Origin of the sequence: Sabulicella glaciei, assembly GCF_026183895.1 — a bacterium.
GTDB classification, from domain to species: Bacteria; Pseudomonadota; Alphaproteobacteria; order Acetobacterales; family Acetobacteraceae; genus Roseococcus; species Roseococcus glaciei.
Genome location: NZ_JAPFQI010000017.1, coordinates 1 through 98,292 on the forward strand (window position 1 = coordinate 1; position 98,292 = coordinate 98,292).

The window sequence follows — 98,292 nt, forward strand, 5'->3', positions numbered from 1 at the left end:
GTGTCGATGGACGTCGAGCTGATCGCGCCCATCGCCATGGACGAGGGGCTGCGCTTCGCCATCCGCGAGGGCGGCCGCACCGTCGGCGCCGGCGTCGTCGCCTCCATCGCGAACTGACTATCCTGCGGCGCTTCCCGCCAGGGAGGCGCCGCAGAACAGGGGCGTAGCTCAATTGGCTAGAGCGCCGGTCTCCAAAACCGGAGGTTGGGGGTTCGAGACCCTCCGCCCCTGCCAGATGTGAGGAACGGTGGCGGCCCGTTGCACAACGGCCGCCACCGTGCTTTTTCAGGTTTCGCGCGCCGTCGCGCGCATTCAGGAAGCAGGAACTTGCCCAAGCTAGAGCCCGTCCAGTTCGCCCGGGAGGTGCGCCAGGAAGTCGCGAGGGTCACCTGGCCGTCGCGCAAGGAGACTCTGGTGACCACCGGGCTCGTCTTGGCCCTGTCCTCGCTCGCGGCAGTTTTCTTCCTGGTGGTGGACCAGATCATCCAGTTCGTGATGCGCCTGGTGTTCGGGTTCTGAGGAGCGAGGTTCGGGCCATGGCGGCGAAGCGTTGGTATGTTGTCCATGTCTATTCGGGCTTCGAGAAGAAGATCGCCGAGCAGATTCGCCATCAGGCGGAGAAGATCGGCCTCGCCGACCGGATCGAGGACATCCTCGTCCCGACCGAGCAGGTGACCGAGGTCCGCCGCGGCCAGAAGCGCGAGGCGGAGCGCAAATTCTTCCCCGGCTACGTGCTGGTTAAGATGGAGATGGATGACGAGACCTGGCACTTGGTGCGCGACACGCCCAAGGTCACCGGCTTCCTTGGCGCCCGCAACAAGCCCCAGCCCATCCCCGAATCCGAGGCGATGCGGATGGTGCAGCAGCTCACCGAATCGGCCGAGAAGCCGAAGCGCCCCGCCATCACCTTCGAGGTGGGCGAGCAGGTGCGCGTCTCCGACGGCCCCTTCACCTCCTTCAACGGGACGGTCGAGGAGGTGGACGAGGAAAAGGGCCGCGTGAAGGTCAGCGTCTCCATTTTCGGCCGCTCCACCCCGGTGGAGCTGGAATACGGGCAGGTCGAGAAGCTCTGACCTCCGGGCGCGACAGCCGCGCCATCCGGGTCTAGTCTCGGCGCTTCCGTTTCCGCCGAGGACTGGCCCATGAGCGACCTCCCGAGCCGGGTCGAGATCACCGAGGAAGGTCCGCGCGAGGCCTTCCAGATCGAGCCCGGCCCCATCCCCACCGAAGACAAGATTGCACTGATCGACGCCCTCTCGGGCACCGGGCTGCGCCGGATTCAGGTGGCGAGTTTCGTTTCCCCCAAGATCGTGCCCGGCTGGGCCGATGCCGAGGCGGTGGTGGGCGGCTTCGCCCCGCGCCCCGGTGTCGAGTACACGGCGCTGTGGTTCAACGCCTCGGGCCTGCGACGCGCCATGGGCTTCCGCGATCGCCTGTCCATCTTCGGCTCCGTCACCGTCACGGCCTCCGAGGCCTTCACCAAGCGCAACCTCAACCGCACCCAGGCCGAGCAGCTCGTCGCGCAGCGCGCCAACATCGCGGCGCATCGCGAGGCGGGGGTGGTGATGGAGCGCGTCTCCGTCCAGGCCGCCTTCGGCTGCAACTGGGGCGGCGAGGTGACGGCGGAGGCCGCGCTTGATGTGCTCTCGGACGCCATGGCGCTTGCGAAGGAGGAGGGCTGCGACATCCGCCGCATCACCCTGGCCGACAGCATGGGCTGGGCCACGCCGCTGCGCATTGAGCGGCTGGTCGGCGCCGTCCGCTCCCGCTTCCCGGAGCAGGAGATCGTCCTGCACCTGCACGACACGCGCGGCCTCGGCATCGCCTGCGCGGCGGCTGGACTGCGGCTTGGCGTCGCGCGCTTCGACGCGGCGGTGGCGGGGCTGGGCGGCTGCCCCTTTGCCGGCCAGCCCGGTGCGCCGGGCAACATCGCGACCGAGGAACTGGTCTTCCTGTGCGAGGAGATGGGGGTGGAGACCGGGGTGGACCTGCCCGCCCTGCTGGAGACCGCCCACCTCGCCGAGCGCATCGTCGGCCATCCCTGCCCCTCCAACCTGCTGCGCTCGGGCATCAGGAGGGCCGCCTAATGCTGCCGCTGGAGGGCGTGCGGGTCGTCGAGTTCTCGCACATGGTCATGGGGCCGACCTGCGGCCTGATCCTGGCCGATCTCGGCGCCGAGGTGATCAAGGTGGAACCGCCGGGCGGCGACCGCACGCGCCAGCTTCGTGCCAGCGGCACCGGCTTCTTTCCGGCCCTGTCGCGCAACAAGAAGAGCGTGACCGTGGCGATGGACGACACAGCCGAGCATGAGCGCCTGCTGCGCCTCGTCGACACCGCCGACGTCGTCATCGAGAATTTCCGCCCCGGCGCGCTGGAGGCGAAGGGGCTGGGCTGGGACGCGCTCTCCGCCCGCAACCCGCGCCTGATCTACCTGTCCCTCAAGGGCTTCCTGTCCGGCCCCTATGAGCACCGCACCGCGCTGGACGAGGTGGTGCAGATGATGGCTGGTCTCGCCTACATGACGGGGCCGCCGGGGCGCCCGCTGCGTGCCGGCGCGCCGGTGAACGACATGATGGGCGGCATGTTCGGCGCCATCGCCGTCCTCGCCGCGCTGCGGCGGCGCGAGTCGACCGGGGTGGGCGAACGGCTGCAATCCGGCCTGTTCGAGAACGCGGCCTTCCTGGTCTCCACCGCCATGCTGCAGGGCGCGGTGACCGGGACCGCGCCGCCCCCAATGCCGGGCGGGCGCCGCGCCTGGGGCGTGTACGACGTATTCACCGCTGCCGACGGGGTGCAGATCTTCGTCGGCGTGGTGACGGAGCGGCAATGGGAGATCTTCACCGCGGCCCTGGCGGCGCCGGCCCTCGCCGATCCGCGTTTCGCGACCAACAACGACCGCTCCGCCCATCGCGAGGTGCTGATCCCCCTGGTGCAGGAAATCCTCGGCACGCGGCCCGTCGCGGAGATCGAGGCGATGTGCGAGACGGCCGGGCTGCCCTATGCCCGCATCAACACGCCCGGCGACCTCTACGACGACCCGCATCTGCGCGCGGGAGGCGGCCTCCTGCCCATCACCCTGCCGGACGGGCGGGCGACCAAAGTGCCGGCCCTGCCGATCGAGATGGACGGGCAGCGCCTGGGGGTGCGGCTGGACCTGCCGCGCCCGGGTCAGCACAATCAGGAGGTATTCGGGGAGGAAGCGGATGCCGATCTACGCGCTGGATGAGCATGAGCCCGTGATCGAGGGCGAGGTCTGGGTCGCCCCTGACGCGCACGTCATCGGCCGCGCGGTGCTGGGCGATGGCGTCGGCGTCTGGTTCGGCGCCGTGATTCGCGCCGACAACGAGGAGATGCGGATCGGCGCCCGCACCAATATCCAGGAAGGCGCGATGCTGCATTCCGACCGCGGAAGCCCCCTGACGGTCGGCAGCGACGTGACGGTGGGCCACCACGCGATCCTGCATGGCTGCACGGTCGGCGACGAATCCCTGATCGGCATGGGGGCCACGGTGCTGAACAACGCGCGCATCGGCCGCAACTGCATCGTCGGCGCCAATGCGCTGGTGACGGAGGGGAAGGAATTCCCTGACAACTCGCTGATCGTCGGCAGCCCTGCGCGGGCGGTGCGGACCCTGGACGAGGCCTCGGCGCAGCGCCTCCGCGATTCGGCGCTGGGCTACGTCAACAACGCCCGCCGCTTCGCCCGCGGCCTGCGCCGCGTGGATCAGGCATAGGCGGGGACGGGCAGGGCGCGGAACTCGGGCCGCGCGAACAGGTATCCCTGGAACAGCGAGACGCCGCAGCCGCGCAGCGCCTCGTATTCCGCGCGCGTTTCCACCCCCTCGGCGACGAGGCGGATGCCGAGCTGGGCGCAGATCCCGGCCATGCCCTGGACGATGGCTCGCCGGGGGATGCTGGCTTCGAGGCCGCGGATCAGGCCCATGTCCAGCTTGATGATGTCGGGCTGGAAATCGGCCAGTAGCGACAGGCCGGAATGGCCGGCGCCGAAATCGTCGATCGCGACGGTGAAGCCCATCTCCTGATAGGCCTCCACGACGTGGCGCAGATGGGCCGGGTCGTCGAGCTTTTCGCCCTCCGTCACCTCGAACATCAGGGCGGAAAGCGGGAAGCGCACGCGCTCCGCCGCGCGCAGCGTGGCGCGCAGGCAGTTGCGCGGCTCGTACACCGCGTTGGGCAGGAAGTTGATGGACAGCAGCGCCCCCGTCTCCGGCAGCCCCAGCCGCGCCGCTTCGGCGATGGCGGTCGTGCGGCAGGCCTGGTCGAAGCTGTAGCGCGACTCGGAGGTGACGGCGGCCAGCACCGTGCCCGCGCCCTCGCCCCCGGCGCCGCGCACCAGCGCCTCGAAGGCGAAGATGCGCTGCGCCTCCACGTCTAGGATCGGCTGGAAGGCGAAGGCGATGGCGGGCAGGAAGGCGTCGCGCGCCTCGCAGCCGGGGCAGACCAGGTTCATCGCGGACAAGCTAGCAGGGATTGTCTTCCCGACAACTGGTTCAATTCGGGGTTGAGGCCAGCAGGATGCGGCGCAGCGCCTCCTCCTTGCCCAAGGCCGCGAGGGTGATGTCGATCGGCGGCGACATGGTGCTGCCCGTCAGCGCGACGCGCAGGGGCTGGGCCACGTCCTTCAGCTTCAGCCCCTTCACCTCGCCGTAGTCGCGCAGCCAGTGCTCCAGGTCGGCGCGCTCCCACGGCGCGGCGGACAGGAACTCCGCGAGGTCGGCGAGGCGCGCCTTCGCCTCGGGGGTCAGCAGGGCGGCGGCCTTGCTGTCCGGCTCCGGCGCCTCGTCCGCCACGGCGAAGGCCGCCGAGGCGGCGACCTCGTTCAGGCTGCGCGCCCGTTCCTGCAGGGCGGGGAGGAGGAGGCGCAGCCGCGCGATCTTGTCCGTGCCGAAGCCGTGGCCCATGGCCGTCAGCCGCGACAGCACCTCGGGCAGCAGCGCGTCCGGGTCGGCCTGGCGCAGGTAGACGCCGTTCAGGTGCGACAGCTTCGCGTAATCCATGCGCGAGGCGGCGCGGCCCACATCCTTGAGGTCGAAGATCTTCTCGGCACGCTCGCGCGGGATGATCTCCTCGTCGCCATGGCCCCAGCCGAGGCGCAGCAGGTAGTTGCACACCGCCTCGGGCAGCATCCCCTGCTCGCGGAACTCCAGCACGCTCACCGCGCCGTGGCGCTTGGACAGCTTGGCACCATCTGCGCCGTGGATCAGTGGGATGTGGGCGAAGCGCGGCCGCGTCCAGCCCATCGCGTCATAGACCATGCACTGGCGGAAGGTGTTGGTCAGGTGGTCGTCGCCACGGATGACGTGGGTGATCGCCATGTCGTGGTCGTCCACCACCACCGCATGCAGGTAGGTGGGCGTCCCGTCCGAGCGGAGGATGATCATGTCGTCCAGCTCGGTGTTCGCCACGCGCACCGTGCCCTGGACGAGATCCTCCACCACCGTGTCGCCAGCCCCGTCCCCTGGGCGCGGCGCCTTCAGGCGGATGGCGAAGGGCTTGCCCTCCTGCTCCGCACCCGGCTCGCGGTCGCGCCAGTGCCCGTCATAGCGGGGCGGGCGCTTCTCCGCGACGGCCTTCTCGCGCATCGCCACAAGCTCCTCCGGCGTCTCGTAGGCGCGGTAGGCCTTGCCGGCGGCGAGCAGCTCGTGCGCCACCTCGGCGTGCCGCGCCTCGCGCCGCGACTGGAAGACCGGCTCCTCGTCCGGGGACAGGCCGAGCCAGGCGAGGCTGTCCAGGATCTGCTGCACGGCTTCCTGGGTGGAGCGCGCCTTGTCCGTGTCCTCGATCCGCAGCAGGTACTGCCCGCCGTGCCGCCGTGCGAAGAGTTTGTTGAACAGCGCGGTGCGGGCGCCGCCAATATGCAGGAAGCCGGTGGGCGAGGGGGCGAAGCGGGTGCGGACGGTCATGCCGCCCCCGATAGCGCAAAGCCCCGCGAGGCGGAACTTGCCCGTGGCCCCGGCTTGCGCCACTCAGGGCAGGCATGCCGCCGGCGCCGCTTTCCTTCCTCCAGCGCGCCCTCGCGGCGGAGACGGGGCGGCTTGCCCTGTGGCTGCCGGTGGCGATGGGGGCAGGGGTGCTGGCCTTCCTGCTGCCGCGCGCCGACCCGCCCAGCTGGCTGCCCTGGATGGCGCCACTGCCGACCCTCGTGGCTCTTGCGCTTGCCCAGCGCTTTCAGCTTTCGGCTTGGCTTGCCGGTCTGCTGGGCGCAGCCGGGCTGGGCTTCGCCGTTGCCGCCTGGCACGTCGCTGCCGCTCCACCCTTGCCCGAGCTGCCGCGCACCGCCCTTGTGCTGACCGGCACGGTGGCGGAGCTGGACCCGCTGCCCGGCGGGGCGCGCATCATCCTGCGCGGGGCGCGATGGGCCGAGGAGATGGCGCCGCTGCGCCGCGACCTGCGCATCCGGCTGCAAGGGCGGGACGGGGCGCGGCCCCGCCCTGGCGACACGGTGCGGGTGCGGGCGCTGGTGCGGCCGCCCTCGGCCCCCGCCTTTCCCGGAGCCTGGGATTTCCAGCGCGCCGCCTTCTTCGCTGGCCAGGGCGGTGCCGGCTTCGCGCTGGGGCCGGTGGAGATCCTGGCCGAAGGTGGAGAGGCCCCCGCGCTGTCCGGCCTGCGCGCCTCGATGGAACGCCGGGTCCTCCAGGTCTTGCCCGGCGACGTGGGCGCCGTCACGGCGGCGCTGCTCACCGGCGGGCAAAGCGGCATCTCCGCCGAGGCGATGGGCTGGATGCGCGACTCCGGACTCGCGCATCTGCTGTCCGTGTCGGGCCTGCACATCGGCATCGTGATGGGCATAGCCTTCTTCCTCCTCCGCGCGGGGCTGGCGCTCTGGCCGCGCTTCGCGCTGCGCTTCGGCACCAAGCCGGCGGCGGCGGTGGGCGCGCTGGCGGCGGGCGGGTTCTACATGCTGCTGACCGGGGCGGAGGTGCCGATGCTGCGCTCCTTCGCCATGGCTGTGGTCGTCACCCTCGCCATCCTCGCGGGGCGACGGGCCCTGACCCAGCGCGCGCTGGCACTGGCGGCGGCGGCCGTGCTGCTGCTGTACCCGGCGGCCATCCTCGGCCCTTCCTTCCAGATGAGCTTCGCGGCGGTCATGGCGCTGATCGCGGCGGCGGAGACGGCACGGTCCCGGCGCACGCCCGGTCCGCGCCCGTGGTGGCACCGCGCGCTGCTGGTGCTGGGCGGGAGCCTCGTTGCCTCGCTTGTCGCGTGGGCGGCGACGACGCCCTTCGGGCTGCACCATTTCGGGCGACTGCAGCTCTATGGCGTCGCGGCCAATGCGGTGGCGGTGCCGCTCACCACCTTCCTGGTGATGCCGGCGGGGCTGGCCTCGGCGCTGCTCATGTCCCTGGGTCTCGACGATGTGCCGCTGCGGGTCATGGGATGGGGCAGGCGGTGGGCTTCGCCACGCTGCTCGCCGCATCCGCCACGGCAGCGCTGACCCTGCCGCGCCAGGTCGCGCAGTTCCAGGCCGCCCTGCGCGGCACGCTGGGCCGGGCGCACGAGTGGGAAAGCATGGCGGCGGCGCGGGAATGGCTGCACCTGTTCCTGGGGGTGCTGTGGCCTGTGGCCGGGGCGGCGATCCTGGCTGCGGTCGCGGCGACGCTGGCGCAGACGCGTGGCGTGGTCACGCTGCGCGCTTTCTCCTTCGATCTGGGCAAGCTTTCGCCGCTGGCCGGCTTCAAGCGGCTCTTCGGCGGCGAGGCGTGGTTGGAGTTCGGCCGGACGCTGCTCAAGCTGGGCGGGGTGGGGGCGGCGCTCTGGCTCGCGGCGCTGGGGCTGGCCGAGCCGGACGGGTTGCTGGAGGTTCCGGCCGCTGCGTTGTTCGACGCAGCCGGGTCGGGCGTGCTGCGGCTTCTCGCCGTCGCGCTGGGCGTGTTCTTCCTGCTGGCGCTGGGCGACGTCCTGATCACGAACTACCGCTTCCTCCAGCGCCTGCGCATGACCCGCAAGGAAGTGCGCGACGAGATGAAGGACAGCGAAGGAAGCCCCGAGGTGAAGGGGCGTCAGCGCCAGATGCGGCAGGTGCTGGGGCGCCGCATGCTGGCCGAGGCGCCCAAGGCCGCCGTGGTCATCACCAATCCCACGCACTACGCGGTGGCCCTGGCCTATAAGCCGGGCCAGGCCGCGGCGCCGCGCGTCGTCGCCAAGGGGGTGGACGCCATGGCCGGCCGCATCCGCGAGGCGGCGCGCGAGGCAGGGGTGCCGGTCATGCCCGACCCGCCCCTTGCCCGCGCCCTCTACCGGCTGGAACTCGATGCCGAGATCCCGGCCGAACATTGGGATGCGGTGGCGCGGCTGATCGCCTATGTGATGAAGCTGCGCGGGCGCACCTGATTGGTGCGAATCGCCCGGCGTCGTCAATGGAAGCTGGCGTCTCGCGAGGCCCATGATGCGCTGTCGATGGCGAGGCAGAAATTGCCTCGGCAGCATTCGCTCAAGGCATTGAATCGACAGGATTTTGCGCCTTGAGATTCCTGCGCCACGCAGGACGAATCTGCTTGCGAAACGGGGCGTGAAAGAACATATAAGGAACGCAACGGCGACGCCCGTGGCCCGCTTACGCGGCCCGGCACCCGTGTTATCTGCGAGCGGTCCGGGGCGGCTTCATCCCTGGGTTGCAGCCTTCCGAGAGGTTCCAGGATGGAAAAGAACAAGGCGCTCGATGCGGCGCTCTCCCAGATCGAGCGGGCCTTTGGCAAGGGCTCGATCATGCGCATGGGCGCGAAGCATCCGATGGAGGATGTGGAGGTCGTCTCGACCGGCTCGCTCGGCCTTGACCTCGCGCTTGGCATCGGGGGCTTGCCCAAGGGGCGCATCGTCGAGATCTACGGCCCCGAATCCTCGGGCAAGACGACGCTCGCCCTGCACGCCATCGCCGAGGCGCAGAAGAAGGGCGGCACCTGCGCCTTCATCGACGCCGAGCACGCGCTGGACCCCGGCTATGCCCGCAAGCTGGGCGTGGACGTGGACAACCTGCTGATCTCCCAGCCCGACGCGGGCGAGCAGGCGCTCGAGATCGCCGACACGCTGGTGCGCTCCGGCGCCGTGGACGTGCTGGTGGTCGACAGCGTGGCCGCGCTGGTGCCGAAGGCGGAGCTGGAGGGCGAGATGGGCGACAGCCATGTCGGCCTGCACGCCCGCCTCATGTCCCAGGCGCTGCGCAAGCTGACCGGCACGGTGTCGCGCTCCAACTGCATGCTGATCTTCCTGAACCAGATCCGGCTCAAGATCGGCGTGATGTTCGGCAACCCGGAGACGACGACGGGCGGCAACGCGCTGAAGTTCTACGCCTCCATCCGCATGGACATCCGCCGCATCGGCGCGATCAAGGAGCGGGACGAGGCGGTGGGCAACCAGACCCGCGTGAAGGTGGTGAAGAACAAGATGGCCCCGCCGTTCCGGCAGGTCGAGTTCGACATCATGTATGGCGAGGGCATCTCCAAGGTCGGCGAGCTGATCGACCTAGGCGTGAAGGCCGGCATCGTCGAGAAGTCGGGCGCCTGGTTCTCCTGCGACGGGCAGCGCATCGGCCAGGGGCGCGAGAACGCGAAGCAGTTCCTGCGTGACAACAAGGAAATGGCGGCCAGCATCGAGGCGCGCATTCGCGGCCAGGGCGCCGTGGTCGCGGAAGCCATGGCCACGACGCCCGAAGCTGACGACGAATGAGGGAAGGTTATTCTGCCGGCTAGGGTCGAATGACTGTCCTGCAGGGGCGATGCCAGCGTGGCATCGCCCTTTTTATTCGTGAAGCCTCCCGCCTGCGGCCCAGATTGTCCTCGCGCTTCTTGCCCGTGCCATCGCCGAAGCCTCACGCGATGCGGAGGAGAGGCAGGACATGGCCAACCAGCAACAGGCTTGATCGCCGCCATCAGGACGACGGCCAGGGTCAGGTGAAGGACCCGGCGCATGACGGGCGGCTGAAGCAGAACCGCTGACGCGAAAGGGCACGGGGCCGTCCCGGCCGCGCGCCACGACCCTGCCTATTGAGGGGGGACGCGGCGCGCGGTAATGCCCGCTTCATGAGCAGCAGCAACGACATCCGCGCCACCTTCCTGGGGTATTTCGCCCGGAACGGCCACACCGTGGTCGAGAGCAGCCCCCTCGTGCCGCGGAACGACCCGACGCTGATGTTCGCGAATTCGGGCATGGTGCAGTTCAAGAACGTCTTCACCGGGCAGGAGCGGCGCCCGTATTCCCGTGCCACCACGGCGCAGAAATGCGTCCGCGCCGGCGGCAAGCACAACGACCTGGACAATGTCGGCTACACCGCCCGCCACCACACCTTCTTCGAGATGCTGGGGAACTTCTCCTTCGGCGACTACTTCAAGGAGCAGGCGATCAGCCATGCCTGGGAGCTGATCACCAAGGACTTCGCCCTGCCGAAGGACCGGCTGCTCGTCACCGTTTTCTCCGAGGACGATGATGCCGCCGCGCTGTGGCGCAAGATCGCCGGACTGCCGGACGAGAAGATCATCCGCATCGCCACCAGCGACAATTTCTGGCGCATGGGCGACACCGGCCCTTGCGGCCCGTGCTCCGAGATCTTCTTCGACCACGGCCCCTCCATCCCGGGCGGCCCACCCGGCTCCCCGGACGAGGATGGCGACCGATTCATCGAGATCTGGAACCTCGTCTTCATGCAGTACCTGGAGGAGCCGGCCGGGGTGCGGAACCCGCTGCCACGCCCTTCCATCGACACCGGCATGGGGCTGGAGCGCTTCGCCGCCATCCTGCAGGGCAAGCACGACAACTACGACACGGACACGTTCCGCGCCATCATCACCGAAAGCGCCAACCTGACCGGCCAGGACCCGGACGGGCCGTTCCGAGCCTCGCACCGCGTGGTGGCCGACCACCTGCGCGCCGGCTCCTTCCTGGTGGCGGACGGGGTGATGCCCTCCAACGAGGGGCGCGGCTACGTGCTGCGCCGGATCCTGCGCCGCGCCATGCGCCACGCCCACATGATGGGCGCGCAGGAGCCGCTGCTGTACCGCCTCTTCCCGGCGCTGGAGCGGCAGATGGCCGCTGCCTATCCGGAGCTGTCCCGCGCCGCCGCGCTGATCACCGAGACGCTGCAGCTGGAGGAGACGCGCTTCCGCACCCTGCTGGACCGCGGCCTGGGCCTGCTGGAGGCGGAGAAGGCGAAGCTGGGCGAGGGGGAGGCCCTGCCCGGCGACGTGGCGTTCCGCCTGTATGACACCTACGGCTTCCCGCTCGACCTGACGCAGGACGCGCTGCGCGCCGAGGGCCGCGCCGTGGACGTGGCCGGCTTCGAGGCCGCGATGACGGAGCAGAAGAAGCGCGCCCGTGCCGCATGGGCCGGCTCCGGCGAGGCCGCGACCGAGACGCTCTGGTTCGACCTGAAGGAGAAGGTGGGCGCCACCGAGTTCCTCGGCTACTCGACCGAGAGCGCCGAGGGCACGATCACCGCACTGGTGGCCGACGGCGCCAGCATCAACAGCGCCGCCGAACGCCGCGAGGTGGCGGTGGTGCTGAACCAGACTCCCTTCTACGGCGAGAGCGGCGGCCAGCAGGGCGATGCGGGCGTGATCCGCGCCGGCGACGCTGTGATCCGCGTGCGCGACACCCAGAAGAAGCTGGGCGATCTCTTCGTCCACGTGGGCGTGGTGGAGAAGGGCGACGTGGAAGTGGGCACCGCCGTGGTGGCCGAGGTGGACCACACCCGCCGCTCCGCCATCCGCGCCCATCACAGCGCGACTCACCTGCTGCACGAGGCGCTGCGCCGCCGCCTGGGCACGCATGTCGCGCAGAAGGGTTCGCTGGTCGCGCCGGAGCGGCTGCGCTTCGACGTGTCGCAGCCCACCCCCATCGCCCAGTCCGACCTCGATGCGGTGGAGGCGGAAGTGAATGCCCGCATCCGCGAGAATGCCGAGGTGACGACCCGCCTGATGACGCCGGAGGCCGCGGTGGCCGAGGGCGCCATGGCGCTGTTCGGCGAGAAATACGGTGAGGAGGTGCGCGTCGTCGCCATGGGCCGCGACGAGGACGCAACCGACCGCCAGGGCCACTATTCCATCGAGCTGTGCGGCGGCACCCATGTGCGCCGCACCGGCGATATCGGCCTGTTCCGCCTGGTGGGCGAAGGCGCGGTGAGCGCCGGCGTGCGCCGCATCGAGGCCGTGACCGGCGAGGCGGCGCTCGCCGTCGCCGCCGAGGAGGCGCGCCTGCTGCGCGAGGCTGCCGCCGCGCTGAAGGCCAACCCGGCCGAGATCCCGGCGCGCGTCGCCGCGCTCCTCGAGGAGCGCCGCAAGCTAGAGCGCGAACTGGCCGAGACGCGCAAGAAGCTGGCCACCGGCGGCGCCGCGGCGGAGGTCGAGACGCTGGCTGGGCTGCGCGTGGCGCTGCGCGACGTGGGCGAGGTGCCGGCGCGCGACCTCAAGGGCCTGGCCGAGGCGATCCTGAAGTCCGGCACCGCGGATGTCGCCGCGCTGGTTTCGGGCGAGGGGGGCAAGGCCTCCATCGTCGTCGGCGTGGGCGAGGCGGCGAAAGGCAAGGCCGATGCCGTGGCGCTGGTGCGCGCGGGCGCGGCGGCGGTGGGCGGCAAGGGCGGCGGCGGACGTCCCGACATGGCCCAGGCTGGCGGTCCCGAGGCGGCGAAGGCGGCAGAGGCCCTGGCGGCGATCCGCGAGGCCCTTTCAGCCTGACACTTCGCCGCGCTCGATGGTGAAGCTCCGGTCCACCAGGGGCCGGAGCAGTTCCGGGTTGCTTTCGCTGATCAGGATGGCGACGTCCGGCAGGGCGTCGCGCAGCCGCTTCAACGCCTCGGCGTAGCGCTGCGCGAGCGCCGGGGCGAGGCCCTGGAAGGGCTCGTCCAGCAGCACGGCGCGGGTGCCGACCATGAGCGCGCGGCCCAGCGCCACCATCTTGCCCTGGCCCCCTGAAAGCCCAGCTGCCTTGCGACCTGCCAGGTCGGCCAGCTCGGGCAGCAGGGCGTAGACCTGCTCCAGCCGCCGCCGTGTCTCGGCGGCGGGAAGGCGAAGCACCTCGGCGGGCAGGCGGATATTCTCCTCCACGGAAAAGCCGCCGAACAGGCGCCGCTCCTCCGGCGCGTAGCCGATGCCGTGGCGGGCGCGCTCATGCGCCGCGATCGCGGACGCATCCTGGCCGCCCAGGACGATGCGCCCGGCCTCGATGGGCAGGAGGCCCATGATGGCGCGGAAGGTCGTGGTCTTGCCCGCGCCGTTGCGGCCGATCAGCGCGACGCGCCCGCCCGGCGGCACGTGCATCCGCACCCCGCGCAGCACCGGCGCGCCAGCGATGGAGACCTGCACATCCTCAAGGCGCAGCATGGGCGTCCTCGATGCCGATCACCTCGCGCCGCACCTCCGGGTCGGCCAGCACGGCCTCGGGCGGTCCGTTGGCGACGATGCGCCCCTGCGACCAGACGGCGACGCGGTCGGCGAAGCGGGACACCACCTCCATGTCGTGCTCCACGAAGACGGCGGAGACACCCGTCTCGCGCAGCACCCGCGCCAGCGTCTCGACGATGCCCAGCTTCTCGGAGGCGGCGACGCCGCTCGTCGGCTCGTCCATCAGCAGGAGGCGCGGCTTGAGCGCCACCGCCATGGCGATGTCGGCCAGCTTGCGCGACCCCTCGTTCAGCGCGTCGGCGCGCGTGTCGGCCAGGGATTCCAGCCCGAAGCCGCGCAGGATTTCCATCGCCTCCTTCGTCCAGCCGGGACGGAGCAGGGGGCGCAGCAGGGAGAAGGCCCCCTCGCGCGCCGCGATGGCGAGGGCGAGGTTCCGCAGCACCGTGTGCTCGGTGAAAAGCTGGGGCAGCTGAAAGGAACGGGCGATGCCGCGCTGGGTGATGCGGCGCGGCGGCAGCCCGGCAATGTCCTCGCCGCGCCACAGGATGCGTCCCGACTGTGGCTTCAGCCAGCCGGTGCACATGTTGATGAAGGTGGTCTTGCCCGCGCCATTCGGCCCGATGATGGCCAGGAATTCGCCTTCGCCCACGTCGAGGTCGATGCCGTCCGCCGCCTTCACGCCGCCAAAGGCGAGGCGCAGCCCCTGGGCCTGGAGGATGGGCTTCACGCGCGCCTCCCGCGCAGCAGGCTGAACAATCCGCCCCGCGCGAACAGGATCACCGCCAGCAGCACCGCGCCAAGGATGAGTTGCCACGCATCGGCGACGGAGGCGGCCGCATAGACCCGCACCAGCTCATAGGCGATGGCGCCGAGGAAGGGACCGAGCACGCCGCCCGCGCCGCCGAGGATGACGATGAACACAAGCTCGCCGCTCGCGGTCCAGTAGCCCATCAGCGGGGTGACGTGGCGCGTGGTCAGCGCGATCAGCGCGCCTGCCGTGCCCGCCATGGCGGCGGACAGCACATAGGCGACCAGGAGGACGCGGCGCGGCGGCAGCCCCATGAACTCCAGCCGCGCCTCGCGCGTCTTGATGCCCTGCAGTGCCTCGCCGAGCGGACTGGCGAGGTAGAGGCGCGCCAGCAGCGCGAAGCCGATGGCCAGCACGAGCGCGGCGACCAGCACGGCCCATTCGCCGCCCACGCGCTCCGTCGCCATGCCGGCCCAGGTGACGGCTGGGACGCGCATGCCGTCCGTGCCGTGGGTGATGCTGTAGAACTTCTCCAGCAGAGAATAGAAGACCATGGACAGGGCCAGGTTCAGCATGCCGAAGAAGATCTCGCGGTAGCGCGCGACAAAGAGGCCGATCACGAGGCCGAGCAGCGCCGCCAGCAGGATCGCCAGCGGCAGCAGCAGCAACGCCTCGCCCACCTGCCCGGCCAGGAAGGCCACGGCATAGGCGGCGAAGGCCACGAACATGGCATGGCCGAAGGAAACCTGCCCGGCGCGCAGCAGCAGCATGACGCCCAGCGCCGCGATGCCCTTGGCCAGCGCCAGCGTCAGCACGAAGCGCAGCCAGGGCACGGCGAAGGCGGCCGCCAGCACGGCGAGGGCGAAGAGCAGGGCCAGCAGGGCCTCGCGCCGGTGCGTCATATGCGCCGCGTCTCCAGCGTGCCGAACAACCCCTGGGGTTTCACCAGCAGCACCGCCACCATGATGAGGTAGGGGATCAGCACCTCCGCCTCCGGAAAGAAATACACCGCGACGGAGCGGCCGAGCCCGATCATCAGCGCGGTCAGCGCCGCGCCCTCGATGCGGCCCAGCCCCGCCGTCGCCACCACGGCGAAGGACAGCACGATGGTGGATGCGCCCACCCCCGGCACGATGGCGGCGGTGGGGGAGGAAAGCGCCCCGCCCAGCGCGGCCAGCACCGCCCCGGCGGTGAAGGTCAGCAGGTAGACGCGGTCGGCGTTGATGCCGATGGCGGTCGCCGCCTCGCGATCCGTCGTCACCGCCACGATCATCCGGCCGGACAGGGTGGCGCGCAGGAACCAGACGAGGCCCACCAGAACCAGGACCGCGATGCCAGGCAGCACGAAGAGCTGGTAGGCGGTGAAGGGAATGAAGTCGCTGCCGAAGGGCACGTCGACCGTGCCGAACAGGCGCATCGCCGCGTCGTGATGCACGGGCTGCACGCCCCAGATCAGTTTCTGAACGTCCTCCAGCATCATGAAGAGCGCGAAGGTGACGAGGAGCTGCAGCACGTTCTCCTCGGCATAGATGCGCCGCAGCAGCATCCGCTCGATCAGTGGGCCGAGCACGGCGCCGACCAGGGCGGCCGCCAGAACCAGCACGCCCAAGGCCGCCCAGGCGGGAAGCGACCCGGACCCGAGCGCCGCACCCAGCCCTGCCGCGGTATAGGCCCCGATGGCGTAGAGGCTTCCATGGGCGATGTTCAGCACCCGCAGCACCCCGAAGACGAGGTTCAGCCCCACCGCCACCAGGAAGATCAGCGCCGCCGAGGCCAGCCCGTCCAGCAAGGCCAGCCCCAGCAGCAGACCGTTATCGGCGAACCACGCCCCCATCAGCCGGCGGGGGCCGGCACACGGTCCAGGATGTCGCGCGACAGGCCGCGCAGCCACTCCACGCTGTTCCGCCCGACCGGGGCCGTCACCAGGTCCGCCGGGAAGACGATCATGTCGGACAGGGTGGCGAAGGGCAGGGCGTCGGTGTGGCGCGAGGTGCCGATCAGCTGCGGCTCCAGCCCCTGGCCGTCCTCGCGGATCGTCATGCGCGCCGTCGGGCTGTCGAACTCCAGCCCGGGGAAGGCGGCGGCCAACTGCTGCTCATTCGGCCAGTTGCCGCCATTCGCCGCCATCGCCTTGGCATAGGCGGCCTGGAGCGCGGAGAGCGCCTGGTACATGTGATAGGTCGGGTAGATCGGGTAGCTGTTGAAGCGCTGGCGGTAGTTGTTCACGAAGCGGTCGAGCCGCGCCTTGTCCGCCGGCGCCGGGTGCTGGAACCAATGGTCGCCGCGCGAGCCGACGATGTGCCCAGCCGGCAGCGAGCGCCCGACGCGCTCCAGCGAGGATTCGGCCAGCGGCAGCACGAAGGTCGAGCGCTCGAACAGGCGCCGCTCCGCCGCCTGCCGGATGAAGGTGTCCAGCTCCCCGCCCCAGGAGGTGGACAGGATCACGTCCGGCCGCAGCGCCAGCAGGCGCGTGACCTCGGTGGAGAAGTCGGTGGCGCCGAAGCGCGGGAAGAGCTCCGCCACCACGCGCGCATCCGGCTTCAGCGCCTGCATCCCGGCGCGCCACAGCTCCCACGAATCGCGGCCCCAGGCATAATCCTGGTTCAGCACCGCGACGGTGCGGAAATCGGGCTTGCGCTTCAGCAGGTAGAGCAGCGGCGCTAGCACCTCGGGCGTCGCATTGGCTTGGGTGCGGAAGGCGTACTGGTAGCGCCGCTCCTCGAAGATGCGCTGCGTGCCGCAATCCCACAGCAGGGTGACGCGGCGAAGCTCCTCCGCCAGCGGCGTGCAGGCGAGGCAGGAGCCGGAGGAGATGGAGGCCAGCATGACCTCCACCCGCTCGTTCAGCACGAGCCGCCGGAACTCGCCCAGCAGGTGCTCCACGCCGGGGCCTTCATCCACGAAGAAGGGACGGATGGGGACGCCGCCGATGCCGCCGCCGCGGTTGATCTCGTCGATCAGCATTTCCGCCGCCTGGCGACCGGGCACGCCGAAGACGCTGGCCGGGCCGGACAGGAAGGTGGTGATGCCGATGCGCAGTTCCTGCGGCCGCTGCGCGGGCTGCGCCCGCAGCGTGGATGGAAGGAGAAGCCCGCCGAAAGCCGTGCCGAGCACGGCGTCGCGCCGCGTGATGCCCATGTCCCGATTCCTCCATCGCGCGGCTTGGCGCCGCATTGCCTCCGAAGCTTGGCAAAGCGGGACGGGGTTTGCAAACCGGACGCGCGGCAACCCGGCCCCGTGGGTCGCGTTGCCCGCCGGAATCCTCCCGCACCGGAGCCTCCGCCCATGTCCGCCAGCCGCGCCGCCCTGTCCCCGCTCCGCTACGATCCCGCCGTGGAGGAGATCGAGGCCGGGGAGCGGGAAACCGAGGCCAGCCTGATCGAGACGATGCGCGGCATCCAGGAGACGACCTTCCGGGATTACGGCCACGCGCTGCGTTCCGTCCACGCCAAGAGCCATGCCCTGCTGGAAGGCGAGCTTCGCGTGCTGGGCAACCTGCCACCCTCCCTCGCGCAGGGGCTTTTCGGCCGGCGTGCGACCTATCCCGTCATCCTGCGGATCTCCACCAATCCGGGCGACATCCTGGACGACGACGTGTCCTCGCCGCGCGGCCTCGCCGTGAAGGTGATCGGCGTCGAGGGCGAGCGGCTGGACGGCTCCGAGGGCGGGGCGACGCAGGATTTCGTCATGGCGAACGCGCCGGCCTTCGCAGCGCCGGGCCCCAGGGCCTTCGCGGGCAACCTGTCCCTGCTGGCGGCCAGCACCGACACGGGCCAGGCCTGGAAGAAGGCCTTCTCCGCCGTGGCGCGTGCCGCCGAGGGCGCGGTTGAGGCGGTGGGCGGCAAGAGCGTGATGCTGTCCATGATGGGTGGCCACCCGCTGACCCATCCGCTCGGCGAGACCTTCTACACCCAGGTGCCGTTCCGCTATGGCGACTACGTGGCGAAGTTCTCGGTCGTCCCGGTGTCGAGCGAGCTGGTCGCGCTGAAGAACAAGAAGGTGGATCTGAGCGGCCGCCCGAATGGGCTGCGCGAGGAGGCGATCGAGTTCTTCCGCCGCCAGGGCGGCGAGTGGGAGTTGCGGGTCCAGCTCCGCACCAATGCCGAGACCATGCCGGTGGAGGATGCCTCCGTCACCTGGCCGGAAAGCGAGAGCCCCTATCTGCCGGTCGCGCGCATCACCGTGCCGCCGCAGCCCGCCTGGAGCGAGGCGCGGGCGCGCATCGTGGATGACGGGCTGTCCTTCAGCCCGTGGAACGGCATCGCCGCGCACCGGCCGCTCGGCGCGATGAACCGCGCCCGTCGCAATGCGTATCGCGAGGCCGCGCAGTTCCGCTCCGCGCGCAATGGCTGCCCGCTCCATGCGCCGCAGACCCGCCTCGTCCTGCCCGACACGGAGGCTCAGACCTATGGCACCGCGCCGGGCCGGGAGGGTCGGCGCCCGAACACGCCGGATGCGCGCCCCGGCGCCTGGACGCAGCCGATGAGTCCCACTTTCCGCCACGCCCTGGCCGGGGCGGCGGGTGGCTTGGCGGCGGGCGCGCTGGTTTCCGCGCTGTTTCTCGGCACCGAGGCGGCGAGTGGCGAGCCCTCGGACCTCGTCAAGCTGCAGCGCAAGGCGGCCGACCGCGCCGGCCTCGACCATCGCGGCAAGGAGGAGGCGCCGAGCGTGCTGGAGGAACTCTCCGGGCATGGCGGCCACCTCGTCCTGTCGGCCGTGGCGGGCGCTGCCTATGGCGCGACGGTGAAGGACGAGCATTCGCCTCTCATGGCCGGGCTGGCCTTCGGCCTCGGCTTCCACGCCCTGGCCTTTGGCGTGGTGGGGCCGGCGCTGGGGCTGGTCCCGCCGCCCTGGCGCGACAGCGCCGGCTCGCAGGCGAAGCATGCGGGGCTGCACGCGCTGTTCGGCGTTCTGACCGGCGTGGTGGCGCAGCGCGTCGCCCGGCGCATGTAGCGCCGGGCCGGGGTTTGCGTCCCCCGCGCGGGCGAGGCTAGGCTTCCTTCCAACGACGGAATATTCGGAGGAAGCCCCTATGCGCCTTTCCCGCCGCGCCCTGCTGGGCAGCGCGATCGCAGCACCGACCCTGGCCCGCGCGCAGGGCGGCGACCCCTATGTCCTCGGGACGCTGTTCCCGCTCTCCGGCCCCAACGCGGAATACGGCAAGGTCTTCACGGAGGGCGTGCAGCTGGCCATGCAGCACGCGGAGGCGGAAAGGATGCTGCGCCGCCCGCTCCGCCTCCAGGCGGAGGACACCCAGGCCCTGCCGCAGCAGGCCGTGGTGGGCATGACCAAGTTGGTGAACGTGGACCGCGCGAACTACGTGATGGTCGGCTTCACCGCCGTCTCCAAGGCCGTGGCGCCGATCGGCGATCGCAGCAAGACCGTCATGGTGAATGGCGGCGCGGTGGGGCCGGACCTCGCTGGGCTGTCGCCCTATTTCTGGAACACCATCCCGCTGGCGCATCTCGAGACGCGGGAGATGCTGCCCTTCATGATGCGGCGGAACCTGAAGCGCGTCGCGCTGGTCTACGTGGACGACCCGCTGGGCGACGCCATCCTCGGCATCTTCCGCAACGACCTGCCGCGCGCGGGTGGGGAACTGGTCGGCTCCTTCTCCATTCCGCGCACGGCGCAGCAATTCGGCCCCGTCGCCGCCCGCATCCGGCAGACGCGTCCGGACACGGTCTACATCGCCAGCTTCGGCGCGCAGCAGGGCCAGATCATCAAGGGGCTGCGCGACAACGGCGTTTCCGTTCCGCTCACCTCCTATTCGGCGATGAACCTGGAAAGCATCCGCAACCTCGCCGAGGCGGAGGGGCTGCTCTTCACCTCGCAGCAGACCGACTTCGCCTCGGGCGACGAGCTGACGCGCCGCTACGCCACCGACTTCAAGGCGCGCTTCGGCAGCGACCCGGGCACCTACAACACCAACTACTACAACGCGACACGGCTCTTCTGCCTCCTCGCCGGGAAGCTGGAGCGGGAGAACAAGGAAGTGAACGGCGACACGCTGCGCGCCGCGCTGCTGGAGCAGAAGGAGTTCGACCTGGTGGGCGGCCGCGCCACCTTCGACGAGCAGGGCAGCATGACCGCCGCCATCCAGATCAACGAGGTGCGCGGCGGCCGCGTGAACGTCGTCACCGGCTGATGCTCTTCCTCCAGCTGCTGCTGGGCGGCCTGCAGACCGGGGCGCTCTACGCGCTCACGGCCTGCGGCTTCGCCCTGATCTTCGGTGCCACCAAGGTGTTCCACTTCGCCCATGGCGCCTCCTTCACCCTGGCCGGCTACCTGTTCCTCCTCCTGTGGAACAACGGCCACCCGGCCTGGCTGGGCGTGCTGGCGGCCATCGCGGTCGCCACCGGCTTCGGCGTGGCGATGGAGCGCTTCGTCTACCGCCCGATCCAGCGGCACGAGGGCGGGTTCTTTACCGTCTTCGTCGCGGCCTTCGGCGTGTCGCTCGTGGTGCAGAACCTCGTGGGCATGTGGGCGGGGCGCGGCTTCGTCGTGGCCGACAGCTCCCTGTCCCGCGCGACGGAGGTGCTGCCGGAGGTCTTCCTGGCCCCGGTCTTCTGGGTCTCGCTCGCTGTCGCGGCGGTGCTGTTCCTGGCGCTCGGCATCTTCCTGACGCGGCATCCGGCGGGGGTGGCGCTGCGGGCGCTGTCGCAGAACAGCGACCTGATTCGCGCCTACGGCCTGTCCTCGCACCGCCTCTCGTTGCTTGCCTTCGCGCTCGGCTCGGCGCTGGCGGCGCCGGCGGCGGTGCTGACCGCCATCACCACCGGCATGAACGAGGCGGTGGGCCACCACGTCATGCTGATCTCCATGGCCGCGACCATCGTGGGCGGCGTCGGCTCGCTGAAGGGCGCGGCGCTGGCGGGTCTCTCGCTCGGCGTTGCGGAAAGCGTGGTGCTGAACTTCGCCGACCCGCAATGGGCCGAGGCGGCGAGCTTCGTCGTGCTGTTCGGCTTCATCCTTTTCCGGCCCTCGGGCCTGTTCGGCCACGCGGTGGCGCGATGACCGCCTATCTCGCCAACCTCGCCACGCTGGCCGCGATCTTCGGCATCCTGGCGGCGACGCTGAACGTCGCCGTGGGCTATGCCGGCATCTTCTCCGTCGCCCATGCCGTGTTCTTCGGCCTGGGCGCCTATGCCGGGGCGCAGCTGGCCCTGCTCGTCGTGCCGGATGCGCTGCTGGCCATGGTGGTCGCGGCGCTGGTGGCGGGCGGGCTGTCGCTTTGCCTCGCCCTGCCGGCGCTGCGCGTGCGCGGCGAGTACTTCGTTGCCGCCAGCCTGGGCCTTCAGATGATGGCGACCACCCTGTTCACCGAAGCCAAGGGATTGACCGGCGGCATGGGTGGCCTCGTGGGCATCCCGCGCCCGATGATCCTGGGCGTCGAGGTCCCGACGCTGGCCCTGGCGCTGACGGCGCTGGTGCTGATCCTGCTGGCCACCTGGCTGATGGCGCGCGGTTCCTTCGGCCGTACGCTGCGCGCCATCCGCGACGCGGAAAGCGCGGCGGAGGCGCTGGGCAAGAACATCAACGCCGCCAAGGCGCTGGCTGTCGCGTTTGCCTGCGCCGGGGCCGGCGTGGCTGGCGCGCTCTTCGCCCTGCACATGAGCTTCGTGAACGTGGAAAGCTTCACCCTGGACCAGTCCGTGCTGATCATGGCCATGGTGATCGTGGGCGGGACCGGGACGCTCTGGGGCCCGCTGCTGGGGGCGGTGCTGCTGCTTTCCCTGCCGGCCGGCCTGTCCTTCCTGCCGTTCATCCCGCCGACGGAGATCGGCGCGGTGCAGCAGATCCTCTACGGCGCCGCCATGACGCTGCTGATGATCTTCCGCCCCGCCGGGCTGCTGGGCGACATGCGGACGGGGAGGAAGGCATGAGCGGCGCTGCGCATCCCCTGGTCTGCCGGGACCTGTCCATCTCCTTCGGGGGCGTGAAGGCGGTGCAGGGCGTGTCCCTGGCGCTGCCGGCCGGCAAGGTGCTGGCGCTGGTGGGTCCGAACGGCGCGGGCAAAACCACGCTGTTCAACCTCGTCACCGGCAATCTTCGCGCCGATGCGGGCGAGGCCACGCTGGATGGCGAAAGCCTCCTCGGGCTGAAGCCCTGGCAGGTGGCGCGGCGCGGCGTCGCGCGCTCCTTCCAGGACCTGCGCCTCTTCACCCACATGACGGTGCGCGAGAACGCCATGTCGGCGACGGAGCGCGGCTCCTGGTTCTGGCAGGCGGGGGATGCCAAGGCCCGCGCGGCGCGGGTAGAGGAGGCGCTGGCGGCGACGGGGCTTTCGGACCTCGCGGAAAGCCGCGCCGTGGACCTCGCCTATGCGGAGCGGAAGTTCCTTTCCATGGCGCGCATCCTGGCCGCCGAGGCGCGGATCTGGCTGCTCGACGAGCCAGCCTCCGGCCTCGACCTGTCCTCCCGCCAGCGCTTCGCGGGATTGCTGCGCGCGGCGAACGCGCGGGGCATCACCATCTGCCTGATCGAGCACAATCTCGACGTGGTGGCGGAGCTGGCGGACGAGATCGCCTTCCTGGACCGCGGCGTGGTGCTCGCGGTCGGCGAGCCGCAGGCCATCCTGCGCGACAAGGCGCTGGCCGCCATCTATTTCGGGGAGCGCGCGGCGTGAACGCCATCGAGGCGACGGGGCTCACCGCCGGCTATGGCGGCAATGCGGTGGTCGAGAATGTGTCCCTCACCCTGGCAGAGGGGGAGGCGCTGACCCTGATCGGGCACAACGGCGCCGGCAAGTCCACCTTGCTGCGCGTGCTGTTCGGGCTGCACCGTCCCGACGCCGGGCGCATCCGCGTCTTCGGGCGGGAGCTTCCCTCCCACATCCCGGCGGCGCTGAACGCGGCCGGGGTGGCGCTGGTGCCCGAGGGGCGCGGCGTCTTTCCCGACCTGACCGTGACGGAGATCTTCGGCCTGGCCCTCTGGGCCGGTGGCGTCCCGAAGCCCGAGCAGCCCCGCCGGGTGGAGGAAGTGCTGGACGTGCTGCCGCGCATCCGCGAGTTCCTTTCGCGGCGGGCGGGAACCTTGTCGGGCGGCCAGCAGCAGATGGTCTCCATCGCCCGCGCCTTGCTGCTGAAGCCCCGCGCGCTGCTGCTGGACGAGCCTTCCATCGGCCTCGCCCCCAAGCTGTTCCAGGATTTGCTGGAACCCATCGCCCGGCTGCGGCGGGAGCACGGGGTGGCGCTGCTGCTGGTGGAGCAGCAGATCCGCGAGGCGCTGGCGATCAGCGATCGCGTGATCGTGATGAAGTCGGGCCGGGTGATCCAGGAAGGGACACCGGACCGCTTCCGCGACCATTCCGCGCTGATGGAGCTGTTCTGACGGGAAAAGCTGGTGCCGACGGGGAGAATCGAACTCCCGACCTACCGATTACGAATCGGTTGCACTACCGCTGTGCTACGTCGGCCCGGCTCTGGCGAGGCTCCTACTCCAAGGCCGGGCAGCTGGCAACCGCCCCGGCTGCCTGATAGACCCCACGGATGCCTCCTGACACCGACCTCCTGCTCGAACGCCGCCGGCTGAAGCGCCGCCTGGGCTGGTGGCGCGGTGCCGCCGTGCTGCTGCTCGTCCTCGGCGCCTTCCTCGCCTTCGCGCCGCGCCTGTCCCTGCCGGGGGGCGCCCATGTCGCCCGCCTGCCAGTGCGCGGCTTCATCGGCGATGATTCGCGGCTGATCCGCACCCTGGACGAGGCCGTCCGCAACCCGTCCATGCGCGCCGTCGTGGTGACGATCGACAGCCCCGGCGGCAGCGTCTCGGGCGGCGAGGCGCTGCACGGCGCGCTGGCCCGGATGCGTGCCGCCGGCAAGCCGGTGGTCGCCGCCATGGGCGGCACCGCGACCTCGGCCGGCTACATGGTCGCCCTGCCGGCCGAACGCGTCTTCGCGCGCGAGGCGACGCTGACGGGCTCCATCGGCGTGATCCTGCACAGCTTCGAGGCAACGGAGCTGATGGCGACGCTGGGCGTGCGGGCCAACACCATCGCCTCCGGCCCGCTCAAGGACCAACCCAGCCCCTTCCGCCCATTGACCGAGGAGGGGAGGGCTGCGCTCGCCGCCGTGGTCGGCGACATGCACGAGCAGTTCGTCGCCATGGTCGCCACCGGGCGCCGGATGGAGCCGGCGCGGGTGCGCGAGCTGGCCGATGGCCGCGTCATGACCGGGCGGCAGGCGCTGGGCGTCGGCCTCGTGGACGCGATCGGCGGCGAGGCGGAGGCGCGGCGCTGGCTGGCGCAGCAGCATAACGTTTCCGAATCCCTGCCAATCCGGGATATTGATCCGCGCAACCCGGCGGAGCGCATCTTCAGCCGCGGCGCCGCCCTGGTCTGGGGCGCCGCCATCGAGTCGCTGGCCACGCTGCTGACGCCGCGCTGAGCCGTGGAACCGGGATGCTGGACAGGGGCGCGGGCTTCGCCTGCAATGATGCCGCGCGTGCCGAGGGGGTGAGGGTGACGAGAAGCGAGCTGATCGCGAGGCTGGCGGAGGAATATCCGCACCTGCGCGCGCGCGACGTGGAGGTCGTGGTCGCCACGATCTTCGACCGCATCTCCGCCACGCTGGCCGAGGGCGGGCGGGTGGAACTGCGCGGATTTGGCGCCTTCACCACGCGCCGCCGCGCCGCCCGGACCGGGCGAAACCCCCGCACCGGGGAGGCCGTTGCCGTGTCGGGCAAGGGGATGCCGCATTTCCGGCCGGGCAAGGAGTTGCGCGTGCGGGTGAATGGCGGCAAGGACCCCGGCGAGGGACGCTGAATGGGCATTGTCGTCACACTGATCCTGGCGGTGCTGGTCGCCGTCTTCGCGCTGGGCAACCCCCAGGCCGTGGACGTGAATCTCTGGCCGCGCGGCTGGGTGGCCGAGATGCCGCTCTGGCAGGCGATCCTGGTCCCGGCTGCGCTGGCCTTCCTGGCCGGGGCGCTGGTGGCCTCGGGCGCCGGGCTGCGGAAGCGCCGCCGCCTCGCCGAGCTGGAGCAGGCCTCGCGCCTCATGGAGGCGGAGCTGGCTTCGCGCGACAAGCCCCGCCGCGCATGATCTCCCGCCCGTCCGGCCCCGCCGGCCGGCTGATCGTGGCGCTCGACGTGCCGGAAGCGGCGCGGGCCGAGTCGCTGGCCCACAAGGTCGCGCCCCATGCGGGGCTGGTGAAGCTGGGCCTTGAGCTTTTCTGCGCCGAGGGGCCGGGGGTGCTGGGCCGCCTGGCCAGGGCCGCGCCGGTCTTCCTGGACCTGAAGCTGCACGACATCCCCAACACCGTCGCCGGAGCGGTGCGCTCCCTCGCGCCGCTGGGCGCGTCCATGCTCACCCTCCATGCCGGGGGTGGCCCCGCCATGATCGCCGCCGCGCGCGAGGCGGCGGAAAAAGCGGGCAGGGAACGGCCGCTCCTCCTCGCCGTGACGGTGCTGACCTCCATGGACGAGGCGGCGCTGGAGGCGACGGGGGTCAGCGGCGGTGCGGCGGCGCAGGTGGTGCGCCTGGCCCGCATGGCCGTTTCGGCTGGGGCGGACGGGCTGGTCTGCTCCCCGCGCGAGATCCGGGCTATCCGCGACTCCCTCGGCGAGGCACCGGCGCTGGTCGTTCCCGGCATCCGCCCCGCCGGCGCCGCCGCAGGCGACCAGTCCCGCGTGGCGACGCCGGAGGAGGCGGTGCGCGACGGCGCGGACTGGATCGTGGTCGGGCGCCCGGTGAGCGGCGCCGGAAACCCTGGGGAGGCGGCGCGCGCCATCACCGCTGGCCTGCCGCGGTGACCCGCCCACTGGTCAAGATTTGCGGGCTGCGCGACGCCGAGGCGCTGGACGCGGCGCGCGAGGCGGATTTCGTCGGCTTCGTCTTCTATCCGGCCTCGCCCCGCGCCCTTTCGCCGGAGCAGGCCATCGCCCTGGCCGCGGTGGCACCCGCCGGGCCGAAGCGCGTGGGCCTATTCGTGGATGCGCCCGACGCGCTGATCGCCGCCGCCCTGCCGGCCCTGGACGTGCTCCAGCTCCATGGGGAGGAGAGCCCCTCCCGCGTGGCCGAGATCCGCTCCCTCTTCGGCAAGCCGGTGATGAAGGCGATCGGCATCGGCAGCGAGGCGGACCTCTGCTCCATCGCCGATTACGCCCTCGTTTCGGACTGCCTGCTGCTGGACGCGAAGCCGGCGGCACTGCCCGGCGGCAACGGCACGCGCTTCGACTGGTCCCTGCCGCGCCGCGTCGCCATCCCGCGCCCCTGGCTGCTGGCCGGCGGGCTGGACCCCGCCAATGTCGCCGCCGCCCTGGCGGAAAGCGGGGCGCCGGGGGTGGACGTTTCTTCCGGCGTTGAGGCGTCCAGGGGGGTGAAGGACCCGGCGCTGGTCTCGGCCTTCGTGAAGGCGGCGCGGGGCGGCTGACTCGGGCGGCCGGCCGGGCTATCACCCCCGGCTGACGCCGCGACACGGATACCCCTGCTGTGACCCTTCCGAACACCTTGAAGAACGGCCCCGACGCCTCGGGCAAGTTCGGCGGCTTCGGCGGCCGCTACGTCGCCGAGACGCTGATGCCCCTGATCCTGGAGGTGGAGGCCGCCTACGCCGCCGCGAAGGCCGACCCCGCTTTCGACGCGGAATGGCGCCGCCTGCTGACGCATTACGTGGGCCGCCCGAGCCCGCTCTGGTTCGCGGAGCGCGTCACTCGGCATTGCGCCCAGGCCGCAGGCCGGCCGGACAAGGGCGCCAAGGTCTATTTCAAGCGCGACGAGCTGAACCACACCGGCGCGCACAAGATCAACGCCGTGCTGGGCCAGATCCTGCTGGCCAAGCGCATGGGCAAGAAGCGCATCATCGCCGAGACGGGGGCGGGGCAGCACGGCGTCGCCACCGCCACGGCCTGCGCCCTGTTCAACCTGCCCTGCACCGTCTTCATGGGCGCGACCGACGTGGCGCGGCAGCAGCCCAACGTGTTCCGCATGAAGCTGCTGGGCGCGGAGGTGGTCGCGGTGGAAAGCGGCGCCGCCACGCTGAAGGACGCGATGAACGAGGCGCTGCGCCACTGGGTCGCTCATGTCGAGGACACATATTACTGCATCGGCACCGTGGCCGGGCCTCACCCCTATCCCGTCATGGTGCGCGACTTCCAGAGCATCATCGGCGAGGAGCTGCGCGGCCAGATGATGCAGGCCGAGGGGCGCCTTCCCGACGCGCTGGTGGCGGCGATCGGCGGCGGCTCCAACGCCATGGGGCTGTTCTACCCCTTCCTGGATGACGGGCAGGTCGAGATGTACGGCGTCGAGGCTGGTGGCCACGGCGTCCATACGGAGACCGGCCACGCCGCCTCGCTGACCGGCGGGCGTCCGGGCGTGCTGCACGGCAACCGCACCTACCTGCTGCAGGACGCGCACGGGCAGATCCTGGAAGGCCACTCGATCAGCGCCGGGCTCGACTACCCGGGCGTGGGGCCGGAGCATTCCTGGCTGCACGAGATCGGCCGCGTGCAATACGTGAACGCGACGGATGACGAGGCGCTGGCGGCCTTCCAACTCTGCTCGCGCCTGGAGGGGATCATCCCGGCGCTGGAGCCCTCGCACGCCCTTGCCTACGTGCTGAAGCTGGCGCCGACCCTGCCGGCGGATAAGATCATCGTGATGAATCTCTGCGGGCGCGGCGACAAGGACATCTTCGCCGTCGCCTCCCATCTGGGGGTGAAGCTGTGAGCGAGGTCATGACCCGGTCGCGCATCAAGGCGCGCTTCGCGGCGCTGAAGGCGGAAGGGCGCGGCGCGCTGATCCCCTTCTTGGAAGCCTATGACCCCGACCCCGCCACCTCCATGGCGATCCTGCGCGGCCTGCCGGGGGCAGGGGCCGACCTGATCGAGATCGGCGTGCCCTTCACCGACCCCGCGGCGGATGGGCCGAGCGTCCAGCTCGCCGGGCAGCGCGGGCTGAAGGCCGGCGCGACGCTGGCCGGCACCCTCGCCATGGTGCGGGACTTCCGGCGCGAGGACGACGCGACGCCCATCATCCTCATGGGCTACCTGAATCCCATCCTGTCCTATGGCCCCGAGCGCTTCTGCACCGACGCGGCGGCGAGCGGCGTGGACGGGCTGATCGTGGTGGACATGCCGCCGGAGGAAGCCCAGGAGCTCGCGCCCTTCTGCGAGAGGGAAGGGCTGGACATCATCCGCCTGGTCGCGCCGACCTCGGATGCGAAGCGGCTGGAGGTGGTTCTGAACGCCTCCTCCGGCTTCGTCTACTACGTGGCCATCACCGGCATCACCGGCACGCGCTCCGCCGACCCGGCGGCGCTGGAGGCGGCGATCCCGCCCATCCGCGCCGCGACCGACCTGCCGGTCGCGATCGGCTTCGGCATCCGCACGCCGGAGCAAGCGGCCCATGCCTCGCGCGTCGCGGATGGCGCGGTGGTGGGCTCGGCGCTTTGCGACACGCTGGCCTCCACGCTGGACGAGCAGGGGCGGGCGCGGCCGGACACGGTGCGCAAGGTGCTCGACCAGGTGCGCGGCCTGTCCGACGCCGTGCGCGCGGCGCGGCGCTGATGCTGACCGACGCCCAGCGCGCCGAGATCGCGGAATCCCGCGCCGGCGCCAACCCGACGCTGCGCCCCGTCGCTCCGGGCGCCGAGGCGGCGCTGTATGAGGCGCGTCCCGTGCTGGAAACCGGATTCGTGCGCCTCGTGGACTACATGGGCGATGACGGCTCCGTGGTGCAGGGCGCGCGCGTTTCCTACGGCAAGGGGACGAAGTCCGTTTCGGACGACCGCAACCTCGTCCGCTACCTGATGCGCCACAAGCACACGACGCCCTTCGAGCTGTGCGTGGCGAAGTTCCACATCCGCGCGCCGATCTTCGTGACGCGGCAATGGTTCCGCCACCGCACGGCGAGCATCAACGAGTACTCGGCCCGCTATTCCGTGCTAGAGCGCGAGTTCTACTTCCCCCGCCCGGAGGACATGGCGGCGCAGAGCGCCACCAACCGCCAGGGCCGCGCCGAATCCCTGCCGCCCGACCAGGCCGAGGTCGCGCTGGCGCTGCTGCGCGACGACGCCACGCGCTGCTACGACCACTACCTGCACCTGCTGAACGAGGACGAGGAGGGGCGGGTGATCGATGAATCCCGCACCGGCCTCGCGCGCGAGCTGGCGCGGATGAACCTGCCCATCAACGTGATGACGCAGTTCTACTGGCAGGCGAATCTCTGGAACCTGCTGCATTTCCTGAAGCTGCGCGCCGACCCACACGCGCAGATGGAGATCCGCGCCTATGCCGACGCGATGCTTTCCGTCGTCGAGACCTGGGTCCCGCTGGTCCACGAGGCCTTCGCCGACTACATGCGCGACGCCGTTGCCTTCAGCGGCCCGGCGATGAAGGTGCTGCGCGCCATGCTGGACGGCGAGGCGCCGTCCCAGGCGGAGAGCGGCTTGTCGAAGCGGGAATGGCGTGAGTTGATGGAGGTGCTGGGACGCACCGCCTGAGGGCCACGCCATGCACTACCTCTTCCGCCTCCTGCCGCCGCGCGACACCTTCCCCTCCGACATGACGCCGACCGAGGCTGAGGCGATGCAGGCGCACATGGCCTACTGGACGCGGCTGATGGGCGAGGGGCGGGTTTCCGGCTTCGGGCCGGTCGCGGGCGACGAGGGTGTCTACGGCCTCGCGGTGTTCGAGGCGCCGGACGACACGGCCGCCGAGGCGGTGATCGCCGCCGATCCGGTCTTGGCGAAATCCCTGGGCTTCGGTTCGGTGCTGCACCGCTTCATCGGCTGGAACCAGCCCGCACGCGCCTGATGGACGCTGCCCGGCGCGACGCCCTCCTGGGCTTCCTCGCCCTTTCCGACCGGCTGAAGCATGTGGAGCGCGCGGCCATGACTGGCGCGCGCCGCGAGAATAGCGGCGAGCATGCGTGGCAGGTCGCCCTCATCGCCGTGCTGCTGCACGGCGAGGCGCCGGACCCGAAGCCGGATCTTGCGCGCGTGCTGTCCATGATCGCCGTGCATGACCTCGTCGAGATCGAGGCCGGCGACACCTTCGCCTTCGACGACAAGGGCCTCGCCACCCAGGCGGCGCGAGAGGCGGAGGCGGCAGGCCGCATCTTCCGGCTCCTCCCGCCCGACCTCGCCGCCGAGGTGGCCGCGCTCTGGGTGGAGTTCGAGGCAGGCGCGACGCCCGAGGCGGGCTTCGCCATGGGCTGCGACCGGCTGCAGGGCTTCGCGCAGCAGGTGGAATGCGGCGCGCCGGCCTGGAAGGCGGTGGGGCTCACCAAGGCACGCAGCCTGGTCCGCATGGCGCCGGCCATCGCGCTGGGCGCGCCCTTCGCCCCGATGATCGAGGCGCTCTACGACCGCGCCCTGGCAAAGGGACTGCTGCTGCCATGAGCTTGCTGGTCTTCGGTTCTGCCGTCGCGGACCTCCTGTTCCGCATGGACCGCCTGCCGCGCGAGGGCGAGACGCTGCTGGGCGAGGCAGGGGCGCCGCTGCCGGGTGGCAAGGGGCTGAACCAGGCCATCGCGGCGGCGCGGGACGGCGCCGCGGTGCGCTTCGCCGGCTGCGTCGGCACCGATGCGAACGGGTCCATGCTGCACGGCGCGCTGGACGCTGCCGGTGTGGACACGACCCTGCTGGCCGCGACGGGCGCGGGGCCGAGCGGGCTGGCCTGCGTCATGGTGGATGCGGAGGGCCGCAACCAGATCGCCGTCTCGCCCGGCGCCAACCTCCAGGCCGGTGCCGTTTCCTGCCTCCCCGGCGAGACGGTGCTGATGCAGATGGAAGTGCGGGTGGAGGAAAACCTCCGCCAACTGCGCCTGGCGCGCGACGCGGGCGCGCACGCCATCCTGAACCTCGCCCCGGCACTTGCCTTTCCGCGTGACGCGCTGGCCGCGCTGCGCCTGCTCGTGCTGAACGAGACCGAGGCCGCTTGGCTGGCCGCGCATCTGGGCTGCGGAACGGGGGCGATCGCGCTGCGCGCCGCGACCAGCACGGATGTGGCGGTCACCCTTGCCGAGCGCGGCGCCGAGGCGGCGACCACCGAAGGACTGATCCAGGCCGGGCCCTTCGCAGTGCGCGTGGCGGACACGGTGGGGGCTGGGGACGCATGGTGCGGCGTACTGGCCGCCTCGCTCGGCCGCGGCCTCCCCCTGCAGGCGGCGATGCGCCGCGCCAACGCCGCCGCCGCCCTGGCCTGCACCCGCCCCGGCGCTGCCATCGCCATGCCCGATGCGGCGCAAACCGACGCGCTGCTCGGGTGAGCGACCCGCTGATCCTGACGGCGTTGCTGGAGCCATCGGCGCAATCCAAGCTTCAGTCGCTGCGCGACGCGCATTTCCCGCCGGAGCGCAACATCGTCCCGGCCCATGTCACGCTGTTCCATGCGCTGCCCGGCGCGGAACTCGCCTCGGTCGAGGCAGCGCTGGACGCCGTGACCTCCGGCGCCAACTCGCCCGAAGCGATGCTTGGCCCGCCGCGCTTCCTGGGACGCGGCGTGGCGCTGGAACTGCGCTCGGAGGCGCTGGCCGCGCTGCGCGCCCGCCTCGCGCGGGAATGGGCGCCTTGGCTTTCGCCGCAGGACCGGCAGGGCTGGCGGCCCCACGCGACGATCCAGAACAAGGCGGCGCCGGAAGTGGCGCGGGCGCTGCATGCGCGGCTGCTCGCGGAATGGACGCCGCGCCCGGCGCGGGTCGCGGCGCTGCGCCTGTGGTGGTATCGCGGCAGGCCGTGGGAGCTTCGTCGCGAATTCCCCTTTCTCACTCCATGACGATGCGTGGGCCGGAGACGGCGGCCGGCGCTTCCAGCTTCTCCCAGAGCCGCGCGGCGATGGACTGGTAAGCCTGCGCCTCGTGGCTGTCGGGCGCGGCCAGCACCACGGGGGTTCCGGCATCGGCCATCTGCCGGATCGCCAGCTTGAGCGGCAGCTCGCCCAGGAATTCGGTGCCGAGGCGCGTCGCTTCCTCCCGCGCGCCGCCATGGCCGAAGATCTCGGTCCGCTCGCCGCATTTCGGGCAGCAGAAGAAGGACATGTTCTCGATGAGGCCGAGGACGGGGACGTTCACCTTCTCGAACATCCGCACCCCGCGCCGCGCGTCGATCAGCGCCACGTCCTGCGGGGTGGAGACGATGACTGCGCCCGCCAGCGGCACGCGCTGGGACATGGTCAGCTGCGCGTCGCCCGTGCCGGGCGGCATGTCCACCAGCATGGCGTCCAGCTCGCCCCACTCCACCTGGCCCATCATCTGTTCCAGCGCGCCCATCACCATGGGGCCGCGCCAGACCATCGGCGTCTCCTGCTCCACCAGGAAGCCGATGCTCATCGCCTTCAGCCCCCAGCGCGAAATGGGGATGATGCGCTGCCCGACGGCCCGCGGCCGCTCATTGGTGCCCAGCATCTGCGGCAGGGAGGGGCCGTAGATGTCGGCGTCCAGCAGCCCGACCCGCAGCCCTTGCGAGGCCAGCGCCACGGCGAGGTTCACCGCCGTCGTGCTCTTGCCCACGCCCCCCTTGCCCGAGGCGACGGCGACGATGCGCTTCACCCCCGGCAGCAGCATGGCGCCCTGGCCGGGCGGGGACTTGGCGGCAGTACGCTGCGCCGGAGCCTCGGCGCGGTGCGCCGTCAGCACCACCGTCGCGGACAGCACGCCGGGCACGGCGGCGGCGGCGCGCTCGGCGGCGAGGCGCAGGGGTTCCATCTCGCGCGCCCTTTCGCGCGGCACGGCGAGGGCGAACTGGACCATCCCGTCGCGCTCGTTGATCGCCTCGACCATGCCGGAGGACACGACGTCACGCCCGGTGGCGGGGTCCACCACGGCGCGGAGCGCGGCGCGGACAGCCTCGGGGAGGGGACTCGGCATGGAATTATGACCTTTCCTTCACGCGTTGGGCACCACATATGCATCCTTGCGCGGTGCGGCACACCCCTCGCCCGGGGCGGTGCCGCACCCTATGCTCAAGCCCATACGCAGGGGAGTAGGCGACTCAGATGGCGTGGAACAACGGCGGACCGAGCCCCTGGGGCAATCCGCGGCCCGGTGGCGGCGGACCCTGGGGCAACCCGCCCCCCGGCGGAAACCGCCCGCCGCCCGGTGGCGGCCCGGACGTGGACGAGATCATCCGTCAGGCACAGCAGACCGTGCGCCGCTGGCTGCCCCGCGGCGGCATGGGCGGCGGGCGTGGCTTGGCGCTGGCGGCCGTCGTGCTGCTCGGGCTCTGGGGCCTGTCCGGCGTGTATCGTGTCCAGCCCGACGAGCTGGGTGTGGTCATGCGCTTCGGCGCCTTCAACCGCACCGCCCCGCCGGGCCTGAACTACCGCATCCCCTGGCCGGTCGAGGCGGTGACGACGCCGCGCGTCACGCGCATCAACCGCGTGGACGTGGGCTTCCGCTCCAACGTGGACGGCCCGGCGCAGGGCGGGCGCATCACCCCCGCGCGCGACGTGCTGGCGGAATCGCTGATGCTGACGGGCGACGAGAACATCGTGGACATCGACTTCGCGGTGTTCTGGCGCATCCGCGATGCTGGCGACTTCCTGTTCAACACCCGCAATCCGGAGGACACGGTGAAGTCCGCCGCCGAATCCGTGATGCGCGAGATCATCGGCCGCACGCCCATCCAGGCGGCGCTGACCGAGGCGCGCGCCCAGATCGAGCAGGATGTGCGCCGCGGCACCCAGGGGATCATGGACCAGTACGGCGCGGGGGTGGAGATCACCCAGGTGCAGATGCAGAAGGTGGACCCGCCGGCCGCGGTGATCGACGCCTTCCGCGACGTGCAGCGCGCGAATGCGGACCGTGAGCGCCTCCGCAACGAGGCGGAAAGCTACCGCAACGACATCATCCCCCGCGCCCGAGGCGAGGCGGAGCGAATGGTGCAGGAGGCCACCGGCTTCCGCGACAGCCAGATCGCCCGCGCCCGAGGCGAGGCGGGCCGCTTCAACGCCGTGCTCGCGGCCTATTCGCAGGCGCAGGACGTGACCGTGCGGCGCCTTTATCTGGAGACCATGGAAGACATCCTCCGTCGCAACAACATGATCCTCGTGGATGACCGGCTGCAGGGTCTCGTGCCCTTCCTGCCGCTCGGCGAGGGGCAGAACCGCATCGGCGTGCAGGGGCAAGGGCAGGGCCAAGGCCAGCGCGTGCCGGTGCCCTCGCCCGCCGCCGCGCCCATCATGAACCAGGCCCGCCCGGGGGTGCAGCAGCGATGAACCGCATGACCTTGGTGCTGGGCGGCCTCGCGCTCGTCCTCTTCGTCGCGGCCTCCGCCTTCTTCACCGTTCACCAGACGCAGCAGGTGCTGATCACCCAGTTCGGCGAGCCGATCCGGGTGGTGCGGACGCCGGGGCTGAACGTGAAGGTGCCGCTGGTGCAGACCGTGATCCCCTTCGACCGGCGCCTGCTGGACTACGACGCGCCGGGCGAGGAGGTGATCCTGGGCGACCAGCGCCGCCTCATCGTGGACAGCTTCACCCGCTACCGCATCACCGACCCGCTGCTGTTCTACCAAACGGTCGGCGCGGCCGAGCAGGGCATCCGCGCGCGGCTTTCCTCCATCGTCTCGTCCTCGCTGCGCCGCGTGCTGGGCAGCGAGGGCCTCGTCAACGTGCTGTCCGCCGAGCGCGGGCGCGTGATGGGCGAGATCCGCCGCCAGGTGGACGAGGAGGCGCGGCGCTTCGGCATCGAGGTGGTGGATGTCCGCATCCGCCGCGCCGACCTGCCGGACGAGAACACCCAGGCCATCCTCAACCGGATGCAGTCCGAGCGTGAGCGCGTCGCCCGCGAGGCCCGCGCCGAGGGTGCAGAGGTCGCGGCTCGCGTCCGTGCCCAGGCGGACCGTGACCGCACGGTGCTGCTCGCGGAGGCGGAGGCCAATGCCGCCATCCTGCGCGGCTCGGGCGAGCAGGAAGCGATCGGGGTCTTCGCGGAGGCGTTCCGCCGTGACCCGGAGTTCTTCCAGTTCTGGCGCACCATGCAGGCCTACCGCGAGGTCTTCGCCAATGGCGAGAGCCGGATGGTGCTGACCCCGGAAAGCGATTTCTTCCGCTTCTTCCGGGAAATCCCGACGATCGCCTCGCCTGCCGCCGCGGCGACGCTTCCGCCGGGCGGGGCCGCGCCGAATGGCGCCGCGCCGCAGCCGGCGGCGCCCCCCGCGGCTCCGGCCGCCCAGCCGGAGCCGGCCACGCCTGCCCCGGCCGGGACTCCTGCCGAGGGGCGTTGACCCCTCGCCGGGCCAACCCCAACTCAGGGGTCGGCCCGCTGGCGCCTGCTGCGGTGCGGGTCTAGCTTTTCCCTCCTCGGGCGGACCCACGCCCGACCCCCCATTCGAGGTCACGCGATGCGACGTGTCGTTCCCGCCTTCATCCTGGCCTTTGCGGCCTTGCCGGCCCTGGCGCAGCCCCGGCCCGAGCCGCCGGCCACCGCCGCGGCGCAGCCGCCGACGCCCGATGTGGTGGTGACGCCACGTGGCGCCCCCGAAAGCTTCGCTCCCCTCGTCCGCTCGCTTCTGCCAGCGGTGGTGAACATCTCCACCACCCAGAATCCGCAGGGCCGCTCCACCACGCGCCCAGATGCGCCGGAGCCGCCGCAGGCGCCCCCCGGCTCCCCGTTCGAGGAATTCTTCCGCGACTTCTTCAACCGGAACCGCCCGCCCGGCCAGGGCGGCGACGCCCAGCCGCAGCGCCCGCAGCAGCCGCAACGCCGCGCCCAGTCGCTCGGCTCCGGCTTCATCGTGGATGCGTCGGGCATCGTGATCACCAACAACCACGTGATCGACGGCGCCGACGAGATCAACGTGATCCTGCAGGACAACACCAGCCTGCGCGCCGAGCTGGTGGGCACCGACCCGCGCACCGACATCGCGGTGCTGCGCGTCCGCCCGCCCCAGCCGCTCCCTTCCGTTTCCTGGGGCAACAGCGACACGGCCGAGGTCGGCGACTGGGTGCTGGCCATCGGCAACCCCTTCGGCCTGGGTGGCACGGTGACGGCGGGCATCGTCTCGGCGCGCGGCCGCGACATCCGGCAGGGGCCCTTCGACGACTTCATCCAGACCGATGCCGCCATCAACCGCGGCAATTCCGGCGGGCCTCTCTTCAACCTGCGGGGCGAGGTGGTGGGCATCAACACCGCCATCTATTCGCCGACCGGCGGCTCCATCGGCATCGGCTTCTCCATCCCCTCCAACCTTGCCCAGGGCATCGCCCGGCAGCTGGCCGCGGATGGCCGCGTTCGCCGTGGCTGGCTGGGGGTGAACATCCAGCAGGTGACGGACGAGATCGCGGAGTCCTTGGGGCTGCGGAACGGCACGCGCGGTGCGCTGATCGCCCGCGCGCAGGAGGGGGCGCCCGCCGCCGCGGCCGGCATCCGCAGCGGCGACGTGATCCTGCGCTTCAACAACCAGGAAGTGCGCGAGATGCGGAACCTGCCGCGCATCGTGGCCGACACCAACGTGGGTGCGCAGGTGCCCGTGGTGGTTTGGCGCGACGGCAAGGAGGAGACGGTCACCGTGACCCTCGGCGAGCTTCCGGCCGAGCAGCAGCAGGCCGCCGCCACGCCGCAGCAGCAGACACCGCGCGGCGACCGGACGGTGGAGCTTTCCGGCCTCGGCATGCGCGTGGCCGGCGTCACGCCGGAGCTGCGCGAGCGTTTCCGCCTTCGCCCCGAGCAGCGCGGCGTCGTGGTGGTCGAGGTTTCGCCGAACTCCGCCGGCGCCGAGCGGGAGATCCGCGCCGGCGACGTGATCGTCGAGGTGCAGCAGGAGCGCGTGACGACGCCGCAGGAGATCCAGGAACGGGTCGAGCGCCTGCGCCGCCAGAACCGTGCCACCGCGCTGTTCCTGGTGGAAAGCCAGCAGGGCCAGCGCTTCGTCCCGCTGCGCCTCGCTGCCCCGCGCCAGGGCAACCCGGGCTGATCAGCCCTTACTGAACTCTTCGCGCCGGTAACCCTGCGCGAAGAGCAGCGCCGAAAGGTCGCCATGCGTCACGATGTGGCGCGCGGCGGCCTGGACGGCGGGCTTGGCCCGGAAGGCCACGCCAAGCCCGGCCGCTTGGATCATCGGCAGGTCATTGGCCCCGTCCCCCACGGCGCAGCTTTCCGCGAGGCTCAGCCCGCGCGCCGCCGCCAGGCGCTTCAGCGCCGCCAGCTTCGCATCCTTGTCCAGGATCGGCTCTGCCACGCGGCCGGTGAGTTGGCCGCCTTCCAGCAGCAGCGTATTGGAATGGTGCTCATGGAAGCCCATCCGCTCCGCCACGCGCCCGGTGAAGAAGGTGAAGCCACCGGACACCAGCGCCGTGTGCGCGCCATGCGCCCGCATGGTGGCGACCAGCGTGGCGGCGCCAGGCATCGCCTCCGTCGCCTGCCAGGTTTCCTCCAGCGCGGATTGGGGCAGGCCTTCCAGCATCGCCACGCGTTCGCGCAGCGCCGCCTTGAAATCCAGCTCGCCATTCATGGCGCGCGCGGTGATGGCGGAGACGCGCTCCTTCAGCCCGGCGGCGGCGGCCAGTTCGTCCAGGGTCTCACTCGTGACGACCGTGCTGTCCATGTCGGCGAGGAGCAGCTTCTTGCGCCGCCCCTCGGCGGGCTGCGCGAGGAGGTCCACGAGCGCACCGTTCAGCGCGACGCGGGCGGCGGCCACCGCTTGGTCAGGCGACAGGTCTTCGAAAGGCAGGTCGGCCGCCTCGCCTTCTGCCAGCCACTCGGGCGTCTCCAGCACGGCGCCGAGCGCGGACAAGGCGCCCCGCGCGGCGGCGAGATGAGCGGGAACAAGGGCGCCCGCGGGCGCGATCAGGGTCAGGACATGCGGCATGGCGGCCGGACCATGGCGGCGCCCCTGGCATGAGGCAACCCCGCGCGATCATCGTCGCCGGTCCCACCGCTTCCGGGAAGTCCGCCCTGGCTCTGGGGCTCGCGGAAGCGCTGGGCGGAACGGTGATCAACGCCGACGCCATGCAGTGCTACCAGGAGCTTCGCGTGCTGACTGCGCGCCCGACGCCGGAGGATGAGGCGCGCGTGCCGCACGCGCTCTATGGCGTCCTGCCCGCCGCGACGCCGGGAAGCGTGGCGTGGTGGCGCGAGGCGGCGCTGGCTTCCATGGCATCGACACGGCTGCCCATCCTTTGCGGCGGCACGGGGATGTATCTGCGCGCCCTGACCCAGGGCATCGCCGCCCTGCCCGAGGTGGCGCCCGAAGCGCGGGAGGAGGCGCGCTCCCTCCTCGCCGCGCTCGGTGCGCCTGGGCTGCACGCTCGGCTCCATCCGGAGGATGCGGCGATGCTGCGCCCCTCCGACAGCCAGCGCATCGCCCGCGCCTTCGAGGTGTGGCGGAGTTCCGGCAAGCCGCTCGCTGCCTGGCAGCGCGAGGCGCCGGCGCTGCCCGCCGCCCCCTACGATTTCCGCGTCCTCCTGCTCGATCCCCCGCGGCCTTTGCTGCGCGAGGCCATCGTGGCGCGCTGGGCGGCGATGCTGGACGGCGGCGCCGTGGAGGAGGTGAGGGGACTGCTGGCCCAGGGCCTGGACCCCGTCCTGCCGGCGATGCGCGCCCATGGCGTGCCGGAACTCGCCGCGATGCTGCGAAACGAGGCCACGCTGGAGGATGCATCCCGCCGGGCCATCGCCAATACCGGCGCCTATACGCGGCGCCAGGCGACGTGGTTTCGGCATCAGGCGCTGGCACCTTCCGAGGCGGTGCATAGCATCAATGCGCGTATCGCGGGTCTGTCGCAATTTTCGCAAAGCCAACGCGATCAAATCTTCGCTTTTGTTGACGGGACCGGTTGACGCGCTGCAGCACGGGGCCTAGTTGGCGGTCATTGGAGCCGTGAAAGGAATCGGAGCCGCCATGTCTGCCACCCAAGCCCACGCCCCCGCCGCCACGGAGCATCGCTCGGGCGCGGAGGTCGTCCTTCGCGCGCTGAAGGACCAGGGCGTGGACGTCATCTTCGGCTATCCGGGCGGCGCAGTCCTGCCGATCTACGACGCGCTGTTCCAGCAGAACGCCATCCGCCACATCCTGGTGCGGCACGAGCAGGCGGCGGTGCACGCGGCCGAGGGCTATGCCCGCTCGACCGGCAAGGTCGGCGTGGTGCTCGTCACCTCCGGTCCTGGCGCGACCAATGCCGTCACCGGCCTCGTGGACGCGCTGATGGACAGCATCCCGGTGGTCTGCCTGACGGGGCAGGTGCCGACGCACCTAATCGGCAACGACGCCTTCCAGGAGGCGGACACGACCGGCATCACCCGCCCGGCCACCAAGCACAATTACCTCGTGAAGCGCTCCGAGGACCTGGCCAGCACCATCCATGACGCCTTCTACGTGGCGAAGTCGGGCCGCCCGGGCCCGGTGGTGGTGGACCTGCCCAAGGATATCCTGATCAAGGCTGCCCCCTACACGGAGGCGCCGAGCCAGGAGGAGCCGCATCGCTCCTACCGCCCCCGGACCGAACCAGACCGCAACACGGTGCTGGAGGCGGTGCGGATGCTCAAGCGCGCCGAGCGCCCCGTGGTCTACACCGGCGGCGGCGTGATCAATTCCGGCCCGGAGGCGTCGCGCCTGCTGGGCGAGTTCGTGCGCCTGACCGGCATGCCCTGCACTTCGACGCTGATGGGCCTCGGCGCCTTTCCGTCCAGCGACCCGCTCTTTCTCGGGATGCTGGGGATGCACGGCACGGTCGAGGCCAACCTCGCCATGCATGGCTGCGACGTCATGCTGAACCTGGGCGCACGCTTCGACGACCGCGTGACCGGGCGGCTCGACGCCTTCTCGCCCGGCTCCAAGAAGATCCACGCCGACATCGACCCGTCCTCGATCAACAAGAACGTGAAGGTGGACGTCGCCATCGTGGGCGATGCCGGCCGCATCATCGCTGCGCTGATCGAGGCCTGGAAGGCCGACGAGACGCCGGTGGCGAAGGAAGCCCAGTCCGGCTGGTGGAAGAACATCCATGAGTGGCGCGGGCGCGACTGCCTGCGCTACGTCCAGTCCGGCTCCATCATCAAGCCGCAGCACGCCGTCCACCGCCTCTTCGAGCTGACCAAGGAGGACGGGCGCGACACCTTCATCTCGACCGAGGTGGGGCAGCACCAGATGTGGGCCGCCCAGTATTTCGGTTTCGAGAAGCCCAATCGCTGGATGACCTCGGGCGGGCTGGGAACGATGGGTTACGGGCTGCCCGCCGCCATGGGCGTGCAGATTGCCCATCCGGACGCGTTGTGCATCGACATCGCGGGCGAGGCCTCCATCCTGATGAACATCCAGGAGATGGGCACGCTGGCGCAGTACCGCCTGCCGGTGAAGGTGTTCATCCTCAACAACGAGTACATGGGCATGGTGCGCCAGTGGCAGGAATTGCTGCATGGCGGCCGCTACAGCGAATCCTACAGCGATGCCCTGCCGGATTTCGTGAAGCTGGCCGAGGCCTTCCATGCCAAGGGCCTGCGCGCCGAGACGGCGGACCAGCTGGACGGCGTGATCCGCGAGATGCTGGCCCATCCGGGGCCCGTCATTGCCGATATCTGCGTCGCCAAGGACGAGAACTGCTTCCCGATGATCCCGAGCGGGGCGGCCCACAACGAGATGATCCTGGGGCCGGACAGCGACGGCAATGCCCGGGCCGTCACCGACGAAGGCAAGGTGCTGGTCTGATGCAGCGCAGTGCCACCATCGCCGTCCTCGTGGAGAACGAGGCCGGGGTCCTCGCCCGCGTCATCGGCCTGTTCTCCGGCCGCGGCTACAACATCGACAGCCTGACCGTCGCCCCGGTGGACGAGGCGGGCAAGCTGTCGCGCATCACCGTCGTCACCTCGGGCACGGAGATGGTGATCGAGCAGATCAAGGCGCAGCTCGATCGGCTGGTGCCCGTGCACCGCGTCAGCGACCTGACGCTGGAAGGCCCGCACCTGACGCGGGAGCTGGCGCTGATCAAGGTCACGGGCCGGGGCGAGCACCGGGTGGAGGCGCTGCGCCTCGCCGACGCCTTCCGCGCCCGGGTGGTCGACGCGACCACGGAAAGCTTCGTCTTCGAGATGACGGGCAATGCCGAGAAGATCGAGGCATTCCTGGCGCTGATGCGGCCCCTGGGCCTGGCCGAGGTGTCGCGCACCGGGGCGGTGGCGATCGCGCGGGGCAGTTCCGCGCTCGCGGCCTGAAACCTTGGGCGGCATGGCGTACTTCGCGGCTTGCACCCCATCGGAACCATCCGCCATGCGCCTCTTCGCCTGCCAGGAGTGCCGCAACCTCCTGCACTTCGAGAACGTCGTCTGCGCATCCTGCTCCTCCGCCCTCGGCTACCTGCCGGGGCCGGGCGTGCTTTCCGCCTTCCGCGACGGCAAGGCGCGGGCGGACGAGAAGCCCTGGAAGAACTGCGCCAATTCCGTCCACGGCGTTTGCAACTGGATGCTGCCCGTGGAGGACGAGAACGAGTTCTGCACGGCCTGCCGCCACAACCGCGTCGTTCCGGACCTGTCGGTGGAGGGCAACCTGCCGCTCTGGCAGAAGCTGGAGATCGCCAAGCGCCGCCTGATCTACACGCTGGACCGGCTGCGCCTGCCCCACGACCCGGAGGAGCTGCGCTTCGAGTTCCTGGCCGACACGCCCGAGCACCGGGTGATGACCGGCCATGCCGACGGCCTCGTCACCATTGCCCTGGCGGAGGCGGATGACGCGGAGCGGGAGAAGCGCCGCAACGAGCTGCACGAGCCCTACCGCACCCTGCTGGGCCACATGCGGCACGAGGTCGGCCACTACTACCACACCGTTCTGGTGGAGCGGGAAGGGCGGACCGAGGAGTTCCGCGACCTGTTCGGCGACGAGACGCAGGACTACGCCGCCGCGCTGAAGGCACATTACGACAAGCCGCCCTCGGACGACTGGCGCGGCGAGTTCATCAGCCACTACGCCGCCGCCCACCCGCACGAGGACTGGGCCGAGAGCTTCGCCCACTACCTCCATATGGTGGACAGCCTGGAGATGGCCGCGAGCTTTGGCATGAGCGTCCGTCCGCGCCTGGACAAGGAGGGCGTGATGGAGGCCGAGGTGGACTTCAACCCCTACAAGGCGAGCATGGAGGACATCCTCCTGGCCTGGACGCCACTCACCGTCGCGATGAACGCGATGAATCGCTGCATGGGCACGCCGGACCTCTACCCCTTCGTGCTGAGCGACAAGGTTGCCGAGAAGCTCGGATTCATCCATCGGATCATTCAGGAGCGACCGCCCCTTCAATAGGTGAAGAAAGGCGGCGCCGGACCACCGGAGAGAGAGAACGACGATGCGTGTGTATTATGACCGCGACGCGGATGTGAACCTGATCAAGGCGAAGAAGGTCGCGGTCATCGGCTTCGGCAGCCAGGGCCACGCCCACGCCATGAACATGCGCGACAGCGGCGTGAAGGATGTCGTGATCGGCGTGCGCCCCGGCGGGTCCTGGCGCAAGGCCGAGGCGGCCGGCTTCAAGGTGATGTCCCCGGCCGATGCGGCGAAGTGGGCCGACATCGTCATGATCCTCACCCCCGACGAGCTGCAGGGCGACCTGTACCGCGACCAGCTGCACGACAACCTGAAGGAAGGCGCGGCCATCGCCTTCGCGCATGGGCTGAACGTCCACTTCAACCTGATCGAGCCGCGCCCCGACATCGACGTGTTCATGATCGCGCCGAAGGGCCCCGGCCACACGGTCCGCGGCGAGTACCAGAAGGGCGGCGGCGTGCCCTGCCTCGTCGCCGTGCACCAGAACCCTTCGGGCAATGCGCTGGAGATCGCGCTCTCCTACGCCTCCGCGGTCGGCGGCGGCCGCTCGGGCATCATCGAGACCACCTTCAAGGAAGAGTGCGAGACCGACCTGTTCGGCGAGCAGGTGGTGCTGTGCGGCGGCCTGGTGGAGTTGATCAAGGCCGGGTTCGAGACGCTGGTCGAGGCGGGCTACGCCCCCGAGATGGCGTATTTCGAGTGCCTGCACGAGGTGAAGCTGATCGTCGACCTCATCTACGAGGGCGGCATCGCCAACATGAACTACTCCATCTCCAACACGGCCGAGTTCGGCGAGTACGTCACCGGCCCGCGCATCATCACCGACGAGACCAAGGCGGAGATGAAGCGCGTCCTCCACGACATCCAGAGCGGCAAGTTCACCCGCGACTGGATGCTGGAGAACAAGGTGAACCAGGCCAGCTTCAAGGCGACCCGCCGCCGCCTGGCCGAGCACCCGATCGAGGAGGTGGGCGAGAAGCTCCGCGCCATGATGCCCTGGATCACCAAGGGCGCGCTGGTGGACAAGAGCCGGAACTGATCCGGCGTGAGGAGGCCCGGCGGGACCACCCGCCGGGCCTTTTTCGTTTCAGCGGACCGCGACCTGGACCATGTCCGGTTCCGCCCCGCGCGCCATGCCCGCATTGACGACGCGGATTCGGTTTGCCGGAATTCCGCGCTCGATCATCGCCTGGCGGATCGCCTGGGCGCGCGAGCGGGCCACCTGCGTGCCCTGTCGGTTCGCATAGGTCGTGATCGTCATGCGGGTGCGGGGGTTGTCGTTCAGCCGGTCCACCGCCGGGCCCAGATTGGCCATCGCTTCGTCGGGCAGGGTGCTCGAGGTCGGATCGAAGCGCACATGCGTCACGCGGCCATCGCCGGTGGGCGCGGCGGGGGGCGGGGGCGCGGCGGCAACCGGCGCGGATTGCGGCGCCACCGGACGGGCCGGGGGCGCCGGGTTGGCGCAGGCGGCGAGAAGCGCCGTGACGGCGAGGGCGGCGAAAAGCGGCTTCTGGATCATTGGCGGCCTCCGGTTGGGGCAGGGTTGCCCTATTCCCAACACGGAGGCCAGGGGGAGGGTTGTGCCCGCCCTCAGTTCCTCGCGCCGTCGAGGCGCACTTCGACCCGGCGGCTTTCCAGATCCTCCATGCCCGGCGTCGGCCCGCGGCTCGCTCGGCGAAGGCGGCTGGCCGGCAGGCCCTGTTCCACCAAGTAGTCATAGACCACGCGGGCGCGGAGGCGGGACAGCAACACATTCGCCTCGCCCGTGCCGCGCGGCGAGGCATAGCCAACGATGAGCAGCCGGCCCGAGGGATGCGCCTTCGCCCGCGCCGCCAATTCCCGAAGCGCCTCCTCGGCCTGGTCGTCCATGTCAGCGGACCAGGGCTGGAAGAAGACAGGCAGAGCCGAGGGGCGCGCGGGCGCGGGGGTGGCTGAGGAGGGTGCCGGTGCGGCCGGCGCGGCCGCGACCGGGGCGGCGGCTGGCGAAGCGGCGACCGGCGCCTCGCCCCGTGGGGCGCAGGCAGCGAGGCCGGTCACGGCAAGCAGGGCAAGGGCGAGGCGCATGGTGGATTCTTTCCCGATATGGGACAGATTTTGCGTCGCTCCCGACCCTTTGTCACCCTTGACCCCGGGACCCCCGGCCGGAACTCTCCCGCCATGACCCGCATCGGCGACGACAGCAGCTTCTTCCCCCGCGATTTCGCGGGCTACGGCCCGCATCCGCCCGATCCGCACTGGCCGAATGGCGCGCGGGTCGCCCTGTCCTTTGTCCTCAACTACGAGGAAGGGGGCGAGAACACTGTCCTGAACGGGGATGCGGGCAGCGAGATCTACCTGCACGAGGTCCCGGGCGGCCAGCCGCTCCTTGGCGCGCGGAACCGGACGGTGGAAAGCCAGTTCGACTACGGCGCCCGCGCCGGGGTGTGGCGCGTGCTGCGCCTCTTCGCGCAGCGGGATCTGCGCTTCACCGTCTACGGCGTGGGCCGCGCCCTGGAACTCAACCCCGCCGCCGCCCGCGCCTTCGTCGATGCGGGGCACGAGGTGGCGAGCCATGGCTGGCGCTGGATCGACTACCACGGCATGCCCGAGGCGAAGGAGCGCGAGGAGATCGCCCGCTGCGTCGAGGTGATCGAGCGGCTGTGCGGCAAGTCGCCGGTGGGATGGTACACGGGGCGGATCAGCCCCAACACGCGTCGCCTCGTCGCCGCGCATGGCGGCTTCCTCTACCAGTCCGACGCCTATGACGACGACCTGCCGCATTACGTGGATGTCGCGGGCAAGCCCGAACTCATCATCCCCTACACGCTCGACAACAACGACATGAAGTTCGCCGTGCCGCCCGGCTTCGGCGACCCGGACGGGTTCGAGCGCCACCTGCGCGACGCGCTGGAACAGCTGCGCGAGGAGGGCGGGCGCATGATGAGCGTCGGGCTGCATTGCCGCATCGTCGGCCGTCCCGGTCGCGCCCGTGCCCTTTCGCGCTTCCTGGACCATGTCCGGTCCTGCCCGGACGTGTGGGTCGCGACGCGCGAGGAAATCGCCCGCCACTGGTGGGCAACGCATCCCCCGCGCTGAGGCCTTCCCTTTCGTTGGGAAGCCGTCCCATCATTGCCTCCTTGGACGGAGAAAGAATCCAATGGGGAAGTGGGGAATCGGCCTCGTGATGCTGGGCCTGGCCGCAGGCGCGGCGCTGGCCCAGACACCGGCGCAGATCGTGCAGGAACGGCGCGAGGGTCTTCGGCGCGTGGGCGCGACGATGGAAGCGGTGCAGCAGAGCGTGCAGGGACGCGGCGACCCGACCGCCCTCGCGCCACGCATCGCCGAGGCGCATGACTTCTTCGCGCAGGGTTTCCCCGCGCGTTTCCCGACCGGCACCCAGCAGGGCACACCAGGGCTGGAAACGCGCGCCCTGCCGGGGATCTGGGTCGATTCGGACGGCTTCCATCGGGCCGGGCAGGGGGTGGTCACTGCCCTGGCCAATCTGCGCGACGCCGCCGCCTCCGGCGACCGGGCCGCGACGGCCACGGCCTTCCAGGCAGCAGGCGCGGCCTGCGGCAATTGCCACCGGCCGTTCCGCGCCCCGGCGCGCTAGCCCAGGTAGGAAGCCCCCGCCACCAGCGCCGCGCTGAGAGCAAGCAGCGCGGCGCCGAGGGCGGGGTGCGCGATGCGCGGGCCCCGCACCTCCGGCGGCAGGGTCTTGGTGCCGGTGATCATGGCGCGGACGAGATTCTGGCCCTTCAGCACGCGATAGGCCAGCACCGCGAGGACGTGCAGCACGACAAGCCCGACGATCCACCAATAGATCGCGTAGTGCCAGGAGGTGAGCCAGTCGCTCGTTTCCTTGGTCACCAGGAAGCGCAGCGGCCCGGCCTGGAAGCTGTCGTCGTTGCTGAACAGGCCGAGGGACGCCTGGGCCCCTAGCAGCAGCAGGAATGCCACGACGATCCAGCCCCCGGCGGCGTTGTGCGTCACCTCCCGGTCTGCCTCCCGCCGGTGCAGGTGCGACAGGTGGCGCAGCCCCTGCAGCGGCGGCTTGAGAAAGGAGCGGAACTGCGCGCTCTCGCTGCCGAAGAGGCCCCAGAGCAGGCGGAACACCACGAGGGTCAGCACCGAGTAGCCGATCAGCGTGTGTAGGCGGAACCAGTGCTGGGTGATCGTCACCCAGGCCAGCGGCACCAGCAGCGCCAGCCCCCAGTGGACCAGCCGGATCCAGGGATCCCAGACCCGCACGCGCCGCCCTGCTTCCATGCCCGCACCCCCGATGATGTGACGATGCTAGCGCGCCAGTTCGGGGTTCACCATCATCGCCGGGTCGGGGCGCCCATCCAGCACGTCCAGGATGTTCTGCGCCGCGATCCGCGCCATGCGCGCCAAGCCTTCCTCCGTCGAGGCGGCGAGGTGCGGGGACAGGATCACCTCCGGCCGCTTGAGAAGGGGGTTGTCCGGCAGGCAAGGCTCCACCTCCAGCACGTCGGAGCCGAAGCCGTGCAGCCGCCCGGCCCCCAGCGACGCCAGCAGCGCTGCCTCGTCCACCACAGGGCCGCGCGCCGTGTTCACGACGATCGCGCCGGGCTTCAGCGCGGCGAAGGCCTCCGCATCCATCAGGTGGCGCGTCGCTTGGGACAGGGGGCAGTGCAGCGTCACCACGTCCGCTTCCGCGAGGGCGGAATGAAGGTCGCGCGCCGGGACCACTCCATCCGCCGCCAGCCGCGCCGGGGTGTAGCCGGGGTCCAGCACCAGGACGCGCATCCCGAAGGCCTGGCAGTAACGCGCGACCCGCGTGCCGATGCGCCCGTACCCCACCACCAGCACGGTGCGCCCATGCAGGTCGGCCATCGCAAGCGGCCCGCCCTTGCCGAGCGATTCCGGCCACCACCCGCCCGCCTTCACGCGGGCGTCGAACTGAACCGCTCGCCTCGCCAGGGCGAGCATGAGCATCATGGCGTGCTCGGCCACCGACAGGTCGTTGGAGCCGTTGGCGACCATCACCGCCACTCCCCGCGCGGTGCAGGCGGGGATGTCCACCGTGTCGAAGCCGACGCCGTAGCGTGAGACGCAGCGCAGGCCCGGCGCGGCCTCCAGCGTCGCGGGATCCACGCGTTCCAGCCAGCACAGCACCGCTTCCGCCGCGCGCAGCGCCGCGTGGAACTGCGGCACGGGCGGGTCGTGCAGCGTGGTCAAGGCGATGTCGGGCCGTGCCTCCAAAAGGGCGCGGCCGGCGGGGTGAAGATCGCGGCAGAGCAGAACCTGGCGCATGGTCACTCGGTGATCCGCTCGATGTTGTTGCGCTCCACCACCTCGCGCCAGCGCGCGACCTCGCTGCGGACATGGGCAGCGAAGCGCTCGGGCGGGCCGCCTTCCGGCCGGGTGCCGAGAGTGCGCAGCCGCTCCTGCACCGTCGGGTCGCTGTTGGCCTCATTGAACAGGGCGTTGAGCCGCGCCACGATCTCCGGCGGCGTGCCGCGCGGCGCCATGTAGCCGAACCATGGCTCGATCACCGCATCGGTCATCCCGGATTCCTCCAGCGTCGGCACGTCGGGCAGGGCCGGGTCGCGGGTGCGGCCGCTGACGGCCAGCGCGCGCAGCTGCCCGCCGCGGATCGCGCCGATCAGGGTCGGGGTGTTCTCGAAGAAGAAATGCGTGTTGCCGGCGATCACCGCCTGCATCCCCGGCGCGCCGCCGCGGAACGGCACGTGCGTCATGCGCAGGCCGAGCCGCCCGTTCAGGAACTCGCCGAGCAGGTGGTTGGAGGCGCCGAAGCCCGAGGAGGAGAAGTTGACGCGTGTGTTCTCGCGCCGCGCCCATTCCGCGAACTGTTGAAAGTTCTGCGCCGGGTGGTCGGGCCGCACAGCCAGCGCGTTCATGACCGAGCCGGACCAGAAGACCGGCACGAGGTCGCGCTCGATGTCGTAGGGCATGCGCGCATAGATGGCGGCGTTGATCGCGCAGTTACCGATGGTGCAGGCGCCGAGCGTGTAGCCGTCGGGCGTGGATTTCGCCACGACATCCATGCCGATATTGCCGTTGGCGCCGGAGCGGTTCTCCACCACCCAGCGATTCGGCAGGTCGCGGGAGGCGCGCTCGGCGAAGATGCGGGCGATCAGGTCGGTGGCGCCGCCGGGCGGGAAGGGGACGATGATCCGCACCGGACGGTCCGGCTGCCAGTTCTGTGCGGCGGCTGGCAAGGCCAGCATCAATGCGCAGAGCGCAAGCGCGAAGCGGTGCATGGATTCCTCCTCCGTTGTCGTTGGGGGAAGCTTGCCGGGGGATCGCCGCCCCTGTCCATCGCCGCGGCTCCCGGCATGAATGGCAAAGGCGGCTTGATCGGCGCGCCCTGGCCCGTTAGGCTCCCGGAATGGCGATGCGGACCGCACATTCCGTGCTTCCCGCCGGGGTTCCTGCCCGGTCGCTCGCGCTCGCCCTCCTTCCGCTTCGACTTCTCCGCCCCCGGGCGTGACGCGAAGCCGCGCGCTGCGGCCCGCTCCACCCGGGGGATACGAAAGCGGAAACCCCAACGAGAGCTGAGCCCATGCCCATTTCCCATCCTTCCTTCGGCGCCGTTGCCGACGACCGCATCATCATCTTCGATACCACGCTGCGCGACGGCGAGCAGTCGCCCGGCTTCTCCATGAACCTGGAGGAGAAGATCCGCATGGCCGAGGCCCTGGCGGATCTGGGCGTAGATGTGATGGAGGCGGGCTTCCCCATCGCCTCGGTCGGCGACTTCGAGAGCGTCGAGGCCATCGCGAAGCGCTTCGCGAAGGACGGCCCGGTGGTCTGCGGCCTGGCCCGCACCGCCCCCGCCGACATCCAGCGCGCCGCCGAGGCGATCAAGCCCGCCGCCCGCAAGCGCATCCACACCTTCGTTTCCACCAGCCCGCTGCACATGCGGGTGAAGCTGCGCATGGAGCCAGAGGAGGTGCTGGCCCTGGTCACCGCCTCCGTCACCATGGCGCGCAACGCCACGGATGACGTGGAGTGGTCGGCCGAGGACGGCACCCGCACCGAGCACGAGTTCCTGTGCCGCTGCGTCGAGGCCGCGATCAAGGCCGGCGCCACCACCATCAACATCCCCGACACGGTGGGCTATGCCGTGCCGGAGGACATGGCGCACATCTTCCGCATGCTGCGCGAGCGCGTGCCGGGTGCGGACGGGGTGATCTTCTCCACCCACAACCACAACGACCTGGGCCTGGCCGTCGCCAACACCCTGGCCGCGATCCGTGCCGGGGCGCGGCAGGTGGAGTGCACCATCAACGGCATCGGCGAGCGCGCGGGCAACGCGTCGCTGGAGGAGGCGGTGATGGCGCTGCGCACGCGCCACGACGCCGTGCCAGTGCAGAACAACATCGTCACCACCAAGCTGCTGAAGGTGTCGAAGCTGCTGGCCGCCACTACGGGCTTCGACGTGCAGCCCAACAAGGCGATCGTCGGCCGCAACGCCTTCGCGCACGAATCGGGCATCCACCAGGATGGCGTGCTGAAGGACGCCTCCACCTACGAGATCATGACGCCCGAGAGCGTGGGCTGGACCACCAACTCGCTGATCCTGGGCAAGCATTCCGGCCGCGCCGCCTTCCGCGATCGGCTGAAGTCGCTGGGCTACGAGGTGGGCGACAACCAGCTGAACGATGCCTTCAAGCGCTTCAAGGACCTCGCGGACCGCAAGAAGGTCGTCTACGACGAGGACATTGCGGCCCTGGTGGACGAGGAGGTCCATCGCGGCTCCGAGCGCATCGTGCTGACGGGGCTGAACGTCTCCACCGGCATGGGCACCAAGCCGATGGCGACCATCACCCTGGAGGTGGATGGCGAGCGGCGCGACGGCATGGCGATCGGCGACGGAGCTGTGGACGCCACCTTCAACGCGCTGCGCCAGGCCTGGCCGCATGAGATCGACCTGAAGCTCTATGCGGTGCAGAGCATCACCGGCGGCACCGACGCCCAGGCGCGCGTCACCGTGCGCTTCGAGGAGAAGGGCAAGCTGGTGGACGGGCAGGGCTCCGACACCTGCACCATCGTCGCCTCGGCCAGGGCCTATGTGCACGCACTGAACAAGCTGCTGGTGAAGCGCGAGCGGACGGAGCCGCCCTCGGTGCTGCCGCAGAAGGCCAGCGCCTAGCGCAGTCCGCAGCCGGCCGCACCAGGCGATCTGCGAGCCTGATTCACCGCCTCGGCGGTCTCACCGGTGGATCAGGCTCGGCGCGCTTGATGCGGCGGCATCGGAGAGCCTAGCCTTCCCTCTCGGACGCGGCGCCAAGCCGCGCCAGGGAGGAAAAGACGCCATGGTGCCCACGCGCCGCCGCACCCTGCTTGCCGCCGCCATCACCGGTGGAGGGCTTGCAACGCCCGCCCTCGCGCAGGGCCGCTACCCGTCCCGACCGGTCCAGCTGATCGTGCCCTGGGGCGCGGGGGGCGGCACCGACGCCACCGCGCGCATCGTCGGCTCGCTGCTGGAGCGCGACCTGGGGCAGCCGGTGAACGTGGTGAACCGCACCGGCGGCTCCGGCGTCGTCGGCCATTCCGCCATCGCCACCGCCCCGCCCGATGGCCACACCATCGGCATGATCACCGTCGAGATCGCGATGATGCACTGGCAGGGGCTGACGGAACTCAAGCCCACCAGCTACACGCCCATCGGCCTGGTGAACCAGGACCCGCCGGGGGTGCAGGTGGCGCAGAACGCGCCCTATGCCGACATCCGCGCCCTGGCCGAGGCCATCAAGTCGCGCCCCGCCGGGACGTTCCGCGCCAGCGGCACAGGGCAGGGCGGGATCTGGCACCTCGCCCTGGTGGGGTGGCTGCAGGCCATGGGGCTGCGCGGCGACCACGTGCGCTGGGTCCCCTCGAATGGCGCGGCGCCTGCCATGCAGGAACTGGCGGCGGGCGGCGTGGACATCGTGTCCTGCTCCGTCCCCGAGGCGCGTGCGATGCTGGATGCGGGACGCGCCCGGTCGCTGGCCATCATGGCGCCCGAGCGCAACCCGCAATTCGCCCAGGTGCCGACGCTGAACGAGACGCTGGGCATCAACTACTCCACCGGCGCATGGCGCGGCATCGCGGGGCCGCGCAACCTGCCCGCCCCGGTGGTCGCACGCCTCGGCGAGGCACTGAAGCGCGCCTATGACAGCAACGAGTACAAGGAGTTCATGGCGAGCCGCGGCTTCGGCACGGTCTGGCGCGATGCGGAGGGCTTCGCGAGCTTCATGGCCGAATCCGACCGCGGCATGGGCGAGGCGATGCGCGCCGCCGGGCTGGCGCGCGGCTGAGGGCGCGGCCTTGCGCCTGCACGACGCAGCGCTGGGGGGACTGCTCCTCGGCCTCGCGGCCTGGATCTGGTGGCTGACCGGGTTCTTTCCGGCCTTCCCCGGCCAGGATTACGGGCCGAGCCTGTTCCCGCGCGTCCTCGGGTCCGGCATCGCGCTGTGCGGCGCCTTGCTGCTCCTGCGCGGTTTGCGCGAAGGCGGGCCTGTCCTCCAGGTGGAGGAGTGGGCGCGCGACCCGGTGCGCCTCCTTTCGTTTCTCGCCGTGCCGGGGGCAGTGCTGCTCTATATCCTCCTGTCGGACTGGGTGGGGTTCATCCCGCTCGCCTTCGTCCTGCTGCTGGGGTTGACGCTGTGGTTCCGGGCGCGGCCTGTCGTGGCGCTGCCGGTGGCGGCCGGCGTGACCCTGGCCGTCCACTGGTTCTTCGCAGGGATGATGCGTGTTCCCTTGCCGCGCGGCTGGCTGGACGCGGTGCTGTAGCGTGGAAGCGATCCTCCAGGCCTTCGCGCTGGTTTTCGACCCCGCCGTGCTGGGGGTGATCCTGATCTCGGCCGTGTTCGGGCTGTTCGTGGGCGCCATGCCCGGCCTGACCGCGACCATGGCGACCGCGCTCCTGGTGCCCGTCACCTTCTTCATGGACCCTGTGCCCGCGCTGGGCGCCATCGTGACTGCCACCGCCATGGCGATCTTCGCAGGCGACATCCCGGGCGCAATGCTGCGCATGCCGGGCACTCCGGCCTCCGCCGCCTATGCCGACGAATCCTACGCCATGACGCGGCGCGGCCTGCTGAACCTCAACATGGGGGTGAACCTCGTCTTCTCGGTCGCGGGCGGGCTGATCGGCATCGCCGTGCTGGTGCTTTGCGCGCCCCTGCTGGCCGAGGTCGCGATCAACTTCTCCTCCTTCGAGTATTTCTGGCTCGCCTGTCTCGGCCTCACCTGCGCGGTGTTCCTGTCCAACGCTGACCCGGTGAAGGGCGTGCTGTCGCTGCTGATCGGCCTGCTCCTCGCCACGGTCGGCATCGATCCTTCGGCGGGGGTGCCGCGCTTCACCTTTGGCGAGGTGGAGCTGATGCAGGGGGTGAATTTCGTCGCCACGATGATCGGCATGTTCGCCGTGTCGGAATTGCTGCGCGGCGCGGTGACGGTGCGCGGCAGCGGCGGCGCGGTGGTGGAGCAGGTGGGCGACGTGTTCCGCGGCCTGGGCGCGGTGTGGCGGCGTTACTGGTTCAACTTCCTGCGCGGCAGCGGCATCGGCACGTTGATCGGCGCGCTGCCCGGCGCGGGAGCGGATATCGCGGCCTGGATTTCCTACGCCGTGTCCAAGCGCTTCTCCCGCGAGAAGGAAAAGTTCGGCACCGGCCATGTCGAAGGCGTGGTGGACGCGACGGCGGCGAACAACTCCGCCCTGGCCAGCGCGTGGATCCCGGCGCTGGTCTTCGGCATTCCCGGAGACTCGATCACCGCCATCGTCATCGGCGTGCTCTACATGAAGGGGATGAACCCGGGGCCGACAGTGTTCCTGGAGAACCCGCAGCTCATCTATGCGGTGTTCCTGATCTTCATCCTCGCCAATCTGCTGCTGCTGCCGCTGGGCTGGGCGGCGATCAAGGGCGCGCGGCAGGTGCTGCGGACGCCGCGCAACCTCCTGCTTCCGGTCATCCTGCTGTTCTGCGTCGTCGGCTCCTTCGCCATGACCAACAGCCTGTATGGCGTGTCGCTCATGCTGGCGATGGGGCTGTTCGGCTGGTTCCTGGAGCAGCACGGAATCCCGGTCGCGCCGCTCATCCTCGGCCTCGTGCTCGGCGAAATGCTGGAGCAGACCTTCGTGCAGAACATGATCAAGGCCGATGGCGACTGGCTGGAATTCTTCAGCCGACCCATCGCTGGGGCGCTAGGCGTGGCAACACTGGCGATCTGGGTCCTGATGGTGGGCAGGGCGGTGGCCGGGGGGCGGGCACCCAAGGCACAGGTGGCCTGAGCGCATCAAGCGGCGCCGGCCCGTCGCGGTCGGGGCGCCGTTGCGGCAAGCTGGGGCCGATGCTTCCGGATTCTCTTGCCTTCTGGCAGGGGCCGCTGCTGCCCCTCCTCGTGTCGCTTGCCTGGGCCGCGCTGCTGCGCGGACGGCCCCTAGGGGCGCTGGCGCTCGGCCTTGGTGCCCTGGCGGGGTTCGCGCTGATCCTGGGGATCAGCCTCGCCTCGCCCCGGCAAAGCTTCGAGCGCCTGCCAGCGCTGATGGCGGGCGCGGTCCTCCTGTCCCTGCCGCTCTGCTTCTTGCGGGGACGATGGGCGGCGGGGGCGCTGGCGGCCGCTTCCGTCCTGCTGGGCGGCTGGTGGCTGGGCGGCGCGCCGCTTTGGGGACCCGATGCGGCGCGCGCCTTGCCGGTGATGCTGGCCGCCGCGCTGGCCGCCGCCCTTGCGACCGCAGAGGCGAGCGATGCGCGCCGCGCGGCTGCGGTGGCGGCGTTGGCGGCGGCCCTGCTCGTCCTGGCCGCGCCGCCAGGGCCATGGCTGATGCTGGGCCTGGCTTGGGCTGCAGCCACAGGCGGGGCGCTGGCGTCGGGGACGGCGATGCCGTTCGCGGCGCGCGTGCCCTTCGCGCTCGGCCTGGCCGGGGTGACGCTCGGCCCCGCCCTGGCGCGCGGCGCGCCGGGAGACTGGCTCCTGGCGCTGGCACCGATCGGGACGATGCTGCTGGCGCCACGCCTGGCCATGCGGGGCGGCGGATGGCTAGCCTTCGCGGCGCTGGCCGCGCTGGCCCTGCTCGCGGCATGGGGGATATCCCTTGGTTGACCCATGAAGGGATTAGGGTATTGCCGGGCATCCTTTCGCGGAGGCCTCGTGACCCTTCTTCTCACCGGCGGCTGCGGCTTCATCGGCTCGGCCGTGGTTCGCCACATCCTCGGCACCACCGATGAGGCCGTGGTCAACATCGACAAGCTGACCTACGCCGCCAGCCCCGAGGCGCTGGAAGCCTGGCGCGCGCATCCGCGCCACGTGCTGATCCAGGCCGATATCTGCGACGCCGAGGCGATGCGCTCGGCCTTCCGCACGCACCGGCCCCGCGCCGTCATGCACCTGGCGGCCGAAAGCCACGTGGACCGCTCCATCGACGGGCCGGCGGAGTTCATCCGCACCAATGTCGTCGGCACCCAGGTGATGCTGGAGGCGGCGCGCGAATACTGGTCCGGCCTGGAGGGCGAGGCGAAGGCGGCGTTCCGCTTCCACCACGTCTCGACCGACGAGGTGTTCGGCTCGCTTTATCCCGGCGATCCGCCCTTCACCCCCGAGACGCCCTACGACCCGCGCTCGCCCTATTCGGCCAGCAAGGCGGCGAGCGATCATCTCGTGCGCGCCTGGAACCACACCTACGGCTTCCCGTCCTTCGTTTCCAACACGACGAACAACTACGGGCCGTGGCAGTTCCCGGAAAAGCTGATCCCGCTCGTCACGCTCAATGCGCTGGAGGGCAAGCAACTCCCCGTCTATGGCAAGGGCGACAACGTGCGCGACTGGCTGCACGTGGAGGACCATGCCGAGGCGCTGGCGCTGGCGCTGTTCCGCGGCCAGCCCGGCGCGACCTACTGCATCGGCCCGCGCCAGGAGCGCACCAACCTGGACGTGGTGAAGGCGATCTGCGCCACGCTCGACCGGCTGCGTCCGGATCCCGCCGGCCCGCGCGAGCGGCTGATCACCTTCGTCAAGGACCGGCCGGGCCATGACTTCCGCTACGCCATGGACCCTTCGGGCGCCGAGGCGGCGCTCGGGTGGAAGGCGCGCTTCGATTTCGAGAGTGGTCTGGAACACACGATCCGCTGGTACCTGGATCACGAGGCCTGGTGGCGGCCGATCCGGGAAAAGGCCTATGCGGGCCAGCGTTTGGGAGGCGTGAAGTCGTGAAGGGGATCATCCTGGCCGGGGGCAGCGGCACGCGGCTGCACCCGATGACGCTGGCCGCGTCCAAGCAGCTCCTGCCCGTCTACGACAAGCCGATGGTGTACTATCCGCTCGGCACGCTGATGCTGGCGGGGATCCAGGACATCCTGCTGATCTCCACTCCCACCGACCTGCCATCCTTCCAGCGCCTGCTGGGCGACGGCTCGCAATTCGGCATCCGCCTGTCTTATGCGGAGCAGCCTTCGCCGGACGGGCTGGCCCAGGCCTTCCACATCGGCGCCGAGTTCCTGCAGGGCGGCCCGGCGGCGCTCGCGCTCGGCGACAACATCATCTACGGCGAAGGCCTGTCGGAACGGCTGATGTCGGCGCGCGAGCATGCGTTGCGCGGCAAGGCGACCGTGTTCGGCTATCGCGTGGCGGACCCGGAGCGCTACGGCGTCGCCGAGTTCAACGACGAGGGCGAGGTGATCTCGCTGGAGGAGAAGCCGAAGCAGCCCAAATCCGACTGGGCGGTGATCGGGCTTTATTTCTACGACAGCCGCGTCACGGATCTGTCGCGCCAGATCGAGCCCTCGGCGCGGGGCGAGCTGGAGATCACCGACCTCAACGCGCTCTACATGCAGGACGGCACGCTGCGGGCCGAGCAGCTGGGGCGCGGCTGCGCCTGGCTCGACGCTGGCACACCCGCCTCGCTTCTCCAGGCGGCGACCTTTGTGCAGACGGTGCAGGAGCGCCAGGGCCTGCAGGTGAGCTGCCCGGAGGAAATCGCCTTCCGCCGCGGCTTCCTTTCCGCCGACGTGCTGCGGGAGCGCGGCGCGGCGCTCGGAAAGACGGCCTATGGCCGTTACCTGATCGAGGTCGCGGAAGGGCTGCACGGATGAAGGTCACGCCACAACCCATTCCCGAGGTGCTGCTGATCGAGCCGCGGAAGTTCGGCGACGCGCGCGGCTTCTTTTCCGAGGTCTGGAAGCGTTCCGCCCTGCGCGAGGCCGGGCTGGACGCGGAGTTCGTCCAGGACAACCATTCCTTCTCGGCGGAGCGGGGCGTGCTGCGCGGGCTGCATTTCCAGCGCCCGCCCACGCCGCAGGGCAAGCTGGTGCGCGTGGTGCGGGGCGCCATCCTCGACGTGGCGGTGGATGTCCGCGAGGGGAGCCCGAGCTACGGAAACCACGTGGCGGTGGAGCTTTCGGCGGAGAACTGGCGCCAGCTCTGGGTGCCGCGCGGCTTCGCGCACGGTTTCGTGACGCTGACCGCGGATTGCGAGGTGCTCTACAAGGTGGACGCCGAATACGACCCCGCGACGGATGCCGGCATCGCCTGGGACGATCCCGATCTGGGCATCCAATGGCCGCTGCCGCCCGGCGGGCCAGTGCTGTCGGACAAGGACCGCAAGGCGCCGCGCCTGCGTGACATCGCGCCGCCCTTCCCGAAGGGGTTCCGGTCGTGAAGCGCGTCCTCGTCACCGGCAAGGGCGGGCAGCTGGCCACCGGCCTCGCGGAAAGCCTTCCCGCACTGGGCTTCGAGGCGCTGCTGGTGGGCCAGCCGGAGTTCGAGTTCGACCAGCCCGCAACGGTGGAGGCCGCCTTTCGCGATGCCGCGCCGGATGCGGTGATCAACGCCGCCGCCTGGACGGCCGTGGACGCGGCGGAGGATGACGAGACGGGTGCCTTCCGCGCCAATGCCATCGGCCCCGAGCTGGTCGCGCGGCTTTGCGCAGCGCGCGGCCTGCCGCTGCTGCAGGTCAGCACGGACTACGTCTATGACGGGCGCAAGGGCACGCCGTACTCCGAGGATGACGCGCCCAATCCGCTCGGCGCCTATGGGCGCACCAAGCTGGCGGGGGAATGGGCGGCGCTGGCGGTGAACCCGAAGACGGCGGTGTTCCGCACCGCCTGGGTGTTCAGCGCGGTCGGCCGCAACTTCGTGAAGACCATGCTGGCCGTCGGCGCGCAGCGCCCCGAGCTACGCGTGGTGGCGGACCAGCACGGCAATCCCACCGCAGCGCCCGACCTCGCCGACGCGCTGGCCGGCGTGCTGGCCCGCATCCGCGACGAGGGGTGGCGGGACGCGCATCGCGGCGTGTTCCACATGGCCGGCGGCGGGTACGCCAGCTGGCACGAATTCGCCGAGGCGATCTTTGCCGCCGCGGCGCCATTCGGCGAGCCGCGGCCGGTCGTTCATCCCATCGCCACGCACGAATATCCGATGAAGGCCACGCGCCCCGCCGATGGGCGGCTGGACCAGCGGAAGCTGCATGCCGTGTTCGGCGTCGCCCTGCCGCCCTGGCAGCAGGGGCTCGAACGGGTGATCCGGGCGCTGCACCCCTGAGCCTACCGCGCATCCTCGTCCTGCTTTCCACCTTCGACGGGGAAGCGCATCTCGGCGCGCAGCTCGACAGCCTCGCGCGGCAGGAGGGGGTGGATTGGCGCCTCCTCGTCCGCGACGACGGCTCCTCCGACGGGACGCCGGCGCTGCTCGACGGTTTCGCGGCGGCGCATCCGGGGCGGGTGCGGCGCTTGCCGGGCGGGGAAAGGCTGGGGGCGCTCCCCTCCTTCACCGCGCTGCTGCGCGCGGCGGAAGGGGGCGACGCCTATGCCTTCATGGACCAAGACGATGTGTGGCTGCCGGGCAAGCTCGCCCGCGCCGCGCGCCTCCTAAGCGAGGGCCGGGAAGCGGTCTGCGGGCGGCTGCGCCTCGTTGATTCGGGGCTAAACCCCTTGGGATTTTCAGCCGTTCCGAGTGTTCCGCCGCGCTTCGCCTCGCTGCTCGCACACAATGTTGCAGCTGGCTGCACCATGGCGATGTCGCCGCGCGGCCGCGATATGGCCCTGGCCGCGCCGCCGCCACCTGGCACGATGCACGACTGGTGGTGCGCGCTGTTGGTGACGGGACAGGGCGGGCGTCTCCTCTTCGACGAGGAGCCGTGCATGCTCTACCGGCTGCATGGCGCGAACCAAGTGGGCGGCGCAGCCAGCCTGCCATCCCGCGCGCTGCGCGCGTTGCGGGGCGGAAGGCCGGACGGGCTGCGCCTCCTGCGATCGCATCTGCGTGGGTTGGAGGGCGTCGTCCTGTCGCCGGAGGCAGGAGAAGCGGCCGCGAAGCTGCGCCGCATGGCGGAAGTCGGCCCGGCGGAACGGCTGCGTCTCAGGCGGGAGGCAGGGTTCCGCCACCATGCGGCGCTGGGGGATGCGCTGCTGACTCTCTGGCTGCTCGTCGCGCCACCGTGAAGGCATCCTCCAGCGCCGCGCGCACCGCTGCGGGGGAAAGCCGCTCGCGCACGTAGCTGTGTTGCGCGATCGAGGTCGTCCGCCAGGTGTCTTCGTCGTTGAGCAGGCGCAGCGCTGCATCAGCCAGGGCTTGCGCGTCGTCCGCCACGGCGCAGGGCGCGTCGCGCAGCCCCTGCACGCCTACCGGCGTCGTCACCAGCGGCAGGCCCTCCTGCATGGCCTCCACCACTTTCAACTTCACTCCGGCGCCGAAGCGCAGCGGGCAGATGGCGACGCGCGCCTTGGCATAGCGGCGGCGCAGCTCGGCATCGGAAACGCGGCCCGTCACCTCCACCCTCGGCCCCGCCAAGGCCGCGACGGCCGGGGTCGGGTTTGATCCGACTAGGGCGAGGCGCGTGCCGGGCCGGACGGCCTCGATGCGCGGCAGGATCTCGCCGACTAGCCAGGTGGCGGCGTCCACGTTCGGCGGATGCGCAAAGCCCGCGACGAAGAGCAACCCTTCGCGGCCTTCGGGCCCGGGCGCTTCCGCCGTCGCCTCGGGCAGGGTGAAGGAGAGCAGCGTCCTCGTCGCCGTGCCGGGGACGAGGCGACGCACCGCCTCCGTTTCCTCGTCGGACAGGTAGATCACTAGGTCGGACTCGGCCCAGACGGTACGCTCCTGCTCCAGCAGGCGCGCCGCTTCCTCGCGCAGCGTGGCGGCGCGCTCGGGCGATTCCGCGTCCAGTAGCGCGGCCTCGCGCTCCATGCGCTCGTGGTGCAGGTCATGGCCGTAGTACAGAATGGGCGCGTGCGGGGCGTGGCGCTTCAGTGCTGGCAGCAGCGCCTCCGCCACGTGCGGGCGGGACAGGATGACCTCATCCAGTTCCGCGCCATGGGTGCGGGCCCAATCCTCGAAACTGGGGCGGCGCGGGCCGATGGGGCATTCGACGCCGAGCGCCTCCAGCGCCTGCCGGTAGCCCGGCATGTCGAGTCCGTTCAGCGCCCAGAACTTCACCACGTGGCCCTGGGTCAGCAGTGCTTCCACCAGCGAGAGCGTGGCGCGCGAGCCGGCATCCTGGTCGGGGGTGAGGAGGTTGTTGTCGGCCAGCAGCACCACGCGCCGCGCGCCGCCCTTCGGCGCCCGGTCGCGCGCGCGGATAAGGTTGGTCGCGGGTTCCTCGCGAAGATCCATGGCCGCGCGGTGGCGCGCGTGCAGCTTGCGGAGATTGGTGACCTGGTGCGCCTTGATCCCCTTGGTCACGTCGGTTCCATGCGACGCGCCTTCGTGATGGATCACCGTGGCACTCGGGACGTAGAGGGTGCGCCATCCCGCTGCGCGCAGGCGGAAGGCGAGGTCCGTGTCCTCGCAATAGGCGGGCAGGAACTCCTCGTCGAAGCCGCCCATCGCTTCCCATGCGGCGCGGGGCAGCATGATGGCGGCGCCGGAGCAGTAATCCACCTCGCGCAGATAGGTGTATTCCGACCGGCGCGGGTCCTGCCAGTTGCCCCAGTTCCAGGCCGAGCCGTCGCGCCAGAGCAGCCCGCCCGCCTCCTGCAACCAGCCCTTTGGGTAAAGCAGCCGCGCCCCGGCCAGCCCGACCGGACCGGGAAAGCCCATATGCGGCACGGTGATCGCGGCGTGCAGCGCGTCCAGCGCGCCGGGCATCACCTCGGTGTCGTTGTTCAACAGGAACAGGAACTCGCCCCGTGCCTCCGCCATGGCCGCGTTGGCGGAGCGCAGGAAGCCGAGATTCTCCGGCCACTCGAAGAAGCGCAGCCCCTGCACGTCGCGCAGCCGCACCATCTCGGGATCGCCCGAGGCATCCTCGGCCAGGATCACCTCGAAGGGCAGGGCAGGGGGATAGGCGGCGAGGGTGGCGAGGCAGCGCAGGCAATGGGTCAGCTGGCCATAGGCCGGGATCACCACCGAGATGACCGGCTGCTCCGAGGTCGGAAGGCGCAGCTCCTTTGGGTCGGGCAGGCGGAAAGGCGCGGGAAGCCCCAGCTTGCCGCGCATGTCGAGGCGCCATCCCAAAGCCACCAGCGTCCGCTCCGCGACAAAGGACAGCCGCGCCTTCACGTAGCCGCGGCGCTCCCACAGCTCGTGCCGCAGCCGGCCCTCGCGCGTCCATTCGACGATGCGCCGGCTGCGGCGGAGCTGGCGGCGGAGGAAGGTCTCGGTGGGCATCTTGGAGGGGTGATAGCAGGGGGGCGGCGGTGCGCAACCGGCTTCCCCCGCGTGGAGAGGACGGCTAGAGCATCAGCCATGATCCCACGCGCGCCGACCGGCTCCCTCCCTTCCCGAGACGCCGGCTGACATGGGCGCCGTGCTCGTCACCGGCGCGGCCGGCTTCATCGGCGCGCATCTCTGCCGGGCGCTTCTCGCGCGCGGCGAGGAGGTAGTGGGGCTCGACAACCTCAACCCCTATTACGACCCGGCGCTGAAGCGTCGACGCCTTGCTGCGCTGACCGAGGGGGCACGGCCAGGGCAGTTCCGCTTCCACCAGCTTGACCTCGCGGATCATGAGGCGGTGCTGGCGCTGATGGCGGCGGAAGCGGGGCTGGACCGGGTCGCGCATCTTGGCGCGCAGGCGGGGGTGCGCTGGTCGCTGGAGCAGCCCTTCGCCTACACGGCGAGCAACGTCACCGGCCAGCTTTCGGTGCTGGAAGGGGTGCGCCGGGCGGAAGGACGCATCCGTCACACCGTCTATGCCTCCACCTCCTCCGTCTACGGGGCTCGCACGGACGGCGCCTTCCGCGAGGGGGACCGGACCGACCATCCCGCCTCGCTCTACGCCGCCACCAAGAAGGCGGGCGAGGTCATGGCCGACAGCTACGTGTGCCTCTACGGGCTGCGGCTGACGGGGCTTCGCTTCTTCACCGTCTATGGTCCCTGGGGCCGGCCGGACATGGCGGTCTGGCTCTTCACCGACGCGATGACCCAAGGCCGGCCGATCCGCCTGTTCAACGAGGGACGGATGCGTCGCGACTTCACCTTCGTGGAGGACATCGTGGCCGGGGTGCTGGCGGCGCTGGACCATCCGCCGGAGGCGCCGGCGCATCGTCTCTATAATATAGGCAACAGCCAGCCCGAGGAGCTGACCGAGCTGGTCGCGGCCCTGGAGGAGGAACTCGGCGTGAAGGCGCAGCTGGAACTCCTGCCCATGCAGCCCGGCGACGTGCCTACCACCTTCGCCGACACCTCCGCCATGCGGCGCGACTTCGGCTGGGCGCCGACGACGCGGCTGCGCGACGGCGTCGGCCATTGGGCGCGCTGGTGGCGGGAGTATCACGGGTGACCCCGCTGCTGCCGCGGCGCGTCGTGGTGCTCGGCGATGTGATGCTCGACCGCTTCCTGTATGGCGAGGCACGGCGGCTTTCGCCCGAGGCGCCGGTGCCGGTGGTGCGGCTCGGCCGGCGCGACTCCATGGCGGGCGGCGCGGGCAACGTGGCGCGCAACCTGGAAGCCCTGGGCGGCGAACCCTCCCTGCTGGCCCTCGCGGGGGAGGATGCGGAGGGCGAGGAACTCGCGGGTCTGCTCGGCCCGGCCGCGCGCCTGGTGCGCCGCCCCGGTCGCCGCACCACGGTGAAGCTGCGCGTCATCGCCGCGCGGCAGCAGGTGGTGCGGGTGGACGAGGAGCAGGAGCGCCCCGCCGACACTGCGGAGGAGGAGGCCCTGATCCAGGCCCTCGCCGACTCGTTGCCGGGGGCCGGGGCGCTGGTCCTTTCCGACTACGCGAAGGGCGTGCTGACGCCGCGGCTTTGCGCCGAGGCGATCACCATGGCGCGCGCGGCCGGGGTGCCCTGCCTTGTGGATCCCAAGGGGCGCGACTTCGCCCGCTATGCCGGCGCCGACCTCCTCACCCCCAATGCCGCCGAACTGGCCGAGGCGACGGGGATGCCCATCGCGTCGGATGCCGAGGCCGAGGCGGCGGCGCGCGCCCTGCTGGAACGCGTGCCGGTAAGGGCAGTGCTCGCCACGCGGTCGGAGAAGGGAATGCTGTTGGTGCCGCGCGACGGCGCGGCCGCCTCCGTCCCCGCCCAGGCGCGGGAGGTGTTCGACGTGTCGGGTGCTGGCGACACGGCAATCGCCACGCTGGCGCTGTCCGTCGCGAATGGGCGCGACCTGGAGGAGGCGATGCGCCTCGCCAATGCCGCCGCGGGGATCGTGGTCGGCAAGCTGGGCACCGCCACATGCTCCGCCGCGGAGCTGGACCATGCGCTGCGCGAGGCGGAAGGCGCGGTGGGCGAGGCCCTGGCAGGCGCGGATGCGGCGCGTCTGGTGCGGGAATGGCAGGCGGCGGGGCTGCGCGTGGGGTTCGCCAATGGCTGCTTCGACATCCTGCATGCGGGCCACGTGCGGCTGCTGCGCGACGCGCGGCGCCATTGCGACCGGCTGGTGGTGGCGTTGAACGACGATGCGAGCGTGGCTCGGCTGAAGGGGGAGGGGCGTCCGCTCAACTCGCTGGCTGACCGGGCCGCGGTGATCGGCGCGCTGGCGGCGGTGGACGCGGTGACGAGCTTCGGTGAGGACACGCCGCTGGAAATGATCCTCCAGCTGCGGCCCGACCGCCTATTCAAGGGCAGCGATTACCGGCTGGATCAGGTGGTGGGTGCGCCTGAGATGGCGTCCTGGGGCGGGGAGACCGTCCTGCTCGACCTGTTGCCGGGGCGGAGCACGACGCGTCTGGTAGAGAAGGCGCGGCGGGACTGAGGTCCGGGGGCTGCCTCCGCGGCGGTTCGGCTTCCAGCCTGACTTGCGGTGATGCCCGTGCTCGACAGCCGTGGCGCCTTCAGCCTTTCGCCATGAAACCGGCCGATGGGGTGCGATCCGCGGGTAACTGCACGCGTGCCCTGCATGTGGGCACTCGGTGCGGCGCCTGCGCTCGAGTCCACAACGGAAAGTGATTGGCTTCCGAAAGGAGAGGAGGTTCGGCGGTCTTTGCAGTCCAGAAAATGAGACGTCGTGCTGGATTTCAAGCCCCTGAAAGCAAGAAGGAATATTCCATGGCATGTGAATTGCATGGTACATCGTGGAGGAGAAAGATCCTCCACCCAGGCTGCATCTAATGAGGGCAAGAAATGCGGAAGCTTCTCTTGGCGACCGTTGCGTTGGTGGGGGTTGCTCTGGCTGCTCCCGGCGCACAGGCCGCTCTCATCGCGACGATCGAAGGCAATGCTTGCGCGGGTGAGTTCGGCACGCCCCCGAATTGTGTCACTTCGGGCACCTATAACGGCGTGACCCTGAATCAGACCCCGCTCATCGCCAAGTTCGACTTCAACGAGAATGGCATCGTTACGGCGTTCACGCCTGGAATTTTCCCCACGATCGATGGGTGGGAGTTCAGCTTCGCCTTCGGGCCCGGGGGTACAGGCGACGCCACCTACACCTATACGCCGGGCGCGGGTGACCCCCTGCTCCAGTATGTGGCAGTGAAGGGCGGCCCGAACTTCAACCTTTTCACCACCCCCGGCTCCGGCTCGGACACCGTCTTCACGCCCACCAACCCGGGCGGCAACCTGCGCGGCCTGTCGAACATCAGCTTCTACGACACTCTGGTGCCGGTGCCGGCCCCTGCGGGCCTCATGCTGCTCGGGGCCGGTTTGCTCGGCCTTGGATTGATGCGCCGCAAGGCGGCCTAGCACCGCAGCCCTGGTGCAGCAGAGCGCGCGTCCGGTGCGATCCGGGCGCGCGCTTCCATGGGTGACGGTCGGCGCGTACGATCCGGCCAAGCAGCCTACATGGCTGCCTCATATGGGCAGACAGACCGAGCCGCCCGCTATTCCTATGGGTGCGCCGGCAAGAAATTGATGAAGCGTGGAACGGTGCCATCCGCGCTGACGTCGCACGGCCCGTGTGTCGGTGACGGCCTTCCGAGCGGAAGACCCCTGGGGAAAGCGCGGGCACTGACCGCAAGGTCGAGTAAGCAAGCCGGGCCCCGTTTCGCGGGGCCCGGCGGGTGTTGCGTCACAGGAAGGAGAAGTCCTTCTGGGACAGCATGGCGGCCTTGATGCCGTCCATGACGACCGCCATGTCGGCCATGCCGTCGCCGTTCACGTCGAGCTGCATGGTCGAGGTCGCGTCGTTGAAGCGGGCTTGGGTGAAGCCCAGCTTGGTGAAGCCGTTCGCGCCCAGCCACATGAAGTTCTTGTGGCCCAGCCCCTCGAAGGCCAGAAGGTCCTGGCCCGGCTTGAAGTCGGTGATGCGGTCCGGCGCCGCCAGCATGGAGTCCAGCGTCGAGGTGAACACGAACCGGTCCGGCCCGCCGCCGCCGGTCATCCGGTCCTGGCCCAGCCCGCCGACGCTCACATCCGCCCCCACCGCCGCCGGTCAGGTAGTCGTCGCCGCCCCGGCCCTCGAGCCGCGTCGCCGTGTTGCCGATGGCCCTGATCTGGTCCGTGCGCTTCCAGCAGGCGGCCCCAGTGGTGGGCTCCGCCGCTGACTTACGTCACGAGCTCCGTTGGTTCGAATGAGGTCACGAAAGCCGTGAACCGGGGGCGAGACAGGTTGCGCCGCAGCACCGCGCGGTCCGCCTCGTCGATCCCATGGACGGTGAACATGGCCTTGGACGTGTCGACGGCAATGCGCTTGAATGCCATCGGGCGGCTCCTTGTTTGTCCTTCAACAGCCAAACAATGGCACATCGCGATGCAGCTAAGCCGTCCACCCCAACAAGCTTCGAGGTTTCGGAACTCGGAGCATGGCGGCAAAGTTCTAGCTGTCGGACCAGCAATGGGCGGTGATCTCGCCGCTGCTTCCGACGAACCGCTGATGCACCACGACACCGAGTGAGAGACCTTCTCACATGGCGAGAGTAAGGCCTGATCTGAACAGAATCCTTCGCGAAGATGGCCACAAGATGAACTTACAGTGGAGCGGAGGAGGTCCGCGAAAAATCGCTTGTTAAGCGGACCACCTGGGCGCAACATACCACGTCTCCCATTTTTGGAAGACGCTTCAGAATCTGCAAACTTTACCCCCGCTATCTGTGAGATGGCGGGGGTTTTTTTCCTAGGCCGGCAAAGCTTGCTGGCTTGCCTGCTGCTCGAGTGTCCCAAGGTATCGGGCGGGATCGCTGCGAAAGCGGGTGCGTAGCGTTCTGGCGAGACGCCTCGGCTCGAGGCGTTGGCGGAGGTCGCGCCAGCGTCGGAGGCTAACGCGACCGAGGTCGCGCGCCTTCGGCGGATGCAGCCGCGTCGCGGTGGCGGCGATCACGCGCACTTCGCCGCGCAGCACCAGCGCAGGGGAGGCCGTTTTGCGTCCGGTGGCGCGCCTTTCGTGGTAGCGCTGGGAGCCGAACATCTGCTCGAGATCGTTGTTGGTGCGCGGCAGCCCCGCGACCGCGGCGCAGTGGAACAGGCCCGGCCGGTAGCTGCGGGTGACCTTCAGGAAGTGCTCGACGGCGCCAACCAGGCTGCCGGCCTCGGCGCGGTGGCGGGTCATGGCGCCGATCAGCCCATCGAAGCGCTGCCGAGCAGGATTGGCAGTCTCGCCAGCGGCGTTGCCGAGGATCTGGGCCGCACGGTGAACCCAGCCATAAGTCCGTTCGATGTCCGGCCACAGGGCGGCGGTCCCCTCCAGGCCTCGGCTGATCAGGGCACGGAGCCGCGTCAGCGCCGGCGTGGCCCCCCCTTTTTCCTCCCGCAGTACGGCCCAGGCGATGCTGGCGAGCTTGGCGCCGACCGCCACCACGACGCTGGGATGCGCCCGTGCCAGCAATTGGCGCACCCAAGCCCTTATGGCTGTCTGCTTGCGGGCGAAATGAGCCATGGCGGCTCGCGCGCCGTGGATCAGCTGCGTGCGCAGGTAGCTGTTGCCGCGCTTGCTGATCCCCAGCAGCCTAGTTCTCCTTCCGGTCGAGTGTTGCGCTGGGGGGCAGCCCAAGCCAGGCGGAAGGTCGCGTCCTCTGGGAAACGCCGACCCGTCCCCGACGGCGGCCAACAGCTTCCTCCTTTCCTGTCGCCTTCCAGCGACAGGGCTTCTTGCGTCAGGCCAAAGCTTTGAAATGGCCAACTTCTGTGTGACGCGATGAGGCTGAGGGGAGGTGGTCATCGCAGCCCACTCGATTGAGGCAGCTCTGCTTCGGCACGCTCCAGTGGTGTTCTGGCAGTAACCTCGAAACGCATGTCGCGATGAAGGATGCTGTGCTAAGCTTCTGGAAATAAACTGCTAATTTCAAGAAGGAGCAGCGGAGAAGCGCATGGTTGCAGGCGGGCCAATGAACGAACGTGAGTTGCTGGCGGCGCGGCTGAGGCAACAACAAAACCAGCCCCTCGCGAAACTAGCGTGCTATTTCTCTCCGTCAGGGAAATTTTGAGGGAAGCGGCCGGTATGAGCGTTACTCCGACATTTATTGGTGTCGCTGGTCAAACGGGTATCTACAGAGTGCCGTTGAGCCAACTTGGCCAAGCACCGATTCGCTCTTTAAGCATCAACGACACCGGGCAAATGGGTCTAAGTGTTGGCGCTGGGTCGGGCCTAGACCTAGACTTTGTCAAGATTTCCAATCTTCTGACAGACGACCCTAACGCGGCTGCAGGGATTGGATCAGTTATTCCTTTCAATTTTTCGACCACAGTCCTCAGGGCTGGATTTGTTGCGCCAGTGCCGCCAGGGTCCGCGCCGGAACTGAACAATCCGACGCTCTTCGGTACAACTCCAGGAAATCAGGGCGTCGACCTTCAAATAGCGACCTTGAGTGTGCGAGATGGTCTCGCCGTTTCTACAACTGGTGGTGCTGTTTCTCTCGGAATTGGTGGATCTATTGGTTTCCGGTTCGATTTGGCCTTCGATCCGCAGGGCCTCTATCTATACTATGGGGAGGTGAGCGCCAACGAAGGTTCGTATGTCAGCGCCAGCTCAACATCCGCTGTTCCCTTTCCGGAACGCGTTGCGGTCAAGGGGACGGAGCTTCAAGATCTGATGAACCTCAATACCCCCGTCAACGCTCACTTGGTCGGCGCCAGTGTCGCGATGGTTGGACGGGATGGTGATGATCTCGTTGTCGGCGCGAATGGGAACGACCGCTTAGGGGGTGGTGCGGGAAGCGACATCATCTCGGGCGGCAGCGGCTTCGACACGGCGCTGTTTCGTGGCCCGCGTTCTGAGTACCGCTTCCAGACTCAGCCAGACGGGTCATTGCTCATCCAGGATCAAGTCCCTGGCCGAGACGGGACCGATCTTCTCTTGGGAATCGAGAACTTCCAATTTGGCAACGTAGCGACCTACCGGTTCTTTCACACGCAGGCTGGCGGGCACCTCTTCACGACCTCGACGGTCGAGCGTGACTCCGTCCAGCAGAACCTTCCTCACTACCGCTACGAGGGTGAAACGTTCCTCACCGCCGATCAGGGATTTCCCAACGCAGTCCCTGTTTACCGTTTCTTTCACACCCAAGCGGGTGGCCATCTGTTTACGACGTCCGTCGTAGAGCGCGACGCGGTGCTGCAGAACCTTCCTCATTACCGCTACGAGGAAGTTGGCTTCCACATGTCACCAGTCGCCGGAGAAGGGCTCGTGCCGATCTTTCGTTTCTTCCACACGCAAGCCGGTGGGCATTTGTTCACCTCCTCTGCGGTGGAGAGGGATGTCACGCTGAGCACTCTGCCGCACTACCGGTATGAGGGGATTGCCTTCTATGCTCCAACCACCGTGGCAGATCAGCTGTTCGGGTGACCGCTCTGAAAAATTGAGACTCCCACCTTTCTGAGGATGGACTTTCGCAAGATCGCCGTCAGGTCGGGTTTCCGGCCTCGTTCTGTCGTTCCCTTGCGCAAGGTTTTACCCGAGGCCCGTGCCCTGGGGTCGTGCCCCGAGGCGTGGTGTAGGAGGCGGCCACCGCGGTGAACCGGGGTAGGGTTGAGTTGCGACACGCAACCCCTGCTTTGGAACCCCACGATGACCGAGCAAGAGACTGCCCTTCGCGAGCTTCTGACGAAAGGAACGGATGCCTCCTTCCTGCGTGAGATGATCGGCTTCGCGGCCGAGCGGCTGATGGAGCTGGAGGTAGGCGGCCTGACCGGCGCCGCCCATGGCGAACGCAGCCCGGACCGCCTGGTGCAGCGAAACGGCTATCGCGAGCGGGACTGGCAGACCCGGGCGGGCACGGTGGAGCTGCGCGTCCCCAAGCTGCGCAAAGGCTCCGACTTCCCGGCCTTCCTGGAGCCCCGACGCACGGCCGAGCGGGCCTTGGTGGCGGTGATCCAGGAGGCCTACGTGCACGGTGTCTCGACCCGGGCGGTGGATGACCTGGTGCAGGCCATGGGCGCGTCAGGCGTCAGCAAGAGCCAGGTCAGCCGCCTGTGTGCCGAACTCGACGAACGGGTCGGCGCCTTCCTCTCCCGCCCGATCGAGGGCGAATGGCCCTATCTGTGGCTCGACGCCACCTACGTCCGTGTGCGTCAGGCTGGGCGGATCGTCTCCGTGGCCGCCACCATTGCGGTCGCCGTCAACAGCGACGGGCGACGGGAGGTGCTTGGCATGGCGACCGGCGTCAGCGAGGCCGAGACGTTCTGGACCGACTTCCTGCGCTCGCTCGCCCGGCGCGGCCTCCGTGGCGTGAAGCTGGTCATCGCTGATGCCCATGAGGGACTGAAGGCCGCTGTGCGGCGCGTGCTGCACGCCACGTCCCAGCGCTGCCGCGTGCACTTCACGCGCAACGCCCTGGCGCACGCCGGCAAAGGTCACCGCCGCCTGGTGTCGGCCTGGATCGGCACCGCCTTCGCCGAGCCGGACGCGGATGGGGCCAGCCGCCAGTGGCGCAGGGTCGCGGACCAACTTCGTCCCAGGGTCCCAAAGCTCGCCGGCCTGATGGACGCCGCCGAGGAGGGTGAGGACGGGCCCGCCACCGGTTCGAGGGCTCGTCCGAACGCTGGCGTTCATGGCGTTCCCCCGGGAGCATCGCGCAAAGATCCACAGCACGAACCCGCTCGAACGGGTGAACTGCGAGATCAAGCGCCGCACCGATGTCGTCGGCATCTTTCCCAACGAGGCCGCCGTCACGCGGCTCGTCGGCGCCATCTTGCTCGAGCAGAACGACGAATGGGCGGTGCAGCGCCGCTACATGAGCCTTGAGACGCTCGCGCCCATCAGCGATGCTCCCAACGTCAGCCTGCCAGCCGTCGCAGTCTGACCGCGGCCCAGCCCCGCTCAGGACGCCATGGCGCTCCTACACCATCTCCAGGGACACGACCTGCCCTGGCGGGCCGTGTCGGCTGCAGCATCCTCTGTTTCCTGTCGTACGTCTCACACCTGGGGCGCAAACGGGCGCTTTAGCCCGATGGGCCGAGGTGCCCGCGGACAGGGCAGCAGGCGTCGCGCGAATAGGGGGAGATTAACAAGGCAAGGCGTGCTCCTTCCTCTAACGTGAGACAGCGGGTTGTTTCCTTGTGGGCGATCTGCCGCACTGTCACACCCGCTTGCTTTGACGGGAAGGCGCCTACAGATGGGTAGCACCCAAGAGCCGCCCTGCCGCGCAACGTACTGACCGGGCTGGGGAAGCCGTGACAGGAATCTTGCTCGGGTTGAAACCCTGACGCTTTCTCCCGAATTATTAGTAAGGTTTCGGCGTGAGGCTTCCCAATGAGTGTTTCCCCAACCTTAATCGGCACTGCTGGCCAGACGGCTATCTACCGGATCTCTCTGGCACAGCTGGGTCAATCGCAGGTCCAGGCGATCAGTCTCAATGACAGCGGTTTCCTGGGCCTGACTTCTGGCGCTGAGTCAGGGTTCGATCTTGACTTCGTCAAGATCTCAAATGTGCTGACTGACGATCCCAACGTAGCTGGGGCGCTCGGGACGGTCATTCCCTTTGACTTCAGCAGCATTGCGTATCGAGCGGGCTACATTGCGCCGGCACCGGCGGGTGCAACGCCTGCGCTGAGCGGCAACACGCTGTTTGGAGCGACGCCCGGAAATCAAGGCGTAGATCTCGGGCTCGCCACCCTGGGGGTCCGCGATGGACTGAACGGTGTCACGCCCGGGGGTTCTGTTTCTCTGGGAATTGGCGGCTCCATTGCTTTCAAGTTCAACGCCCCATTCGACCCGCAAGGTCTTTATCTGTACTTTGGAGATGCAGGCGGGACGGATCGAGCCTTTGTTGGTGTCAGTTCGACGTCCGCTTCTCCTTTCCCTGCGCAGGTCACCATCAGAGGAACCGAGGCGCAGGATGGGATCAGCCTGACGACCGCCGCGAATGCTCACCTGCTGGGGACGGGCGTTGCCATGCACGGAGCTGGCGGCAATGACGTACAGATCGGCGGGAACGGGAACGATCGCCTCGCTGGCGGGGGTGGCAACGACCTCATCGTAGGTGGCGTCGGCTTCGACACGGCTCTGTATCGTGGTCAGCGGTCTGAGTACCGCTTCCAGACTCAGCCCGACGGGTCGTTGGCGATCCAAGATCCGGTTGCTGGCCGTGACGGCACCGATCTTCTCTACGGCATCGAGAATCTGCAGTTCGCCAACGTAGCGACCTACCGGTTCTTTCACACGCAGGCTGGCGGGCACCTCTTCACGACCTCGACGGTCGAGCGTGACTCCGTCCAGCAGAACCTTCCTCACTACCGCTACGAGGGTGAAACGTTCCTCACCGCCGATCAGGGATTTCCCAACGCAGTCCCTGTTTACCGTTTCTTTCACACCCAAGCGGGTGGCCACCTCTTCACCACCTCGGCGGTGGAAGCGGAGAGCGTGCGTGCGAACCTTCCCCATTACCGCGATGAGGGCGTAGGCTTCCACATGTCCGCCACCCCGGGCGAGGGACTCGTGCCGATCTATCGCTTCTTCCACACGACGGCTGGTGGACACCTGTTCACGTCCTCTGCGGTGGAGCGAGACGTCACCATCAACACGCTTCCGAACTACCGGTACGAGGGCGTGGCATTCTACGCGCCCACAACCGTGGCAGACCCACTGTTCGGATGAGCAAAGTGCTGGGGCCGTTTGCCTGGCGGCCCCAGCGGCCGGGAGTCGGACTTCTGCAAGAACACCTATGGCGGTGCAACGCCGTCCGTGCGCTTCAGACCGCGATTTCGTAGTAGTCGTGTGCGACCGCACGTCCGCCGAAGCCTTCTTTCTGGTTGATAAGACCGTCGTTCAGCCACCGTCCCTCGAGTTCGGTTGAGTTTCCGAAGTCGAACCACCGTTTGGCAAGAAAAACCTCATCGAGAAGATGAAGGAAGAGGCGGTCCAGGCATCCGCAGGCAAAGCCTTCTGCGGTTGCGGCAGCGTACTGGAGATGCGCCACCTCGTCGGTTTCGTAGATGACCACACCGCCCAAGAGCGCCCGCAACGGACCACGCGCGGTGAAGAGACGAATACTGCGCGGGAAACTGACCTGCAGATGCCTGATCTCCAAAATGCTGTGAACAGGTCTGGTGTGATAGCGTGCCGCAAGATGCTTCTCGAGCAGTTGCCAGAAGCCTTCCCAGTCCGCGTCCTCCTGAACCGTAACCCCTTTTTGCAAGGCCTTGGCCGCGCCCCGCCGCCGGCGCTCCTGTGGCATCGGACGGCGCGCCATATCGATCGTGCTCAGAAGGTCCCTACGAACGAGGACCGCATCATGCCGAAACAGCGCGTAGCGATCCTCCTCTGCCGGGAGACGATGATAAATGTGGGGGATGGTTTTGTAGTGAACCTTTCTGACACCTTGCCTCGAGAGCCAGCCGAGGGCGGTGCCAAAGACCTCAAGCATGAGCGGCGTTGTCATCCGCTCCGAGACAAGAAATCCACCGTAAGTAAGCCCATTGTGGCTTGCGATGCCACCCTCGGTCGTGTGCGCTGGAAGAATGGCGACGATCTCTGATCCCCGACGCAGCATCAGCGACGCGTCCTCGAAGCGATCCGCGTGATATCTCATGTAGCGCCGCTTGTGCAGGAATGTCGCGTTCTTGCTGGCTTCCACGAAATCGTCCCATGCGGAGGCGGAAGTGTCCTTGTAAAGCTCGACCTGAAGCTCAGGGGTATTTTTCGTCATTTCTTTAGTCGCACTCAAGTACCGCGAGACCGACGCCAGTCCTGCCGTAGCCGTTTCCGTTGTAAAACATATAGAGATTTCCGCCTACTTCCTGGACCACGCCATAGCACTGCATTTCGCCATCCCAATCCCCTCCGGTGCTTTCAAGCCCACTGAGGTCATCGCGCCGAATCCAGGAACGGCCGTCGTGAGAGACAGCGTAACCAAGGCGGTAACCGGAAGCCGTGCGAATGGAATACCAAAGGGTCCACCTATCGGAATCGAGCCGATGGAGCCAGGGTCGTCCGAAACCCAGTTCTCCGTCCTCGGGTTGCAGCACCGGCTGTCCCCAGGAAGGCCAGATCAGACCATCTGCAGAGGTGGCTCGCCGCAAGCTGTACTTCGGCTGCTCGCGTCCAGCGGACACAGTGAAGTCGCCACCGCCAATATACCAAGCGTCCCAAACCCCTTCATCGTCCAGGCCCGGTTGCACGAGCGCCGCCGTCCGAAAGAAGCGTTCACCCGGCCCCCTGTCCATCACCGGCACATCCTGCGCGCGGACAAACGAAGATTCGGGACCCGGGGCCTCGGCAGCGCCGGTGAACAGCGTGTAGGGCACCTTCACCTGCTTCTGGTAACCAACATAATAAAGGCGCGTCGTCCCATCGGGCAGTTGGATGATGCACGACGGGTTGACACCGTTATCGTCGAAGCACCCCGCGGATCCAATATCGAGAACAGGCTCTTTCGCCTGTCCCACGATCCGCGTCGGGTCGCGCCCGTCGAGATCGATCCACCCGACGCGCGAGACCGTGGCCTCGTCGCAACTGGCCAGGAAGAGGCGAAGCCTCCCATCCGGCAGCCAAGCGGGAGTGGGGAGCATTGCGTGCGTGCGTGCCCAGGGAATATTGCCGTCCGGCTTCCACAAGCAACCGAGCTTGCGCCATTTCATAGACGGTCAGACGCTTCGGCGCGGATACGAAAAAACCGCCGGGCGTCGACCCTCGACGCCATGGTCTCTGGGCCACGAAACATTTGTCCTGCATTCGTGCTCCCCGACAAGGTGACGGCGGGTCCGACCCAGCAATCTTCGGCGAGCACCGTGCGATCCGCGAGCGCGCTGTTCACGCCGAGGAAAGAGTTTGCGCCAACGCGGCATAAGCCCGAGATCACCACGTGCGAGGAAACGAACACGTTGTCTGCGATGTGACTGTGGTGACCGATATGGTTCCCGGACCAGAGCACAACGTTCCGCCCGACAGAAACGAAAGACTGCACGACGTTGCTTTCGAAAATGAAGCAGTGCTCCCCGATGTTTGCGCTGGGCGCAATGAAGGCCTGGGGGCTGATAAACGAGGCGAGTGGATAACCCCTTGCGCGCGCGGTCTCGACGAGCCTTGCTCGCAGCCGGTTCAGCTGGGTGTAGACGACTGCGACATGGACGTGGTGTGTCGCTGGCGGATGCGTCTCATGCAGCGCTTCGAGGGGAACCACCGGAAGGCCGCGAAACACCTCCCGCGTCATGTAGGCCTGCTCGACCGTAAACGCCACGACACGGTAGTCCGTGTAGGCCTCGAAGTACTCGTGTGCGACCTCCGCAAAGGCGCTGTCGCCGATCAGCACCAGATCCTTGGATTTCTCGGGCATGAGTATCTCCTAGGGCTTGCGGATCAGGATGTCCTCACGCCGGTTGGACATCGGGAGTTCCGGGGGCTGCGGGAGGAGCCAAGCGTCGCTTCCCACAGCACGTGCACGCGCGATGATGGAGAACAAGATCGCGTCGTCCAATTCTCCCGATGGCTCCAAATGGACTCCCAGGTTCGGCGCTTCGTCGCGTCCCATGTAGCTGCGGTGGAATGCCTGGCCGGCCTCGCTCGCGAGAAAACGTCGGCGCATCGACGCGTTGGGAAGATCACCCAGCAGCATCGCGCCTCCACCGGAGCGGAGAAGCCGCATCGCAGCGTCGATAAAACTGAACAGGGGTTGGTCTGCGAACACGTAGTGAAGGACAGAGTAGCAGATGATCACGTCGGCCTTCCCGACGAGCGCTGCCAAGTCGTTGGCGCAGTCGGGGAAAGGGCCCGCTACCTTTCTGACAAGCGGCCCCTCGGGGAGGGGCGCCAGCATCTCCGGCGAGTCCACCAGCCAAAGACGATGCCCGCAGGCTTGGCAGTGGTCGATGATGCGCAGTGCGAGTGGGCTTGAGCCGGGCCCGATATCCAAGATGGTCCTTGGTTTCGACGCCTGCGCCATCTCGGGCAGCTTTGCGCATATATCATCGAGAATCGCTTGATCGCGGCCAGCCCGGACGCTGTCCGGGAAGCCGATCTGCTCGTACGGGCTGAGATCCGCACGAGCGGCCAGCTCACGGAACCCCTCGTAACTCAGGTTCGCGAAGCGGCGGGCCTGCTCGCGATCCTTCTCGTCCATCGCTTTCAGTTCCCGTTGGCGTTCCGCCGCGCACTATAGGCAGGGCTGAAGTGGGGAACAATCAGCCTACGGCGCCCCGAACAACAAGGTGGCCCGCTCTCGTTTTCTGCCACAGCAACAACATTCACAGGGCGGCGAGACGCCGAGCCTCCGCCTCCCAGCGCTGGCTTTGGTCGCGAAACCAATCGCGCGCCTCCTCCACCTGCTTCAGGTAGCCCCTCAAATCCTCCATTTCACGCTTGTGTTTGTCCCGGGGCATCATCCGACTTGGCCCCTGGCGCTCGGGCAACGGCCATCCTTGAAAGCGGGGCGCCGCGCTCGGGCGAGGCGCTTCCTTCAGGAAGGGCCCCATGCGAGACGCGTTGCTGGGCGTAAGAAGGATCTCGGGACCCTCGCCATCTGGCATGGCACGGAAGTGCGTGCAGCCGGGAACGGCTTCGAATTCGACCCCGGCGACGAGCAGGCGATTCACCCACCACCAGCGCATCAGAGGTGTCCAGCCTTCCTCCCCCCAGCTGCGCGCGGGGTCTACGTCTGGATAGGAATATGATGACAGCGACTCGCGCGAGGCGATAAAGCTCGCCGGGAGCGGATTGACCGCTGAAGAAGCACTCCGTTTGTCGATGCGAGGTGGCATCGCAATCAAGCTCATCTCGCCTCTGTCGAAGAAGTTGGGACCGTAGGTGACAAGCGCCTCCGGGTGCCAAGCTTTACAGCGGTGCGGCTGGCGAGACGCACACTCTGCAAGCCAACGGCCTGAGACAGATTCTTCCGTGCCGATGACGCCAAGTTGCTCGCTCGAATTCCCCGCCGCCCAGGCAGAAATGCTGGAGGAGAGGCCTTGCTCCTCGCTCCGCAGGATCTTCCACTCCGACGGTGCATAATGCTCCAACCAAGCGCGCGTCTCCTCCGAGGTACGATACGGCAGCGTGGAGATGGTAACCTGGTGGCCTTCGGCTGCCGCGATGACCTGTGCGCGTTCCAGGTCACGAACGCTACGTTTCAGGCGAAACGTTTCCTGTGAGGCCACCAACAGGATCGAGACACTGGACATGGTTAGGACCTCAACTCAGCAGACAGATAGTTGGGCACTTGGGCGAGTGTGCGGTGGAAGGCTTCCCAGGAGTATTCGGCCGACAGCCGTGCCTGTGCCGCGGCCACGCGGCGCGCCGCTTCCCCTCGATCCCGGTCGGCCTCTTCAATGGCATTGACATAGCCATCGACATCATCCGGGCCCGCAACAAGCCAGCCGGTCTCGTGGTCAACCAGCTCAGGTATCCCCCCGATCCGCGGCGCAATCAGCGGCAGGCCGAGCATGGCAGCCTCGAGTAACGCAATGGGCATGCCCTCTGCAGCGCTTGTGAACATGTAGCTGGAGAACTCTTGGAGAGGCAGATCGAAGATGGCGCCGTAGCGTCCCCGGAAGTCCACGTTGGGAGTACTCGGGAGCCAATCCAGATCCGGCTTCGCCGCGGCTGCAAAGATGGCGCCATACATGGCGAAGGGGTGGTCCGGCATGCGGGCTGCGACTTGCGCCAGGATGTCGATCCGCTTCTCGCGTGCGACGCGACTCATCCACAGCGTCCCCCGTTTGGCATTGGCGCGGTAGGGGTGGTTCACGAAGCCGCCGCCCGCGCCGGGCAGCCCCAGGACCGGCGTGCGCAGAAGGAAGAACTTCTTTTGCAGCGAGGAGGGAAGGCTGAAGGTGTCCACTGCACTACGGACCACCGCTCCGTTGTCGGCGATGATGCCCTGCATGAACTCGACGCATCTCGGGAGGTATTGCCAGAAGGCCCCGAGCCGGAAGCGATCCCCGTAGAGGATATCGCTGTAGATATTTCCGAACAACGCGGCGTTTTGGGCGTGCCAGGGACCCCTTTCCATAAACATAAACCAGCCTGTATCGGAGTTCAGGTTGTGCACCGTATCAGGTATGACTTCCTTCATCATGCGGTCCAAGATCTCGATGCGTCCATCCAGATCGCAGTCGGGTGCAACGTCATTGATGGCAGCGACTGGCACCGCGTGCTGGGTGCGATCGCTCTTGTCTAGGTTATACTGGAGGTCCGGTGCGACGACGCACACGCCCCGATGCCCATAGGTCTCGTGCAAGGCTTTGATCAGCAGCTGGGTGATGCGCTCGGAACCGCCCGAGACGCCGAGCCAAGGCACCAACAGGATGTGCCGCGTGCCCGTAGGAATGGCCTGCATGAAGCTGGCCTCGATGGACAGCGATGCTGGCGCTGCCAGTTCAATGAACTGTCCCTTGACCTTGTACTCGAACCAATCGTCCGGCACGAGCTGGGGCGGGGGTTCCTCCATGGACTCCAGTTCGGCGCGGACTGTCGACAGGAGGAGGTCGAATTTCTTGGGGGGCTCTGCCGCAGCTTCGGCGGCCTCAGCCTCCGCCAACTCATCGGCCTTCGTGTCCTGTTTCTCCTCTGCACTGGCGACTGAGGCCAAGGCGTCAGCTAGCACAGTGGCGTCAATCAATGACACGTCTCCAGATCGGGCTTGCGTGTCTCCAACCGGCGTATCCGCGGTCGCCGCTGCGTGGGAGGGAGCCACCTCTGCCGGCCCATTGTGGGTTTCGTCCCGGCCGGCTGTCGTCAGAGGGACGACACTCTGGACACGGCCAGCGAGTTCTGCGGACGCTGCGCTAGACAGGATCGTCTCTGGCGGTGCAACTGGCGCCAGTAAGGCTTGCAGGTGACCTCGGGTGAGCCAGCTCCCTTCGCCGGCGTGCCTCTTGGCGGAGGCGCTGAAGGTTCCCGCAGGCCAGATTCCGCGGCGCAGCCCCATGAATGCCAAGTGGACACGGGGCAGAAGCGCGCCAAGGCTGCCCGGCCGCAAGCTTTGGCGATATACGTCCAAGCGGACGTCCTTCGACCTAGAGAGTAACGTGACGTAAGCCGCAGCGCCGCCAACCGTGACATACAGGAGGTGCTGGAGGCGCCATAAAACGGCAATGAGCAGGTTCGCGGCGCGGTTCATAAGTAGTCCCGAAGGTTCGCTCGTGGCCTTGTTCCTCTGTGTCACCGTCCTGTCAATTGCGGGTGCACGGGAGAGGGCATACCTGTGGTAGGGACAGTCGGTTCTCCTCAGCTAGAGAGGCTCATGTGAGCGGCCCACCCCTCGTTTCCGTCTGCATTCCCGCTTTCAATCACGAAGCCTATGTTGCCGAGGCAGTCCTCAGCGCTCTAGAGCAGGACGTTTCAGACATTGAAGTTATTGTCACCGACGACAACTCAACTGATGCGACTGTGGCCAGAATCGAGGCGATCCAGGATCCTCGTATCCGCCTCTTCCGCAACGAGCGGAATTTAGGGCCGAGTGCAACGGCGAACCTGAATTTCAGCCGAGCTCGCGGACAGTTTATTGCTCTTCTGCCATCTGATGACGTCTTCCTGCCTGGGAAGCTCAGCAAGCAACTGGCTGCCTTTGCTCGCCAACCCGATCTCGGTACGGTCTTCAGCTGGATGCTCCCCACCAACCAAGTCGGCGAGCCCATCACGCCTATTAGCCCCTATTTCGAACCCAAGGGCGTCGACCGTGTTGTGGCGCTTAGGCACATGTTCCATGTCGGCAATATTTTCTCCGCACCGACAGCCATGATCCGTCGCGACCTCCTGCTGCAAGTTGGCCGTTTGGAGCCCTGTCTGTGGCAGACGCAGGACTACGATCTGTGGGTTCGCCTCTGCATCGCCGCACCGATCCAGGTTCTCGAGGAACCGACGGTCGCCTACCGCGTGCTGGACGGTGGCGCCAATATGCATGTGAGCAACCCCGATACGGACGCGCGTCTCGCCTGGGAGATGCAACGGGTCCGGCAGCGCTTCACGCTCCTGGAGAATCGGGAGTTGCTGATCCAGGTGCTTCCTGAAACCAGGCCGCTCCTCCAAAAGGGCCTCTCCGCATCAAGCGCGCTAGCAATCGCCGCTCTTGAATCTCCCTCATTGGCGGCCCGGGGGTTCGGCGTCGATTCACTTTACGATGCCTTGGGGCGCGAAGATGAGGCCGTGATTCTAGAACAGGCCGGTTATGGGAATCGCTTCTTCTTCAAGAAGCTGGCGGAGGTGGATCCAATGCGGACCCGCGCCGTCCTAGATCCGGAAATGGTCTCTAGGTATCGCCAGATCACAGCCCTGTATTCGGAGTTGGAGAGTAGCTACAGGAGCCTGTTGACGTTGCATGAAGATCTGCATGTGGCCTACATAGGCCTAGCAGCCGAGAAACAGGAACTGTGCGCTTACCTTGAACAGGTAATCGAAGCAAAATCATGGTGGCAAGCGCAGGCAGAGAACTGGAAATCGCTGGCGGAAGAAAGAAACAGCCAGCGCTAGAAGGCTTGGCCGCGGGGAAGGGCGTCTGTGTCCGTACCGAGTTTCCCCTGTAGGCTCGAGTCGGCTCGGCACCGCAGCCTTAGCACAGGGAAAAGAGTGCTGCGCGCGAGGATTACCGATCGCCCCGCCCAACCCGATCGATGAACAGCTGCGTCGGAGCGACTAGGATATCGTGGCGCGCGCTCCTCCGCACGAGAGAGTCCGGGGTCATGCGAACCAGGTGGAGCGTGCTCTGCACCACCCGGTGGTGGTAGCCTGCCGCGACAGCCGCCATGTTGAAGGCCCAGTCTTCATAGCCGAGCCCTTTCTCGATCTCCACGGATTGGTAGCGGACGCGGTCAAAGAGGCAGCGCGGGGCGAAGCACAGCGACGTCCAGTGATTGCGAAGGGCCAGTGTTTGCCAATCTGCACCCAGGACGTCGTCGTCACGATGAACGAGCCAGTATGGCTCTGCGGTGCCAAAAAAGATCGACGCTTCGGGATGCCAGACGACGTCTTCGCCTGCCTCCTGGGCCGCCCGGTGGGCTCGGAGGAGCCATTCATCGCCCCAGATGTCGTCGGCATCGAGGAAGGCGATGTAGTCGCCCCTTGCTTCCGCAACGGCTGCGTTTCGGGCGCTGCCAAGGTCGCGGCACGACACTTCAAGCAGTCGGCCATGAGCGGGACAGAACTCTCGGGCGAACGCCCGCGTGAGGTCATCAGGGGTGTCGAGAAGCAGGATGACCTCAGCGGCGAGACCCGCGTTGTCCAGGGCCGCGAGATTTCGCTGGACGCTCCGGAGCGCCGAGTTCGCTAGCCACTTTTCCCGGTGCATGTTGACGACCGCCGTGACCTTCACAGGACACTCCTCGGATCCGGGGGGACATCTACCCTTAGAAGCGCAGCGAGCCTGTCCCAGGTCCTGTCTCCCCCTCCGACCTCCATGTCGAGCGGCAGCACGCGCGTGGCGGCCTCTTTGGGAAGGCCGTGGGTCAGTCGCTCGTCCTCGGTGATACCATGGCTTCCAGCCAGCACCAGGTCCGCGAATTCGAGATGCGACAGGGCACCGGCCAGCGCGGCAGGACGATCGGATCCCTCAGGCGAAACCAGGGCGACCACAATGCGCAGATGGCGCCGAAGCTGGGTGCTGTACCGGCGCAGAACGTGCAACCCAATCTCCGTCCGGAAGGCAATCACGACCGGCGGACGAATGGACCAGAGAAGGGCTGCCACAAGCGCTTCGCGGGTTTCGCGCGAATTTGGCGGGTCGAACTCGGACAGTGACATCCAGTCCAAATCAGACGATAGGTCGAGGCCGACCGATGGCTCGGCCTCGTCCACCGCAAGCACGAAGGCATTGGGCAGGCAGCCTGCCTCGTCCGCTGCGCGCGCGAAGCCGTCCAGGAAGTCGGAGACCTCCCGGTCGTCGATGCGGTCCACGAGTACCAAGACATGAGGCCGGGACCGCAGCGACTGAAAGATTTCCCGCCATTTCCGGTCCAGTGAATGCGGCGTATGCGGCAGGAAAGGAAGCTCCGAAAGCGTCCCTTCGAGTGCTGCCAGCGCGGGTTCCGTCCCAGCGTGCGCGGTCAGCGTTTGCGCTGCCAGGCCAAGAAGGGCCTGAGACGGACTCCACCCGCTCGCCTCGATCTGGGCAGCGCGCGTCATGGAGATCTGGGCTACGTCAACCTGGTGGATCCTCAGTCCGAGCGCCGCCCCGACTCGCAGGAAATGCTCGAGAGGGGTCTCGAGCCCCGTCGGGGCGTCCGGTAGCTGGGACAGGTAGAAATCCGGGTCAAAATTGGGGGCGGGCCTGCGCCCCTCTGCGCCTCCGTGCTGCAGATAATGGGAAAGGGGTTCCACGCCAGCGCGGGCCACGTCGGCATAGGTGCTGAGGTACCAGGAAACATCGAAGGCGGGTGAGGGATCGCGCAGCTCCCGCCAGCCATGCTCCAGATAATGCTCGAGCGGGGCAACGCCCGCACGAGCCACATCTGGCTGCGCAGCCAGATAAAAGGGGGCGTCGAAGACAGCCTCGAGCCTTGTCCGCAACTCCGGGCTTTCCGTGGCGACGTGCGCATCGGGAGGCATGCGGGCCACGAGGCGCCGGATGATCGCGCGCTTGAGTCGTTCGCGAAACCTCACGGAAGGGCTTCCAAAGGACGGGCGCGTGCCGGCTCGGGGTCAAGTGCCGACTCGAAGGCCGCGGTCATTTTGCCAAGGTCGGCCTCGATCATCGCGTGAGAGCGAGCCCGACTGCGCATCTCGGCAAGCAGCCCTGATCGCTCCCGGATCTGCCTCAACACCTCCAGCATCGCTGGGACATTTCCGGGCTCCACGAGCCACCCCGTCTCGCCGGGCCGAACAAGCTCGGGCAAGCCGCCCACTTCCGAGGCGAGAATTGGCGTGCCGACCCCGAGTGCTTCCAGAACAACAGTCGGCCGGCCATCCAGCAGGGAGGGCAGCACCAGCAGATCAACATTTGCAAGAAGGGAGAGCGGGTCGTCGACCAAGCCGAGGAGGTGAAGGCGGCGATAGGCTGCAGGCGCTCCTGCGATCCGGGCCTCGACCTGGGCGCGCTGCGGGCCCGTTCCCGCCATGACGAAGTGGATGTCCCAATCAGGCGGGCAGGCGATCACGAGGTCCAGGAAACCGAGCGGATTCTTTTCTTCTGACCACCGCCCGGCGAATCCCACCACGACTCCGTCCTCCGGCATTCCAAGGGCGCGGCGTGTTGCGCTTGTTCTGAGATTCGGGTGAGCCATCGTGAGATCGATGCCACTCTTCACAAGTCGGACCCGATCCGTCCTCTCTCCACGCTGAAGCAGCCAGCCGCGGACCTCGTCGTTCTCGACGATCGTGAGGTCGATCAACCTTTTGTAGCGGCGGTTGTCGTTCGTGTGCCCGACCGTGTTGAAGAGAAGGTCCACCACCTTGAGGTGGGGGAACTGGACCCGGATGCGACGTAACATGCGGTAGGTGAAGGTGCTCCCGGCGATCAGTAAGGTGCTGACCCGACGTCCCGCGATCGTCGACAGGATGAAGTCGGCCCAATCCTCTTCCTCGAGGAAACGAGGCAAGTCAAAGACACGATCCGTGTGACGGGTAAACCAATCAGTGGTGTTGCCTGCCTCGGGCCCCGGGCTCAGCGTCGAGATGATGTTGATCTCCCATCCCTCGCCGACGAGATGGCGGACAACCTCGGCGAGGAGCCTCTCCGCACCACCGAGAACGAGCCACGGAACGGCGATGAGAAGGACCGGTTTCGTATGTGCCTCGCTTGCTGGGTGCGGCAACGTTGGAAACGCCGCCCTTCGCGCCTTCAGGGCCCGCGATGTGCCGATGGCCTCGTCGGTCAGCACATCTGCGTTCCCTGCCCGAACCAGGGCCGCTTGCTTGTCCATAGGCAGGACAGAGGCACTCCGGCTCAGGCTGGCCGCATGCACCCGGTACCGAAGCAGGAAGTCATCGGCGAGATTCACCACCTTCGCTCCAAGCGCGACAACACGAGTCCAAAAGAGCCAATCCTCATGGACATGCCCGTCCGAGCCACCGGCATCATCACGGAAGCCTCCCGCCGTCTCCCAGAAGTGGCGACGGAACGCAGCGCAAGTCAGGACGTGGTTGCCCGAAAGGAGTGTTGCTAGGTCAGGACGACGCACGATGGAGAGTGTGCCCGTCTCCGCGCCGAACAGTTCCATGCCAGCGGAGACGACATCTGCGCCGCGGCGTTCGAGTAGGTAGGCAGCCTTTTCGAGGTAAGTGGGATGCAGCATGTCGTCCGCATCAAGGCAGACGATATACTTCCCGCGCGCGTGGGTGATTCCGAGGTTCCGGTTCGCGCCGACCCTATGGGGCTGCGATTGCACCAGCACCTGGACCGTTCCGTCTGCCAGGGCCGCAACGCGCTCCGGCGTGCTTCCATCGGTCGAGCCACCTTCGACCACAATGATCTCGTGGTCCTTCAAGGTCTGCGCACGCACCGAGCCGACCGCCTCGGCAACGTAGTCTCCATAGTTGAAGCAAGGGATGACCACGCTGAACATAGGGGCCGATCCGCTCGCAGAACTGCTCATCGGCTGAACCCACCCGAATCATGGGTCGGAAGCTCCGCTGCGGCTGCGGCGCCTTGGACGAAATTCGTGTGAGGCGGCAAGGGAAGGGGGGCCTCTGGCACCGGAAGCCTCCAAATTCAAGGCGCGGGGCGCTGCGGACGCACCGACACTGCAAGCTCGGCCATCACCGTGCGGAGGTCGAAGGCAGGAGGTTCAATTCCATGGCTCTTCAAGCGCTCCGCACTTCCGTAGTGCCGGCGGACGGAAGTGACGCCCGCACGCCCTGGATCCTCCTGAACCTCGACCGGAAAAGGACACTGCCTCACCAACTCGTCAACGAGGCTCCGCAGGCGGGTCGGCACTCCGGAACAGACGTTGAGCACCCCGGTTACGTCCTGCCGCTTCGCCAGCGCGAGGAGGACCTGTGTCACCGCATGAACCGAAAGAAAATCCCGCTCGGTGGAGAGGTCGCCCGTGCGCAGCACGCCACCCTCCGGGGGCATTGCCGCAACCTGGCGTCCAAAGGCCCCTAGCGCGAGATGGCCTGGCATGTGCGGCCCTACGAAGTTGAAGAGGCGAGCGACCACCAAGTTCTGACCCCGCTCCAACGAAGCCAGCGCATGATGCGTCTGCGCGAGCTTCGTGATGCCGTAGCCATCACGAGGTCTGTGCGGAGTTTCTTCCGTCACCGGGAGCGCATCTGCTTCCACTGGACCGTACTCCGCCGCGGAGCCGGCGAGAACAACGCGCGCAGCAGGTACCACCTTGCTGGCAGCGGCGAGAAGTGTCGCGCCATAGATCGCGTTCACTCGGTAAAGCTCCGGTAGAGGGCCAACTGCCGCACCGGCAAGATGCACGATGACCTCGGGCTGAGCCTTCTCGAGAGCCAGCTGCATGGCGGGCGCGTCGCCGGGATCCTCAAGCGGCAGCCACTGCTCGGGGCGCACGGACTGCGGCGCATTCCTTCCAAGTGCCCAGACCGGAATATCCAGGGCCTGGAGAGCCGCGAGCACGTGCGTGCCCAGGAAGCCGTTCGCTCCAGTGACCAGGAACCGCGGCCGGGACATGGCTATCCCTCGTCCGATAGGAAAATGTTGCGCGAGTTCTGGAAAAGCTCCTGCGCAGTGGCATAGTCGTCGGGCCTGCCGATATCGAGCCACCTGCAATCAGGCGCGTGGCAGTGAACATGGTGGTCGTCGCGCACTAGGGCTCGCATGAGGTCGGGCATGTCGAGATACGCACCCGGCTGGACATGATTTCGAACCGCCTCGCGCTGAAGCACGTAGCAGCCCATGCTCACAAGGTGCGGATAGGAAGGTTTCTCGATGTAGCCGGTCATCCGCATCTTGGGGTCGGTCTCAAGAAGGCCAAAATCGATCTTCACCTCCCGGCGAAAGCTTGCAACCGTCGCTGCGGCACCGGTTTGTTCGTGCTCCTGCAGCATCGACTTAAAGTCGAGCGTCGTCAGCAGATCACCATTGGTGACAAAGAATGTGTCTCCGACTTCGTCGAGCACGGCACCGAGAGGGCCTGCCGTGCCCAGGGGCTTGTCTTCGAGGCTGTAGCGGATCCGCAAGCCAATCCGCTCTCCGTCGCCGAAAAAGGCCCGCAGAAGATGGTGAAGGTGATTCACGGCCAGGATTACCTCCTCGACCCCAGCCGAACGGAGCTGGCGCAACAGGAGTTCAAGCACCGGCATCCCCTCGCCAAGCGGCACCAGGGGCTTTGGGAACAGGGCCGTATAGGGGCCAAGCCGTGTTCCCCGACCGCCCGCCATGATGACTGCCTTCATCGCGCTTCTCATCAGACCGTGTATGTTGTGGGGCGGTAAAGGCTCTTATGCTCCCGCATGAAGTCGATGGTCTCAAGGAGGCCGGCATCGAGATCAACACGGGGCGCCCAGCCGAGAAGACGTTGTGCCTTCGAGTTGTCTGAAACGAGGCGCATGACCTCGCTGAGCTTCGGACGCAGTCTAGTGCTGTCTTGGGTGAGGGGCTTCTCGCATATCATGAGTGCGAGGATACGCTTGGCGATCTCACCGATCGAAGCCGTTTGGCCGGTGCCGAGATTGATGGTTTCGCCGGCCACGCCGTCAGCAATTCCTGCCAGAATGAACCCAGCTGCGGTGTCCGACACGAAAGTCATGTCCCGTTCCGGGTCCAAGGCCCCGAGGCGAATCTCGGGCCCATCGGAGAGTGCCTGCGAGATGACCGTTGGAATGAAGGCCCGCGCGGACTGCCGGGGGCCGAAGGTGTTGAACGGCCGCAGCGTGACGACCTCAGTTCCAAAAGAGCGCCAGTAACTCTCGGCGATCTTGTCGGCCCCGATTTTCGAGGCTGAATAGGGCGACTGCCCCTGCAGAGGATGGTCCTCGTCGATGGGCACTCGCTGAGCCGTGCCATAGACCTCCGATGTGCTGGTGTGCACGACGCGCTGGACGCCCAGGCGGCGCGCGGCCTCAAGCACGTTGAGGGTGCCTTCCACGTTCGTCCGGACGTAGGAGCGTGGCGCCACATAGGAGAACGGGATCGCGATCAGCGCAGCAAGGTGGAGAATGACCTCTTGGTCCTGGGCGGCGCTGAACATGAAATCGCCGTCCTCGACATTGCCTGCGACGACTTCGACTTCCTGCAGCACATCGCGGGGAAGGAACTCAAGATTGCCCCAGCTCGACAGCGCATTGTAGTGCACCATCGCACGGACCTTTGCGCCGGCCCGCACCAGTCGCTCCGTCAGGTTGCTCCCGATGAAGCCTCCGGCGCCCGTGACCAGGACTTTCTTGCCAGCAATGCGCTTCTCCGCCTCGAGCAATCCAAGCGCCATCTTCAGATCTCCAGGAAACCGCGACCCTACCGTCGAGCGCGCCTTGTCTCGCCGGATTTCCCTGGCCGGTCAAGGCGAAGAGCCCCATGGAGAGCAGGGTCCTCCCATCGCCTCCGGCTGTATCACTTTTGGCCATTCTGAAGGGGCCGCTGCAGAGGTGAGGTTGGTCCGACGATAAGCGCGGGCGCAAGCCAAGCACGGCGCGGACGTGTATCCCGCTTCGGGGGTTCTGCGCCCTGGTGGCGGAGCGGCAGGCGGCGGCGCTGATCTTCGGGCAATGCGGGATGCTGGAGCCGCCCCTGCCTGTTCCTGGCGCTGCTGGCCCTGAGGCGCGTGCTTACCCCTGGCCCGGGCCCAAGCGGACGGGTCTGCTCGGACCGCAAGATGCTCGAACGCATGCGTTGTCCCGCCGCGTGCGGCGTGGCTTAGCTGTTGAGGCGTTCGAGGATCGCTCTTGCGATCTGCAATTCGCCCCCTCCCAGCGCCGGCTCAAGCGGTGCGAGTGCACGCGCACCGCGAAGCGAATCCCTGACGCGCTCCAGTGTGAGGTCGGCCATCGCTGAGAGCTGCTCAAAGGGCGCGTAGCGCCCGAGCCACCGGAGCAAATAGGGCTCCTCGGGCCAATCTGCACGCTCCAGGAGCAAGCTGGCTCGCCCGTCCAAGGCAAGTTCCGTCACGATCCCATAGCCCGATTTGCTGACGACGAGGTCGACAGACGCCAGGATATCCCTGAACGGGAACGGAAGATCGTCGACGCCCATGACGTCACCTGATGCGGACTTCCACCGCTCAGGGACGAGGAACAGAACATCGCTTCTCGTCTCGAGCGCTGGCGGGCGCGCCACATCCCAGTCACCAAAAGCCAACAAAACAATTGAAGTCGGCTTCGATGGAAAGTAATCCAGGAGTGCGTCTCGTATATTCTTTCCCCGCATTCCGATTGCTGCGGCCAGATCTACGCCTCGGATGGCTGGCATGGGCATTCTCGGGGCCAGCCGGAAGCAAAGATCGGCCTTTTCATACCCCCTCACGATCTCAGCGATAATCCGGGACTGGCCAATCTCGTCTGGCAACAAGCTCAAAAGAAGCTCATCCCAGGACAGAGAGCATACCAGGCAGGTCGGCACCCGGGCGGCCGATGCAGCTTCGATGGCGATATAACCTGCGTTCGAGACGACGAGTTCGGCCTTCAGATCCCGAATTTGCTCAGAAAGATCGGCAATGTGTCCCGCGAGATTGCTGTGGATTTTGCAGTAGTAGGCGCGGGTGGCAGCGCGATCGACCTGCAGGTCAGGTCCCATGACCAAGCCATAATCCGTCTGGGATGACAGGAAGCCGGCGAGGGGGCCGGTCCGCGTCTCGACGAGGCTCCTGGGGCTTCCAGATCGCACCAGGACCTCTAGCTCGGGCTCTAGAGCCCGCAGGCCAGCGATGACGGCCGCCGTCTGCGCGAGATGGCCCCTGCCATGTGCGGAAATGTCGAAAAGGATCCGGTTGGGCAAAGAGCGTCCTTGGCATTGGCCAGCGTTTGAGGGTTTATGAGCCTAAAATTGGGCCAGGATTGCAATGAGATCCTCTCGCCCGCCGGTTTCAGTACAGTGCCATGCCCGTGTCTCACGCTGCGAGACCAGCTTTGGCCGCGTATCCCGCCCGTAGCAGGCTCTGAAGGCGCTCGCCTGCTGGTTCGGCCGTTGTAGTGTTCGACGGAGGTGGAACGTGGGAGGTTGCATGAGCGTCCCCCTTCGCGTCACTAGGAGGATGGGGCCTTCAGGCGTGAAGGCCACCTTTCGGCACCGCTGAGACCGCCTACCCTGTTTGCCCCCGACCGGTGCATGGCCAAAGTCCGAGGATGACCCCACCGGCAGGGCTTCACCTCGTTACCCGCGCACAAGGCTGTCGGGGGAGGTTGCACAAACCCCTAACCAGCGTCAGACGTCGGATTACGCTGCCAGCGTTTCCCCCATGGCCAGCCTCTCCCTCAGGCTTGGTTAAGGATCGGGGCCAAGTTCGGCTAGCTCTATACGTTGAACCGAAGAAGGTGGAGTTTCCCGGTGCAGTCATCAGTGGAGATCCTTAAGCCGCTTACTTCGCTACGCTTTTTCGCGGCCCTTTCGATCGTGATGCTGCACTCCATGCTTTACTTTCCATGGGCTAGCGTCTTTCGAGGATTTCCCCTGGTGTATGGGGTGAGCTTCTTCTTCGTACTGTCCGGGTTCATTCTGACGCATGTCTATAGCCAGCGTCCGACCAGCTACAATCGCTTCATGTGGGCGCGCTTCGCGAAACTTTGGCCTGTCCATGCGGCGACGCTCCTGATGGTGCTGCTGTTCATACGTCCAGACAGCCAACAACTTCCTGGCACAGGCTGGTTTGACCCTCGTCTGGCGATGGTCGCGAATCTCTTTCTCGTTCATTCGATCATCCCATTCGAACTCTATGTGTTCTCCTGGAATTCGGTCTCGTGGTCGATCTCGACAGAGATCGGATTCTACTTGGCCTTTCCGATGCTTCTCCTCGGTCTGCGGGGGACTTGGCATATAAAACTATTCGGGTGTTTCGGGTTTATCTTGCTCTATGGCATTGCCTTCGACGTGTTTTCAGTTCCAGTGGTGAACAATTTTACTTCGCTGGGGCAGGAATTTTTGACCTATTCCTCTCCCTTGTTTCGCCTAGCTGAGTTTGTGGTTGGGATGAGTGCTTACGCCCTCTCTCACCGCTGGAGAAATGCGAACATCAGTGTTTGGCTCCAGACGGCAGCCGAGGCAGCGGCTCTTCTCATCTTGGTGGCGTGGTTCGTTTATGGCTTTCCCGCCGTGTATGGCCTTCTACTTCAGAAGGCGCCGAGCATTCTGCTCAGGTGGTTTACAGTCGGTGGATCATGCTTCGCCTTCGCGCTGGTGATCGCGGTATTTTCGAAGGGCAAAGGTTTGATCGGGCACGTTTTATCAACAAGGCCCCTGGTCTGGCTCGGAGAGATCAGCTTCGCGCTTTACATGGTGCACCAGATCACCATGAAGTGGTTCTACCTCAAGCGCATCGAAGGCCTCATCGATCCGGCCGGGCCAATACTGGCGTTTGGCGCTTGCATCGCGCTGGCAGCGCTCCTCCATCACGGCGTGGAGGTGCCGATGCATTCCCGTCTTACTGGCCGAAGGCCCTGGTTCCGGAAGGCTTCCGCATCAGTTTCGCCCGAAGCGCGGCTTATCACTCCCGAGTCCGCCTCTTCCACCTGACGCGGGTTGAGACGGGGAGCACCACGGCGATGCCCTCGTCCATCAGAACCGCCGCAAGACATCGTCCCTTGTTCCGGCAGCTCGCCAAGGGACGGGAATGGAGCCATGGAGACGAAAATAACGCTTCGCCCTGGCAAGTCGCACCATCGGTCGTCGAGAAAAAAGCCTTCTCGCCGGCAGGGCGGAGTGTCCCGTGTGCGCGGATCAAGATGACCTCCGCGCCCTATGTGGCCTCGAATGCAAATGAGTTTGAAGCTCGTCAAGACGCGCTTCGAATCCGGTCTGGACGATGCCACGCTTGAGATGTCTACCACATTTCTCCAAAGGCTGTGCATTGCGCCTCTTCGGTCGCTCAACGGGCGGCAGTTTCGGTGGCGCAAAAAGGCCAGCTGAGAGCTTGGCGTCCTCAGCCGAACAGGCGCGGGGTTCGGTGCTGCAACAACAATTTATGGTTGAGTAAGGATAATCACCGATGCGTTGTCGCGGCTAATCCCATAACCAGTGCGTGAAGTGCCAGTCTTGCATGCAACCCGGTAGCGGGGCGCGGGGTGGGGATCATGAGCGGTAGTGTCAACGTGGTCACGGGTTCGGTCGAGGACGACGTGATCGTCCCTGGCGTGTCGTCCGCCTTCGTCTCGGGCACCTTCACCGCGCAGGATGACCTGATTTACGCCTCCAACGGCGACGACACGTTGGATGGGAGCGCCGGCGTGAACCGATATCACGCTGGCAATGGCGCGCGGATCCATGTCTGGCAGTCTGGCGTAGCTGATTTCCCCGTACTGGTTCATAAGTTCGGCCTCGACGGCGTGCTCTGGGGCATCGACCATCTGGCGAATTTCTCGGTCTTTGTCGGCGGCCCGAAGGAGGACCAGATCCGCCTCGGCCCGCAGGACGACACGGTCTGCGGCGGCGCCGGTGACGACTACCTCGATGGCGGTGCTGGGCTGAACACCCTCGTCTTCCTGGGCGAGGTGCAGATGGGCGTGCATGTGGACCTTTCGCGCTTCTTCGCCCGCGACGCCTGGGGGTTCACCGACCAGATCCACAATTTTCAGAACGTAATAGGCACCAGCCTCAATGACATCCTCATCGGTGATGGGGGCAATAACACTCTCATCGGTAGCGTCGGAAGCGATACTCTCGATGGGCAGCATGGGAATGACCTTCTCATCGGCGGCGATGGAGATGACGTCCTCATTGCCGGCGGCGGGAGCAATACCTTGCATGGTGGGCTCGGTTTCGACACCGCGGTGCTCACTGGAAGCCGTGAGGCCTGGCAAGTCGTGCGTCAGGAGGACCATCTCTGGATGCAGAACCTCCTCACCGGTGAAGTCAATCACGGAACCGGCATCGAGCGGATCTTCTTCACCGAGAGCGAGGCGGTCGACGTGCAGGCGCTGCCCTCCTTGCCGAGCTCATCGCCCGATCAATTCCCTTTCCCTGAACCGAGCGGGCCTCCAAGCGGTTTGGGGCCAGCCGCCAGCCAGGGTGCTCTCGTCTCGCGACTCTTCAACAAGGTGACAGGCGCACATCTTTACACGACGAACAGCGTCGAGGTTGACTGGATCCTGCAGAACATGCCCGAGTTCGCCTTCGAAGGCGGGTCCTTTCGCACGGCCCCAGAAGGAAGCGCGGGCACAGCCCCCGTTTTCCGCTTTTTCCATACCCAGGCCGGCGGCCATCTGTACACGGCCAGCACCGTGGAGCGTGACAGCATCCTCGAGAACCTGCCGCACTACCGGTTCGAGGGAGTCGCTTACCAGGCCTACACACATGATCTGGGCGCGCAGGAAGAGGTGTTCAGGCTGTTCAACAGTCAGACAGGAACGCACCTCTACACCACCTCAGAATTCGAGCGGGACACGGTTCTCGCGAGCCTGCCTCACTTCAAAAACGATGGCACGGTCTTCTATGTGGATGTGATTTGAGTTTGGTTGTGCCAGCGCGGTTTCGTGGTCTCGTCTGAGACCAGGGCCGGCGCGTTGCAGCGCTTCCTTTCCTTCGTCCTAGGGGCTTTGCGAAGCATGCCAAGCTGGGGCGGGCATGCAGGCGTGGCAGTCGGCGCCGCACGAACGGGCGCGTGCGACTGCCTGCCTCCTCAGCCCCGCTGTATGCTTCGTGCATGGACACGCGTGGCAAGTCCGGCCCCGCCACGGTCAGCACCGTCGCGTCGCTTTCGCGCGCCATGGAGCTTTCGGGCACGTTCACGACGGACAGCACCTTCTGCCCCCGCTCACGCAGCAGCTTCAGCGCCGCCATGGTGTCCGCCGTTTCGCCGGACTGGGAGACGAGGATGGCCGCGCCCCCTTCGGACAAAGGCGGGTCGCGGTAGCGCAACTCGCTCGCCACGTCGGCATCCACGGGGATGCGCGCCAGGCGCTCGATCCAGTAGCGCCCCACCTGCCCGGCCAGGAAGGCGGAGCCGCAGGCCGAGACGGTGAGGCGCGGCACGCGGGCGGGGTCGAAGGGCAGGCGCGGCAGCCGCACTTCCAGCGTCTTGGGGTCCAGGTACTGCCGCAGCGTGTCGCCCAGCACCGCCGGGTGCTCGTGCAGCTCCTTTTCCATGTAGTGGCGGTAGTTGCCCTTGCCCGTCGCGGCGCCGGACACGGCGGTGGTGCGGATCTCGCGCTCCACCTCTTCGCCATCCACGTCAAAGAAGCGCGCGCTGCCGCAGTCGAGGATGGCGTGGTCGCCCTCCTCCAGATAGGCGATGCGGCGGGTCAGCGGCGCCAGGGCCAGCGCGTCGGAGCCGACGAACATCTCGCCCTCGCCGAAGCCGACGGCGAGCGGCGCGCCCTGGCGAGCGCAGATCATCAGCTCGGGCCGCCCGGCGAAGATCAGCGCCACGGCAAAGGCGCCATGGACGCGCTTCAGCGCCGCGGCGGCGGCTTCCTCCGGCTCCATGCCCCCCGCCAGCAGGTGGTCCACGAGGCGGCAGAAGGTCTCGGTGTCGGTTTCGGTCTCGAAGACGGCGCCCTCGGCTTCCAGCTCCGCGCGCAGCTCGGCGTAGTTCTCGAAGATGCCATTGTGGACGACCGCGACGCGCGCGGTGGCGTGCGGGTGGGCGTTGCGCTCCACCGGCGCGCCATGGGTGGCCCAGCGCGTGTGGCCGATGCCGGTGGTGCCGGCCAGCCCCTCGCGCTCCAAGACGGTGGCGAGGTTGCCGAGCTTGCCCTCGGCGCGGCGGCGCTCGATGTGGCCGTTCACCAGCGTGGCCAGCCCCGCGCTGTCATAGCCGCGATACTCCAGCCGGCGCAGCGCCTCGAGCAGCCTGGGCGCCACCTCGTCCCGTCCGACAATCCCGACAATGCCGCACATCAGCCTATTTCCCCCTCAACAGGAGCCAGAGAAGGTCCAAGGCCTGGACCGTCAGGTCGCCCGGTTATCTCGCTTCCAGCGCTTCGGCATGCGATCGGGGATCTCAAGCTCGTACCAGTGGTTCCAGCGGGAGAAATGCGGGTTGTAGTAGGGATCTGAGTCGAGGACCGCGCCCCATCTTTCGCGCATGTACCGCCCCTCGCGCTCCGCACGAACCTTGCTCTCCGAAGTCATATCGTCCCGACCACGCGAGGCCGACTCCAGGTGATATAGCTGCGCAAAAGGCGTCCAGATGTGTCGAAGCCCGAGATCCTGGATCCGAAGGCAAAAATCGACATCGTTGAACGAAATGGCGAGGTCCACCTCGTTGAAGCCGCCGACATGTCTGAAAACCTCGCTCCGGACGGTGAGGCAGGCGGCGGTATTTGCCGAGACGGTCCGCGTCAGGAAATTGTGCGAGAAGTAGCCACGATCGGACTGCTCGTCGCCGAGGCCGAAATGACCCGCAACTCCGGGGCCGTCGGCAAAATCGCCGATACCCAATACGACGCCCGCATGCTGGATGGTCCGGTCGGGGAAAAGAAGCTTCGCGCCAACCGTGCCGATGCCCGGCCGGATGGCATGGGACACCATCTCGCGGAGCCAGTCTGGCTCGATAACAAGAATATCGTTGTTTAGAAGGAGCAGGACTTCGCCGCTGGCCGCAGCCGCCCCAACATTGTTCAGCTTCGAATAGTTGAAGGGCCCAGGCTCCTGCAGGACACGCACCCGGGGGTCCTGCCGCAGTTCCTCCAAGAGCGTGAGTGCTTCTGGCTGTTCGGAGCCGTTGTCAACGATCACGACCTCGAGGTTTGCGTAATTCGTGCGATGTAGGAGGCCAGCTGTGGCGCTCCGCAGTAACTCAGCGCGGTCGCGGGTCGCGATGATTGTGGTCACACGCGGGGCCTCCGCCGGAAGTGGCCAAACAACGCGATGGAACTCAGGCACATTCGGATGAGGCACAACCTGGGCGCCGTCCGCATCGGGCCTTGAGGCGAGGTGGTCCCTCACTGCGACACGGGCGGCCTGGATGCATCGGTCCAGCTGCTCGGAAGAAAAGCTCCCGCTCTGTGTGCGCCAATGGTAGAGGAGCCCGGGCACATGCCGGATCTGGTGCGGCTCAACGAGACGAGATGCCCGCAGGATGAGGTCGTGGTCCTGGCTGCCTTCGAAGCCCACACGCAGGCCGCCGACGGCCTCAACAAGGGTGCGGCGATACGCTGCGAGGTGGCAGACAAAGTTCTGTCCCAGCAGCAGGTCTGGGTCCCAGCCTGGCTTGAAATAGGGCGTGTGCCGCCGGTCCCCATTTTCTTCGATCCGGTCCTCGTCGGAATAAAGGATCTCCAGGTCGGGCGCGTCGTTGACCGCAGCGGCGATCTCATAGAGGGCTCGTTCAGAGAGGATGTCGTCGTGGTCCAGGAAGACCACGTAGTCGCCTCCTGCGAGGCTGAGAGCCGAGTTCGTCGCGGCGCAGATGTTCCCGTTGGTCGGCCGCGCGATCCAGCGGATGCGGGAGTCCTGGGCTGCGCTGGCCTCGAGGAAGGGACGGATGTGTTCCGCTGTCGAAGCGTCGTCAGCGATGCATAGCTCCCAGTTCTCGTAGAGCTGCGCTCGAACCGCCGCGACAGCACGCCGGAGCCCTGCCTCCGGGGTGTTGTAAACCGGCATGACGACAGAGATGACAGGTCTCCGAGAGAAGCGGGACACGTCCTCCTTGATCGCGCCCCGGTCCCAATCCGTCAGGGCATCGCTGTGAGAGATCCAGCGGACAAAAAATTCGGGATCCAGAGCCGGGCCTCGGTCCTGGGGCAACGGCTCGTTTGCCGCATTTGCTGCAGCTTCACTGTACGCCCCAGGCGGGCTTGCGAATCCTGACGCGGACGGCGCGGCGGGCCGGCCACGCATGCTCTTCACAGCCTTGGCCGTGGCGAGAATAGGGGTCATCGTGCGCCAGAGCGTCGAGTTCAGAACCGCCTCTGCCGCATGGCGTGCCTCGCGCGCGACGCGGTAGGCACCCTCGATCTTGCGGACGGCCTCTTCTTTCTCGCGATTGGCCTCCTTGGCCACACGCTTGTAGCGCTCGGCCTGTGCACGAGCGTGCAGGGCGCGATGCTCGGCGAGAAGGAGCTCGTCCTGCAGCGCCTGAATGCGCGCTCTTAGGTCTCTGATCTCCTGGTCAGCTGGCGCACCAGCGGGCTTGTGATCTGACATTGTTCTTCCTTGGCCCGCAGCCGTCTTGCCGAGGCACGGCTTCCTAAACTCAGTGCCGACACCCGGAACTGGGTGACACCGTCACGATGCGAAGAAGTCGTTGACCGGCAGGTCGACTACTATCCGACCTTGGTCCATCTTCAAAACTCGCGTGCACCATCTCTGCACGACATTCATGTCGTGGCTCGCCAGGACGAGGATGTCGGCATCAGAGACAAGTTGTTCCAAACGTGTCGTCGCACGAGACAGGAAGTCTGCGTCTCCGGCAAGGAACCACTCATCCATCAATAGGATCTGCGGCGACATCAGGGTCGCTGCTGCAAAGGCGAGGCGAATGCTCATTCCCGCAGAATAAGTCCGCACCGGCACATCAAGGAACTCACCGAGACCGCTGAACTGTCCTGCTTCTTCGGCCATAGCCTCGCACTCAGCCGGTGTCCGTCCAAGAAACATCCCTCGTAGCACGATGTTCTCGCGGCCCGTCGCATCCTGATCCATGCCGGCAGCAGGGTCGATCAATGCGCCTATCGTTCCTTGCATCTCTATACGTCCACTGACCGGCTCGTAGATGCCTGCGAGGCAGCGCAGGAGGGTCGTCTTACCTGCCCCATTGCTGCCGACGAGCGCCACGCGCTCCCCCGGGTTGATGGTGAAGGTCAGATCTCGAAGCGCGGAGACGACTACCCGGTTCGCATCGTCCCGCAAACGGCTCGAGGATTTCGCGAGGAGTCGCTTCTTCAGGGATCGCGCCCCGAGATGATAGAGAGGAAACTCAACGGTCATCTCCTGGGACCGAATAAAAGCCATTGCGGGCCGTCCTCAGATCCAGAATGCAAGCCGGTTGCGAAACCGGACAAAGAACACGAGGGCGAGGGCAACCACGCCGGACGAATATACGACGGCCGCGGCCCACACCCTGAGTGGAACGCCGCCTTCAACAAGCGGGCCTCGGATGACCTCGATGAGGACATAGAATGGATTGAGGAACAGCCAGGCCTGCCCGCCCTCGAGGAGTTCCGGCTTCCACAGAATGGGAGAAAGGAAGAAGGCAAGCTGCATGATGTTAGCGACGATAGGCGGGATGTCGCGGAATCGAGCACAAAGCAATCCCAGGAAAAATGCGCCAGCAATGGCGTTGAGGATCAAAATCAGGAAGCCAGGCACGATGAGGAAGGCCTCAGGGCCAGGCAGATGCCCGCAGACCAAGAAAACAAGGGCAATCAGCGGCAGGCTATGGGCGGCTGAAATAAAAGTCCTGAAAACAGTTCTCAGAATATGAACAGTATAAGGAAGGCGCATTTGCCGAATAATTGCATCAGCGCTTGTGAATGCTGCGCACGCCTCAGCAGTAATTTGATTGATCGTGTTCCAAAGGAGAAGGCTTACCGCGAGGAACGGGAGGTAGAGCCGTATATCAAGCTTGAACAGCGTCGAGTATAAGACGCCCAAACCTCCTACCATCACGGCCGTGGAAAACGTCAGCCAGAACGGCCCAAAGACGGACCCCCTGTAACGGTTTCGCGTGTCGAGCCAAGCCAGCGCCCAGGCGAGCCGTCGTTGCCTCCAGCCGCCGACCAGATCCTCGACAGCCCGTGCGGCTTTGCGAGGATCCGCCGCATCTCGGACGTAGATTTCCGTGCCCATGGAACTCTGCTGAAACATGGGCGCCGTATACCTTAGGTTGGTGGAGGCGCCTACTATCCCGCTCTCGGCCAAGAGACAGGTGCCGGATCTTGGTGGCATCTGGCGTGGGACTGGGGCCAATCGCCATTTGACTGCTCTCGCTGGAGGGCGTGGTCAGGAGGTGGGGCCCCCAGAGGAAGATCAGGGCCGCCAGGAAGCCGAGCGCGCACCACATCCCGTGAAGCGAACCCCAGCGCTCGATCATGCGCCGAGCCTCGGGTTTGCTACGACTACTGGCGCTTGCACGTGCTGCTGCGGCGCGAAGGCTGGTCGGAACCACATGGCGTAATCGCGAGGGGCGGCTCGCGATCTAGCCTCGCCGTCCTCGACGCAGCGAGAGGCAACGACGATGACGACGTATGTTGGCTTGGACGTATTCACTCGTGCGACGGCGATCTGCGTGGTGGATGAGAGCGGGGAGAAGCTGTGGGAGGGTCAGCGGCCGACCGATCCTGACACGATCGCCGAGGCTCTCCGGCACCATCCGCCGGACCTAACACGGGTCGGTTTGGAGACCCGGCTGAAGACGCCTTGGCTCTGGCGCGAGTTGACGGAGCGCGGGGTGCCCGTGGCATGCTTGCACACGCGGCATGCCAAGGCTGCTCTGTCGCTGCAAATGAACAAGACCGATCGGAACGACGCGCTCGGCCTCGCTCGGCTGGTCCGCTCTGGGTGGTACCGGGAGGTCCCGGTCAAGGCACTCGACACCCACCGCCTCCGTGCCGTTCTCTTCGCACGGCAGCAGGTCGTCGGCATGGCAACCGGGCTCGTCAATAAGAACCGAAAGACTCTGCGCACGTTTGGGATCGCCGTCGGCTCTGGCAAGGGCGCGATCTTTGAAGCGCAGGTCCGCCGGGTGCTGCCGTCGGGCGATGTCGCGCTCTTGGGTCTGATTGAAGCAATGCTCCGCGCCTGGCGCGCCGTGGTGGACGAGCGCATGAAGCTCGAGCGTCAGCTGATTGTCGCGGCGAAGCACGACACGGCGTGCAGGCTCCTCGCCACCGCACCCGGTCTCGGCGCCGTGACGGCGGTCGCCTTTGTCGGCGCCATCGAGGACCCGGCAAGGTTCAGTCGCTCAAAGGACGTGGTGGCCTTCCTCGGCCTGATGCCCCGGCGATACCAGTCGGGATCAGTCGACGCCACAGTCCGCATATCCAAGTGCGGTGACAAGCTCGTCCGCAAGCTCCTGTTCGAGGCCGCACACGTCATCCTCATCCGCACGGCGGCACAGCTCGAGCTGAAGGCATGGGCCGAGCGCATCGCCGCACGCTCGGGCCACCTGACGCCCCAGGAACTTGCTGCCGAAGCAGCCCGGAAGGGCTGCCGATGAAGCCCGAAAACTCTCCCTTCGGGCGGATCAGTTTCGGGACTACGGTCAGTGCAAGGGCGGTGCTGCTCACAATGAGTTCGAGTTCGTACGCTAGCCTGTTCCTGGAGAGTGACGATGCCTAGCCCGGACAGGAAACGCTCCGGCCTTTGTGGGACCGGAGCGCTGCCTTGGTGTGTTCTGACGAAGAAGTGTCAGGCGGCCTTGCGGCGCACGAGGCCGAGGCCCAGCAGGCCGGCGCCCAG

At 67.9% G+C, this 98,292-nt stretch carries 91 protein-coding genes, 2 tRNA genes and 2 pseudogenes; 59 read left to right on the forward strand and 36 right to left on the reverse strand.

Going from position 1 to position 98,292, the window contains the following annotated elements:
• The 7 genes from OF850_RS17480 to OF850_RS17510 form a co-directional block, all read left to right on the forward strand.
• Nucleotides 1-117 (forward strand): EF-Tu C-terminal domain-related protein (locus OF850_RS17480; RefSeq protein ID WP_301590675.1); only part of this gene is annotated, 117 nt, incomplete at its 5' end.
• A gap of 40 nt (nt 118-157) precedes the next feature.
• A tRNA-Trp gene (locus OF850_RS17485) sits at nt 158-234 on the forward strand.
• 93 nt (nt 235-327) lie between these two features.
• The gene (gene secE, locus OF850_RS17490) at nt 328-519 is read left to right on the forward strand and encodes a preprotein translocase subunit SecE (RefSeq protein WP_207540794.1); all 192 of its coding nucleotides are present in this window, start codon (nt 328-330) and stop codon (nt 517-519) included.
• Between the two features lie 17 nt (nt 520-536).
• Nucleotides 537-1,073: a transcription termination/antitermination protein NusG gene (gene nusG, locus OF850_RS17495; protein ID WP_207540795.1), complete on the forward strand. Its 537-nt coding sequence runs from the start codon at nt 537-539 to the stop codon at nt 1,071-1,073.
• 69 nt (nt 1,074-1,142) lie between these two features.
• Complete coding sequence (locus OF850_RS17500; RefSeq protein ID WP_301591630.1) at nt 1,143-2,087, forward strand: hydroxymethylglutaryl-CoA lyase; 945 nt, start codon at nt 1,143-1,145, stop codon at nt 2,085-2,087.
• A complete protein-coding gene (locus OF850_RS17505; protein ID WP_301591631.1) occupies nt 2,087-3,226 on the forward strand; it encodes a CaiB/BaiF CoA transferase family protein in 1,140 nt (379 codons plus the stop codon). The genes OF850_RS17500 and OF850_RS17505 overlap by 1 nt, the downstream gene beginning before the upstream one ends.
• Nucleotides 3,204-3,734 carry a gamma carbonic anhydrase family protein gene (locus OF850_RS17510; RefSeq protein ID WP_301591632.1) on the forward strand — a complete coding sequence of 177 codons (531 nt, stop codon included), beginning with the start codon at nt 3,204-3,206 and terminating at the stop codon, nt 3,732-3,734. Before OF850_RS17505 ends, OF850_RS17510 begins: the two co-directional genes overlap by 23 nt.
• Here OF850_RS17510 and OF850_RS17515 read toward each other — a convergent pair.
• Nucleotides 3,725-4,471, reverse strand: coding sequence for an EAL domain-containing protein (locus tag OF850_RS17515; protein WP_301591721.1), 747 nt, complete (start codon nt 4,469-4,471; stop codon nt 3,725-3,727). The genes OF850_RS17510 and OF850_RS17515 overlap by 10 nt on opposite strands.
• A 40-nt stretch (nt 4,472-4,511) precedes the next feature.
• Nucleotides 4,512-5,924: a glutamate--tRNA ligase gene (gene gltX / locus OF850_RS17520; protein ID WP_301591722.1), complete on the reverse strand. Its 1,413-nt coding sequence runs from the start codon at nt 5,922-5,924 to the stop codon at nt 4,512-4,514.
• Nucleotides 5,925-5,998: 74 nt separating this feature from the next.
• Here gltX and OF850_RS17525 point away from each other — a divergent pair, with 74 nt between their 5' ends.
• The 4 genes from OF850_RS17525 to alaS all read left to right on the forward strand — a co-directional run bounded on the left by OF850_RS17525 (nt 5,999) and on the right by alaS (nt 12,683).
• Nucleotides 5,999-7,456 carry a ComEC/Rec2 family competence protein gene (locus OF850_RS17525; protein ID WP_301591633.1) on the forward strand — a complete coding sequence of 486 codons (1,458 nt, stop codon included), beginning with the start codon at nt 5,999-6,001 and terminating at the stop codon, nt 7,454-7,456.
• Nucleotides 7,411-8,352, forward strand: a complete 942-nt coding sequence (locus OF850_RS17530; RefSeq protein ID WP_301591635.1) for an EscU/YscU/HrcU family type III secretion system export apparatus switch protein — start codon at nt 7,411-7,413, stop codon at nt 8,350-8,352. Before OF850_RS17525 ends, OF850_RS17530 begins: the two co-directional genes overlap by 46 nt.
• A gap of 306 nt (nt 8,353-8,658) precedes the next feature.
• A complete protein-coding gene (recA, locus tag OF850_RS17535) occupies nt 8,659-9,684 on the forward strand; it encodes a recombinase RecA (protein WP_301591637.1) in 1,026 nt (341 codons plus the stop codon).
• 353 nt (nt 9,685-10,037) lie between these two features.
• Nucleotides 10,038-12,683, forward strand: a complete 2,646-nt coding sequence (gene alaS, locus OF850_RS17540; protein ID WP_301591639.1) for an alanine--tRNA ligase — start codon at nt 10,038-10,040, stop codon at nt 12,681-12,683.
• Here the strand turns inward: alaS and OF850_RS17545 are convergent.
• The 5 genes from OF850_RS17545 to OF850_RS17565 are packed head-to-tail and all read right to left on the reverse strand — an operon-like array spanning nt 12,675 to nt 17,235.
• A complete protein-coding gene (locus OF850_RS17545) occupies nt 12,675-13,328 on the reverse strand; it encodes an ABC transporter ATP-binding protein (protein ID WP_301591640.1) in 654 nt (217 codons plus the stop codon). The genes alaS and OF850_RS17545 overlap by 9 nt on opposite strands.
• Nucleotides 13,315-14,076, reverse strand: a complete 762-nt coding sequence (locus tag OF850_RS17550) for an ABC transporter ATP-binding protein (protein WP_301591641.1) — start codon at nt 14,074-14,076, stop codon at nt 13,315-13,317. Before OF850_RS17550 ends, OF850_RS17545 begins: the two co-directional genes overlap by 14 nt.
• Nucleotides 14,073-14,999, reverse strand: a complete 927-nt coding sequence (locus tag OF850_RS17555; RefSeq protein WP_301591643.1) for a branched-chain amino acid ABC transporter permease — start codon at nt 14,997-14,999, stop codon at nt 14,073-14,075. Before OF850_RS17555 ends, OF850_RS17550 begins: the two co-directional genes overlap by 4 nt.
• Nucleotides 14,996-15,931 (reverse strand): branched-chain amino acid ABC transporter permease, encoded by a 936-nt coding sequence (locus OF850_RS17560; protein WP_301591644.1) that lies wholly within the window; start codon nt 15,929-15,931, stop codon nt 14,996-14,998. Before OF850_RS17560 ends, OF850_RS17555 begins: the two co-directional genes overlap by 4 nt.
• Nucleotides 15,931-17,235 (reverse strand): ABC transporter substrate-binding protein, encoded by a 1,305-nt coding sequence (locus OF850_RS17565; protein ID WP_301591645.1) that lies wholly within the window; start codon nt 17,233-17,235, stop codon nt 15,931-15,933. Before OF850_RS17565 ends, OF850_RS17560 begins: the two co-directional genes overlap by 1 nt.
• 147 nt (nt 17,236-17,382) lie before the next feature.
• Between OF850_RS17565 and OF850_RS17570 the strand changes: the two genes are divergently transcribed.
• The 6 genes from OF850_RS17570 to OF850_RS17595 all read left to right on the forward strand — a co-directional run bounded on the left by OF850_RS17570 (nt 17,383) and on the right by OF850_RS17595 (nt 23,430).
• Complete coding sequence (locus tag OF850_RS17570; protein ID WP_301591646.1) at nt 17,383-19,050, forward strand: hypothetical protein; 1,668 nt, start codon at nt 17,383-17,385, stop codon at nt 19,048-19,050.
• Nucleotides 19,051-19,129: 79 nt separating this feature from the next.
• Nucleotides 19,130-20,245, forward strand: coding sequence for an ABC transporter substrate-binding protein (locus OF850_RS17575; protein ID WP_301591647.1), 1,116 nt, complete (start codon nt 19,130-19,132; stop codon nt 20,243-20,245).
• Complete coding sequence (locus OF850_RS17580; protein WP_301591648.1) at nt 20,245-21,114, forward strand: branched-chain amino acid ABC transporter permease; 870 nt, start codon at nt 20,245-20,247, stop codon at nt 21,112-21,114. Before OF850_RS17575 ends, OF850_RS17580 begins: the two co-directional genes overlap by 1 nt.
• Complete coding sequence (locus OF850_RS17585; protein ID WP_301591650.1) at nt 21,111-21,983, forward strand: branched-chain amino acid ABC transporter permease; 873 nt, start codon at nt 21,111-21,113, stop codon at nt 21,981-21,983. The genes OF850_RS17580 and OF850_RS17585 overlap by 4 nt, the downstream gene beginning before the upstream one ends.
• Nucleotides 21,980-22,726, forward strand: a complete 747-nt coding sequence (locus OF850_RS17590; RefSeq protein WP_301591651.1) for an ABC transporter ATP-binding protein — start codon at nt 21,980-21,982, stop codon at nt 22,724-22,726. Before OF850_RS17585 ends, OF850_RS17590 begins: the two co-directional genes overlap by 4 nt.
• A complete protein-coding gene (locus OF850_RS17595) occupies nt 22,723-23,430 on the forward strand; it encodes an ATP-binding cassette domain-containing protein (RefSeq protein ID WP_301591652.1) in 708 nt (235 codons plus the stop codon). The genes OF850_RS17590 and OF850_RS17595 overlap by 4 nt, the downstream gene beginning before the upstream one ends.
• 10 nt (nt 23,431-23,440) lie before the next feature.
• On the opposite strand, the gene OF850_RS17600 is transcribed toward OF850_RS17595, so the two are convergent.
• Nucleotides 23,441-23,515, reverse strand: a tRNA-Thr gene (locus tag OF850_RS17600).
• A gap of 73 nt (nt 23,516-23,588) precedes the next feature.
• Between OF850_RS17600 and sppA the strand changes: the two genes are divergently transcribed.
• From sppA to OF850_RS17660, 12 genes are all read left to right on the forward strand, one after another.
• Nucleotides 23,589-24,479, forward strand: coding sequence for a signal peptide peptidase SppA (gene sppA, locus OF850_RS17605; protein ID WP_301591653.1), 891 nt, complete (start codon nt 23,589-23,591; stop codon nt 24,477-24,479).
• A gap of 74 nt (nt 24,480-24,553) precedes the next feature.
• Nucleotides 24,554-24,856 (forward strand): integration host factor subunit beta, encoded by a 303-nt coding sequence (gene ihfB / locus OF850_RS17610; RefSeq protein WP_301591723.1) that lies wholly within the window; start codon nt 24,554-24,556, stop codon nt 24,854-24,856.
• Complete coding sequence (locus OF850_RS17615; protein ID WP_301591654.1) at nt 24,857-25,135, forward strand: lipopolysaccharide assembly protein LapA domain-containing protein; 279 nt, start codon at nt 24,857-24,859, stop codon at nt 25,133-25,135.
• Complete coding sequence (gene pyrF / locus OF850_RS17620) at nt 25,132-25,845, forward strand: orotidine-5'-phosphate decarboxylase (RefSeq protein WP_301591655.1); 714 nt, start codon at nt 25,132-25,134, stop codon at nt 25,843-25,845. Before OF850_RS17615 ends, pyrF begins: the two co-directional genes overlap by 4 nt.
• Nucleotides 25,842-26,465, forward strand: coding sequence for a phosphoribosylanthranilate isomerase (locus tag OF850_RS17625; protein WP_301591656.1), 624 nt, complete (start codon nt 25,842-25,844; stop codon nt 26,463-26,465). Before pyrF ends, OF850_RS17625 begins: the two co-directional genes overlap by 4 nt.
• 59 nt (nt 26,466-26,524) lie before the next feature.
• On the forward strand, nt 26,525-27,763 hold the full coding sequence (gene trpB / locus OF850_RS17630; RefSeq protein ID WP_301591657.1) for a tryptophan synthase subunit beta: 1,239 nt from the start codon (nt 26,525-26,527) through the stop codon (nt 27,761-27,763).
• 8 nt (nt 27,764-27,771) lie between these two features.
• Entirely contained in the window at nt 27,772-28,602 is an 831-nt protein-coding gene (gene trpA, locus OF850_RS17635) for a tryptophan synthase subunit alpha (RefSeq protein WP_301591658.1), read from the forward strand.
• Nucleotides 28,602-29,537, forward strand: coding sequence for an FAD-dependent thymidylate synthase (gene thyX / locus OF850_RS17640; RefSeq protein WP_301591659.1), 936 nt, complete (start codon nt 28,602-28,604; stop codon nt 29,535-29,537). The genes trpA and thyX overlap by 1 nt, the downstream gene beginning before the upstream one ends.
• Before the next feature lie 10 nt (nt 29,538-29,547).
• Complete coding sequence (locus OF850_RS17645; protein WP_301591660.1) at nt 29,548-29,850, forward strand: YciI family protein; 303 nt, start codon at nt 29,548-29,550, stop codon at nt 29,848-29,850.
• Entirely contained in the window at nt 29,850-30,437 is a 588-nt protein-coding gene (locus OF850_RS17650; protein WP_301591662.1) for an HD domain-containing protein, read from the forward strand. The genes OF850_RS17645 and OF850_RS17650 overlap by 1 nt, the downstream gene beginning before the upstream one ends.
• Nucleotides 30,434-31,306 (forward strand): PfkB family carbohydrate kinase, encoded by an 873-nt coding sequence (locus OF850_RS17655; protein WP_301591663.1) that lies wholly within the window; start codon nt 30,434-30,436, stop codon nt 31,304-31,306. Before OF850_RS17650 ends, OF850_RS17655 begins: the two co-directional genes overlap by 4 nt.
• The gene (locus OF850_RS17660; protein ID WP_301591665.1) at nt 31,303-31,812 is read left to right on the forward strand and encodes a 2'-5' RNA ligase family protein; all 510 of its coding nucleotides are present in this window, start codon (nt 31,303-31,305) and stop codon (nt 31,810-31,812) included. Before OF850_RS17655 ends, OF850_RS17660 begins: the two co-directional genes overlap by 4 nt.
• Here the strand turns inward: OF850_RS17660 and OF850_RS17665 are convergent.
• Nucleotides 31,802-32,902: an Mrp/NBP35 family ATP-binding protein gene (locus tag OF850_RS17665; RefSeq protein WP_301591667.1), complete on the reverse strand. Its 1,101-nt coding sequence runs from the start codon at nt 32,900-32,902 to the stop codon at nt 31,802-31,804. The genes OF850_RS17660 and OF850_RS17665 overlap by 11 nt on opposite strands.
• Nucleotides 32,903-33,030: 128 nt before the next feature.
• On the opposite strand from OF850_RS17665, the gene hflK reads away from it, so the two are divergent.
• From hflK to OF850_RS17680, 3 genes are all read left to right on the forward strand, one after another.
• Nucleotides 33,031-34,251, forward strand: coding sequence for an FtsH protease activity modulator HflK (gene hflK / locus OF850_RS17670; RefSeq protein ID WP_301591668.1), 1,221 nt, complete (start codon nt 33,031-33,033; stop codon nt 34,249-34,251).
• Nucleotides 34,248-35,261, forward strand: coding sequence for a protease modulator HflC (hflC, locus tag OF850_RS17675; RefSeq protein ID WP_301591669.1), 1,014 nt, complete (start codon nt 34,248-34,250; stop codon nt 35,259-35,261). Before hflK ends, hflC begins: the two co-directional genes overlap by 4 nt.
• 117 nt (nt 35,262-35,378) lie before the next feature.
• Nucleotides 35,379-36,950 (forward strand): Do family serine endopeptidase, encoded by a 1,572-nt coding sequence (locus OF850_RS17680; RefSeq protein ID WP_301591670.1) that lies wholly within the window; start codon nt 35,379-35,381, stop codon nt 36,948-36,950.
• Here OF850_RS17680 and serB read toward each other — a convergent pair whose 3' ends face one another.
• Nucleotides 36,951-37,844 carry a phosphoserine phosphatase SerB gene (gene serB, locus OF850_RS17685; RefSeq protein WP_301591671.1) on the reverse strand — a complete coding sequence of 298 codons (894 nt, stop codon included), beginning with the start codon at nt 37,842-37,844 and terminating at the stop codon, nt 36,951-36,953.
• A gap of 29 nt (nt 37,845-37,873) precedes the next feature.
• On the opposite strand from serB, the gene miaA reads away from it, so the two are divergent.
• From miaA to ilvC, 5 genes are all read left to right on the forward strand, one after another.
• Complete coding sequence (gene miaA, locus OF850_RS17690) at nt 37,874-38,815, forward strand: tRNA (adenosine(37)-N6)-dimethylallyltransferase MiaA (protein WP_301591672.1); 942 nt, start codon at nt 37,874-37,876, stop codon at nt 38,813-38,815.
• Between the two features lie 61 nt (nt 38,816-38,876).
• Nucleotides 38,877-40,679 carry an acetolactate synthase 3 large subunit gene (locus OF850_RS17695; RefSeq protein WP_301591673.1) on the forward strand — a complete coding sequence of 601 codons (1,803 nt, stop codon included), beginning with the start codon at nt 38,877-38,879 and terminating at the stop codon, nt 40,677-40,679.
• The gene (gene ilvN, locus OF850_RS17700) at nt 40,679-41,182 is read left to right on the forward strand and encodes an acetolactate synthase small subunit (RefSeq protein ID WP_301591674.1); all 504 of its coding nucleotides are present in this window, start codon (nt 40,679-40,681) and stop codon (nt 41,180-41,182) included. The genes OF850_RS17695 and ilvN overlap by 1 nt, the downstream gene beginning before the upstream one ends.
• A 55-nt stretch (nt 41,183-41,237) precedes the next feature.
• Complete coding sequence (locus tag OF850_RS17705; RefSeq protein ID WP_301591675.1) at nt 41,238-42,260, forward strand: zinc-binding metallopeptidase family protein; 1,023 nt, start codon at nt 41,238-41,240, stop codon at nt 42,258-42,260.
• 43 nt (nt 42,261-42,303) lie between these two features.
• Nucleotides 42,304-43,320 carry a ketol-acid reductoisomerase gene (ilvC, locus tag OF850_RS17710; protein ID WP_301591676.1) on the forward strand — a complete coding sequence of 339 codons (1,017 nt, stop codon included), beginning with the start codon at nt 42,304-42,306 and terminating at the stop codon, nt 43,318-43,320.
• A 48-nt stretch (nt 43,321-43,368) separates the two neighbouring features.
• On the opposite strand, the gene OF850_RS17715 is transcribed toward ilvC, so the two are convergent.
• A complete protein-coding gene (locus OF850_RS17715) occupies nt 43,369-43,800 on the reverse strand; it encodes an OmpA family protein (protein WP_301591677.1) in 432 nt (143 codons plus the stop codon).
• A 71-nt stretch (nt 43,801-43,871) separates the two neighbouring features.
• Nucleotides 43,872-44,345 carry an OmpA family protein gene (locus tag OF850_RS17720; protein WP_301591678.1) on the reverse strand — a complete coding sequence of 158 codons (474 nt, stop codon included), beginning with the start codon at nt 44,343-44,345 and terminating at the stop codon, nt 43,872-43,874.
• 93 nt (nt 44,346-44,438) lie between these two features.
• Between OF850_RS17720 and puuE the strand changes: the two genes are divergently transcribed.
• Entirely contained in the window at nt 44,439-45,356 is a 918-nt protein-coding gene (gene puuE / locus OF850_RS17725) for an allantoinase PuuE (RefSeq protein ID WP_301591679.1), read from the forward strand.
• Between the two features lie 61 nt (nt 45,357-45,417).
• Complete coding sequence (locus OF850_RS17730; protein ID WP_301591680.1) at nt 45,418-45,873, forward strand: cytochrome c; 456 nt, start codon at nt 45,418-45,420, stop codon at nt 45,871-45,873.
• Here the strand turns inward: OF850_RS17730 and OF850_RS17735 are convergent.
• From OF850_RS17735 to OF850_RS17745, 3 genes are read right to left on the reverse strand one after another with little or no spacing between them, the layout of a single operon-like run.
• Nucleotides 45,870-46,511 carry a cytochrome b/b6 domain-containing protein gene (locus tag OF850_RS17735; RefSeq protein ID WP_301591681.1) on the reverse strand — a complete coding sequence of 214 codons (642 nt, stop codon included), beginning with the start codon at nt 46,509-46,511 and terminating at the stop codon, nt 45,870-45,872. The two genes, OF850_RS17730 and OF850_RS17735, sit on opposite strands and share 4 nt — an antisense overlap.
• A gap of 45 nt (nt 46,512-46,556) precedes the next feature.
• Entirely contained in the window at nt 46,557-47,537 is a 981-nt protein-coding gene (locus OF850_RS17740) for a hydroxyacid dehydrogenase (RefSeq protein ID WP_301591724.1), read from the reverse strand.
• A 2-nt stretch (nt 47,538-47,539) separates the two neighbouring features.
• Complete coding sequence (locus OF850_RS17745; protein ID WP_301591682.1) at nt 47,540-48,508, reverse strand: Bug family tripartite tricarboxylate transporter substrate binding protein; 969 nt, start codon at nt 48,506-48,508, stop codon at nt 47,540-47,542.
• A gap of 302 nt (nt 48,509-48,810) precedes the next feature.
• Between OF850_RS17745 and OF850_RS17750 the strand changes: the two genes are divergently transcribed.
• The 10 genes from OF850_RS17750 to OF850_RS17795 all read left to right on the forward strand — a co-directional run bounded on the left by OF850_RS17750 (nt 48,811) and on the right by OF850_RS17795 (nt 58,669).
• Nucleotides 48,811-50,403, forward strand: a complete 1,593-nt coding sequence (locus OF850_RS17750) for a 2-isopropylmalate synthase (protein ID WP_301591683.1) — start codon at nt 48,811-48,813, stop codon at nt 50,401-50,403.
• Between the two features lie 163 nt (nt 50,404-50,566).
• The gene (locus OF850_RS17755) at nt 50,567-51,550 is read left to right on the forward strand and encodes a Bug family tripartite tricarboxylate transporter substrate binding protein (RefSeq protein ID WP_301591684.1); all 984 of its coding nucleotides are present in this window, start codon (nt 50,567-50,569) and stop codon (nt 51,548-51,550) included.
• A 10-nt stretch (nt 51,551-51,560) separates the two neighbouring features.
• Nucleotides 51,561-52,025 (forward strand): tripartite tricarboxylate transporter TctB family protein, encoded by a 465-nt coding sequence (locus OF850_RS17760; RefSeq protein WP_301591685.1) that lies wholly within the window; start codon nt 51,561-51,563, stop codon nt 52,023-52,025.
• Between the two features lies 1 nt (nt 52,026).
• Nucleotides 52,027-53,526, forward strand: a complete 1,500-nt coding sequence (locus tag OF850_RS17765) for a tripartite tricarboxylate transporter permease (protein WP_301591686.1) — start codon at nt 52,027-52,029, stop codon at nt 53,524-53,526.
• Between the two features lie 59 nt (nt 53,527-53,585).
• Nucleotides 53,586-54,338: a hypothetical protein gene (locus OF850_RS17770; protein WP_301591687.1), complete on the forward strand. Its 753-nt coding sequence runs from the start codon at nt 53,586-53,588 to the stop codon at nt 54,336-54,338.
• Nucleotides 54,339-54,386: 48 nt separating this feature from the next.
• Nucleotides 54,387-55,445, forward strand: a complete 1,059-nt coding sequence (gene rfbB / locus OF850_RS17775; RefSeq protein WP_301591688.1) for a dTDP-glucose 4,6-dehydratase — start codon at nt 54,387-54,389, stop codon at nt 55,443-55,445.
• Nucleotides 55,442-56,323, forward strand: coding sequence for a glucose-1-phosphate thymidylyltransferase RfbA (gene rfbA, locus OF850_RS17780; protein ID WP_301591689.1), 882 nt, complete (start codon nt 55,442-55,444; stop codon nt 56,321-56,323). The genes rfbB and rfbA overlap by 4 nt, the downstream gene beginning before the upstream one ends.
• Nucleotides 56,320-56,889: a dTDP-4-dehydrorhamnose 3,5-epimerase gene (rfbC, locus tag OF850_RS17785; RefSeq protein ID WP_301591690.1), complete on the forward strand. Its 570-nt coding sequence runs from the start codon at nt 56,320-56,322 to the stop codon at nt 56,887-56,889. The genes rfbA and rfbC overlap by 4 nt, the downstream gene beginning before the upstream one ends.
• Nucleotides 56,886-57,770 (forward strand): dTDP-4-dehydrorhamnose reductase, encoded by an 885-nt coding sequence (gene rfbD, locus OF850_RS17790; protein WP_301591691.1) that lies wholly within the window; start codon nt 56,886-56,888, stop codon nt 57,768-57,770. Before rfbC ends, rfbD begins: the two co-directional genes overlap by 4 nt.
• 20 nt (nt 57,771-57,790) lie before the next feature.
• Nucleotides 57,791-58,669: a glycosyltransferase gene (locus tag OF850_RS17795; protein ID WP_408906477.1), complete on the forward strand. Its 879-nt coding sequence runs from the start codon at nt 57,791-57,793 to the stop codon at nt 58,667-58,669.
• Here the strand turns inward: OF850_RS17795 and OF850_RS17800 are convergent.
• On the reverse strand, nt 58,587-60,836 hold the full coding sequence (locus OF850_RS17800) for a glycosyltransferase (protein WP_301591692.1): 2,250 nt from the start codon (nt 60,834-60,836) through the stop codon (nt 58,587-58,589). The two genes, OF850_RS17795 and OF850_RS17800, sit on opposite strands and share 83 nt — an antisense overlap.
• A 130-nt stretch (nt 60,837-60,966) precedes the next feature.
• On the opposite strand from OF850_RS17800, the gene OF850_RS17805 reads away from it, so the two are divergent.
• The 3 genes from OF850_RS17805 to OF850_RS17815 all read left to right on the forward strand — a co-directional run bounded on the left by OF850_RS17805 (nt 60,967) and on the right by OF850_RS17815 (nt 64,291).
• Nucleotides 60,967-61,947: an NAD-dependent epimerase/dehydratase family protein gene (locus OF850_RS17805; RefSeq protein ID WP_301591693.1), complete on the forward strand. Its 981-nt coding sequence runs from the start codon at nt 60,967-60,969 to the stop codon at nt 61,945-61,947.
• A gap of 5 nt (nt 61,948-61,952) precedes the next feature.
• Nucleotides 61,953-63,362, forward strand: a complete 1,410-nt coding sequence (rfaE1, locus tag OF850_RS17810) for a D-glycero-beta-D-manno-heptose-7-phosphate kinase (RefSeq protein ID WP_456314417.1) — start codon at nt 61,953-61,955, stop codon at nt 63,360-63,362.
• 368 nt (nt 63,363-63,730) lie between these two features.
• Nucleotides 63,731-64,291, forward strand: coding sequence for a PEP-CTERM sorting domain-containing protein (locus OF850_RS17815; protein ID WP_301591695.1), 561 nt, complete (start codon nt 63,731-63,733; stop codon nt 64,289-64,291).
• A 325-nt stretch (nt 64,292-64,616) separates the two neighbouring features.
• Here the strand turns inward: OF850_RS17815 and OF850_RS17820 are convergent, their stop codons facing one another.
• The 3 genes from OF850_RS17820 to OF850_RS17830 form a co-directional block, all read right to left on the reverse strand.
• A complete protein-coding gene (locus OF850_RS17820) occupies nt 64,617-64,958 on the reverse strand; it encodes a M10 family metallopeptidase C-terminal domain-containing protein (protein ID WP_301591696.1) in 342 nt (113 codons plus the stop codon).
• Between the two features lie 134 nt (nt 64,959-65,092).
• Nucleotides 65,093-65,248: a hypothetical protein gene (locus OF850_RS17825; RefSeq protein ID WP_301591697.1), complete on the reverse strand. Its 156-nt coding sequence runs from the start codon at nt 65,246-65,248 to the stop codon at nt 65,093-65,095.
• Between the two features lie 412 nt (nt 65,249-65,660).
• Complete coding sequence (locus OF850_RS17830; protein ID WP_301591698.1) at nt 65,661-66,590, reverse strand: transposase; 930 nt, start codon at nt 66,588-66,590, stop codon at nt 65,661-65,663.
• A 345-nt stretch (nt 66,591-66,935) separates the two neighbouring features.
• Between OF850_RS17830 and OF850_RS23750 the strand changes: the two genes are divergently transcribed.
• The 3 genes and pseudogenes from OF850_RS23750 to OF850_RS17845 all read left to right on the forward strand — a co-directional run bounded on the left by OF850_RS23750 (nt 66,936) and on the right by OF850_RS17845 (nt 71,573).
• Nucleotides 66,936-68,324: a hypothetical protein gene (locus tag OF850_RS23750; protein ID WP_301591699.1), complete on the forward strand. Its 1,389-nt coding sequence runs from the start codon at nt 66,936-66,938 to the stop codon at nt 68,322-68,324.
• Between the two features lie 222 nt (nt 68,325-68,546).
• Nucleotides 68,547-69,780 (forward strand): annotated as a pseudogene (locus tag OF850_RS17840) (IS256 family transposase).
• Between the two features lie 449 nt (nt 69,781-70,229).
• Complete coding sequence (locus OF850_RS17845) at nt 70,230-71,573, forward strand: hypothetical protein (protein ID WP_301591700.1); 1,344 nt, start codon at nt 70,230-70,232, stop codon at nt 71,571-71,573.
• A 94-nt stretch (nt 71,574-71,667) separates the two neighbouring features.
• Here the strand turns inward: OF850_RS17845 and OF850_RS17850 are convergent, their stop codons facing one another.
• The 6 genes from OF850_RS17850 to OF850_RS17875 all read right to left on the reverse strand — a co-directional run bounded on the left by OF850_RS17850 (nt 71,668) and on the right by OF850_RS17875 (nt 77,526).
• Complete coding sequence (locus tag OF850_RS17850; protein ID WP_301591701.1) at nt 71,668-72,624, reverse strand: hypothetical protein; 957 nt, start codon at nt 72,622-72,624, stop codon at nt 71,668-71,670.
• Nucleotides 72,625-72,628: 4 nt separating this feature from the next.
• Nucleotides 72,629-73,555: a glycoside hydrolase family protein gene (locus OF850_RS17855; protein ID WP_301591702.1), complete on the reverse strand. Its 927-nt coding sequence runs from the start codon at nt 73,553-73,555 to the stop codon at nt 72,629-72,631.
• Entirely contained in the window at nt 73,552-74,250 is a 699-nt protein-coding gene (locus OF850_RS17860; protein WP_301591703.1) for an acetyltransferase, read from the reverse strand. Before OF850_RS17860 ends, OF850_RS17855 begins: the two co-directional genes overlap by 4 nt.
• A gap of 9 nt (nt 74,251-74,259) precedes the next feature.
• Entirely contained in the window at nt 74,260-75,033 is a 774-nt protein-coding gene (locus tag OF850_RS17865; RefSeq protein ID WP_301591704.1) for a class I SAM-dependent methyltransferase, read from the reverse strand.
• Between the two features lie 124 nt (nt 75,034-75,157).
• On the reverse strand, nt 75,158-76,087 hold the full coding sequence (locus OF850_RS17870) for a hypothetical protein (RefSeq protein WP_301591705.1): 930 nt from the start codon (nt 76,085-76,087) through the stop codon (nt 75,158-75,160).
• Between the two features lie 2 nt (nt 76,088-76,089).
• A complete protein-coding gene (locus OF850_RS17875) occupies nt 76,090-77,526 on the reverse strand; it encodes a glycosyltransferase family 4 protein (protein ID WP_301591706.1) in 1,437 nt (478 codons plus the stop codon).
• A gap of 626 nt (nt 77,527-78,152) precedes the next feature.
• On the opposite strand from OF850_RS17875, the gene OF850_RS17880 reads away from it, so the two are divergent.
• Nucleotides 78,153-79,376 (forward strand): glycosyltransferase family 2 protein, encoded by a 1,224-nt coding sequence (locus OF850_RS17880; RefSeq protein ID WP_301591707.1) that lies wholly within the window; start codon nt 78,153-78,155, stop codon nt 79,374-79,376.
• A 112-nt stretch (nt 79,377-79,488) separates the two neighbouring features.
• On the opposite strand, the gene OF850_RS17885 is transcribed toward OF850_RS17880, so the two are convergent.
• The 7 genes from OF850_RS17885 to OF850_RS17915 form a co-directional block, all read right to left on the reverse strand.
• On the reverse strand, nt 79,489-80,214 hold the full coding sequence (locus tag OF850_RS17885; RefSeq protein ID WP_301591708.1) for a glycosyltransferase family 2 protein: 726 nt from the start codon (nt 80,212-80,214) through the stop codon (nt 79,489-79,491).
• Nucleotides 80,211-81,500, reverse strand: coding sequence for a hypothetical protein (locus OF850_RS17890; RefSeq protein WP_301591709.1), 1,290 nt, complete (start codon nt 81,498-81,500; stop codon nt 80,211-80,213). Before OF850_RS17890 ends, OF850_RS17885 begins: the two co-directional genes overlap by 4 nt.
• Nucleotides 81,497-83,401 (reverse strand): glycosyltransferase, encoded by a 1,905-nt coding sequence (locus tag OF850_RS17895; RefSeq protein ID WP_301591710.1) that lies wholly within the window; start codon nt 83,399-83,401, stop codon nt 81,497-81,499. The genes OF850_RS17890 and OF850_RS17895 overlap by 4 nt, the downstream gene beginning before the upstream one ends.
• Before the next feature lie 146 nt (nt 83,402-83,547).
• The gene (locus tag OF850_RS17900) at nt 83,548-84,477 is read right to left on the reverse strand and encodes an NAD-dependent epimerase/dehydratase family protein (protein ID WP_301591711.1); all 930 of its coding nucleotides are present in this window, start codon (nt 84,475-84,477) and stop codon (nt 83,548-83,550) included.
• 2 nt (nt 84,478-84,479) lie between these two features.
• Nucleotides 84,480-85,202, reverse strand: coding sequence for a nucleotidyltransferase family protein (locus tag OF850_RS17905; RefSeq protein WP_301591712.1), 723 nt, complete (start codon nt 85,200-85,202; stop codon nt 84,480-84,482).
• Nucleotides 85,203-85,213: 11 nt separating this feature from the next.
• Nucleotides 85,214-86,233 carry a GDP-mannose 4,6-dehydratase gene (locus OF850_RS17910; RefSeq protein WP_301591713.1) on the reverse strand — a complete coding sequence of 340 codons (1,020 nt, stop codon included), beginning with the start codon at nt 86,231-86,233 and terminating at the stop codon, nt 85,214-85,216.
• A 425-nt stretch (nt 86,234-86,658) separates the two neighbouring features.
• Nucleotides 86,659-87,534, reverse strand: a complete 876-nt coding sequence (locus OF850_RS17915; RefSeq protein ID WP_301591714.1) for a hypothetical protein — start codon at nt 87,532-87,534, stop codon at nt 86,659-86,661.
• A gap of 762 nt (nt 87,535-88,296) precedes the next feature.
• Here OF850_RS17915 and OF850_RS17920 point away from each other — a divergent pair.
• Entirely contained in the window at nt 88,297-89,466 is a 1,170-nt protein-coding gene (locus OF850_RS17920; RefSeq protein WP_301591715.1) for an acyltransferase family protein, read from the forward strand.
• Between the two features lie 557 nt (nt 89,467-90,023).
• Nucleotides 90,024-91,397 carry a hypothetical protein gene (locus tag OF850_RS17925; protein WP_301591716.1) on the forward strand — a complete coding sequence of 458 codons (1,374 nt, stop codon included), beginning with the start codon at nt 90,024-90,026 and terminating at the stop codon, nt 91,395-91,397.
• Nucleotides 91,398-91,605: 208 nt separating this feature from the next.
• On the opposite strand, the pseudogene glmS reads toward OF850_RS17925, so the two are convergent.
• The 4 genes and pseudogenes from glmS to OF850_RS17945 form a co-directional block, all read right to left on the reverse strand.
• Nucleotides 91,606-92,787: pseudogene (gene glmS, locus OF850_RS17930) on the reverse strand (glutamine--fructose-6-phosphate transaminase (isomerizing)); the annotation flags it as partial.
• 51 nt (nt 92,788-92,838) lie between these two features.
• A complete protein-coding gene (locus OF850_RS17935) occupies nt 92,839-95,037 on the reverse strand; it encodes a glycosyltransferase family 2 protein (protein ID WP_301591717.1) in 2,199 nt (732 codons plus the stop codon).
• A gap of 81 nt (nt 95,038-95,118) precedes the next feature.
• Complete coding sequence (locus OF850_RS17940) at nt 95,119-95,820, reverse strand: ABC transporter ATP-binding protein (RefSeq protein ID WP_301591718.1); 702 nt, start codon at nt 95,818-95,820, stop codon at nt 95,119-95,121.
• 36 nt (nt 95,821-95,856) lie between these two features.
• Nucleotides 95,857-96,681 (reverse strand): ABC transporter permease, encoded by an 825-nt coding sequence (locus OF850_RS17945; RefSeq protein WP_301591719.1) that lies wholly within the window; start codon nt 96,679-96,681, stop codon nt 95,857-95,859.
• A gap of 388 nt (nt 96,682-97,069) precedes the next feature.
• On the opposite strand from OF850_RS17945, the gene OF850_RS17950 reads away from it, so the two are divergent.
• A complete protein-coding gene (locus tag OF850_RS17950) occupies nt 97,070-98,050 on the forward strand; it encodes an IS110 family RNA-guided transposase (RefSeq protein ID WP_301591720.1) in 981 nt (326 codons plus the stop codon).
• The last annotated feature ends 242 nt before the right edge of the window (nt 98,051-98,292 follow it).

Bases quoted from the DNA above. Each gene is read 5' to 3' on its own strand.
- OF850_RS17680 (WP_301591670.1), top strand. From the start codon at position 35,379: ATGCGACGTGTCGTTCCCGCCTTCATCCTGGCCTTTGCGGCCTTGCCG.
- OF850_RS17715 (WP_301591677.1), bottom strand. From the start codon at position 43,800: ATGATCCAGAAGCCGCTTTTCGCCGCCCTCGCCGTCACGGCGCTTCTC.
- OF850_RS17910 (WP_301591713.1), bottom strand. From the start codon at position 86,233: ATGGCGCTTGGATTGCTCGAGGCGGAGAAGCGCATTGCTGGCAAGAAA.
- OF850_RS17580 (WP_301591648.1), top strand. From the start codon at position 20,245: ATGCTCTTCCTCCAGCTGCTGCTGGGCGGCCTGCAGACCGGGGCGCTC.
- OF850_RS17555 (WP_301591643.1), bottom strand. From the start codon at position 14,999: ATGACGCACCGGCGCGAGGCCCTGCTGGCCCTGCTCTTCGCCCTCGCC.
- OF850_RS17510 (WP_301591632.1), top strand. From the start codon at position 3,204: ATGCCGATCTACGCGCTGGATGAGCATGAGCCCGTGATCGAGGGCGAG.
- serB (WP_301591671.1), bottom strand. From the start codon at position 37,844: ATGCCGCATGTCCTGACCCTGATCGCGCCCGCGGGCGCCCTTGTTCCC.
- puuE (WP_301591679.1), top strand. From the start codon at position 44,439: ATGACCCGCATCGGCGACGACAGCAGCTTCTTCCCCCGCGATTTCGCG.
- OF850_RS17905 (WP_301591712.1), bottom strand. From the start codon at position 85,202: ATGAAGGCAGTCATCATGGCGGGCGGTCGGGGAACACGGCTTGGCCCC.
- OF850_RS17505 (WP_301591631.1), top strand. From the start codon at position 2,087: ATGCTGCCGCTGGAGGGCGTGCGGGTCGTCGAGTTCTCGCACATGGTC.
- sppA (WP_301591653.1), top strand. From the start codon at position 23,589: ATGCCTCCTGACACCGACCTCCTGCTCGAACGCCGCCGGCTGAAGCGC.
- OF850_RS17845 (WP_301591700.1), top strand. From the start codon at position 70,230: ATGAGTGTTTCCCCAACCTTAATCGGCACTGCTGGCCAGACGGCTATC.
- OF850_RS17945 (WP_301591719.1), bottom strand. From the start codon at position 96,681: ATGGGCACGGAAATCTACGTCCGAGATGCGGCGGATCCTCGCAAAGCC.
- OF850_RS17755 (WP_301591684.1), top strand. From the start codon at position 50,567: ATGGTGCCCACGCGCCGCCGCACCCTGCTTGCCGCCGCCATCACCGGT.
- OF850_RS17865 (WP_301591704.1), bottom strand. From the start codon at position 75,033: ATGGACGAGAAGGATCGCGAGCAGGCCCGCCGCTTCGCGAACCTGAGT.
- OF850_RS17745 (WP_301591682.1), bottom strand. From the start codon at position 48,508: ATGCACCGCTTCGCGCTTGCGCTCTGCGCATTGATGCTGGCCTTGCCA.
- OF850_RS17860 (WP_301591703.1), bottom strand. From the start codon at position 74,250: ATGCCCGAGAAATCCAAGGATCTGGTGCTGATCGGCGACAGCGCCTTT.
- OF850_RS17870 (WP_301591705.1), bottom strand. From the start codon at position 76,087: ATGTCCAGTGTCTCGATCCTGTTGGTGGCCTCACAGGAAACGTTTCGC.
- nusG (WP_207540795.1), top strand. From the start codon at position 537: ATGGCGGCGAAGCGTTGGTATGTTGTCCATGTCTATTCGGGCTTCGAG.
- OF850_RS17925 (WP_301591716.1), top strand. From the start codon at position 90,024: ATGAGCGGTAGTGTCAACGTGGTCACGGGTTCGGTCGAGGACGACGTG.
- ilvN (WP_301591674.1), top strand. From the start codon at position 40,679: ATGCAGCGCAGTGCCACCATCGCCGTCCTCGTGGAGAACGAGGCCGGG.
- OF850_RS17500 (WP_301591630.1), top strand. From the start codon at position 1,143: ATGAGCGACCTCCCGAGCCGGGTCGAGATCACCGAGGAAGGTCCGCGC.
- thyX (WP_301591659.1), top strand. From the start codon at position 28,602: ATGCTGACCGACGCCCAGCGCGCCGAGATCGCGGAATCCCGCGCCGGC.
- OF850_RS17750 (WP_301591683.1), top strand. From the start codon at position 48,811: ATGCCCATTTCCCATCCTTCCTTCGGCGCCGTTGCCGACGACCGCATC.
- OF850_RS17800 (WP_301591692.1), bottom strand. From the start codon at position 60,836: ATGCCCACCGAGACCTTCCTCCGCCGCCAGCTCCGCCGCAGCCGGCGC.
- OF850_RS17590 (WP_301591651.1), top strand. From the start codon at position 21,980: ATGAGCGGCGCTGCGCATCCCCTGGTCTGCCGGGACCTGTCCATCTCC.
- OF850_RS17570 (WP_301591646.1), top strand. From the start codon at position 17,383: ATGTCCGCCAGCCGCGCCGCCCTGTCCCCGCTCCGCTACGATCCCGCC.
- OF850_RS17825 (WP_301591697.1), bottom strand. From the start codon at position 65,248: ATGGCATTCAAGCGCATTGCCGTCGACACGTCCAAGGCCATGTTCACC.
- trpA (WP_301591658.1), top strand. From the start codon at position 27,772: ATGACCCGGTCGCGCATCAAGGCGCGCTTCGCGGCGCTGAAGGCGGAA.
- OF850_RS17850 (WP_301591701.1), bottom strand. From the start codon at position 72,624: ATGACGAAAAATACCCCTGAGCTTCAGGTCGAGCTTTACAAGGACACT.
- OF850_RS17585 (WP_301591650.1), top strand. From the start codon at position 21,111: ATGACCGCCTATCTCGCCAACCTCGCCACGCTGGCCGCGATCTTCGGC.
- OF850_RS17935 (WP_301591717.1), bottom strand. From the start codon at position 95,037: ATGTCAGATCACAAGCCCGCTGGTGCGCCAGCTGACCAGGAGATCAGA.
- OF850_RS17940 (WP_301591718.1), bottom strand. From the start codon at position 95,820: ATGACCGTTGAGTTTCCTCTCTATCATCTCGGGGCGCGATCCCTGAAG.
- OF850_RS17705 (WP_301591675.1), top strand. From the start codon at position 41,238: ATGCGCCTCTTCGCCTGCCAGGAGTGCCGCAACCTCCTGCACTTCGAG.
- alaS (WP_301591639.1), top strand. From the start codon at position 10,038: ATGAGCAGCAGCAACGACATCCGCGCCACCTTCCTGGGGTATTTCGCC.
- OF850_RS17950 (WP_301591720.1), top strand. From the start codon at position 97,070: ATGACGACGTATGTTGGCTTGGACGTATTCACTCGTGCGACGGCGATC.
- OF850_RS17525 (WP_301591633.1), top strand. From the start codon at position 5,999: ATGCCGCCGGCGCCGCTTTCCTTCCTCCAGCGCGCCCTCGCGGCGGAG.
- pyrF (WP_301591655.1), top strand. From the start codon at position 25,132: ATGATCTCCCGCCCGTCCGGCCCCGCCGGCCGGCTGATCGTGGCGCTC.
- hflK (WP_301591668.1), top strand. From the start codon at position 33,031: ATGGCGTGGAACAACGGCGGACCGAGCCCCTGGGGCAATCCGCGGCCC.
- gltX (WP_301591722.1), bottom strand. From the start codon at position 5,924: ATGACCGTCCGCACCCGCTTCGCCCCCTCGCCCACCGGCTTCCTGCAT.
- OF850_RS17895 (WP_301591710.1), bottom strand. From the start codon at position 83,401: ATGTTCAGCGTGGTCATCCCTTGCTTCAACTATGGAGACTACGTTGCC.
- OF850_RS17545 (WP_301591640.1), bottom strand. From the start codon at position 13,328: ATGCTGCGCCTTGAGGATGTGCAGGTCTCCATCGCTGGCGCGCCGGTG.
- rfbC (WP_301591690.1), top strand. From the start codon at position 56,320: ATGAAGGTCACGCCACAACCCATTCCCGAGGTGCTGCTGATCGAGCCG.
- OF850_RS17650 (WP_301591662.1), top strand. From the start codon at position 29,850: ATGGACGCTGCCCGGCGCGACGCCCTCCTGGGCTTCCTCGCCCTTTCC.
- OF850_RS17815 (WP_301591695.1), top strand. From the start codon at position 63,731: ATGCGGAAGCTTCTCTTGGCGACCGTTGCGTTGGTGGGGGTTGCTCTG.
- miaA (WP_301591672.1), top strand. From the start codon at position 37,874: ATGAGGCAACCCCGCGCGATCATCGTCGCCGGTCCCACCGCTTCCGGG.
- OF850_RS17855 (WP_301591702.1), bottom strand. From the start codon at position 73,555: ATGAAATGGCGCAAGCTCGGTTGCTTGTGGAAGCCGGACGGCAATATT.
- OF850_RS17575 (WP_301591647.1), top strand. From the start codon at position 19,130: ATGCGCCTTTCCCGCCGCGCCCTGCTGGGCAGCGCGATCGCAGCACCG.
- recA (WP_301591637.1), top strand. From the start codon at position 8,659: ATGGAAAAGAACAAGGCGCTCGATGCGGCGCTCTCCCAGATCGAGCGG.
- OF850_RS17695 (WP_301591673.1), top strand. From the start codon at position 38,877: ATGTCTGCCACCCAAGCCCACGCCCCCGCCGCCACGGAGCATCGCTCG.
- OF850_RS17665 (WP_301591667.1), bottom strand. From the start codon at position 32,902: ATGCCGAGTCCCCTCCCCGAGGCTGTCCGCGCCGCGCTCCGCGCCGTG.
- OF850_RS17655 (WP_301591663.1), top strand. From the start codon at position 30,434: ATGAGCTTGCTGGTCTTCGGTTCTGCCGTCGCGGACCTCCTGTTCCGC.
- OF850_RS17730 (WP_301591680.1), top strand. From the start codon at position 45,418: ATGGGGAAGTGGGGAATCGGCCTCGTGATGCTGGGCCTGGCCGCAGGC.
- OF850_RS17900 (WP_301591711.1), bottom strand. From the start codon at position 84,477: ATGTCCCGGCCGCGGTTCCTGGTCACTGGAGCGAACGGCTTCCTGGGC.
- OF850_RS17740 (WP_301591724.1), bottom strand. From the start codon at position 47,537: ATGCGCCAGGTTCTGCTCTGCCGCGATCTTCACCCCGCCGGCCGCGCC.
- OF850_RS17720 (WP_301591678.1), bottom strand. From the start codon at position 44,345: ATGCGCCTCGCCCTTGCCCTGCTTGCCGTGACCGGCCTCGCTGCCTGC.
- OF850_RS17770 (WP_301591687.1), top strand. From the start codon at position 53,586: ATGCTTCCGGATTCTCTTGCCTTCTGGCAGGGGCCGCTGCTGCCCCTC.
- OF850_RS17645 (WP_301591660.1), top strand. From the start codon at position 29,548: ATGCACTACCTCTTCCGCCTCCTGCCGCCGCGCGACACCTTCCCCTCC.
- ilvC (WP_301591676.1), top strand. From the start codon at position 42,304: ATGCGTGTGTATTATGACCGCGACGCGGATGTGAACCTGATCAAGGCG.
- hflC (WP_301591669.1), top strand. From the start codon at position 34,248: ATGAACCGCATGACCTTGGTGCTGGGCGGCCTCGCGCTCGTCCTCTTC.
- OF850_RS17565 (WP_301591645.1), bottom strand. From the start codon at position 17,235: ATGGGCATCACGCGGCGCGACGCCGTGCTCGGCACGGCTTTCGGCGGG.
- OF850_RS17805 (WP_301591693.1), top strand. From the start codon at position 60,967: ATGGGCGCCGTGCTCGTCACCGGCGCGGCCGGCTTCATCGGCGCGCAT.
- OF850_RS17915 (WP_301591714.1), bottom strand. From the start codon at position 87,534: ATGGGACCTGACCTGCAGGTCGATCGCGCTGCCACCCGCGCCTACTAC.
- OF850_RS17560 (WP_301591644.1), bottom strand. From the start codon at position 15,931: ATGGGGGCGTGGTTCGCCGATAACGGTCTGCTGCTGGGGCTGGCCTTG.
- OF850_RS17615 (WP_301591654.1), top strand. From the start codon at position 24,857: ATGGGCATTGTCGTCACACTGATCCTGGCGGTGCTGGTCGCCGTCTTC.
- OF850_RS17515 (WP_301591721.1), bottom strand. From the start codon at position 4,471: ATGAACCTGGTCTGCCCCGGCTGCGAGGCGCGCGACGCCTTCCTGCCC.